Source organism: Azospirillum rugosum (genome assembly GCF_017876155.1).
GTDB lineage: Bacteria > Pseudomonadota > Alphaproteobacteria > Azospirillales > Azospirillaceae > Azospirillum > Azospirillum rugosum.
The window spans coordinates 277,819-385,368 of record NZ_JAGINP010000002.1; the positions used below are offsets into that span (position 1 = coordinate 277,819).

100 protein-coding genes, 1 tRNA gene and 1 riboswitch (1 of these 102 only partly in view) are annotated in these 107,550 nt (G+C 68.4%); of the genes, 82 read left to right on the forward strand and 19 right to left on the reverse strand.

Annotated features, from left to right (window positions below; translation table 11 throughout):
* A protein-coding gene (locus J2851_RS04470) for a diaminopropionate ammonia-lyase (protein WP_209764510.1) crosses the window boundary here: on the forward strand, positions 1-62 show its 3' end. The gene continues 1,171 nt to the left of window position 1, outside the view; the window shows 62 of its 1,233 coding nt (coding positions 1,172-1,233); its start codon lies off the left edge, out of view; the stop codon is at positions 60-62.
* A gap of 91 nt (positions 63-153) precedes the next feature.
* Positions 154-423 carry a hypothetical protein gene (locus J2851_RS04475; protein ID WP_209764512.1) on the forward strand — a complete coding sequence of 90 codons (270 nt, stop codon included), beginning with the start codon at positions 154-156 and terminating at the stop codon, positions 421-423.
* A gap of 9 nt (positions 424-432) precedes the next feature.
* On the opposite strand, the gene J2851_RS04480 is transcribed toward J2851_RS04475, so the two are convergent.
* Positions 433-642 (reverse strand): hypothetical protein, encoded by a 210-nt coding sequence (locus J2851_RS04480; protein WP_209764514.1) that lies wholly within the window; start codon positions 640-642, stop codon positions 433-435.
* Between the two features lie 192 nt (positions 643-834).
* Here J2851_RS04480 and J2851_RS04485 point away from each other — a divergent pair, with 192 nt between their 5' ends.
* Positions 835-2,019 (forward strand): aminotransferase, encoded by a 1,185-nt coding sequence (locus tag J2851_RS04485; protein WP_209764516.1) that lies wholly within the window; start codon positions 835-837, stop codon positions 2,017-2,019.
* Between the two features lie 3 nt (positions 2,020-2,022).
* Here the strand turns inward: J2851_RS04485 and J2851_RS04490 are convergent, their stop codons facing one another.
* Positions 2,023-2,694 carry an ATP-dependent Clp protease proteolytic subunit gene (locus tag J2851_RS04490; protein ID WP_209764518.1) on the reverse strand — a complete coding sequence of 224 codons (672 nt, stop codon included), beginning with the start codon at positions 2,692-2,694 and terminating at the stop codon, positions 2,023-2,025.
* A 218-nt stretch (positions 2,695-2,912) separates the two neighbouring features.
* Here J2851_RS04490 and J2851_RS04495 point away from each other — a divergent pair, with 218 nt between their 5' ends.
* The 9 genes from J2851_RS04495 (at position 2,913) to J2851_RS04535 (ending at position 13,245) form a co-directional block, all read left to right on the forward strand.
* The gene (locus J2851_RS04495) at positions 2,913-3,701 is read left to right on the forward strand and encodes a CE1 family esterase (RefSeq protein WP_209764520.1); all 789 of its coding nucleotides are present in this window, start codon (positions 2,913-2,915) and stop codon (positions 3,699-3,701) included.
* Between the two features lie 128 nt (positions 3,702-3,829).
* Complete coding sequence (locus J2851_RS04500) at positions 3,830-4,684, forward strand: ABC transporter ATP-binding protein (protein ID WP_209764521.1); 855 nt, start codon at positions 3,830-3,832, stop codon at positions 4,682-4,684.
* 8 nt (positions 4,685-4,692) lie between these two features.
* Complete coding sequence (locus J2851_RS04505; RefSeq protein WP_209764527.1) at positions 4,693-5,502, forward strand: ABC transporter permease; 810 nt, start codon at positions 4,693-4,695, stop codon at positions 5,500-5,502.
* A 34-nt stretch (positions 5,503-5,536) separates the two neighbouring features.
* Positions 5,537-6,568: an ABC transporter substrate-binding protein gene (locus J2851_RS04510; protein WP_209764528.1), complete on the forward strand. Its 1,032-nt coding sequence runs from the start codon at positions 5,537-5,539 to the stop codon at positions 6,566-6,568.
* Positions 6,569-6,672: 104 nt separating this feature from the next.
* Positions 6,673-7,104: an ArsC/Spx/MgsR family protein gene (locus tag J2851_RS04515; protein WP_209764530.1), complete on the forward strand. Its 432-nt coding sequence runs from the start codon at positions 6,673-6,675 to the stop codon at positions 7,102-7,104.
* 52 nt (positions 7,105-7,156) lie between these two features.
* Entirely contained in the window at positions 7,157-7,783 is a 627-nt protein-coding gene (locus J2851_RS04520; protein WP_209764532.1) for a glutathione S-transferase family protein, read from the forward strand.
* Between the two features lie 117 nt (positions 7,784-7,900).
* Positions 7,901-10,495, forward strand: a complete 2,595-nt coding sequence (locus J2851_RS04525) for a PAS domain-containing hybrid sensor histidine kinase/response regulator (protein WP_246500403.1) — start codon at positions 7,901-7,903, stop codon at positions 10,493-10,495.
* A 19-nt stretch (positions 10,496-10,514) separates the two neighbouring features.
* A complete protein-coding gene (locus tag J2851_RS04530; protein WP_209764534.1) occupies positions 10,515-12,410 on the forward strand; it encodes a response regulator in 1,896 nt (631 codons plus the stop codon).
* A 94-nt stretch (positions 12,411-12,504) separates the two neighbouring features.
* Entirely contained in the window at positions 12,505-13,245 is a 741-nt protein-coding gene (locus tag J2851_RS04535; protein WP_209764535.1) for a class I SAM-dependent methyltransferase, read from the forward strand.
* Between the two features lie 32 nt (positions 13,246-13,277).
* Here J2851_RS04535 and J2851_RS04540 read toward each other — a convergent pair whose 3' ends face one another.
* Both J2851_RS04540 and J2851_RS04545 read right to left on the reverse strand, forming a co-directional pair.
* Positions 13,278-14,099, reverse strand: a complete 822-nt coding sequence (locus tag J2851_RS04540) for an alpha/beta hydrolase (protein WP_209764536.1) — start codon at positions 14,097-14,099, stop codon at positions 13,278-13,280.
* Positions 14,100-14,176: 77 nt separating this feature from the next.
* A complete protein-coding gene (locus J2851_RS04545; RefSeq protein WP_209764537.1) occupies positions 14,177-14,875 on the reverse strand; it encodes a dienelactone hydrolase family protein in 699 nt (232 codons plus the stop codon).
* A 120-nt stretch (positions 14,876-14,995) separates the two neighbouring features.
* On the opposite strand from J2851_RS04545, the gene J2851_RS04550 reads away from it, so the two are divergent.
* On the forward strand, positions 14,996-15,472 hold the full coding sequence (locus J2851_RS04550) for a cupin domain-containing protein (RefSeq protein WP_209764539.1): 477 nt from the start codon (positions 14,996-14,998) through the stop codon (positions 15,470-15,472).
* Positions 15,473-15,479: 7 nt separating this feature from the next.
* Here the strand turns inward: J2851_RS04550 and J2851_RS04555 are convergent, their stop codons facing one another.
* Positions 15,480-16,454 (reverse strand): UDP-glucuronic acid decarboxylase family protein, encoded by a 975-nt coding sequence (locus J2851_RS04555; protein ID WP_209764541.1) that lies wholly within the window; start codon positions 16,452-16,454, stop codon positions 15,480-15,482.
* Positions 16,455-16,758: 304 nt separating this feature from the next.
* Between J2851_RS04555 and cobU the strand changes: the two genes are divergently transcribed.
* From cobU to J2851_RS04580, 5 genes are read left to right on the forward strand one after another with little or no spacing between them, the layout of a single operon-like run.
* Positions 16,759-17,283, forward strand: a complete 525-nt coding sequence (gene cobU, locus J2851_RS04560; protein ID WP_209764543.1) for a bifunctional adenosylcobinamide kinase/adenosylcobinamide-phosphate guanylyltransferase — start codon at positions 16,759-16,761, stop codon at positions 17,281-17,283.
* Positions 17,280-17,909 carry a cob(I)yrinic acid a,c-diamide adenosyltransferase gene (gene cobO / locus J2851_RS04565; protein WP_209764545.1) on the forward strand — a complete coding sequence of 210 codons (630 nt, stop codon included), beginning with the start codon at positions 17,280-17,282 and terminating at the stop codon, positions 17,907-17,909. Before cobU ends, cobO begins: the two co-directional genes overlap by 4 nt.
* A gap of 3 nt (positions 17,910-17,912) precedes the next feature.
* Entirely contained in the window at positions 17,913-19,385 is a 1,473-nt protein-coding gene (locus J2851_RS04570) for a cobyric acid synthase (protein WP_417281602.1), read from the forward strand.
* Between the two features lie 44 nt (positions 19,386-19,429).
* Positions 19,430-19,681, forward strand: coding sequence for a type II toxin-antitoxin system VapB family antitoxin (locus tag J2851_RS04575; RefSeq protein ID WP_209764546.1), 252 nt, complete (start codon positions 19,430-19,432; stop codon positions 19,679-19,681).
* Positions 19,681-20,076, forward strand: coding sequence for a type II toxin-antitoxin system VapC family toxin (locus J2851_RS04580; protein ID WP_209764547.1), 396 nt, complete (start codon positions 19,681-19,683; stop codon positions 20,074-20,076). The genes J2851_RS04575 and J2851_RS04580 overlap by 1 nt, the downstream gene beginning before the upstream one ends.
* 117 nt (positions 20,077-20,193) lie before the next feature.
* Here the strand turns inward: J2851_RS04580 and cbiB are convergent, their stop codons facing one another.
* Positions 20,194-21,153: an adenosylcobinamide-phosphate synthase CbiB gene (gene cbiB, locus J2851_RS04585; RefSeq protein WP_209764549.1), complete on the reverse strand. Its 960-nt coding sequence runs from the start codon at positions 21,151-21,153 to the stop codon at positions 20,194-20,196.
* A gap of 68 nt (positions 21,154-21,221) precedes the next feature.
* Between cbiB and cobD the strand changes: the two genes are divergently transcribed.
* On the forward strand, positions 21,222-22,226 hold the full coding sequence (gene cobD / locus J2851_RS04590) for a threonine-phosphate decarboxylase CobD (RefSeq protein WP_209764550.1): 1,005 nt from the start codon (positions 21,222-21,224) through the stop codon (positions 22,224-22,226).
* Between the two features lie 134 nt (positions 22,227-22,360).
* Entirely contained in the window at positions 22,361-24,004 is a 1,644-nt protein-coding gene (locus J2851_RS04595) for a sensor domain-containing diguanylate cyclase (protein WP_209764551.1), read from the forward strand.
* 11 nt (positions 24,005-24,015) lie between these two features.
* Here the strand turns inward: J2851_RS04595 and J2851_RS04600 are convergent, their stop codons facing one another.
* Complete coding sequence (locus tag J2851_RS04600) at positions 24,016-24,315, reverse strand: hypothetical protein (protein WP_209764552.1); 300 nt, start codon at positions 24,313-24,315, stop codon at positions 24,016-24,018.
* A gap of 107 nt (positions 24,316-24,422) precedes the next feature.
* Between J2851_RS04600 and cutA the strand changes: the two genes are divergently transcribed.
* Together cutA and J2851_RS04610 are read left to right on the forward strand one after the other, a co-directional pair.
* Complete coding sequence (cutA, locus tag J2851_RS04605; RefSeq protein ID WP_209764554.1) at positions 24,423-24,773, forward strand: divalent-cation tolerance protein CutA; 351 nt, start codon at positions 24,423-24,425, stop codon at positions 24,771-24,773.
* Between the two features lie 100 nt (positions 24,774-24,873).
* Positions 24,874-26,085, forward strand: coding sequence for an MFS transporter (locus J2851_RS04610; RefSeq protein ID WP_209764555.1), 1,212 nt, complete (start codon positions 24,874-24,876; stop codon positions 26,083-26,085).
* Between the two features lie 170 nt (positions 26,086-26,255).
* Here J2851_RS04610 and J2851_RS04615 read toward each other — a convergent pair whose 3' ends face one another.
* From J2851_RS04615 to J2851_RS04625, 3 genes are read right to left on the reverse strand one after another with little or no spacing between them, the layout of a single operon-like run.
* The gene (locus J2851_RS04615) at positions 26,256-27,542 is read right to left on the reverse strand and encodes an O-acetylhomoserine aminocarboxypropyltransferase (RefSeq protein ID WP_209764557.1); all 1,287 of its coding nucleotides are present in this window, start codon (positions 27,540-27,542) and stop codon (positions 26,256-26,258) included.
* Positions 27,543-27,555: 13 nt separating this feature from the next.
* A complete protein-coding gene (locus J2851_RS04620) occupies positions 27,556-28,074 on the reverse strand; it encodes a CoA-binding protein (protein ID WP_209764559.1) in 519 nt (172 codons plus the stop codon).
* Positions 28,071-28,877: an enoyl-CoA hydratase gene (locus tag J2851_RS04625; protein ID WP_209764561.1), complete on the reverse strand. Its 807-nt coding sequence runs from the start codon at positions 28,875-28,877 to the stop codon at positions 28,071-28,073. The genes J2851_RS04620 and J2851_RS04625 overlap by 4 nt, the downstream gene beginning before the upstream one ends.
* Positions 28,878-29,157: 280 nt before the next feature.
* On the opposite strand from J2851_RS04625, the gene J2851_RS04630 reads away from it, so the two are divergent.
* From J2851_RS04630 to J2851_RS04655, 6 genes are all read left to right on the forward strand, one after another.
* The gene (locus J2851_RS04630; protein WP_209764563.1) at positions 29,158-29,628 is read left to right on the forward strand and encodes a PaaI family thioesterase; all 471 of its coding nucleotides are present in this window, start codon (positions 29,158-29,160) and stop codon (positions 29,626-29,628) included.
* A 195-nt stretch (positions 29,629-29,823) separates the two neighbouring features.
* Entirely contained in the window at positions 29,824-30,288 is a 465-nt protein-coding gene (gene rplM / locus J2851_RS04635; protein WP_209764565.1) for a 50S ribosomal protein L13, read from the forward strand.
* Between the two features lie 4 nt (positions 30,289-30,292).
* Entirely contained in the window at positions 30,293-30,781 is a 489-nt protein-coding gene (rpsI, locus tag J2851_RS04640; RefSeq protein WP_246500404.1) for a 30S ribosomal protein S9, read from the forward strand.
* 125 nt (positions 30,782-30,906) lie between these two features.
* Positions 30,907-31,959, forward strand: a complete 1,053-nt coding sequence (gene argC / locus J2851_RS04645) for an N-acetyl-gamma-glutamyl-phosphate reductase (protein ID WP_209764566.1) — start codon at positions 30,907-30,909, stop codon at positions 31,957-31,959.
* 122 nt (positions 31,960-32,081) lie between these two features.
* Complete coding sequence (locus J2851_RS04650) at positions 32,082-32,600, forward strand: gamma carbonic anhydrase family protein (RefSeq protein ID WP_209764567.1); 519 nt, start codon at positions 32,082-32,084, stop codon at positions 32,598-32,600.
* A gap of 217 nt (positions 32,601-32,817) precedes the next feature.
* Complete coding sequence (locus J2851_RS04655; RefSeq protein ID WP_209764568.1) at positions 32,818-33,411, forward strand: OmpA family protein; 594 nt, start codon at positions 32,818-32,820, stop codon at positions 33,409-33,411.
* A gap of 204 nt (positions 33,412-33,615) precedes the next feature.
* Here the strand turns inward: J2851_RS04655 and J2851_RS04660 are convergent, their stop codons facing one another.
* Positions 33,616-35,415 carry a PHA/PHB synthase family protein gene (locus tag J2851_RS04660; RefSeq protein WP_209764569.1) on the reverse strand — a complete coding sequence of 600 codons (1,800 nt, stop codon included), beginning with the start codon at positions 35,413-35,415 and terminating at the stop codon, positions 33,616-33,618.
* 261 nt (positions 35,416-35,676) lie between these two features.
* On the opposite strand from J2851_RS04660, the gene J2851_RS04665 reads away from it, so the two are divergent.
* The 18 genes from J2851_RS04665 (at position 35,677) to J2851_RS04750 (ending at position 53,108) form a co-directional block, all read left to right on the forward strand.
* Positions 35,677-36,084 (forward strand): hypothetical protein, encoded by a 408-nt coding sequence (locus tag J2851_RS04665; RefSeq protein ID WP_209764570.1) that lies wholly within the window; start codon positions 35,677-35,679, stop codon positions 36,082-36,084.
* Between the two features lie 285 nt (positions 36,085-36,369).
* A complete protein-coding gene (locus tag J2851_RS36230; protein ID WP_281415971.1) occupies positions 36,370-36,822 on the forward strand; it encodes a MarR family winged helix-turn-helix transcriptional regulator in 453 nt (150 codons plus the stop codon).
* Positions 36,823-36,839: 17 nt separating this feature from the next.
* Positions 36,840-38,156 (forward strand): multidrug effflux MFS transporter, encoded by a 1,317-nt coding sequence (locus J2851_RS04675; RefSeq protein ID WP_246500426.1) that lies wholly within the window; start codon positions 36,840-36,842, stop codon positions 38,154-38,156.
* Between the two features lie 139 nt (positions 38,157-38,295).
* Complete coding sequence (locus J2851_RS04680; RefSeq protein WP_209764571.1) at positions 38,296-39,570, forward strand: LL-diaminopimelate aminotransferase; 1,275 nt, start codon at positions 38,296-38,298, stop codon at positions 39,568-39,570.
* Positions 39,570-40,862 (forward strand): homoserine dehydrogenase, encoded by a 1,293-nt coding sequence (locus tag J2851_RS04685; RefSeq protein WP_209764572.1) that lies wholly within the window; start codon positions 39,570-39,572, stop codon positions 40,860-40,862. The genes J2851_RS04680 and J2851_RS04685 overlap by 1 nt, the downstream gene beginning before the upstream one ends.
* A gap of 44 nt (positions 40,863-40,906) precedes the next feature.
* Positions 40,907-41,902, forward strand: a complete 996-nt coding sequence (gene glpX, locus J2851_RS04690; protein WP_209764573.1) for a class II fructose-bisphosphatase — start codon at positions 40,907-40,909, stop codon at positions 41,900-41,902.
* Between the two features lie 879 nt (positions 41,903-42,781).
* A complete protein-coding gene (locus tag J2851_RS04695; protein WP_209764574.1) occupies positions 42,782-44,926 on the forward strand; it encodes a S8 family serine peptidase in 2,145 nt (714 codons plus the stop codon).
* A gap of 74 nt (positions 44,927-45,000) precedes the next feature.
* A complete protein-coding gene (locus J2851_RS04700; RefSeq protein ID WP_209764575.1) occupies positions 45,001-45,258 on the forward strand; it encodes a hypothetical protein in 258 nt (85 codons plus the stop codon).
* 159 nt (positions 45,259-45,417) lie between these two features.
* Positions 45,418-47,223, forward strand: a complete 1,806-nt coding sequence (recJ, locus tag J2851_RS04705) for a single-stranded-DNA-specific exonuclease RecJ (protein ID WP_209764576.1) — start codon at positions 45,418-45,420, stop codon at positions 47,221-47,223.
* 112 nt (positions 47,224-47,335) lie between these two features.
* Positions 47,336-47,411, forward strand: a tRNA-Glu gene (locus J2851_RS04710).
* A 164-nt stretch (positions 47,412-47,575) separates the two neighbouring features.
* Positions 47,576-48,361, forward strand: a complete 786-nt coding sequence (locus J2851_RS04715) for a class II aldolase/adducin family protein (RefSeq protein ID WP_246500405.1) — start codon at positions 47,576-47,578, stop codon at positions 48,359-48,361.
* A 48-nt stretch (positions 48,362-48,409) separates the two neighbouring features.
* Positions 48,410-48,598, forward strand: coding sequence for a 4-oxalocrotonate tautomerase (locus tag J2851_RS04720; RefSeq protein WP_209764577.1), 189 nt, complete (start codon positions 48,410-48,412; stop codon positions 48,596-48,598).
* 10 nt (positions 48,599-48,608) lie between these two features.
* A complete protein-coding gene (locus J2851_RS04725; RefSeq protein WP_209764578.1) occupies positions 48,609-49,118 on the forward strand; it encodes an L-2-amino-thiazoline-4-carboxylic acid hydrolase in 510 nt (169 codons plus the stop codon).
* Entirely contained in the window at positions 49,115-50,320 is a 1,206-nt protein-coding gene (locus tag J2851_RS04730; protein WP_209764579.1) for a M20 aminoacylase family protein, read from the forward strand. Before J2851_RS04725 ends, J2851_RS04730 begins: the two co-directional genes overlap by 4 nt.
* Before the next feature lie 96 nt (positions 50,321-50,416).
* Entirely contained in the window at positions 50,417-50,803 is a 387-nt protein-coding gene (locus J2851_RS04735) for a YciI family protein (protein WP_209764580.1), read from the forward strand.
* Entirely contained in the window at positions 50,800-52,062 is a 1,263-nt protein-coding gene (locus J2851_RS04740) for an RNA polymerase sigma factor (RefSeq protein WP_209764581.1), read from the forward strand. Before J2851_RS04735 ends, J2851_RS04740 begins: the two co-directional genes overlap by 4 nt.
* 91 nt (positions 52,063-52,153) lie before the next feature.
* Positions 52,154-52,645, forward strand: a complete 492-nt coding sequence (locus J2851_RS04745) for an SRPBCC family protein (RefSeq protein ID WP_209764582.1) — start codon at positions 52,154-52,156, stop codon at positions 52,643-52,645.
* Between the two features lie 31 nt (positions 52,646-52,676).
* Entirely contained in the window at positions 52,677-53,108 is a 432-nt protein-coding gene (locus tag J2851_RS04750) for a VOC family protein (RefSeq protein ID WP_209764583.1), read from the forward strand.
* 99 nt (positions 53,109-53,207) lie between these two features.
* Here the strand turns inward: J2851_RS04750 and J2851_RS04755 are convergent, their stop codons facing one another.
* Positions 53,208-53,948 carry a FadR/GntR family transcriptional regulator gene (locus J2851_RS04755; RefSeq protein WP_209764584.1) on the reverse strand — a complete coding sequence of 247 codons (741 nt, stop codon included), beginning with the start codon at positions 53,946-53,948 and terminating at the stop codon, positions 53,208-53,210.
* A gap of 240 nt (positions 53,949-54,188) precedes the next feature.
* On the opposite strand from J2851_RS04755, the gene J2851_RS04760 reads away from it, so the two are divergent.
* The 17 genes from J2851_RS04760 to J2851_RS04855 all read left to right on the forward strand — a co-directional run bounded on the left by J2851_RS04760 (position 54,189) and on the right by J2851_RS04855 (position 73,679).
* A complete protein-coding gene (locus J2851_RS04760) occupies positions 54,189-55,067 on the forward strand; it encodes a fumarylacetoacetate hydrolase family protein (protein ID WP_246500406.1) in 879 nt (292 codons plus the stop codon).
* Between the two features lie 5 nt (positions 55,068-55,072).
* On the forward strand, positions 55,073-55,852 hold the full coding sequence (locus J2851_RS04765; RefSeq protein ID WP_209764588.1) for an alpha/beta fold hydrolase: 780 nt from the start codon (positions 55,073-55,075) through the stop codon (positions 55,850-55,852).
* Positions 55,853-55,917: 65 nt separating this feature from the next.
* Positions 55,918-57,207, forward strand: a complete 1,290-nt coding sequence (locus J2851_RS04770) for a metal-dependent hydrolase family protein (protein WP_209764590.1) — start codon at positions 55,918-55,920, stop codon at positions 57,205-57,207.
* Positions 57,208-57,352: 145 nt separating this feature from the next.
* Positions 57,353-58,219, forward strand: coding sequence for a branched-chain amino acid ABC transporter permease (locus tag J2851_RS04775; protein WP_209764591.1), 867 nt, complete (start codon positions 57,353-57,355; stop codon positions 58,217-58,219).
* Positions 58,216-59,244 (forward strand): branched-chain amino acid ABC transporter permease, encoded by a 1,029-nt coding sequence (locus J2851_RS04780; RefSeq protein WP_209764592.1) that lies wholly within the window; start codon positions 58,216-58,218, stop codon positions 59,242-59,244. Before J2851_RS04775 ends, J2851_RS04780 begins: the two co-directional genes overlap by 4 nt.
* A 17-nt stretch (positions 59,245-59,261) precedes the next feature.
* Complete coding sequence (locus J2851_RS04785; protein ID WP_209764593.1) at positions 59,262-60,530, forward strand: ABC transporter substrate-binding protein; 1,269 nt, start codon at positions 59,262-59,264, stop codon at positions 60,528-60,530.
* Positions 60,531-60,661: 131 nt separating this feature from the next.
* The gene (locus tag J2851_RS04790) at positions 60,662-61,441 is read left to right on the forward strand and encodes an ABC transporter ATP-binding protein (protein WP_209764594.1); all 780 of its coding nucleotides are present in this window, start codon (positions 60,662-60,664) and stop codon (positions 61,439-61,441) included.
* The gene (locus J2851_RS36490) at positions 61,434-63,605 is read left to right on the forward strand and encodes an ABC transporter permease (protein WP_307418836.1); all 2,172 of its coding nucleotides are present in this window, start codon (positions 61,434-61,436) and stop codon (positions 63,603-63,605) included. The genes J2851_RS04790 and J2851_RS36490 overlap by 8 nt, the downstream gene beginning before the upstream one ends.
* Before the next feature lie 163 nt (positions 63,606-63,768).
* Positions 63,769-64,611: a phosphoenolpyruvate hydrolase family protein gene (locus J2851_RS04805; protein ID WP_209764595.1), complete on the forward strand. Its 843-nt coding sequence runs from the start codon at positions 63,769-63,771 to the stop codon at positions 64,609-64,611.
* 28 nt (positions 64,612-64,639) lie between these two features.
* Positions 64,640-66,328 (forward strand): flotillin family protein, encoded by a 1,689-nt coding sequence (locus tag J2851_RS04810; RefSeq protein ID WP_209764596.1) that lies wholly within the window; start codon positions 64,640-64,642, stop codon positions 66,326-66,328.
* Between the two features lie 19 nt (positions 66,329-66,347).
* Entirely contained in the window at positions 66,348-66,788 is a 441-nt protein-coding gene (locus J2851_RS04815) for an SRPBCC family protein (RefSeq protein WP_209764597.1), read from the forward strand.
* 1 nt (position 66,789) lies between these two features.
* Positions 66,790-68,289, forward strand: coding sequence for an SRPBCC family protein (locus J2851_RS35550; protein ID WP_246500407.1), 1,500 nt, complete (start codon positions 66,790-66,792; stop codon positions 68,287-68,289).
* A gap of 82 nt (positions 68,290-68,371) precedes the next feature.
* Complete coding sequence (locus tag J2851_RS04830; RefSeq protein ID WP_209764598.1) at positions 68,372-69,226, forward strand: aldo/keto reductase; 855 nt, start codon at positions 68,372-68,374, stop codon at positions 69,224-69,226.
* Positions 69,227-69,271: 45 nt separating this feature from the next.
* Complete coding sequence (locus J2851_RS04835) at positions 69,272-69,364, forward strand: 2-hydroxycarboxylate transporter family protein (RefSeq protein ID WP_209764599.1); 93 nt, start codon at positions 69,272-69,274, stop codon at positions 69,362-69,364.
* Positions 69,365-69,452: 88 nt separating this feature from the next.
* Positions 69,453-70,544, forward strand: coding sequence for an AbrB family transcriptional regulator (locus J2851_RS04840; RefSeq protein ID WP_209764600.1), 1,092 nt, complete (start codon positions 69,453-69,455; stop codon positions 70,542-70,544).
* A gap of 542 nt (positions 70,545-71,086) precedes the next feature.
* A complete protein-coding gene (locus J2851_RS04850; protein WP_209764601.1) occupies positions 71,087-73,354 on the forward strand; it encodes a hybrid sensor histidine kinase/response regulator in 2,268 nt (755 codons plus the stop codon).
* 118 nt (positions 73,355-73,472) lie between these two features.
* On the forward strand, positions 73,473-73,679 hold the full coding sequence (locus tag J2851_RS04855) for a hypothetical protein (protein ID WP_209764602.1): 207 nt from the start codon (positions 73,473-73,475) through the stop codon (positions 73,677-73,679).
* 116 nt (positions 73,680-73,795) lie between these two features.
* Here J2851_RS04855 and oxlT (J2851_RS04860) read toward each other — a convergent pair whose 3' ends face one another.
* Positions 73,796-75,097 (reverse strand): oxalate/formate MFS antiporter, encoded by a 1,302-nt coding sequence (gene oxlT / locus J2851_RS04860; protein ID WP_209764603.1) that lies wholly within the window; start codon positions 75,095-75,097, stop codon positions 73,796-73,798.
* A 499-nt stretch (positions 75,098-75,596) separates the two neighbouring features.
* Between oxlT (J2851_RS04860) and J2851_RS04865 the strand changes: the two genes are divergently transcribed.
* The 7 genes from J2851_RS04865 to J2851_RS04895 all read left to right on the forward strand — a co-directional run bounded on the left by J2851_RS04865 (position 75,597) and on the right by J2851_RS04895 (position 82,140).
* Positions 75,597-76,526, forward strand: coding sequence for a histone deacetylase family protein (locus J2851_RS04865; protein ID WP_209764604.1), 930 nt, complete (start codon positions 75,597-75,599; stop codon positions 76,524-76,526).
* Between the two features lie 178 nt (positions 76,527-76,704).
* Positions 76,705-77,145 (forward strand): GNAT family N-acetyltransferase, encoded by a 441-nt coding sequence (locus J2851_RS04870; protein ID WP_246500408.1) that lies wholly within the window; start codon positions 76,705-76,707, stop codon positions 77,143-77,145.
* Between the two features lie 249 nt (positions 77,146-77,394).
* Positions 77,395-78,417, forward strand: coding sequence for a 2-dehydropantoate 2-reductase (locus J2851_RS04875; protein ID WP_209764605.1), 1,023 nt, complete (start codon positions 77,395-77,397; stop codon positions 78,415-78,417).
* A gap of 100 nt (positions 78,418-78,517) precedes the next feature.
* Positions 78,518-78,988, forward strand: a complete 471-nt coding sequence (locus J2851_RS04880) for a CBS domain-containing protein (RefSeq protein ID WP_209764607.1) — start codon at positions 78,518-78,520, stop codon at positions 78,986-78,988.
* Between the two features lie 134 nt (positions 78,989-79,122).
* Positions 79,123-80,295, forward strand: a complete 1,173-nt coding sequence (locus J2851_RS04885; RefSeq protein ID WP_209764609.1) for a Re/Si-specific NAD(P)(+) transhydrogenase subunit alpha — start codon at positions 79,123-79,125, stop codon at positions 80,293-80,295.
* Positions 80,296-80,308: 13 nt separating this feature from the next.
* Positions 80,309-80,743, forward strand: coding sequence for an NAD(P) transhydrogenase subunit alpha part 2 (locus tag J2851_RS04890; protein WP_209764610.1), 435 nt, complete (start codon positions 80,309-80,311; stop codon positions 80,741-80,743).
* A gap of 2 nt (positions 80,744-80,745) precedes the next feature.
* Complete coding sequence (locus tag J2851_RS04895; RefSeq protein ID WP_209764612.1) at positions 80,746-82,140, forward strand: NAD(P)(+) transhydrogenase (Re/Si-specific) subunit beta; 1,395 nt, start codon at positions 80,746-80,748, stop codon at positions 82,138-82,140.
* Between the two features lie 215 nt (positions 82,141-82,355).
* On the opposite strand, the gene J2851_RS04900 is transcribed toward J2851_RS04895, so the two are convergent.
* Positions 82,356-83,057 carry a CBS domain-containing protein gene (locus J2851_RS04900; RefSeq protein WP_209764614.1) on the reverse strand — a complete coding sequence of 234 codons (702 nt, stop codon included), beginning with the start codon at positions 83,055-83,057 and terminating at the stop codon, positions 82,356-82,358.
* Between the two features lie 585 nt (positions 83,058-83,642).
* Here J2851_RS04900 and J2851_RS04905 point away from each other — a divergent pair.
* From J2851_RS04905 to J2851_RS04945, 9 genes are all read left to right on the forward strand, one after another.
* The gene (locus J2851_RS04905; protein ID WP_246500409.1) at positions 83,643-84,290 is read left to right on the forward strand and encodes a GntR family transcriptional regulator; all 648 of its coding nucleotides are present in this window, start codon (positions 83,643-83,645) and stop codon (positions 84,288-84,290) included.
* A gap of 62 nt (positions 84,291-84,352) precedes the next feature.
* Entirely contained in the window at positions 84,353-86,095 is a 1,743-nt protein-coding gene (oxc, locus tag J2851_RS04910; RefSeq protein WP_246500410.1) for an oxalyl-CoA decarboxylase, read from the forward strand.
* Positions 86,096-86,231: 136 nt separating this feature from the next.
* Positions 86,232-87,506, forward strand: coding sequence for a formyl-CoA transferase (frc, locus tag J2851_RS04915; RefSeq protein WP_209764617.1), 1,275 nt, complete (start codon positions 86,232-86,234; stop codon positions 87,504-87,506).
* Positions 87,507-87,699: 193 nt separating this feature from the next.
* On the forward strand, positions 87,700-89,853 hold the full coding sequence (locus J2851_RS04920) for an acetate--CoA ligase family protein (protein WP_209764618.1): 2,154 nt from the start codon (positions 87,700-87,702) through the stop codon (positions 89,851-89,853).
* A 184-nt stretch (positions 89,854-90,037) separates the two neighbouring features.
* On the forward strand, positions 90,038-91,237 hold the full coding sequence (gene sucC / locus J2851_RS04925; protein ID WP_209764619.1) for an ADP-forming succinate--CoA ligase subunit beta: 1,200 nt from the start codon (positions 90,038-90,040) through the stop codon (positions 91,235-91,237).
* Positions 91,237-92,112 carry a succinate--CoA ligase subunit alpha gene (sucD, locus tag J2851_RS04930; RefSeq protein WP_209764620.1) on the forward strand — a complete coding sequence of 292 codons (876 nt, stop codon included), beginning with the start codon at positions 91,237-91,239 and terminating at the stop codon, positions 92,110-92,112. The genes sucC and sucD overlap by 1 nt, the downstream gene beginning before the upstream one ends.
* 93 nt (positions 92,113-92,205) lie before the next feature.
* Complete coding sequence (locus J2851_RS04935) at positions 92,206-93,963, forward strand: NAD(P)H-dependent oxidoreductase subunit E (RefSeq protein ID WP_209764621.1); 1,758 nt, start codon at positions 92,206-92,208, stop codon at positions 93,961-93,963.
* Positions 93,963-96,719, forward strand: a complete 2,757-nt coding sequence (gene fdhF, locus J2851_RS04940; protein ID WP_209764622.1) for a formate dehydrogenase subunit alpha — start codon at positions 93,963-93,965, stop codon at positions 96,717-96,719. The genes J2851_RS04935 and fdhF overlap by 1 nt, the downstream gene beginning before the upstream one ends.
* A 157-nt stretch (positions 96,720-96,876) precedes the next feature.
* Entirely contained in the window at positions 96,877-97,701 is an 825-nt protein-coding gene (locus J2851_RS04945) for an IclR family transcriptional regulator (protein ID WP_209764623.1), read from the forward strand.
* A 22-nt stretch (positions 97,702-97,723) separates the two neighbouring features.
* On the opposite strand, the gene J2851_RS04950 is transcribed toward J2851_RS04945, so the two are convergent.
* Positions 97,724-98,053: a hypothetical protein gene (locus J2851_RS04950; RefSeq protein WP_209764624.1), complete on the reverse strand. Its 330-nt coding sequence runs from the start codon at positions 98,051-98,053 to the stop codon at positions 97,724-97,726.
* Positions 98,054-98,180: 127 nt separating this feature from the next.
* Positions 98,181-98,291, forward strand: a riboswitch (TPP riboswitch).
* Between the two features lie 97 nt (positions 98,292-98,388).
* Here J2851_RS04950 and thiC point away from each other — a divergent pair.
* A complete protein-coding gene (thiC, locus tag J2851_RS04955) occupies positions 98,389-100,206 on the forward strand; it encodes a phosphomethylpyrimidine synthase ThiC (protein WP_209764625.1) in 1,818 nt (605 codons plus the stop codon).
* 145 nt (positions 100,207-100,351) lie between these two features.
* On the opposite strand, the gene oxlT (J2851_RS04960) is transcribed toward thiC, so the two are convergent.
* The 4 genes from oxlT (J2851_RS04960) to gcl all read right to left on the reverse strand — a co-directional run bounded on the left by oxlT (J2851_RS04960) (position 100,352) and on the right by gcl (position 105,634).
* The gene (gene oxlT, locus J2851_RS04960; protein ID WP_246500411.1) at positions 100,352-101,599 is read right to left on the reverse strand and encodes an oxalate/formate MFS antiporter; all 1,248 of its coding nucleotides are present in this window, start codon (positions 101,597-101,599) and stop codon (positions 100,352-100,354) included.
* Between the two features lie 364 nt (positions 101,600-101,963).
* Positions 101,964-102,977, reverse strand: coding sequence for a 2-hydroxy-3-oxopropionate reductase (gene glxR, locus J2851_RS04965; protein ID WP_281415978.1), 1,014 nt, complete (start codon positions 102,975-102,977; stop codon positions 101,964-101,966).
* Positions 102,907-103,704 carry a hydroxypyruvate isomerase gene (gene hyi, locus J2851_RS04970; RefSeq protein WP_209764628.1) on the reverse strand — a complete coding sequence of 266 codons (798 nt, stop codon included), beginning with the start codon at positions 103,702-103,704 and terminating at the stop codon, positions 102,907-102,909. Before hyi ends, glxR begins: the two co-directional genes overlap by 71 nt.
* 160 nt (positions 103,705-103,864) lie before the next feature.
* Entirely contained in the window at positions 103,865-105,634 is a 1,770-nt protein-coding gene (gene gcl, locus J2851_RS04975; RefSeq protein WP_209764629.1) for a glyoxylate carboligase, read from the reverse strand.
* A 188-nt stretch (positions 105,635-105,822) separates the two neighbouring features.
* On the opposite strand from gcl, the gene J2851_RS04980 reads away from it, so the two are divergent.
* A complete protein-coding gene (locus J2851_RS04980; protein WP_209764630.1) occupies positions 105,823-106,446 on the forward strand; it encodes a thiamine phosphate synthase in 624 nt (207 codons plus the stop codon).
* A gap of 165 nt (positions 106,447-106,611) precedes the next feature.
* Positions 106,612-107,313: a GntR family transcriptional regulator gene (locus J2851_RS04985; protein WP_246500412.1), complete on the forward strand. Its 702-nt coding sequence runs from the start codon at positions 106,612-106,614 to the stop codon at positions 107,311-107,313.
* The last annotated feature ends 237 nt before the right edge of the window (positions 107,314-107,550 follow it).

The window sequence follows — 107,550 nt, forward strand, 5'->3', positions numbered from 1 at the left end:
ATCCCAACGTGTTCGAGAGCCTCGTCGGCCGCTCGCCGGAAGCGGTGCTCAACCCTGCTTAATGACAAATAGTTTAGAATCGGAACATCGGCGCTTGTTGCTCGTCTTCCTGGGCACTGCACATCGTGCAGAACGCTTAGGAGGACAGGTGCGATGAAAACGATTCTAACGCTGGGTGCTGCGGCCCTGCTGGCGGGGGCGCTCGCTCTGCCGAACGCGGCCGAGGCCAAGGGCTGCGCGAAGGGGGCCGCCGTGGGCGGCATCGCCGGGCACGAGGTCGGATCCGGCCATGGCGTCGCCGGCGCGGTCGTCGGCTGCGCGGTCGGGCACCATGAGGCGAAGAAGAAGGACGAGCAGAAGCAGCAGGCTGCGTCGCAGAACAACGCCCAGAACGGGCAGCAGAACGACCAGCCGAAGAAGTAGGGGCTCGATTTATTCGGTGATGCGCGGGACGAGGGCGGCTAGGATGCGACCCTGGTCGTCCAACCGCTTTTCAAAGCCGTCCAGCCGCACGTCCATGGTCCGAAGCTCGCCTTTGATGGAGACGATCTCGGTCTTCATCTCGACCATGTCCCGCGCTATCCCCTCGACGGTGGACAGCAGGCTCTTCAGGAGCGGCTTCAGATCGTCGTCATCGGCCAAGGCGGGATCCCATTCGAACATTCCCAGGTGGCGGGTACTTCCATAGGTTCAACAATACAGGAGTTGTTCCCGTTCATGAAGGGGCGGGCGGCGCGGCGACCCCGCTCTGCGCCTGAGGTCACTTGCGCGTGGCCGTGATGCCGGTCCACCATGGCGGCCCGAAAAAGGCCAACGAAGACTGGACATCAGGGCATGGACCGCAGAGACGTCAACCCGCTCGTCACCGCCACCGAGGCCCCGCCCATCGCCGAGGCGTGGCGCTGGGTGGAGGGGCGCGTGTTCCCGGCCGACAAGCCGCTGATCGACCTCTGCCAAGCGGTGCCCGGCTACCCGCCGGCGGACGCGCTGACCGCCTATCTGGCGGAGCAGGTCAAGGCGCCGGACACGGCGCGCTACACCGGGATCGACGGTGTCCCGGCCCTCCTTGCCGCGCTCGCCAAGCGGACCAGCGACCTGTACGGGGCGACCGTCGCGGCCAACGAGGTGCTGATCACCGCGGGCTGCAACCAGGCCTTCGCCATCGCGGCCATGAGCCTCGCGCGGGCCGGCGAGAACATCATCCTGCCGGCGCCCTGGTACTTCAACCACAAGATGACGTTGGACATGCTGGGCATCGAAGCCCGGCCGCTGCCGTTGCGCGAGTCCGACGGGCTTGTTCCCGATCCTGTGGAAGCGGAAAAGCTGATCGACGCGAACACCCGCGCCCTGGTGCTGATCACCCCGAACAACCCGACCGGCGCCATCGCGCCGCCGGAGGCGATCGCCGCGCTGTATGAGTTGTGCGAGCGGCGCGGCATCCGCCTTCTGCTGGACGAAACCTACCGGGACTTCCCGGAGTGGGGCGGGCAGGCGCCGCACGGCCTGTTCCGTCGCCCCGGCTGGCAGAAGACGCTGGTGCAGCTCTACAGCTTCTCAAAGGTCTACAGTCTTGCCGGCTATCGCGTCGGCGCGGTGATCGCCGACGCCGCCCTGCAGACCCACGCGCGCAAGGTGATGGACTGCCTCGCCATCTGCGCCCCGCACATCGGGCAGAAGGCCGCGCTGTTCGGCCTGGAGAATCTCGACGGCTGGGTGGCGGACAAGCGCGCGGACATCCTGGCGCGCGTCAACGCCTTCCAGAGCGCCATGGAGGGAAGCGGCACGGCCTACCGGATCGCCAGCATCGGCGCCTACTTCGCCTATGTCCGGCACCCGTTCGGCGACCGGCGCGCGCACGAGGTGGCGGAGATGCTGGCGCGCGACCACAACATCCTGTGCCTGCCCGGCTCCATGTTCGGTCCGGGGCAGGACGCCTACCTGCGCTTCGCCTTCGCCAACGTCGACGCCGCGGTCATGCCCGAGATCGGGCGGCGTCTGGTCGAGAGTGAGCGGTCCTGACGGTCAGTGCAGCAGGTCGGTGACGATGTTGGCGCCGACCGCCGCCAGATGGTCGGCCCGGTCGCGGTAGTCGAGGTTGCCGGAGAAGCCGCCGGCGGCCTTGACCTGCTCGATCCAGCTCGGTGAGGCGCCGAGCGCCACGAGGCGCTTCACCATCGTGTCGGTGGAGCGCAGCGTCATCCGGCCGTTCTCGGCCAGCCGCGGGGCGTGGACCATGAACTCGGCGGCTGGGGCGGCGTAGCGCGGGTAGCCGGCCAGATACAGGCCGACGCACATGCTTTCGCAGGACTGGCCGTCGAGCACGCGGGTGGCGACGGTGCGGCCGGCCTGCCGCTGCGCCAGCACCGCGTCGATCATCCGATAACCCGACATCGTGAACCCACCGGGGCTGTTCAGCTCCACGACCACCGGACGGCCCGACGGCACGCTGTTCAGCGCGTCGTTGAAACGCTGCTCCGCAGCCGGCGTGATGATTCCGTCCAGGCGCAGCAGGGTGGAGCCGGGCTGGTCGACCCGGACCAGCGTGGCGTCCGGGAATTCCGACGAGGTCGTCTGCGGCTGGGGCTGCGAAGACGGGCGGTTGACGGAGACGCTGTCCGCCGTCGCGGCACCGGTGGCGCCCACGGCCAGCAGCAGCCCCAGTCCCATCAGCCTCGCGGTCGCTCGCATCGCCATTCCATCCTCCTTGATCCGTGGAGGAGGGTGGCCGGAAATGCTTGCATGATGGTTAACGCGCCGCCTGCCCAGAAGGGTAACATCCGTCGGTGACGGCTGTTGCTGGAAGAAAGTGGCAAAACGGATGCCGAATGAAGACGGAAGTTTGCGCATTTTGCGCCATTGTTGTGATGTTTCTCTGCCCGTCAGCCGGCATAGCGGGGAAATTGGTTAATAATGTGGCGGCGCAGCATGGATCGGCGGGCTGCGGGAAGCCTCCTCCGGACGCCATTCCGACCAGCGTGGCCGTCGATGGCCGGACCCGCAACCTGATCGCGGTGATCCCGTCCGACTACCGGCCGGACCGGCCGCACGACCTCGTCGTCGCGTTCCACGGTCGCACCAACTCGAACGCGGAGGTGCGCCGCTACTTCGACCTGGAGCGGCACGCGGCGGAGCCGACGATCTTCGTCTACCCGGAAAGCCTGCGGGACGCGCAGGGTCGGAACATCTGGTCGGATCCCGCTGACGCTCCTGAAAAACTGCGCGATTTCAGCTTCTTCGACGCCATTCTTCAGGCGATCTCCGAAGACTATTGCATCGACCGGGACCGCGTCTTCGTCGTCGGCCACTCGCTGGGCGCGTCTTTCGCGAACAGCCTGGCTTGCGCGCGCGGCGACGTCATTCGCGGGTTGGCCGGAGTCGGCGGCGGGTCATCCCGGCCGAAGCGCTGCGCCGGTCCGGTGGCGGCCATGGTGATGCACAACCCGCGCGATGCCCAGGTGCCGATCGCCGAAGGGTTGCGCCTGCGGCGGGAACTGCTCAGCCAGGACGGCTTGGTCACGGGAAGCGAGCCGGACTTCCCACAGCGCTTCAACTGCCGCCGCTACGGCCCGGAAAACGAAGAAAACCCGGTGCTCTGGTGCCCGCTCGGCGACGACCGCACGGCATCGGGGCGGTTCTACCCGCACCAATGGCCGGCCGGAACCGGGGCGGCGATCATGGCCTTCTTCAGCCGGCTCGGCTAACCCACTGACCTGCCGATGAACCGACCCGCCGATGGTCGGGAAGCAGGATTGCGCGCCACCCCCATTGCCGTAATCGGTTCGTTCCGCCAAGATGCCCGAAAAGACACATCAGGGACGGATTGCCACCAATGCCAGAAGTCGCCGCCAAGGCGCCCGCGCTCCAGACGGACGGCGGCGCCACGCCCGCGCTCCGCCTGGAGGGCGTGACCTGCACCTTTCCATCCCCCGACGGACGGGGGCGCACCTACACCGCGGTGCAGGGTGTCACCTTCACGGTCGCGGCCGGGGAATTCGTGTCGATCGTCGGCCCGACCGGCAGCGGCAAGTCCACGATCCTCAACGTCGCCGCCGGCCTGCTGACGCCCAGCCAGGGCAGCGCGCTGGCCTTCGGCAAGCCGGTCAGCGGCATCAACCCGCACGCCGGCTACATGTTTCAGGCCGATGCCCTGATGCCGTGGAAGTCGGCGCTGGAGAACGTCGCCGCCGGCCTGGAGTTCCGCGGCGTGCCCAAGCGCGAGGCGGAGGAGCGCGCGCGCCCCTGGCTGGCCCGCGTCGGGCTCGACCGGTTCGGCGACCGCTACCCGCACCAGCTCTCCGGCGGCATGCGCAAGCGCGTGGCGCTGGCCCAGACGCTGATCGTCGATCCGAAGATCGTGCTGATGGACGAGCCCTTCTCCGCGCTCGACATCCAGACGCGGCAGCTGATGGAGAACGAACTGCTCGACCTCTGGTCGGCGGACCGCAAGTCGGTGGTCTTCATCACCCACGACCTGGAGGAGGCGATCTCCATGTCCGACCGCGTGCTGGTCCTGTCGGCCGGGCCGGGGGCCCGCCTGATCGGCGAGTACAAGGTTGACCTCGACCGCCCGCGCGACGTGGCGGAAATCCGCATGACCCCGCGCTTCCTCGACCTGCACCGGGAGATCTGGGGGCAGCTGCGCGAGGAAGTGCTGAAGGGCTATGCCCAGACCAAGCTGACGTGAGGACTCCCATGGCCCTGGCCCGTACGAAACGTTTGCCGAGCCGCCCGGTGATCCTGCTGCTTCAGCTGGGCGTCCTGGTCGCGTTCTTCCTCCTCTGGCACGTCCTGACCGAGACGAAGATTCTCAGCCCCTTCTTCTTCGGCACGCCCATGGCGGTGCTGGCGCGCACCTGGACCGATTTCATGTCGGGCGTCATCTGGTACCATCTGGGGATCACGCTGCTGGAAACCGCGCTGGCCTTCGCCATCGGCACGGTGGCCGGCATCGCCTTCGGATTCTGGTTCGCCCGCGCGCCGCTGATCTCCGTCGTGTTCGACCCCTACATCAAGGCGGTGAACGCGCTGCCCCGCGTGGTGCTGGCGCCGATCTTCGCGCTGTGGCTCGGCCTCGGCATCTGGTCGAAGGTGGCGCTCGGCGTGACGCTGGTCTTCTTCATCGTCTTCTTCAACGTCTACCAGGGCGTGAAGGAGGTCAGCCCGGTCGTGCTCGCCAACGCGCGCATGCTGGGGGCGAATTCCCGCCACCTGTTCCGCCACGTCTACCTGCCGTCGGCCCTGTCCTGGGTCTTCTCCAGCCTGCACACGGCGGTCGGCTTCGCCATGGTCGGCGCGGTGGTGGGCGAGTATCTGGGCTCGGCCGCCGGCCTCGGCTATCGCATCCACCAGGCGGAGGGCGTGTTCGACACGGTCGGCGTGTTCTCCGGAATGCTGGTGCTGACCATCTTCGTCGTGGTCATCGACGCCGTGGTGACGGTCATCGAGAAACGCCTGCTGCATTGGCGTCCGCAAGAGGCGCACACGACCAACGCGCAAGGTTGATCAACAAGCATCCATAAATTTCGGGAGGGACTCTATGCGTTTGAATGGGCGTCTGAAAAGCATGATCGCCGCCGCGACGGTGGTGCTGGCCTTCGGCATCGGCGGGGCAAACGCCCAGCAGGTGGAAAAGAAGGACCTGAAGCTGGCGGTCGGCGGCAAGCCGCTGCTCTATTATTTGCCGCTGACCATCGCGGAACGGCTGGGCTACTTCAAGGAGGCCGGGCTGAACGTCGAGATCAGCGACTTCGGCGGTGGCGCCAAGAGCCTTCAGGCGCTGGTCGGCGGGTCGGCCGACATCGTCACCGGCGCCTTCGACCACACGGTCCAGATGCAGGCGAAGGGGCAGCCGATCACCGCGGTGACCCTGCTCGGCCGCTATCCGGGCATCGTGCTCGCCGCGGTCAACAAGGCCGGCGCGATCAAGTCCGTCAAGGAGCTGAAGGGCAAGAAGATCGGCGTCACGGCGCCGGGCTCCTCCACCAACTTCATGGTCAACTACCTGTTGACGCAGAACGGCATGAAGCCGGAGGACGTGTCCTTCATCGGCGTCGGCGGCGGACCCAGCGCCGTCGCGGCGGTGAAGCGGGGCGAGATCGACGCCATCGCCAACCTCGACCCCGTCATCAGCCAGCTGCAGGCCGATGGCGACATCACCATCATCGATGACACCCGCACCGAGAAGGGAACGCTGGACACCTACGGCGGGCCGTACCCGGCGGCCGTGCTCTACACCACGCCCGCCTTCATCAAGGAGAACCCGAAGACCACCCAGGCGCTGGTCGACGTGTTCGTCAAGACGATGAAGTGGATCGATCAGGCGAAGACCGAGGATGTGCTGAAGGTCCTGCCGGAGGAGTATTTCCTCGGCAACAAGACGCTGTACGCCCAGGCCTATGAGCATTCCAAGCCGACCTACTCGCCGGACGGCCGCTTCACCCGCGAGGGGGCAGAGGCCGCCTACAAGGTGCTGAAGGCCTTCGATCCGGCCGTCGCCTCGGCCAGCATCGACCTCGACAAGACCTACACCAACGCCTACGTCGAGGACGCGCTGAAGCGCCTGAAGTAAGCCGCTGACGGTCCGGGGGTGCGACATTCCGTCACCCGCACCCCCGGCTCCGCTCCCGCTAGACTGGACGAAATTCGTCCTGTTTCCCGAGCGGAGCGATTCCCATGACGGAAGTGATCTTCTACGGCCTGTCCGGCTGCACCGCGAACGCCAAGCAGAAGCTGCAGCTCCAGTCCGCCGGCCACACGCTGGTCGAGCGCGATCTGGCGACGGAGCCCTTCACGGCCGAGACCCTGCGCCCCTTCTTCGAGGACCGTCCGGTCGAGGACTGGTTCAACCGCCGCGCCGCCGCGGTGAAGTCCGGCAGCGTGAAGCCCGACGAGCTGGACGAGGCGGAGGCGCTGGGCCTGCTGCTCGCCGACCGCGACCTGATCCGCCGCCCGCTGCTCCAGGTCGGGGCGGACCGCAAGGCGGGCTTCGACCCCAACGCCCTCAACGCCTGGATCGGCCTGACCGCATCGGGCGAGAGCTGCGACGACAAGCATTCTCGCGGCGTGTGCGACCACGGGCATCATCATTTCCCCAAGCACGCCTGACACCCACGACCCGGCGCGCCGGGGCGAGGGGGCTGGGCGGGAGGACCGGCGCATGATCCTGATCGGCCAATACGACAGCCCCTTCGTCCGGCGCGTGGGCATCGCGCTCCGCCTCTACGGCTTCCCTTTCGAGCACCGGCCCTGGTCCGTGTTCAGCGACGCGGAGAAGGTGGCCGAGTTCAACCCGCTGCGCCGCGTGCCCACGCTCGTGCTCGATGACGGGGAGGTGCTGATCGAGAGCGGCGCGATTCTCGACCATCTGAACGAACGCGCCGGCCCGTCGCGCGCCATGATCGCGGACAGCGGCCCGGAGCGGCGGCAGGCCCTGAAGGTCTGCGCGCTGGCCACCGGCTTGGCCGACAAGGCGGTCAGCCTGATCTACGAGCGCGCGCTGCACGCCCAGACCTCCGACACCTGGATCGAGCGCTGCACCGCGCAGATCCGCGCCGTGCTCGACGCGCTGGAGGCCGACCGCGCCGGGCGGGCGGGGCTGTGGTGGTTCGGTGCGTCCATTGGTCACGCCGACATCGCCGTCGCCTGCGCCCTGCGCTTCCTGCGCGACGGGCATCCGGCCTTGCGCGAGGACGACCGCTGGGAACGGCTGGCCGCGCATCTGGAGCGCTGCGAAGCCCTGGACGTCTTCCGGGAGATCGCGCAGCCTTTTTCACCACCCTCGTGATCATCGGGAAGAAACTACAGTCCTGAAACGAGCCGTTAACGGCTTGCCTTCTAAGAAGACGGAACACCCGCGCGTGCAGCGCGGCATGACCGTCTTCCTTCGAAGGGGCAGGGCTCCTTGGACGCTTCCGGAACCGGCGACCGCCGCCAGGACAGGACCGACCCTCCCGCCGCGCCATCAGGCCGCAGCGCGGTGCCGGAGCTGTTGCTCGTCCTGCTCGGCGCGGTCGCGGTGGTCGCCCTGCTGGTGCTCGACCGGAGTGACGACGGGCTGGCGCTGCCGATCGGAGTCGTGCTGGCCGCCATGGCCGCGCTGGCGGTCCTGGCGGTGCGCCGCGCGCACGCCGCTGCGGCGGCGCTGGACCGCTCGGCCCGCCTGCTGCGCGCGGCGAACGAGGAGCTTGAGGCGAGCCGGCAGCGCTTCCGCGACTTCGCGGAGGCGGCCTCCGACTGGTTCTGGGAAACCGGGGCCGACCACCACTACAGCTACCTGTCCGACCGCTTGGCCGCGCTGCTTGGCCGCGACCCGCAGCCGGTCTTCGGGACCTCCCTGCTCGACCTCGGTGCGCTGGTTGAGGACTCCCGCAACTGGCTGGAGCATCTGGCCGACATCGAGGCCGGGCGCGCCTTCCGCGACCTGGAGGTGATGGTGCGGGACGCCGCCGGCGGGACCCGTGTCTTCCACCTCAGCGCCCAGCCGGTGCTCGACCGGTCCGGGCGGTTCGCCGGCTACCGCGGCACGGGGATCGACGTCACGGCGGAGACCTTGGCCCGGCGCGACGCCCAGTTCCTCCAGGAGGTGGTGCACGACGCGCTGGCCAGCATTTCCGAAGGCTTCGTGCTGTTCAGCGCCGACGGGCGGCTGATCCTGTGCAACGACCGCTACCGGCAGGCCTACCCGAACCTGTCCGACGTGCTGGTGCCGGGGGCGGCCTTCGAGGACATCCTGCGCGCGGCCGCGGAGCGCGGCGCCTACGGCGGCGACGGCTCGGACATGGCCGCCTGGATCGAGGACCGGCTGAAGCGCCATCTGCTGCACACCGACCCGGTGGACGGCTGCCTGTCCGACGGGCGCTGGTACCGCATCAGCGAGCACGCCACCGGTTCCGGCGGCATCGTGAAGATCCTGATGGACATCACCGAGCTGAAACGGCGCGAGGAGGAGCTGGCCGGGCAGACGGAACGGCTGGAGGCGACCGTCGGCGCGCTCCGCGAGAGCGAGCGCCGCTACCGGCAGCTGGTCGAGCTGGCACCCTACGGGATCGCCATCTGGGACCGCGCCGCCATCCGCTTCGCCAACGCCGCCGCGGCCTCCATCCTCGGCGTGGGCGGCGAGGGCGGGCTGGTCGGCCTCGGCATCAGCGCCTTCATCGCGGACGGCGGCCCGGTGGTCGAACGGCTCGGCCGGGCCGCGGAGGGCGAGGGGCAGCGCGTGGAATGCGAGGTCGTCCGCCCCTCCGGCGAGCGCCGCCACGTGGAGATTGGCGCCTACCCGGCGGTGTACCAGCGCGCCGCTGCGGTGCTGTTGGTGCTGAACGACGTCACCGACCGCCGGCGGACGGAGGCGGAACTCCAGCGCTCGCAGAAGATGGAGGCGGTCGGCCGCATGGCCGGCGGCATCGCGCACGAGTTCAACAACATGCTGACCGCCATCGGCGGATTCGCGCGGCTGGCCGAGCGCAGCCCCGGCGACCGGGACCGCGTGGTGACCTGCGTGCGGGAGATCGCCAAGGCGTCGGACCGGGCGGCGGCGCTGACCGCGCAGCTGCTCGACTTCTCCCGCCGCCGCGCGTCGGACGAGATGGAGGTGGTGGCGCTGGCGCCGCTGGTGCGCGACCTGCGGGTCTTCCTGAAGCCGCTGATGAGCGCCGGGATCGAGCTCGACCTCCAGATTCTGGACGAGGACGCGCACGCCGTCGCCAACCCGGTGACGCTGAACCAGGCGATCCTCAACCTGGCCCTGAACGCCCGCGACGCCATGCCGGAAGGCGGGCGCCTCTGCGTCTCGCTGGCGGTGGAGATGCCGGACGGCGCCTTCCTGGCGCGGCACAAGGCGCTGGGGCGCGGCCCCTACGCCGTCATCCGCGTCACCGACGAGGGCGGCGGCGTTCCCGCCGAGATCCGCGACCGCATCTGGGAGCCCTTCTTCACGACGAAGGAGCCGGGGAAAGGAACCGGCCTCGGCCTCTGGATGGTCTACGGCACCGCGCAGCAGGCCGGCGGGGCCGCGGAGATGGAGGCCCGGCCGGACGGGCGCGGCAGCGTCTTCTCCATCCATCTCCCGGCGGTGGGCGCGCCCGACGTCCGCGCGGGCGACGACGTCACCGTTCGTCTGGGCGAGGGCGACGGCGCGTCGATCCTGCTGGTGGACGACGAGGATTCGGTCCGCGCCTACCTGAAGCTGGTGCTGGAGGAGGCCGGCTGCACCGTCACCGAGGCTGCCGACGGGCTGGAGGCGCTGGAGCGCTGGGACGAGTGCGGCGGCCTGTTCGACGCTGTCGTCACCGACGTGTCGATGCCGCGCATGAACGGGCCGGAGCTTGCCCGGAACCTGGAGGAACGCAACCCCGACCTGCGCGCCCTCTTCCTGACCGGCTACGCCTCCCGCGGGACGGCGGCGGATCTCACCGCACAGCCGGGGCGGCGGATCCTGATGAAGCCGGTCGCGCCGGAGCGGCTGGTCCAGGCCATCCGCGACCTGCTGGCGGACTGAAGGCGGGGGAGCGGCGACAATGACAGCGGCACCCACGACGGCAGAGCTCGCACCCCTGGACGCGGTGCATGCGGATCTCGACGGCGGGGCGGACCTGGCCGTCTGCCGCGAACCCGACGAGTTCTACTCGGCGCAGGCACGGGACACGATCGGCCGTTACTGCCAGCGCTTCTTCGACGAGAACGCCCTGACGCCGACCGAACTGCTCCATTCGCCCAAACATCAGCAGAGCCTGTCCAACACGCCGACCTTCGTCGCCATCCTCCAGCAGGCGGAACGGGCGATGGACCGCAAGGGCGCGCTGACCGCGCTGGTCAACGAGGTGGCCCGCCTGACACGGGAACGGCTGAAGGACGCCCTGCCGCCGGACCTGACGCCCGCCACCTACGCCGCCACGGTGGCCCGCCTGACCGGCGGGAAGGACAGCTTCAGCGGCCGTTTCCGGGTGGACGCGGCCCTGACCACCCACCTGTACCAAGGGCGCAGCTTCGCCGAGAAGGCGCGGCTTCTGCTCGACCTCGGCGGAGATCTGGAGGACGCGGACGCGCTCGCCCCCATCGACCGGCTGCTGGGAGAGATTGTCCGCAGCGACAGCGGCACGGCCTCCTGCGCGCAGGATGCGCCCTTCGCCGACCTCGTGGACATGATCGTCACCCTGATCGTCGGGGACCGCACCCTGCCCGACACCGCACCCCCGGTGCTGGCGGGGCTGGAGCGGCTGATCCGGCGCACGGCGATGCCGGCCCTGTGCGACGGCCTGATCGTCGCGCTGCGGCGGGAGCTTGCCAAGCCCAACCGCTTCACCATCACCAGCTCCGGCGACCTGTTCGGGATCGAGGCGGTGCAGCGGGAGATCATGGCGCTCAGCCAGCTCGCGCAGCGGCTGCGCACGGGCGAGGGCTATTTCGGGGGCGCGCGGACCGAGGCGGCCCTCCAGCGGCGGACCGCGCTTCTGGTCAACGAGGACACGCTGCCGGAGATCACCAAGGGACGGAGCCTGATGCAGAAGCTCCGCATCCTGTTCGTCCTCCAGAAGATGCCCCTGTCGCCCAGCGCGGCCCGCGCCGTCAACGGCTATGTGCGGCAATTCTTCGACGGCCGCGACTTCGCCGGACGCCTGCTCGACTGCTGGAAGGAGCGGCACGACAAGCTGAAGGGTCTGGGCGAGGTGCAGAAGCTCGTCCTCGACAGCGACTTCGCGGAGGACGACCGCGACGCCATGGCGCAGCAGGTGGACGAGATCCAGAACGCCTTCATCCGCACCCAGCGCCTGCTCGGCCCCCTCCAGGCCAAGGAGGAGCCCAACCCAGACCTCGTCCTGGACATGGTCCGGCTGGCCGGGGAAGGGGCCTTCTGCACGGGCAAGAGCCGGGCGGCGGTCGCCAAGGCGCTGTATCGGCAGGTCCACCGCCCGCGCTTCGTGCGGTCCTTCCTGCTCGGCGCGGCGGGGGGCAAGGAACGGTCGGCGCGCGCCTCCTGGCTGCGCGGGGCGCTGGCGGAGGTCGGCGTGCCCTTCATCGACCTGGGCAGCCTGCGCGCGCTCGTGGTCGACGACGAGGAGGGGCCGCGCCGCTTCGTCGCGTCGGTGCTGCAGGATCTCGGCATCGGTCGCATCGACACGGCGGCCGACGGGCAGGACGCGCTCGACCGGCTGGCCGCGCCGGACGCCCGCTTCGACCTGATCGTCTGCGACTGGATGATGCCGAAGGCCAGCGGGCTCGACGTGCTGAAGCGCGTTCGCGAATCCCGTCCCGACCTGCCGTTCCTGATGGTCACGGCACTCGCCACGCTGAAGGCGGTGCAGCGCGCGCTCGCCTTCAACGTCAGCGCCTACATCGCCAAGCCCTTCACGCCGGAGCAGCTGGAGGACAAGGTGTTCCTGGTGCTGACCCAGAAGGGGACGCCTGGCGCGTGATCGGCGCGCGGAAGTGGCTTTGAAAGATGCAACGCGCGCCACGCGGGTGTTAGAAACGGCATATTGATCGGCCGCCTTGACTCAGGAAGACGCCATGGACCCGCATTCGGAATTGACGCAGCCGGAACTGCCCGCCTTCCGGATCGACTGGGGGCTCCAGGGCCTGCTGCGGCTGGTCGACAGCTGCGACTTCCGGACGGTGCTCGACATCGGGTCGGGCGGCGGCGACCATGCCCGGCTGCTCCGCCATCTGGGCAAGAGCGTGGTGACCATCGACCTGCACCGCGACGCCGACATCCAGGCCGACTTCATGCAGGCCGACATCGACGAGACCTTCGACGTGGTCTGGTGTTCCCACGTGCTGGAGCACCAGAGGAACGTCGGGGCCTTTCTGGAGAAGGTGAAGCGGTGCATCGCGCCCGGCGGGATTCTCGCGATCAGCGTCCCCATCCACCCGCCGGACCGCATGGTCGCCGGGCACGTGACCGCGTGGAACCCCTGGCTTCTTTGCTACAACCTCGTCCTGGCGGGCTTCGACTGCTCCCAGGCGCGGTATACGACAACCGTGGATCTGAGCCTTCTCGTGCAGAGCCGGTCGGCCAGCGGCGGGGACGTCCTCCAGCCCGCGGGCAGCGGCGCCGATCTCGATCCGGCGGCCGGGGGCGATCCCCTGTCGCCGCTGGGCCCGTTCTTTCCCTTCCCGGTGCAGCAAGGCGGCGACGCGCCGCCGTCGGAGTGCGGTTGGGGCAGCCTGGATTACCGGATGCCCGCCGGCGTCCCTCCGTTTCGGCTGTTCAGCCGCTTCCTGCCGGCGGAGGGATTGCTGATCCGCTGAGCAAGGCGCTCTGGGCGCAGCGCGCGGCAGCCTCAATCCGCCGCCGCGCGCTGTCCCCGATGCGCCACGGTCGTTTCGACCCAGCCGGCGACGTGGCGCGCCACCGTCTCCCAGCCCTGCTCCAGCATCATGGCGTGGCCCATGCCGGGGAAGAAGACGGGCTCCGTCCGGAAGGCGCGGGCGGTGGCGCGCACTTGGTCGGCGGGGAACAGCAGGTCGTGCCCGGCGCCCAGGACCGCGACGGGGATGCTGCGGTCGGGCAGGGGCGGGAAGGGGATCCAGCCGCCGATGTCCATCAGGACGCGGCGCGACTCCTCCTGGAGGTAGGGCTCGTAGCGGCGCGCCTCCTCCGCCGGCATGGCGTCGGAGAACATGGCGCGGCGCACCGCTTCCGGGTCGATGGCCTTCGCCCCGAAGGTCATCAGCATGCCCATCTGCTGGAACACGTAAGGATTGCGCCAGGCGAGCCCGACGGTCGATTCCCACAGCCCGTGCGGCGGGGCGGAGGCCATCAGCACCGCGCCGGGAAGCTTGCGGCGCAGCAGCGCCCGTTGGACCACCATGCCGCCCATGGAATGGCCGATCAGCACCGGCGGCGCCGGGCAGCGCTCCACGGCGGCCAGCACGTCGTCGACGAAGTCCGCAATGCCGAAGCTGTGCAGGCGGTCGCGCCCCGGGCTGCCGCCATGGCCGCGCAGGGACACGGCGTAGGCTTCCCAGCCCTGCTCGGCGAACCAGGGCAGGAACTTCTCCTGCCAAATCCAGGCGCCGGAGAAGGCGCCGTGGACGAACAGCAGGGGCACGGGTCGGGCCGGGCCGGAGGGCTTCCGGTGGAGAATTTCGAGCTGTGGCATGGATCATCCGGTCGGGAGAAGGCCAGCGGCGGCAAACGCCGCCCAAGACCCAGGCGGCGGCAAACGCCGCCCAAAACCTATGTCCGAACGGTGCCCCCGTCCACCCGCGCCCAGTCGTTGCCTGCCTTGAGCAAATGGCTGTCGAACCAGCTCCGCGCGGAGTCCGCGACCATGTCGAGCTTTCCCGGCTCCTCGAACAGGCGCCCCGCGCCGGGCACGACCTCCAGCGCCTTGACGCAGTGCAGGCGCGCGAAGGCGTCGCTGTTGAGATCCAGCGCCGGGGCGTCCTTGCTGCCGACGATCAGCAGCGTGGGCGCCGTCACACCGTCCAGCCACGCCTCGGCCAGATCGGGACGTCCGCCGCGGCAGACGACCGCGCCGATGCCGTCATGCTCGGCCGCGCGGCCGGCGGCGATCAGCGCCGTGGCGGCGCCGGTGGCCCCGCCGAAAAATCCGACGGGCTTCTGTTCGACGGCCGTTTCCGACCGCAGGAAGCGCGTGGCCTGGAGCAGCCTCTCGGCGAGGCGATGGACGTCGAAGTCGTTGGCGGGGTCGGCCTTCTCCTCCTCCGTCAGCAGATCCATGAGAAGCGTGGCGTAGCCGGCCTCCCGCAGCTTGGCGGCGACATGGAGGTTGCGCGGGCTCTGGCGGCCGCTGTTGATCCCGATGCCGTGGGCGAACAGGACGGCGGCGGTAAACCCGTCCGGCACGTCCAGGGATCCGGGGAGGTCGAGCGGCGGTATGCGGATGTTCGGTTCGCCTGCCTTCGGATCCATGCGCGCGCCCCCTCCCGTTAGGATGTTGGACGGTTCAACAGCCCGGCTGGCCGGTCGGTGCCGCCCCATGTAGTCTTATGCTCAAGATAGGAACTGAACCTGCGTGAAGGGAGACGCCTCTTGTCCACGGAAAGCCCGCTTCCCCCCGTTCTCGATCCGGCGACGCTGGAGGCGAAGACCGGCGCCAGCACCTACCCCGAACCGTTCCTCGCCGCGGTCGCCGGCCGCACGCGCAAGCGGCTCGGCAATCCGCTCGGCCTGACCCGCTTCGGCGTGAACCTGACGCGGCTCGATCCCGGCTCGGCCTCGGCGCTCCGTCATTGGCACACGAACCAGGACGAGTTCGTCTATGTGCTGGAAGGGGAATTGACGCTGGTCACCGACGCGGGGGAGACGGTGCTGCGTCCGGGCATGTGCGCAGGCTTCCCGTCGGGCCGGCCGGACGGTCACCATCTGGTCAACCGGTCCGGCGCGCCCGCGGTCTACCTGGAAGTCGGCGACCGCGCACCGGGAGACGACGCCTTCTATCCGGACGAAGACCTCGTCTACCGCGGCGACGAGAACCGCTACTACCACCGCGACGGTACGCCGTGGTGAAGGCCGGTCACTCGGCCGGCCGGACCTTCTGCCGGTCGAGTTGCATCTCGAAATAAGCGATCGTGCGGCGCAGGCCCTCTTCCAGCGGGATCGTCGGCTTCCAGTCGAGCAGGGTCTTCGCCCGCGTGATGTCGGGCTGGCGCTGCTTCGGGTCGTCCTGGGGCAGCGGGTGGTGGACGATCTTGGATTTTGACCCCGTCAGGCGGATGACCGCCTCGGCCAGTTCCAGGATCGTGAACTCGCCGGGATTGCCGAGGTTGATCGGGCCGGTGATGTCGGCCGGCGAGTTCATCAGCCGGACGAACCCCTCGATCAGGTCATCGACGTAGCAGAAGGACCGGGTCTGCGATCCGTCGCCGTAGATGGTGATCGGCTTGCCTTCCAGGGCCTGCACGATGAAGTTGGAGACGACGCGGCCGTCGTTGGGGTGCATGCGCGGCCCGTAGGTGTTGAAGATGCGCGCCACCTTGATCGACAGGCCGCAGTGGCGGTGATAGTCGAAGAACAGCGTCTCGGCGCAGCGCTTGCCTTCGTCGTAGCAGGCGCGCGGGCCGATCGGGTTCACGTTGCCGCGGTAATCCTCCGGCTGCGGGTGCACCTCCGGATCGCCGTAGACCTCGCTGGTGGAGGCCTGGAAGATCCGCGCGTTCAGGCGCTTGGCGAGGCCCAGCATATTGATGGCGCCGTGCACGCTGGTCTTGGTCGTCTGGACGGGATCGTGCTGGTAATGCACCGGCGAGGCCGGGCAGGCGAGGTTGTAGATCTCGTCGACCTCCACATAGAGCGGGAAGGTGACGTCGTGCCGCATCAGCTCGAAACGCGGATGCGACAGCAGGTGGACGACGTTGTCGCGCGTGCCGGTGAAGTAGTTGTCCACGCACAGCACCTCGCACCCGTCCGCCAGCAGGCGCTCGCACAGATGCGAGCCGAGGAAGCCCGCACCGCCGGTGACCAGAACGCGTTTTGAAGCAAACGTCTTCACGGTGTTCCTCGCTGTTGACGGCGGTCGTTCGACCGCCCGGTGGCTTTTCAAAGACGGTCGTTGACCGTCCGATGGTCGTCCATCCGTTGGTGTCTTTCCCGATCGCGATCCCACCGGGGGCTCGACCGGGCGTGCATGCGCAACGCCCGGATGAATCCAATGTTCATCTCTCCTTTCGGCATATCCCATCTGCACCGGACCATTTGGCCGCCGCACGGAAGGCGGTTTGCAAGGGAAGGGCTTTTGCGCTAACCATCCGGCCTTTGCAGCCACGGGGTGCGCCATCGTTATGAGCACCGGCACCATGAGCACCGACCTCACCTTGGTCCTGGGCGGCGCCCGGTCCGGCAAGAGCCGCCATGCGGAATCGCTCATCGCCGCCGCGCCCGGCCCGCGCGTCTACATCGCCACCGCGCAAATCTGGGACGAGGAGATGGCCGACCGCGTGGCCCGCCACCAACAGGACCGCGGCCCCGGCTGGACCACGGTGGAGGAGCCGCTGGACCTGCCCGGAACCTTGCGCCGGCACGCCGTGCCGGGCACCAACGTGCTCGTGGATTGCCTGACGCTCTGGCTGTCGAACCTGATGATGGCGGACGCCGACATCCCCGCCCGCTCCGCGCAGCTGCTGGAGACTCTGGCCGCGGTCGAGGGGCGGGTGGTGCTGGTGTCGAACGAGGTCGGGCTGGGCATCGTGCCGGACAACGCGCTGGCCCGCCGCTTCCGCGACCACGCGGGGCGCCTGCACCAGGACGTGGCGGCGCTGGCCGGCCGGGTGGTCTTCGTCGCCGCCGGGCTGCCCATGGTGCTGAAAGGGGAGAGACCATGACCGACGATGCGCCGGAACCCAACGAGGCGGAAACCAACGCCCGGCACGCCGAGAAGATGAAGCGCCGCAAGGCGCTGCGCGACCGCGTGATGGCCAGCAAGACGGAGGAGAAGGGCCTCCTCATGGTCAACACCGGCAACGGCAAGGGCAAGTCCACCGCGGCCTTCGGCCTGATCCTGCGCGCCGCCGGCCACGGCCAGCGCGTCGGGGTCGTGCAGTTCGTGAAGGGCGCCTGGTCCACCGGCGAGACCGTGGCGCTGGAGCGCTTCGACGACCTCGTGGACTTCTACACCATGGGCGAGGGCTTCACCTGGGAGACGCAGGACCGCGCCCGCGACATCGCCGCCGCCAAGGCTGCCTGGGCCAAGGCGCAGGAGCTGATGGCCGATCCCAAATACAGCCTGATCGTGCTGGACGAGCTGAACATCGTGCTGCGCATGGACTACCTGCCGCTGGCCGAGGTGCTGCCCGTGCTGACCGGCCGGCGTCCGGGCCTGCACGTGCTGGTCACCGGCCGCACCGCGAAGCCGGAGCTGGTGGAGGCCGCCGACCTCGTGACCGAGATGACGCTGGTCAAGCACCCCTTCCAGGCCGGCATCAAGGCCCAGCCCGGCATCGAGTTCTAGGCCATGGCCGGACGGATGCCGCCGCGCGCGATCATGCTCCAGGGCACCGGCTCCGACGTCGGCAAGTCCCTGCTGGTGGCCGGGCTGTGCCGCGCGCTGGTGCGGCGCGGGCTGGCCGTGCGGCCCTTCAAGCCGCAGAACATGTCGAACAACGCCGCCGTCACCGCCGACGGTGGGGAGATCGGCCGCGCCCAGGCCCTCCAGGCGCGGGCCTGCGCCGTCGCGCCGTCGGTCCACATGAACCCCGTCCTGCTGAAGCCGCAGTCGGAGGTGGGCTCCCAGGTGGTGGTGCGTGGTCAGGTCGTCGGCACGGCCAAGGCCGGCGACTACCAGTCGCGCAAGGGGCAGCTGCTCCCCACCGTGCTCGACAGCTTCGCGCGCCTGAAGGCCGAGGCCGACATCGTGGTGGTGGAAGGCGCTGGCAGCCCGGCGGAGGTCAACCTGCGTGCCGGCGACATCGCCAACATGGGCTTCGCCACGGCGGCGGACGTGCCCGTGCTGCTGGTCGGCGACATCGACCGCGGCGGGGTGATCGCCAGCCTCGTCGGCACCCACGCCCTACTGCCCGCCGACGAGCAGGCGCGGGTGAAAGGCTTCCTGATCAACAAGTTCCGCGGCGACGTCCGGCTGTTCGACAGCGGCCTGTCGATCATCGCGGATCGGACCGGCTGGCGGTCCTTCGGCGTCGTGCCCTGGCTGGGGGAGGCCGCCCTGCTGCCGGCGGAGGACGCGGTGGCGCTCGACACCTGGAAAGCCAAGGCAGGTGGGCGGCTGAAGGTCGCCGTGCCCATGCTGTCGCGAATCGCCAATTTCGATGACTTCGACCCGCTGGCGCAGGAGCCGGACGTGGCGCTGACCATGGTGCCGCGCGGCCAGCCCCTGCCCGGCGACGCCGACCTGATCATCCTGCCCGGCACCAAGGCGACCATCGCCGATCTGGCGGTGCTGCGCGCGCAGGGCTGGGACGTCGACCTGCTGGCCCATTGGCGGCGCGGCGGGCGGGTCCTCGGCATCTGCGGCGGCTACCAGATGCTCGGCCGACGCATCGCCGACCCGGAGGGGATCGAGGGTCCGCCGGGCGAGGCCGCCGGGCTCGGCCTGCTCGACGTCGAGACGGTGCTGAAAGGCCCCAAGGTGCTGGAGGAGGCGCAGGGGACCGAGCACTCCACCGGCGCAGCGGTCGCCGGCTACGAGATGCACATGGGCCGCACCGATGGTCCCGACCGCGCCCGCCCGATGCTGACCCTGGCCGACGGCCAGACCGACGGCGCCATGTCGGCCGACGGGCGGGCATTGGGCTGCTACCTCCACGGCCTGTTCACCGCCGACGGCTTCCGCGCTGCCTTCCTTCGCCAATTGGGAGCGGCAACGTCCGGCGCGTCCTACCAGGACACGGTGGAGCGGGCGCTGGACAGCGTCGCGGACCGGCTGGAAGCCCACCTCGACGTGGACGGCCTGCTCGCGGTGGCGGGTTAGTGGGGGATGCGGTATCGTGGCGTTCTCGTCGTGGAGGAACGCGCATGGGCCTTCATATCAATTCGGATGAAGCGGATCGGTTAGCCCGTGAACTGGCCGCCGAGACGGGAGAAAGCCTCGCGACCGCGGTCACGGTCGCGCTGGCGGAACGGCTTTCCCGGGTTCGGCGCCCGGCCAACTCCGGCCGCCGCGAGGCGCTGGAGGCCATTCGCCGACGTTTTGCGGCGCGTCCCGTCCTCGACGACCGGAAGCCCGATGACATCATCGGATACAACGGATCGGGGACGTTCGACTGATGGTGATCGACACCTCGGCGATCATTGCCTATCTGTGCAGCGAGCCCGAGGCCGACGCAGTCCTGGCCCTGCTTGACACGGCGGATGAACTGCACATGTCCACCGTGAACGCTTACGAATGCCGAACCGTTCTTCTTCGGCGATATGGACCAGACAGCGTCGCGGACTTCAACGCACTCTTGCAGCAGGGTGGAGTCGCCGTACAGCCATTCGATGATCTTCAGTCCATCCTGGCGTTTGACGCCTACCGCAAATACGGCAAGGGCAGCGGTCATCCCGCGCAGCTGAACCTGGCGGATTGTGCCGCCTACGCGCTTGCCCGGCATCTCCGATTGCCGTTGCTGTTCAAAGGCAACGATTTCATCCACACGGACATCGAACCGGCCTTGTCCTGACGCCGGTCAGCATCTTCAAGCGCGTAGGTTGGGTGGAGCGCAGCGCAACCCAACAAACCCAGCATGGCGAGGATGTTGGGTTGCGCTGCGCTCCACCCAACCTACGGCACCACCCCCTTACAGCGCCGCCAGCACCAGCGCCGCGATGATCAGCGCCAGACAGGCGCGGCGGTAGAGGTACAGGGCGCGGCCGATGTCCTGGGGGGTCGCGGCGGTGCGGCCGGGGCCCATCCAGGCGTCTTCGATCCGCACCGATCCATAGACGCGCGGGCCGCCCAGCCGCAGGTCCAGCGCGCCGGCCATCGCCGCCTCCGGCCAGCCGGCGTTGGGGGAGCGGTGGCGGTGCGCGTCGCGGCGGACGGAACGCCACGCCTCTCCCGCGTCGGCACCGGCGGTGAAGCGGGCGGCGAGCGTGATCAGCAGCGCCGTCAGGCGGGAGCCGGGCAGGTTCACCAAGTCGTCCAACCGGGCGGCGGCCCAGCCGAAGGCCTCGTGCCGTGGCGTGCGGTGGCCGATCATGCTGTCGGCGGTGTTGATGGCCTTGTAGAGCGCGACGCCCGGCAGCCCGCCGACCAGCAGCCAGAAGGCCGGCGCCACGACTCCATCGGAGAAGTTCTCCGACAGGCTCTCGATGGCGGCGCGGCAGACCCCGTGCTCGTCCAGCGTGGCCGGGTTGCGGCCGACGATGCGCGACACCGCCTCCCGCGCTGCGTCGAGCCCACCGCTTCGAAACGCCGCGGCGACGGCCGCCACATGCTCGTAGAGGCTCCGCTGCGCGATCAGGGTGGAGGCCAGCGCCGCCTCCACGAGCCCGCCGAAGGGCAGGTGCCGGCACAGCCAGGCCACCGCCGCCGCGACGCCGCCCACGACCAGCAACAGAACCACCACCGCCAGCACGCCCATGGCCTTGCGCAGGTCAAAGCCGTCACCCTCCCGGTTGAGGGCGCGGTCGAGATGGGCGATAAGCGCGCCGATCCACACCACGGGGTGGCGGATTTGGGCGTACAGTGCGTCCGGATAGCCGGCGGCGGCCTCGATGACGAGGGCGACGGCGAGCACGAACGGATGAAGCTCCACGGCACGGGATCCTGACGGGGGAGGGAAGGGGCGCGATCATGGCGGAAACGGCGAGATTCACCAAGGGCATGATAACGCCAAGCATCATCCACGGGGGCGACCTGGACCGCGCGCGCGCCGCCTTTCCCGACGCGCCGGAGCCCTGGGTCGACCTGTCGACGGGGATCAATCCCTGGCCCTATCCGCTGCCGGACATCCCCGCGGACGCCTGGACCCGCCTGCCCGCCCGATCGGCGGAAGCCGGCCTGCGCGCGGCGGCGGCCGGATGCTACGGCGTGGCGTCCCCGGACATGGTCGCGGCGGCCTCCGGCTCGCAGGCGCTGATCCAGCTGCTGCCGCGGCTGCGCAGGGCGGGAACCGTCGCGGTCCTCGGCCCCACCTACGCGGAGCATGCGGCGGCGTGGGCGGCGGCCGGGCACCGCGTGGCGGCGGTCGCGTCGCTGGACGGTTTGGAAACGGATGTGATCGTGATCGTCAATCCGAACAACCCCGACGGCCGGATCGTCCCCGTCGACCGGTTGCTGGAACTGGCGGACCGGCAGGCCGGGCGCGGCGGCTGGCTGGTGGTCGATGAGGCCTTCGCCGACGTGACCCCGGCCGCGAGCGTGTCGCCCCACGCCGGCCGGCCGGGGCTGCTGGTTCTGCGCTCCTTCGGCAAGTTCTTCGGTCTCGCCGGCCTGCGCCTGGGCATCCTGCTGGCGGAACCGGCGCTGGCCGGCACAGTGCGCGCCGCCATCGGCCCCTGGGCGGTGTCGGGTCCGGGTCTGGCCGTGGCCACGGCGGCCCTGGCGGATTCGGCGTGGATCGCCGCGATGCGGGTGCGCCTTGCTGCGGAAGCGGAACGGCTGGACGGGCGGTTGACCGCCGCCGGCCTCTCGGTCGTCGGGGGCACATCCCTCTTTCGTCTCATTTGCACGCCATGCGCGCCTGAGCTTTACAATGCGCTGGGGCGTGCGGGGGTGATCGTGCGCCGCTTCGACTACCGGACGGATTGGCTGAGGCTGGGGCTTCCGAAGGATGAAAAATCAACCACACGCCTTTTGGATGCCTGTCGAACAATCAAAAACTCATAGCATTTGCTGACGATTTGAGCGATCAACTCTGTCGGCGCGACAAGATGGCACACACGGACAAATTCACGCTTCAGCTAACGTATCGGCGGTTCGCACCGTCGCGGCGCAAGAATCTTCCATGACACCGGGCCGGCATGCTTGATTCGGTTGGTACAACGACGGGTCCCCGCGGGGACGCCGGGGAGACGCGGGACGCGCTGTGGCGGGCGTTCGACGCGCTGCCGGCCGGCGTCTGCGTCACCGCGCCGGACGGAACGGTCGTCTATGCCAACCCCGCGCTGCACCGGCTGTTGGGGCATGCGCCGGCGTCCCTGCCGGGCTTGGATTTCAACACCTTGGCAACGCAGGATGGCGGTGCCGATCCCGCCGCTGCGCCGGAGGTCCGCGAACGTCTGCTGCGCCGTCACGACGGCGGGGCCGTCTGGGTGGCGGAGGCCGCGAGCGCCATTGAGGATTCCTCCATCGCGAGCCCTGGGGGCGGGGCGCTGACCCTGCGCGTCCTGACCGACGTCAGCCACCATCGCCGGGCCGAGGCCGCGCTGCGCGACCAGTTGCTGATGAAGGAGGTTCTGTTCGAGACGCTGCCCGTGCCCGTGTTTGTGAAGAACGCGGAGGGCGAGTATGTCGACTGCAACGACTCCTTCGAGCGCTACACCGGGCTGTCACGGCGCAAGATCATCCAGAAGACCGCCTTCGCGGTGATGGACCCGCGCATGGCCAAGGCGCATGAGGAGCAGGATCGCGAGCTGGTCGTCAACTGGGGGCAGCGCAGCTACGAGGAGGCGGTGCCCTTCGCCGACGGCTCCACCCGCATGGCCAGCCTGACCAAGGCCGTCTATTGCGACAGCACCGGCAATTTCGGCGGCATCGTCGGCGTGATCCACGACCTGTCGGAGGGGCTGCCGAGCGAGGAGCGCCTTCAGACCATCCTGGAGCAGAGCCCCATCGGCGTGTCCGTGTCCCGCCGCGACAACGGGCGCATCATCTTCGTCAACACTCGCTTCGCCGAGCTGATCGGCCTGAAGCGCGAGGATGTGATCGGACGGCAGGCGCGCGACTACTACCTGGATTCCAACCAGCGGGAACGGGTGATCGAGCGGCTGCGGCTGTCCGGGTCCGTCGTGAACATGGAAATCCAGTTCCGCCGCGCCGACGGCTCGTCCTTCTGGACGCTGTTCACCGTCAACCAGGCCGTGATCCAGGGCGTGCAGGTGAACCTCGCCTGGATCTACGACTACACGGAGCGGCGCAACATGGAGGAGGCCCTGCGCGACATGGCCTCCCGCGACCCGCTGACCGGCATCTACAACCGCCGTTCCTTCATGGAGCTGGCGCGGTCGCAACTCGCCCGCGCCCACCGCTTCCAGGAGCCGCTGTCGGTCTTCGTGCTGGACGTCGACCATTTCAAGCGCATCAACGACAGCTATGGGCATGCCACCGGCGACGACGCCCTGCGCATGGTGGCCGGCGGCTGCCAGTCGATCCTGCGCGAGTACGACATCCTCGGCCGCCTCGGCGGGGAGGAGTTCGTGGTGGTCCTGCCGGGCGCCACGGCGGACGAATCGCGCGTGGTGGCGGAACGGGTGCGGCGGCATCTCGCCCGCATGGCGATCCCCGGTCCGGAAGGCCGCTTCCACCTGACCACCAGCATCGGCATCTCGGCGCTGGACGGCTCCAGCGACACGCTGGAGAAGGCCATCCACCGCGCCGACCTCGCGCTCTACCGGGCCAAGCGCGAAGGGCGCAACCGCGTCGTCGTGTTCGAACCGGGCATGTGATCTCCGGGCCCTTACTCCACCCGCACACCCTGCTGGAAGTCCACGGCGATCACCGTGGAGCGGTCGAGGATCGCGTTGCGGCCCGACTCGGTCAGGCGGCAGACCAGCCAGTCGGGCTTCATCGGGTTGTCGAACCAACGCTCCGCCCAGCCGGCCTTCAGGCAGCTTTCGATGGTTTGCCGCTTCACCCGCTGCCCATTGTCGTCGAACAGGGGCAGCTTGCCGCCGGGCTGGTCCAGGCCGCGGCGGAGCCAAGCCGCCTGCTGGTCGGTGGGCTTGCGGCGTGACCCGGGGCGGCGCGGCGTGGCCATAATCGTCTCGCGGTTGTTGCGGTCGGAAGCGGCTGTGGCAAAGTTGGGCCCAGTCTACGCGCAAACCGCGCAGGGCGCATCACGGCCCGGCGAAAAAGAGGTGCCTTATGGAGCGGGACGGGGACCCAAGCGGCGACCCAAGCGGCGAAATCGTCTTCGCCTACATCACCGCGGGCTCGCCGGAGGAGGCGCGGCGCATCGGCCGCGCCCTGGTGGAGGAACGGCTGGCCGCCTGCGCCAACATCCTGGACGGCATGACCTCCATTTACCGCTGGCAGGGCGCGGTGGAGGAGGCGACGGAGTCGGTGCTGATCGCCAAGACCCGGGCCACGCTGTTCGAGCCCCTGGCCACGCGGGTGCGGGAGCTGCACAGCTACGACGTCCCCTGCGTCGTGGAGCTGAAGGTCGGACGCGGCAACCCCGCCTACCTCGATTGGTTGAGCGACGGGACGGCTTAGCGCGCGTTGCTCGCATGTCCGCCATGCCCGGGGCGCATTGGACCCTCCCCGGCGCGCGTGTCAGTTTCAGCCGAAACCCATCCGGGGGCGGAGAAATATCATGACCGATCTGTCAGCGCGCCTGTCCATCGGCTTTTCCTGGATCGGCCACGCGCTGATGCACATCGTGTCCGCGCTGTTCCTGACCGTCGTGCTGGCGCTGGAGCGGGATTGGCATCTGCCCTACGACGAGCTGATCCGGCTGTGGACGCTGGGATCGCTGCTGATCGGGGTCGGCGCGCCGCTGGCCGGCTGGCTGGGCGACCGCTGGAGCGAGTGCCGCATGATGGCGGTCTTCTTCCTGGTGACCGGCGCCGGCACCATGGCCTGCGGCCTGACCGAGGGGCCGACCAGCCTGCTGTGGGCGCTGGCGGCGCTGGGGCTGGGGTCGTCCATCTACCACCCCGTGGGCATGGCCTGGATGGTGAAGAACGCCGTCAACCGGGGCAAGGCGCTGGGCTATCTCGGCATCTTCGGCACCGTGGGCATCGCGTCCGCCGCGCTGGTGGCCGGCGGCCTGACGGAATGGCTGGGCTGGCGCGCGGCCTTCCTGATCCCCGGCGCCATCTGCGTGGGGCTGGGCGTTCTGCTGGCGGTGCTGATCGCCTTGGGCGTGGTGGAGGACCGCAAGGGGGACGTGAAGCCGCAGCCCAAGGCCTCGCGCGGCGACGTGATCCGCGCCTTCTTCGTGCTGTCGGTGACGATGGTCTGCGCCGGGCTGATGTTCAACGGCATGCAGGTCGTGCTGCCCAAGCTGTTCGAGGCGCGGCTGAGCCACCTGCTGGGCGACAGCACGCTGGGCGTCGGCGGGCTGGTCACCGCGGTCTACCTGATCGCGGCGCTGCCGCAGCTGATCGGCGGGCATCTCGCCGACAAGTTCCCGCTGAAGCGCATCTACACGCTGTGCCTGCTGGTGCAGGTCCCGATGATGGCGGCGGTGGCGGTGCTGGCCGACCTGCCGCTGGTGGGCGCGGCGGCGCTGGTGGTCATCGCCTCCCAGGTGCAGATCCCGGCGGAGAACCTGCTGCTCGCCCGCTACACGCCGGAGAAGCACCGCGGCCTCGCCTACGGCGCCAAGTTCATCCTGTCCTTCGGCGCCGGCCCGCTGGCCGTGCAACTGGTCGCCACCGTCTACGAGCGGACGGGCGAGTTCGTGATGCTGTACGTGACCCTGTCGGCGCTCGCGCTGATCGCCTTCCTGGCGGCACTCCTCCTGCCGGCCGACCGCGACGGCGGCCGCAAGGCGGAGGCGGTTCCGGCCCCGGCGGAGTAGCCTTTTGCTTCTGAAGTCTCTGAATTGTGGACGATTCACCACAAAGACACAAAGGCACAAAGAATTTCACTAAGGGTCTTCGCATTCTTGATGTCATTCATCATGGCGTGGACCCCTTTGTGATAATCTTTGTGTCCTTTGTGTCTTTGTGGTGAAAATCCTTCGCCTCCTTACGCGCTCAGCGCCCGGTCGAGGTCGGCGATGATGTCCTCCACCGTCTCCAGGCCGATCGACAGGCGGATCACCTCCGGCCCGGCGCCGGCCTTGGCCTGGGCCTCCGGCGAGAGCTGCCGGTGCGTGGTCGAGGACGGGTGGATGACCAGCGAGCGGCTGTCGCCGATGTTGGCGAGGTGGCTCAGCAGCTGGACGTTCTCCACCACCTTCACGCCCGCATCAAAGCCGCCCTTCACGCCGAAGGTCAGCACCGCGCCGGCACCGCGCGGCAGGTACTTCTTCGCAAGGCCGTTGTACTTGGACGATTCCAGCCCCGCGTAGCTGACCCAGCTGACCGCCGGGTGGCCTTCCAGGAACTGCGCGACCTTCAGGGCGCTGTCGCTGTGGCGCTGCATGCGCAGCGGCAGCGTCTCGATGCCGTTCAGCGTCAGGAAGGCGTTCAGCGGGGCCTGGCTCGGGCCCAGGTCGCGCAGGCCGACGGCGTGGCCGTGGATGGTGAAGGCCAGATGGCCGAAGGTCTCGTGGAACTTCAGCCCGTGATAGCCCGCGTCCGGCTCCGACAGCGCCGGGAACTTGCCGGACTTGGTCCAGTCGAACTTCCCGCTGTCGATCACCACGCCGCCGACCGAGGTACCGTTGCCCGACAGGAACTTGGTGGTGGAGTGCACGACCAGCGTGGCGCCCCACTGGATCGGGTTGATCAGGTACGGCGTCGCCAGCGTGTTGTCGACGATCAGCGGGATGCCGGCATCGTCGGCGATCTTGGCGATGGCCTCGATGTCGGTCACCACGCCGCCGGGGTTGGCGAGGCTTTCCACGAAGATGGCCTTGGTCTTCGGCGTGATCGCGGCGCGGACGTTCTCCGGGTTGTCGGTGTCCACGAAGATCGACTTCCAGCCGAAGGCGCGCGGGAAGCTGATGCCGAGCTGGTTCAGGCTGCCGCCGTACAGCTTCTGCGAGGCGACGACCTCGTCACCCGGCTCCATCAGCGGGAAGAGGGCGAGCAGCTGCGCGGCGTGGCCGGAGGAGGTCGCCGTGGCGCCGGCACCGCCCTCCAGGTTCGCCAGCCGCTCCTCCAGCACCGCGACCGTGGGGTTGGTCAGGCGCGAGTAGATGAAGCCGACCTTCTGCAGGTTGAACAGCGACGCCGCGTCGTCCACGTCGTCGAAGACGAAGCTGGTCGTCTGGTAGATCGGCGTCTGGCGCGCGCCGGTGGCCGGGTCGGGGGCGGCGCCCGCGTGGATGGCGCGGGTCTCAAAACCGAAGGTCTTCTGCTCGCTCATGGTCGGATTCCCCTTACATCAATTTTTTGAAGCTTTTGGCAGGTGCGGTCTTCTTGGACGTCAGGATATTGGAGTTGACGCCGATGCGCCCGATCTCGTGGAACAGGCGCTGAACCTCGATCTTCGGGCAGCGGTTCATGATTACGGTCAGCCCGGCCGCCTCGGCCCTGGCCGCCGCCTCGTCGTTGCGCACGCCCAGCTGCATCCACACGACCTTGGCGCCGGCGGCGATGGCCTCCTCGGTCACGCCCGCGGCGGCGGTGGCGTTGCGGAAGACGTCCACCATGTCCGGGGGCTCCGGCAGGTCCTTCAGGCTGGCGTAGACCGGCTCGCCCAGGATGGTCTGGCCGGCCAGCTTCGGGTTGACCGGGATGACCCGGTAGCCCTTGTCGCGCAGGTATTTCAGCACGAAGAAGCTGGCCTTCACCGGATCGGCGCTGGCCCCGACGATGGCGATGGTCTTGACGCGGTCCAGGACGGCGCGGATGTGGTCGTCGCTGTAGTCGTCGTGATGCGATAGCTTTTCCGTCATTGCCCGCACCACACCGGCGCGCGCTTCTCGATGAAGGCGTCGATGCCTTCCGCGGCGTCGCGGGCCATCATGTTCTCGGTCATGACTTTGGCGGCGTAGGCGTAGGCCTGCTCCACGTCCAGGTCGATCTGGCGGTAGAAGGCCTCCTTGCCGGTCGCCACGGTCAGCGACGACTTGGACGCGATCTTGGCGGCGACCGCCTGGACCGTCCCGTCAAGCTCGCCGGCGGGCACCGCGCCGTTGACGAGGCCGATGCGCACCGCCTCCGCGGCGTCGATCAGGTCGCCCAACAGAAGCATCTCCATGGCCGCCTTGCGTCCGACCGCGCGGCTCAGCGCCACCATGGGGGTGGAGCAGAACAGGCCGATGTTCACGCCCGGCGTGGCGAAGCGCGCCGTGTCGGCGCAGTAGGCGAGGTCGCAGGTGGCGACCAGCTGGCACCCCGCGGCCGTGGCGATCCCGTGCACCTTGGCGATCACCGGCTGGCGGACCCGGTTGATCGCCAGCATCAGGCGGGAGCACTGGACGAACAGCGCCTCGTACGCCTCGCGCGTGGGGGAGGCGCGCATTTCCTTCAGGTCGTGCCCGGCGCAGAAGGCCGGCCCGGCCCCGGCCAGCACGATCACCCGCACGGACGGGTCGTCGTGCAGCGCGTCCAGCTGGTCCTGCAACGCGGCCATCAGCCCGACCGACAGCGCGTTGCGCGCCTGCGGCCGGTTGAGCGTCAGCGTCGCGACTCCGTCGCGGTCCTCGCGCAGGACCAGCGCGTCCGCGGTCGGGGTGGAGGGGTGGGCTGTGCTCATCGGTTTCGATCCTCCCGGCAACCTCGGTGGTTGGCTCTTTCGGCAATTGGAGGGGCAGACTACCCCGCCATCGGCCGCCGCGGAACCGGGTGCGTTGACGATGCTGCCATAAGGCGATGGGGCCATGAGACGACAGGTCGCCGCCGTGTTCAACACGTCAATGTGCCGATTGGTGTGAAAAATACTCTTGTCATTCAGTGGGGAATTCCGGACGCGCTTTCCCGCCGCCGGTCGCCTACTATCGGGGGACAATCGAAGACCAACAAAGGAACGGTGAGGAATGAGCACGCCCGCAATGACGGTCGACGCGCTGGAATCCCTGATCCGGGAGGGCGTCCCGCTGGTCGGCGCCTACGGCATCTCCATCGAGCAGCTGGGCGCCGGCACCGTCCGGATGCGCATGCCCTACAAGGACGAGTTCGTGCGCCCCGGCGGCACGGTGACCGGCCCGGCCATGTTCGGGCTGGCCGACGTGGCGCTCTACGCCGCGGTGTTGAGCCTCATAGGGCGGGTGGAGCTGGCGGTGACCACCAGCATGACCATCAACTTCCTGCGCCGCCCGGCGCCGGTCGCCATCACCGCGGACTGCCGCATCCTGAAGATGGGCAAGCGTCTGGCCTACGGCGAGGTCCTGCTGTTCTCCGACGGCGACCCGCAGCCCGTCGCGCACGTCACCGGCACCTATTCGATTCCCCCGCACGAGCCCGTGTCCGTCGCGGTATCAGGATACCAAGCGCCCGACGCGGATTGAAAAACCAAGAGATATCAATGGCTTTGCATTTTGGGTATTATAATACCGCTGGCGCAAGCCATTGATATCACGTTGAATTTTTTCCGTTGACAGGGCGTCGGCCAAACCGTACAAAACCGGCCGCTTCGGCGCCCCGGGGATTGAACGTCCAGTATCGGTGGCCCGCCGATCCACGTTTAGTCAACGAGTGTGGCGATGAAGACCTTCAATCTGAAGCCGACCGACATCGAGAAGAAGTGGTACGTCGTCGATGCCGACGGCCTCGTTCTCGGCCGGCTCGCCAGCATCCTGGCGAACATCCTGCGCGGCAAGAACAAGCCGACCTACACCCCGCACATGGATTGCGGCGACCATGTCGTCGTGATCAACGCGGAGAAGGTGAAGCTGACCGGCAACAAGCGCCAGGATGACATCTTCTACTGGCACACCGGTTATCCGGGCGGCATCAAGGGCCGTTCCAAGGGCCAGATCCTGGACGGCAAGTACCCGGAGCGCGTGATCGAGAAGGCCGTGGAGCGCATGGTTCCGCGCGGTCCGCTCGGCCGCAAGGTGATGACCCACCTGAAGGTCTACAAGGGCGCTGCCCACCCGCACGAGGCGCAGCAGCCGGTGGCGATCGACGTCGCCGCCATGAACCCGAAGAATAAGCGGAGCGCGTAATCCAATGGCTCAGGTTACCACCACCCTTTCCGGCCTGAAGGACCTCGCCGGCGCCGCCACCCCGGCCGCCGCTTCCGCCGAGGTCGTCGCGCCGAAGCTGGACGCCCAGGGCCGCGCCTACGCCACCGGCAAGCGCAAGGACGCCGTCGCCCGCGTGTGGATCAAGCCGGGCTCCGGCAAGATCACCGTCAACGGCCGCGACCAGGAAGTCTACTTCGCCCGCCCCGTGCTGCGCATGATGATCGCCCAGCCGTTCGGCATCACCGACCGCGTCGACCAGTTCGACGTGATGGTGACCGTCGCCGGCGGTGGTCTGTCGGGCCAGGCCGGTGCCGTCCGCCACGGCATCTCCAAGGCGCTGACCTACTTCGAGCCGGCGCTCCGTCCGCCGCTGAAGGCCGCCGGCTTCCTGACCCGCGACGCCCGCGTCGTCGAGCGTAAGAAGTACGGCCGCGCCAAGGCCCGCCGCAGCTTCCAGTTCTCGAAGCGCTAAAGCCTACCGCGGACCCGCGTTCCTACTGTACAAGCGAGGGGCGTCCCGGACGGGGCGCCCCTTTCTTGCTTTCTGCGCCAACCATTCTTCGTGCCCCCTCCCTGTGTGTTGAGAGGACAACCTTCATGGCCAACAGCAACTCCCCGATCCGCGTCGGCATCCTGGGCGCGTCCGGTTACACCGGCGCCGAGCTGGTGCGCCTGCTTCTCCGCCATCCCGGCGTTGAGATTTGCGCGCTGACGGCCGAGCGACAGGCGGGCAAGCCGATGGCCGAGGTGTTCCCGCACCTGGGCGGCTACAATCTGCCCGGTCTCGTGAAGATCGAGGAGGTGTCGTGGGACAAGCTCGACGCCGTGTTCTGCGCCCTGCCGCACGGCACCACGCAGGAGGTCATCGCCGGCCTGCCGCGGCACCTGAAGGTGGTCGACCTGTCGGCCGACTTCCGGCTGAGCGACCCGGCCGAATACGCCACCTGGTACGGGCATGAGCACCGCGCCGTTGAGCTGCAGAAGGAGGCCGCCTACGGCCTGACCGAATTCAACCGGCAGGGCGTGCGCAAGGCCCGGCTGGTCGCCAACCCCGGCTGCTACCCCACCTGCTCGCTGCTGCCGCTGCTGCCCCTGCTGATGGAGGAGCTGATCGAGCCGGGCGGGATCGTCATCGACGCCAAGTCGGGCGTGTCGGGCGCCGGCCGTGACGCCAAGCAGCAGAACCTCTTCCCCGAGGTGTCGGAGGGCTTCAACGCCTACGGCGTCGGCTACCACCGCCACATGCCGGAGATCGAGCAGGAGCTGCGGCTGGCCGCCGGCCGGCCGATCACGGTCAGCTTCACGCCGCACCTCGTGCCGATGAACCGCGGCATGATGGCGACGATCTACGTCCGCATGGCCGACGGCGCCAACGCCGACGACCTGCGGGACGCGCTGGTGAAGCGCTATGAGAGCGAGCCCTTCGTCGGCGTCACGCCGGCCGGCATCGTCCCGGCGACTCGCCACGTCCGCGCCTCCAACCACGCGCTGATCGGCGTCGTCCCGGACCGCACGCCGCGCGGCGCCATCATCGTCTCGGTCATCGACAACCTGGTGAAGGGCGCCTCGGGCCAGGCCGTCCAGAACATGAACGTCATGTTCGGCCTGGGCGAGACCACCGGCCTGGAGCAGGCCCCCCTGTTCCCCTAACCACCTGATCCACCCGTAGGTTGGGTGAAGCGCAGCGCAACCCAACAAACCCCGCATCCGGGCCTGTTGGGTTCCGGCTGCGCCTCCACCCAACCTACGATTCTCCCATTTCCGGAGTGCCCATGTCCGGTCTGATCCTGCCCTACAAGGGCGTTCTGCCGACGATCGACGCGAGCGTCTACATCGCGCCGACCGCCTCCGTGATCGGCGACGTGGTGATCGGGCCGGACACCAGCATTTGGTTCGGCTGCACCGTGCGCGGCGACGTGAACGAGATCCGCATCGGCGCCCGCACCAACATCCAGGATGGCACCGTCATCCACGTCGCGGCGGCGGGGCAGGGCACCTACATCGGCGACGACATCTCCGTCGGGCACATGGCCCTGCTGCACGCCTGCACGATCGACAGCGGCTGCTTCATCGGCATGAAGGCCTGCATCATGGACGGCGCCCACGTCGAATCGGGCGCCATGGTCGCGGCGGGTGCGCTGGTCACGCCGGGCAAGCGCGTGCGGACCGGCGAACTGTGGGCCGGCAGCCCGGCGCGCCCGATTCGCAACCTCACGAAAAAAGACTTGGACTTCTTCCCCCTGAACGTCCGGAACTACGTCGCGCTCGCGGCGGCCTACCGGGGCGCGTAAGTTGCGCAACTTTTCGCCGATCGTAAGTGTTGCAACGCAGCAACAGTGACGCCGAAGCGAAACGGTTAGGACTTCAGGAGGGGATGTCTTGGCGCGGATTCACCCCACATGTCTCGCGATTTGTCACTTCGCATGCACGCGGAATGACCTATCGTTCGCACGATTCGTCCTCCGCGAGACAAGCGGTAGGGAGAGGATCTCGAAGGGAGTGGAGAACATGAAGACCCTGATCCGCGCAACCATGGCCGTCGTTCCGGCCGCTGTCATCGCCATCGGCCTGTCGGCCGGTGCGCAGGCCCAGACCGTCGACGGCACCGTCGCCGAGTGGTGCAACCCGGTCATCGGCTGGGGCAACACCCCGGTCCGCACCGCGTCCGGCGGCTACGCCATCCACCAGGGCAGCTATCCCTGCCCGCCGGCCGCCGCCCCGGCGGTCGCCCCGGCCCCGGCCGCCCGCGCCCAGACCGAGTACCTGGTGTTCTTCGACTGGGATAAGTCGAACATCACCCCGGCCGCCGACCGCGTGATCGGCGACGCCGTGAACGCGATCGGCCGCGGCGCCAACGCCCGCGTCCACGTGATCGGCCACACCGACACCTCGGGCTCGCCCGCCTACAACCAGCGCCTGTCGGTCCGTCGCGCCGAGGCGGTGAAGTCGTCCATGGTCGCCAAGGGCATCCCGGCCACCAACATCACCACCGAAGGCAAGGGCGAGAACCAGCTGCTCGTCCAGACCGGCCCGAACGTCCGCGAGCCGTCGAACCGTCGTGCGCAGATCCTGCCGCGCGGCGCCAACGCCCCGTCGTCGTAAGGCGTCGGTTTCCCCTCGCGGGAAAAAGGAAAGGCCCCGGACGATGTCCGGGGCCTTTTTCTTTGGCGGGCTTTTGCCCCCTCCCTAACCCTCCCCCGCTTTCAGCGGTGGAGGGGACTGCCGCTCCCTTACCCTCCACCGCTGAAAGCGGGGGAGGGAGGGACCCACGCGCCAGCGTGGGAGGGAGGGGGCCGCGGAGCGTCCTCAGACGATCCGCACCTTCGCGTAGGACCCCGGCGCGTCCTCCAGGGCCGGCAGGCCGCCCTTGTTCGGGTCGCGGGCCGGGACCTTGCCGTCGGAGAACTTGCCGACCCACTTGTTCCACTCCGGCCACCAGGAGCCGGGGGTCTGCTCCGACGACTTCAGCCACTCGTCCGAGGTCTTCGGCAGCTTGGCGTTGGTCCAGTAGCAGTACTTCTCCGCGGCCGGAGGGTTGACGACGCCGGCGATGTGGCCGGAGGCCGCCAGGACGAACTTCACCGGGCCGGTGAACAGGTTGGCGCCCATGTAGGTCGACTTCCACGGGGCGATGTGGTCCTCGCGCGCCGACAGGAAGAAGGACGGGGTCTTCACCGTGCGCAGGTCGATCGGCACGCCGCCCAGCGTCACCGCACCAGGCTGCGCCAGCAGGTTCTTCTGGTACATGTTGCGCAGGTAGAAGCTGTGCATCGCCGCGGGCATGCGGGTCGAATCGCTGTTCCAGTACAGCAGGTCGAACGGGAACGGATCCTTGCCCAGCAGGTAGTTGTTCACGACGAACGACCAGATCAGGTCGTTGGCGCGCAGCATGTTGAAGGTCGTCGCCATCTTCGAGCCGTCGAGATAGCCCTGCTCGGCCATCTGGCTCTCGATGAAGGTCAGCTGCTCCTCGTCGATGAAGACGGACAGCTCGCCGGCCTCGGTGAAGTCCAGCATGGTGGTGAAGAAGGTCGCCGACTTGATGCGGTCGTCCTTCTTGGCCGCCATGTAGGCGAGCGTGGAGGCCAGCAGCGTGCCGCCCAGGCAATAGCCGATGGCGTTCACGTCCTTCTCGCCGGTCACCTTCTCGATGGCGTCGAGCGCCGCGAGCGGGCCTTCGACCATGTAGTCCTCAAAGCCCTTCTGCGCGAGCTTCTCGTCCGGGTTCACCCAGGACAGGACGAAGACCGTGTGGCCCTGGTCGACCGCCCACTTGATGAAGCTGTTCTTCTCGCGCAGGTCGAGGATGTAGTACTTGTTGATCCAGGGCGGCACGATCATCAGCGGCCGCTTGTTCACCTCGGCCGTGGTCGGGGTGTACTGGATCAGCTGCATCAGGCTGGTCTGGAAGACGACCTTGCCCGGCGTCACGGCGATGTTCTTGCCGACCTGGAAGGCGTCGTAGTCGGTCATGGAGATGCGCAGCTCGCCCTTGCCGCGCTCCAGGTCGGTCAGCAGGTGCTCCAGCCCCTTGACCAGGTTCTCGCCGCCGGTCTCGATGGTCTTGCGCAGCACCTCCGGGTTCGTCATGACGAAGTTGGAGGGCGCCATCGCGTCGACGAACTGGCGGGTGTAGAAGTCCACCTTCTTGGCCGTGTGGTCGTCCAGCCCGTCCACCTCGTTCACGGTGGACTGCATCCACCGGGCCGACAGCAGGTAGGACTGCTTGATGAAGTCGAACAGCGTGTTCTCGTCCCAGGCGGAGTCCTTGAAGCGGCGGTCGTCCTTGGCCGGGGCGATGACCGGCTGGGCCTCCTGGCCGAAGAAGCGCTGGGTCGTGCGCTGCCACAGGGTCAGGTAGTCCTGCCACAGCGTCATCTGCGCCTTCATCAGCTTGGCCGGGTCGGCCATCATGCGCGTGGTCATCTCCAGGAAGGCATGGCCGACGCCCATCGGGTCCGGATTCTTCGCGCCGACGCCGTCCGAGGCCTGACGCGACAGGAAATCGGTGACCAGCCGCTGGCTCTGCTCGGCGATGCGGGTCATCGCCCGCGACATCTCGACCGGGTCGGGAAGCTTGACGTCAGGGGCCTGGTTCTCGGCCATGGGTTCGGTCCTTCTTCTTTAGGCGAGTTTGAGCTTCAGGAGGCGCGTGCTGCGGTTTATACAAAGCCAGCCGGGCATCGGGGCGCCGGACGCCCGTTCGGTCGGGGGTGCGGTCCGGGAGCCGTGCTTCGGATGGAGTGTCGAAATGGTGTGTCGCGTGGTTCGTCGGTTGCGGGGACCCTCATACACCTCTCGTATGAAGATTTCATTTCGCCCTGCGCCGTGCAAGCGGCGCGACGGGCTGCAGCATGGGGGCGCGGGATGACGAAGGCTATCCGCCGGGGAATGACGGCCGTGAAGACGCTGGCGGGCCTGGGCGCCGCCGCGCTGGTTGCGCTGGCGCTGCCCGCCTGCAGCGACCGCGTGCTGGACACCGGCCTGTTCGGCGCGGTCACCGGGGCGGACGCGCCGGTCAAGGACGACACCACGCTCATCCGCGGGCTGAAGGGCGAGAACCGGGAATACCCGAACCTGGGCACCGTGCCGCCGCGCCCGACCGACCTCCGCACCGAGGCGCAGCGCCAGGAGGAACTCGACAAGCTGGCCGAGGACCGGGCGTCCGCGAAGAAGATGCTGCCGAACCCGGCGCTCCCGACTCCCGCCGACGTGCCGCCGGCGCCCGACATCACGCCGGGAAAACCGTCCGCCAAATCCGGAAAAGCCGGCTGAGAGGTCGCCACGCACGGGCAAGGCACGGCCGGGCCTTCGCCGGGCCCTTCGCTGGACCGGTGCGACCGTTCGACGGTGGCGGAGCGGACCACGGGGCACCCTCTGCTGGAACAAGGATGGAAAACCTACGTCCGTTGGTGGTGAACGGGCAATAGAATTTCAGGCTGCGACTTTTGGGCGCACCGATAGGGGGTAGCCGGAAGGCGGTCGGCGGTGCCCGCGCGCATGGCCGCCCCGCAATCGCGACGGATTGCCGGCATTGATAAGGCGCCCTTACGATGGCGCATGCTTGATGAAGCTCCCTTCGGGCTGGTCCTGATCGACAGCGCGCGTCTTCTGCGCGCGCGGTGCGACCGTGCCCTCGACGCAGCCCAGCTTGGCCTCACGGCGGGCGAGGCGCGGGCCCTGTTCTACGTCAACCGGCACCCGGGCTCCCGCCAGGCGGCGCTGGCGGCCTTCATGGGGGTGGAGCCGATGACCCTGGTCGGCTATCTCGACCGGCTGGAATCGCTGGGCCACATCCTGCGGGAGCCGGACCCGACCGACCGGCGCGCCAAGACCGTGCGCCTCGCGCCGGAGGCGGAGCCGCTGCTGGAACAGGTGCTGGCCGTGTTCCGCGGCGTGCGCGAGAGCGTGCTGGAGGACTTCGCGCCCGAGGAGTTCGACCGTTTCAAGAGCATGCTGGCGCGCCTGCGCGCCCGGCTCCTGGCCGACGAGCGGGACGGGGTGGCCCCGTGACCGCCCGGATGTCCGAGATGCGGACGGCGGTCATCGGCACGCTGATCGTCACGCTGGGGCCGCTCAGCCTCTCGCTCTACACCCCGGCGATGCCGATGCTGGTGGAGGCCTTCAACAGCACGCCGGCGGCGTTGAAGCTGACCCTGTCCGTCTATTTCTTCGGCTTCGCCTTTTCGCAGCTGGCCTGCGGGCCGCTGTCCGACGCCTTCGGGCGCCGGCCGGTGGCGCTGGCCTTCTACGTTACCTACGCCGCCGGCAGCGTCGTGGCGGCGCTGTCGGACAGCATCGAGTGGCTGCTGGTCGGGCGAGCCCTCCAGGGCATCGGTGCCGCGGCGGGAATCGCCATCTCGCGCGCCATCGTGCGGGACCAGTTCACCGGGCAGCAGTCGGCGCGAATCCTGAACCTGATCGGGCTGATGCTGGCCATCGTGCCGGCGGTGGCGCCCACGCTGGGCGGCCTGATCCTGGCCACCGTGGGGTGGCACGCGATCTTCCTGGTGATGACGGTCTACGGGCTGGTCGTGCTGGGCGTCTTCGCCTTCGGTGCTGCGGAGACCAACACCAACCGCAACCCCGCCGCGGTGCGGCCGGGGCTGGTCGTGCGCAACTACGCCACGCTGCTGACGGACCGCCGCTTCATGCGCGCCGGCCTTGTGCTCGGCCTGACGCTGGGCGGGCTCTACACGCTGGCGGCGCTGCTGCCCTTCGTGATGATCGAGCGGGTCGGGATGACGCCGACCGAGTTCGGCTTTGCCATGCTGCTGCAGACCGGGTCCTACACGCTGGGCGCGACGGTGACCGGGCGGCTGCTGCGCCGGACGGACGCGATGCGGCTGATTCCCTATGGCCTGGGCTTCGTGATTCTCGGCGGGCTGGGATTCGCGGTGGGGATGAGCCTGCTGCCGGCCTCCGTCGCGACGATCATGGCGCCGACGGCGGTTTGGGCCTTCGGGATCGCGCTGGTCATGCCCGGGGCGACCAGCGACGCGCTGGCGGGGTTCCCGCGCATGGCCGGGGCGGCCTCGGCGCTGATCGGCTTCATGCAGATCGGCGGCGGGCTGGCGGGCACCGCGGTGGCGGCGCTGTTCCCCGACCCGTTCCTGGCCGTGACCACCATCATGCCGGGCATGGCGCTGCTGTCGCTGCTGTCCTACGTCCTGCTGCGCGTGCGCAGCCCGGAAAAGGCGGAGGCCGCCGCGCCGGTGGACCTGGAGGTGGCGGTGGATCCCGCCGCCGTGGTTGGCGCCGGCGGCGAGGAGATCGAGGAGGCGCTGCACCAGCGCGCCCGGAACAAAGCTGATGCCCGCCGTACGCCTGGACGTAAGGCCGGGTGAAAAACCCGGCCGCCTCCGCAACGGAGATTTCACAATCGCCGCATTTTGGCCTCGCATCTGCTGGGGCGGGGCGGTAAGTAAGTGGTCCCGGTCCGCTGGTATGGGTTCGTGGCGTGGCCGGACAGGCTTCGGAGCGTCCATGAGCGATTCAGAATTCCACCGCATCAAGCGGCTTCCGCCCTACGTCTTCGCCGAAGTGAACGCGATGAAGGCGCGAGCTCGGGCCGCCGGCGAGGACATCATCGACCTCGGCATGGGCAACCCCGACCAGCCGACCCCGCAGCACATCGTCGACAAGCTGGTCGAGGCCGTGCGCGATCCGAAGACGCACCGCTACTCGAACTCCCGCGGCATTCCGGGCCTTCGCAAGGCGCACGCGGCCTATTACAAGCGCCGCTTCAACGTCGACATCGACCCGGAGACGGAGTGCATCGTCACCATCGGGTCGAAGGAAGGCCTCGCCAACCTCGCTCAGGCGATCACCAGCCCCGGCGACATCATCCTGGTGCCCAACCCCAGCTACCCGATCCATCCCTTCGGCTTCATCCTGGCCGGCGCCTCGGTGCGCCATCTGCCGGTGGGGCAGGCGAACGGCACGTCGACCGACATCGACAGCTTCATGAACATGCTGGAGCGCGCCGTGCGCCACAGCGTGCCGAAGCCGCTGGCGCTGGTGCTGAACTACCCGTCCAACCCGACGGCGGAGGTGGTGGGGCTCGACTTCTACCGCCCGATCGTGGAGTTCTGCCGCAAGCACGGCATCTACATCCTGTCGGACCTCGCCTACGCCGAGGTGTTCTTCGACGGTGAGCCGCCCCCCTCCATCCTGGAGATTCCGGAGGCGCGCGACGTGGCGGTGGAGTTCACCTCCATGTCCAAGACCTATTCGATGGCCGGCTGGCGCATCGGCTTCGCCACCGGCAACAAGAAGCTGATCACCGCGCTGGCGCGCATCAAGTCCTACCTGGACTACGGCGCCTTCACGCCGATCCAGGTCGCCGCCACCGCCGCGCTGAACGGCCCGCAGGACTGCGTGGAGCAGGTGCGGACCATGTACCGCCAGCGCCGCGACGTGATGATCGAGGGTCTGGCCGCCGCCGGCTGGCAGGTGCCGAGCCCGGCCGCGTCGATGTTCGCCTGGGCGCCCATCCCGCCGCAGTTCGCCCATCTCGGCTCGCTGGAATTCTCCAAGCTGCTGCTGCAGGAGGCCAAGGTGGCCGTGGCGCCGGGCATCGGCTTCGGCGAGTACGGCGACGGGCATGTCCGTCTGGCGCTGGTGGAGAACGTCCACCGCATCCGCCAGGCGACCCGCAACATCAAGGAGTTCTTCCGCTCCAACGCCGCGGGCGCGGCGTCCAGCCAGGACCCCGCGGCCCGCGCTGCCCTCCTCGAACCGGTGAAAGCGAAAGTCTGATGACCGAGCCTCTAAAGATTGCGGTCGCAGGCCTCGGCACGGTCGGCGCCGGAGTCCTGAAACTCCTCGCCCAGCAGGCCGACATCATCGAGCAGCGCTGCGGCCGCCGCATCGAGGTGGTCGCGGTCAGCGCGCGGTCCCGCGGCAAGGACCGCGGCGTCGATCTCTCCACGGTCGAGTGGTACGACGACCCGGTGAAGCTGGCCGCCCATCCCGGCGCGGACGTGGTCGTCGAGCTGATCGGCGGGTCGGAGGGCGCGGCGAAGGAGACGGTGGAGACGGCCCTGGAGGCCGGCCGCCACGTCGTCACCGCCAACAAGGCGCTGCTCGCCCACCACGGCACCGAATTGGCCGCCAAGGCCGAGTCCAAGGGCCTCGCCGTCGCCTTCGAAGCGGCGGTCGCCGGCGGTATCCCGATCATCAAGGGCTTGCGCGAAGGGCTGGCGGGCAACCGCGTGTCCGAGGTGCACGGCATCCTGAACGGCACCTGCAACTACATCCTGACGGAGATGCGCACCACCGGCCGCGACTTCGCGGACGTGCTGGCCGACGCGCAGAAGCTGGGCTACGCCGAGGCGGACCCGAGCTTCGACATCGACGGCGTGGACGCGGCGCACAAGCTGGCGGTGCTGACCTCCGTCGCCTTCGGCACGCCGGTGGACTTCGGCAACGTGTATGTGGAGGGCATCCGCCACGTCTCGGCGCTGGACTTCGACTACGCCGACGCGCTGGGCTACCGGATCAAGCTGCTGGGCATCGCGCGCCGGACGGAGCAGGGGATCGAGCAGCGCGTGCATCCCTGCATGGTGCCGAAGGCCGCCCCGATCGCCGCGGTGGACGGCGTGTTCAACGCCGTCATCGCCCAGGGCGACTTCGTGGACCGCGTGCTGTTCGTCGGCCGCGGCGCCGGCGCCGGCCCGACTGCGTCGGCGGTGGTCGCCGACCTGATCGACGTGGCCCGCGGCCGCTCCACCCCGACCTTCGGCGTGCCGGCGGCCCAGCTGTCCAAGGCCCAGCCGTCGCCGATGGAGGCGCGCCGGGGGGCGTACTACGTACGCCTGATGGTCGTCGACCGGCCCGGCGTGATAGCGGATATCGCGGCGGCCATGCGCGACCAGAACGTCTCCATGGAGCAGTTCCTGCAGCGCGGCCGCGCGCCGGGAGAAGCGGTGCCGGTGGTCCTGACGACCCACGACACCGACGAGGCGGCCATGCAGCGGGCGCTCGCCACCATCGGCGCGAAGGAAGCCGTGGTGGAACCCCCGCGCATGATCCGCATCGAGCAGTTTTGACCGAACCATAGAAAATCCGAGCATTGATTCGGGGGAGAACAACCATGTCCGTTCATGTCGACCTGTCCGGTATGGACCGGAACCTGGCTCTGGAAGCCGTCCGCGTTACCGAGGCCGCCGCGCTGTCCGCGTCGCTGCTGATGGGCCGCGGTGACGAGAAGCTTGCCGACCAGGCCGCGGTCGACGCCATGCGCCAGGCGCTCAACACCCTCTACATCGACGGCACCGTCGTGATCGGCGAGGGCGAGCGCGACGAGGCGCCGATGCTCTACATCGGCGAGAAGGTCGGCGCCGGCATCGGCAAGGGCCCGAAGGTCGACATCGCGCTCGACCCGCTGGAAGGCACGACCATCTGCGCCACCGGCGGCCCGAACTCGCTGGCCGTCATCGCCATGGCGGACGAGGGCGGCTTCCTGAACGCCCCGGACGTCTACATGGACAAGATCGCCGTCGGCGCCGGCCTGCCGGACAACATCGTCGACCTGGACGAGACCCCGGCCAACAACCTGAAGGCGCTGGCCAAGGCCAAGGGCACCGAGGTGCAGGAGCTGCTGGTCTGCATCCTGAACCGCCCGCGCCATGCCGAGCTGATCGCCCGCGTCCGTGAAGCCGGCGCCCGCATCATGCTGATCAACGACGGCGACGTGTCCGGCGTCATCGCCACCAGCCAGGCCGGCACCGGCGTGGACATGTATGTCGGCTCCGGCGGCGCGCCGGAAGGCGTCCTGGCCGCGGCGGCGCTGCGCTGCATCGGCGGCCAGTTCCAGGGCCGCCTGCTGTTCCGCAACGACGACGAAAAGGCCCGCGCCGCCCGCTGGGGCGTCAAGGACCTGAACAAGAAGTACAGCCTGCACGAGCTGGCCAGCGGCAACGTCATGTTCGCCGCGACGGGCGTGACCGACGGCGCCATGCTGCGCGGCGTCCGCCGCTTCGCCGGCGGTGCCACCACCCACTCGGTCATCATGCGCTCCAAGTCCGGCACCGTCCGCTACATCGAGGCGCACCACAACTGGCACCGCAAGCCCGGCGTCGCGAAGTAAAGCAAATCTCCCCCTCTCCCTGCTCCGCAGGGAGAGGGAGGGACCCGCGCCCCATGGGCGCGGGAGGGTGAGGGCTGTCGCTTCGGAAGTTCGTGCCATAACATGAGTTTCGTCATCCCCGCGAAGGCGGGGATCCAGAAAACTCCGCACGTCAGCGTCGATCCGGCCTGGATCCCCGCCTTCGCGGGGATGACGACGGTCTTGGCTTGAACGGGTCTTGGCTCCGCAGGTCGGGTGAAGGCGCCAGCCGCAACCCGACACTCACCCCCGCGCACACCCTCGCGTAACCCACCACCAGTTGCTCCAACCACGGCCGCCGCAACTGCGGCGCATCGGCCGCCAGGAACGCCACCGACCGCGTCACCAGCGCGACGGTCTCCGGCGGCGGGCAATCGCCCCCGACCACCGTAACGGCCATCAGCATCGCCACGGCATCCCCCAGGGCAGTGCGGCTCCATCCGCTGGAGTCGCTCCTTCGCCTCCGCCATGGCCCGCACCGCCTCGGCCTCCGGCACCCGCTTCCACTGCATCAATGGCGCCACCAGCATATCCAAATCCCGCTGCCCCAGCGAATCCGCCCGCACCCCATTGGCTGGTGAGTGTCCGACGTGGCTGCCAGAACCCGCATGTCACCCGCGACCATCACTTGCTTCAAAGGCGGAGGGCAACTGCGCGACCGAACCGTGGCGGCTTTGTGGAAATAGTTCGAAAGCTACGTCCTGGAGTTCATCGACAAATAGGACGGCAAGGGGCCGGGGTTGCGGTTTCCGGATCCGCTGCTGACAACGAGTGGGGAGTTAAGGTGTCGGAATATAATTTTCATCCAGCAGACGTTCTCCGAAAGCGCGTTTCCGTGCCGTCAAAGCAGAAAAATATGCGATGGGATTGCGCCATGTGCTATCTTTGGTAATTGTTGCAGCCCTTTCGCCTTACATTGATCCGATGCCCATGCCCAAATCCCCTACTAACGAAGTGCCGTTCAATCCACTCACCCTATCGAAGGTGCGAGAAGAGCTCCTGGCCGGGCACCCAGTTCCAAAACGTTGGCGCAGGGATGTTGCCGACTTGTCTCCCCTGATTGGTCTCAATGGCTTGTGGAAGCTGGACCTCAGTGGGACGCGTGTAAAGGATGTTTCGCTGCTCCCCGCCCTGAGCGGGTTGGTGATGCTGGACCTGAGCGGGACGGGGGTGATGGACGTTTCGGCACTTTGCGGTCTTAGTAAGTTGTGGTCGCTGGACCTGAGCGGGACGGGGGTGACGGACATCTCAGCGGTATCCGGGCTGAAAGGGTTGCACACGCTTAACCTGAGTGAGACGGGCATAACGGACGTTTCGGCACTGTCGGATCTGAGCGGATTGTGGTTTTTGGGCCTGCGTGGGACGGGGGTGACGGACGTTTCGGCATTGTCCGGCCTGAGTGGGTTGCAGATGCTGGACCTGAGCGGGACGGGGGTGACGGACGTTTCGGCATTGTCCGGCCTGAGTGGGTTGCAGACGCTTGACCTGAGCGGGACGGGGGTGACGGACGTTTCGGCATTGTCCGGCCTGAGTGGGTTGCAGACGCTTGAGTTGAGCGGGACGGGGGTGACAGACGTTTCAGCATTGTCCGGCCTGAGCAATTTAGCAATTCACGGCATCGATCCGCTTGCGGAACGATCGGTAGTCGCAAAAACCGCGTCTGAGAAAATAGATCAGATCGTTCCAGCCCATGTTTGGGGCGGTCAGGATCGTCTCGGCTCCGGCGCATCGGACACGGTTTCCTGGGGCACTGCCCTTTGGGGAGCCGCAGGTGGCCATGCCGGGACACGTTCACGCTCTACTGGATCCAGTATCACCGATCGCGTGAAGGTCAGGTTCGAGAGTGACCGCGATCTGGGGAGCGTTCTGCGCCTGGAATCCCCAGGCCTCCTCCCCCGTGTCGTGAGCCGCCGGCGTCGCTTCCTCTCGCTGAGCCGCCCGCCCGGAATGTCGGTCGATCAGTTCCAATCGATCGTCCACCAGTTCAGCCGTGGGGGCCGCGCGCAGGTTCTGCCCGATCACCAGCACACGCTGGAAGCCATCCCGACTTTCGACGCGGGCGCTCAAGACGGAGCGGAGAAGGCGGAAGCCACGCTCGACGACGTCCTGCACCGGATCGGCGCGAACGCCGTGCACAACCGGACCAGCGGGCGTGGCGTGACCATCGCGGTGGTGGACACCGGCGTGAAGGGAACCCGCAGCGAATTTCCGGCTTCGAAGCGCGTGGGCGGCTGGTCGGTGGAGGGCGAGGACCCCTGGGATGACGACTACGGGCACGGCACCATGTGCGCCTGCATCGCCGCCGCCACGCGGGCCGCCGGCGGCCGGTTCCAGGGGGTGGCTCCGGACGCGGGATTAATCGCCTGCCGGACGTCGCTGGTCGATTCCGAATTGACCGACATCTACGATCTGCTCGCCGATCGGGCCGAGGCGGGGGAGGTGATCGTCGCCACCAACAGCTACGGCGATCCCACGCCGGTGTCGCAGGACCCCGACCTCCTGGACGCGCTCGACCGCGCCATCGCCGCGGGCGTGCGTTTCGTGTTCAGCGCCGGCAACTATCATGAAAATGTGGGTGGAAAGGACGGGGCCTGTGGTCCGAACAGCATCTGGATGCACAAGGGCCGGGCCGATCTGCTGACGGCGGCCACCTGCGATCTTGACGGCCGTATGTGGCACTATTCCAGCCGCGGTCCAGGGGAGCATTTCGGGTCGGCCAACACCTCCCGCAAGCCGGACGTGACCGCGCCGACACCGCGCAACGGCCTGATCCTCTACGGCCAGGACGAAAAGGTGATGGAAATCGGCTGGGGCACCAGCGGGGCGGCGCCCCAGGTCGCCGGGCTGATGGCGCTGCTGTTGTCCCTGCGGCCCGACCTGCCGCGTGACGACCTGTTCGACATGATCCGGTCCACCGCCCAAACGCTCGGTTTCAGCCACGAGTGCCAGGGCTTCGGGTTGATCGATTGCGTCGCCGCCGTCGATCGGCTGGGCGGCAGGGCGTAGGAGGGGGTCTCGGATGGCCGGTTGTCTTTCGCAGAACCACATTTACATGATGAGTCGTTGAATGCCATGATGGAGTGACCGAGAAGGAACCGGCGATGGCGCGGTACAAGATCAAGGCCGACAACGCCGACCAGTTTCGCCGAATCCGGGATTTGGCGGAAGGCAGGACATCCGTGTTCGTGACGTCGGAGCGGCGTCTGTACATCGGCACCGGCGACCTCCCCTCGGACCTGCGCCGCGACCTGCTGAACGCCGGCGCGCGCATCACCGAGGAACGCCCGCATCAGCTGGATCAGACCGGCCGCCTTGACGCGCCGCCGCACTTCCGTTAGGATTGTTATCCTAGGCCGGAACGGCGCGCTCCTTCGGTGAAACATCACGCCGTTTTATGTTTCACAGCGTTTCATTCGTCGCATACCCCTCCCGCTGGCCCCCGCTGTCCCTCTTCTGCTATGGGTTCGGGCTTCCCGATCCGTGGCATCCTGGGCAGCATGACCGACACCGTTCCCGCCTTCCTGAACGTCGCCCACTCCCTCTCCGGCAAGCGCTGGCAGGCGCGGCCCTATGACGAGCGGCTGGCCTGGGGGCTGGCGCAGGGCAGGGGGCTGCCGGAGATCGTCGGGCGGGTGCTGGCCGCCCGCGGCGTGACGGAGGAGGTCTGCGATGGCTTCCTCAACCCCACCCTGAAGGCTCTGCTGCCCGACCCCTCCCGCTTCAAGGACATGGACGCCGCCGCCGCGCGCATCGCCCGCGCCATCCAGGAGGGGGAGCCGGTGGCCGTCTTCGGCGACTACGACGTGGACGGGGCGACCTCGGCCGCCGTCATGCGGCGCTTCTTCCGGGCGGTGGGGGCGGACATCCGGGTCTATGTCCCCGACCGCATGAAGGAGGGCTACGGGCCCAACGCGCCGGCCCTGCTGCGGCTGAAGGCCGAGGGCGTGCGGCTGGTGGTCACCGTGGACTGCGGGGTCTCCGCCTTCGCGGCGCTGGAGGCCGCAGCGGAGGCCGGGCTGGACGTCGTCGTGCTGGACCACCACGCGGCGGAGCCGCGGCTGCCCCCGGCCGTGGCGCTGGTCAACCCGAATCGGCTGGACGAGGACGGGACCTACCGCACGCTTTGCGCCGCGGGGGTGACCTTCCTGACCATCGTGGCCATCAACCGGGCGCTGCGCGCCGCTGGCTTCTACCAGGCCCAGGGCCGGGCGGAGCCGAACCTGCTGGACTGGCTGGACCTTGTGGCGCTGGGGACGGTCTGCGACGTGGTGCCGCTGACCGGGCTGAACCGGGCGCTGGTGGCGCAGGGGCTGAAGGTCATGGCGCGGCGCTCCAATCCCGGCCTCGCGGCGCTGGCCGACATCGCCGGGGTGAAGGACAAGCCGGACGCCTACCATGCCGGCTATGTGCTCGGCCCGCGCGTCAATGCGGGCGGGCGGGTCGGCGCCTCGGACCTCGGCGCGCGGCTCCTGTCCACCGACGATCCCATCGAGGCGATGGAACTGGCGCAGAAGCTGGAGGCCCACAACGCCGAGCGCCGGGCGGTGGAGCAGGGCGTGCTCGACGACGCGTTGGCGAAGCTGGACAAACACGCCGACGAGCTGGCCGAGCTGGTCTTCGTGGCGGGGGAGGGCTGGCACCCCGGCGTCATCGGCATCGTGGCGAGCCGCCTGAAGGAGCGCTACAGCCGCCCCACCTGCGTAATCGCGCTGGAGCAAGGCGCCGACGGGAAGGTCATCGGCAAGGCCTCCGGCCGGTCCGTGCGCGGCGTGGACCTGGGCGCCGCGGTGATCGCGGCACGACAGGAGGGGTTGCTGCTGGCCGGCGGCGGGCACCGTATGGCCGCGGGCTTCACCGTGGCCGGCGACAAGATGGCCGACCTCCAGGCCTTCCTGACCGGCCGCGTTGCGGAGCAGGTGGCGGCAGCCCCCCTGGTGCCGACGCTGGAGCTGGACGGCGCGCTGGCGGTGGGGGCGGCGAACTCCACCCTCGTCGGCACGCTGGACAAGCTCGGCCCCTTCGGCACCGGCAACGCGGAGCCGCGCTTCGCCATCACCGACGCCCGCGTGGTGCGCGCCGACGTGGTCGGGGCGAATCACGTCCGCTGCATCCTGCAGGGCAACGACGGCGCCCGGCTGAAGGCCATCGCCTTTCGTGCGCTGGACAGCGACCTCGGCAAAGCCCTGTTGATGGGCCGCGGATCGCCCTTCCACGTGGCCGGCATCCTGCGCATCGACCGCTGGAACGGGACGGAGGGAGTCCAGCTTCTGATCGACGACGCCGCACCCGCGCAAACCATGTGAATGCAAACATAATCGGCGCATGGGGGGCATTCGCCGGGGCCGTAACGAGGGGTCGGAAAAAGTGCTTGCACTCCCGCCGCTTGGCCATTAGTAATCCCGCCACGCCAACGACGTCCCCGTCGTCTAGAGGCCTAGGACACCGCCCTTTCACGGCGGCGACACGGGTTCGAATCCCGTCGGGGACGCCACCTTCCACAGGTTGGCCGATCGCAGAAGCTCAGCTGTTCAGCTGAGCTTTTTGCGTTTTGGGCCCCTGCTTTTGCGGGTCGCGAAATCGGTGCCGGCGGTGCTTGGACAAGGCGGCCGGGACGTGCGAAGCTCCGAATCCTTCGTGTGCGTCGGGAGCAGGCCCTTGTCCACCAACCCTCAGAGCTTCGTGCACGCGGCCGGCCGGGTTGCCGGCGCGGGGATGAGCGATGCCGAGCGGCAGGCGCGGGTCGATCTGGCGGCCTGCTACCGGCTGGTGGCGGAGCGCGGCTGGGGCGACCTGATCTACACCCACATCTCGCTGGCAGTGCCGGGCGAGCCGGGACGGTTCCTGATCAACCCCTTCGGCCTGACCTTCGACGAGGTGACCGCGTCCAACCTCGTGAAGATCGACATCCAGGGCAACATCGTCGGCGACACGCCTTACGCGGTGAACGCGACGGGCTTCACCATCCACGGCGCGGTCCACGCGGCGCGCGACGACGCGGCCTGCGTGATGCACCTGCACAACGAGGCGGCGGTCGCGGTCTCCATGCTGAAGGACGGGCTGCTGCCACTGTCGCAGCACGCCCTGCGATTCTACCGGGACCTCGGCTATCACCGCTACGAAGGGCTCGCGCTGACCGATGCTGAGAAGGCGCGGCTGGTCGAGAGCCTCGGCCAGCGCAAGGGGCTGCTGCTGCACAACCACGGCAGCCTCGTGCTGGGGCGCACGGTGGCGGAGGCCTTCTGCCTGATGGACATGCTCGACAAGGCCTGCCGCATGCAACTGGCCGCGCAGGCGACCGGGGCGGAGCTGGTGCTGCCGTCGCCGGAGGTGTGCGAGGCGACCTACCGCCAGCTGACCGCCGACCCGGAGCCGGAGGGCGAGCTGGAATGGCCGGCCCTGCTGCGCCGCCTGGACCGGCTGTGCCCCGACTACAAGAGCTGACGCCGAATCACGAATATCAAAGCGATCAACCAAGGAGAGGGACCAACCATGCCCATCATCAACGTGCAGATGTTCGAAGGTCGCACCCCGGAGCAGAAGCGTGCCTTCGTGAAGGCCCTGACCGACGCTTCGGTGGAGACGCTGGGCTGCAGCCCGGACGCCGTGGACGTGATCCTGACCGAGGTGAAGAAGAGCGACTGGGCGACCGCCGGGAAGCTCTGGTCGGACGCGAAGTAGGGCGACACCCATGACCCAACCCACGGCGGTGCTGCCCATTATCGAGCGGCGCCGGATCGAGGCGGAGTTCGCCAAGGCGCTGTACGACCAGTTGGTGCCGGAGATCGGGCGGGACCGCGCGCGGGCCGTCCTCGCCCGCGCGGTGGAGACGATGGCCCGCGCCGCCGGGGCGGCCATGGCCGAGGAGGACCGGGCGACGCTGGGCAGTGCCGACCTGTCCACCTTCCGCGACCGGCTCGCCCTGTGGACGGCGAACGACGCGCTGGCGCTGGAGGTGGTGGAGGCCACGCCGGACCGGCTGGCCTTCAACGTCACGCGCTGCCGTTACGCGGAGACCTACCGCGCCATGGGCGTGCAGGAGATCGGCGACGTGCTGTCCTGCAACCGCGACGGCGAGTTCATGTGCGGCTACCGGCCGGACGCCCGCTTCACCCGCACCCAGACCATCATGCAGGGCGCCAGCCACTGCGACTTCCGCTACAGCCTCCCCAAAGATGGGGGCACGGAGACTCCGGAATGACCGTTCCCAGCAACGTCCGCCTGGACCCCGCGGCCGAGGCGCTGGCCCCGACCATGCGCGAATGGCGCCACCACCTGCACGCCCACCCCGAAACCGCCTTCGAGGAGCATGAGACCAGCGCCTTCGTCGCGGAGAAGCTGCGCTCCTTCGGGCTGGAGGTGACGACCGGGCTGGGCCGCACCGGCGTTGTCGGCACGCTGAAGGGCCGACACGACGGCAACCGCGCCATCGCGTTGCGCGCCGACATGGACGCCCTGCACATGCAGGAGCAGAACGACTTCGCCCACCGCTCGGTCAATCACGGCCGGATGCACGCCTGCGGCCACGACGGACACACCGCGATGCTGCTGGGGGCGGCGAAGGTCCTGGCCGACGACCCGGACTTCCACGGCACGCTGCACGTGATCTTCCAGCCGGCCGAGGAGAACGAGGGCGGCGCGCGGGAGATGGTGGCCGACGGGCTGTTCGACCGCTTCCCCGTGGACAGCGTCTACGGCATGCACAACTGGCCGGGCCTGCCTCTGGGGTATATGGCGCTGCGCCCCGGCCCGATGATGGGCAGCTACGACATCTTCGAGATCGTGGTGCACGGCAAGGGCAGCCACGCGGCCATGCCGCACCTCGGCGCCGACCCGATCACCGCGGTGGGGCACCTGCTGACGACCTTGCAGACCATCCCGGGCCGCAGCCTGCACCCGCTGGACAGCGCGGTGGTGTCCACCACCCAGATCTTCGGCGGCGACACCTGGAACGTCATTCCGCCGTCGGTCACCATCCGCGGCACGGTGCGCGCCTTCAAGGCCAGCGTGCAGGACACGGTGGAGGCCCGCATGCGCACGCTGGCGGAGCACACCACGGCCTCCTTCGGCTGTACGGCGGAGGTGCGGTACGAGCGGCGCTACCCGGCCACGGTGAACAGTGCTGCGGAGACGGCGCTGTGCGCCGGGGTGGCGGCGCGGCTGGTCGGGGCGGAGAATGTCGACCACGACCCTATGCCGTCCATGGGGGCGGAGGACTTCGCCTTCATGCTGGAGAAGCGGCCCGGCTGCTATGTCTGGCTTGGCAACGGGCCGGCCGAAGGCGGCTGCACGCTGCACAACCCGGCTTACGACTTCAACGACGCCAACCTCGCCATCGGCGCCAGCTACTGGGTCACCCTGGCGCGGACGCTGCTGTCGCCGGACGCGGCGAAGGCTGCCTGAGCATCGCTCCAGGACGGCGGAGATTTTTTACGGAGGGGTGTCGGGCACGGGCATACTCGGTCGTCCTGGGGAGGACGAACAAGGGGGACAGCCCGCATGCTCTACGCGATTCTCTGCTACGACTATGAAGACGCCGTCGGCGCCTGGACCAAGGAGGAGGAGACCGCGGTCATGGGCCGCCTCTCTGCGGTGCAGGAGGGGCTGGCCCGCCAGGGCCGGCTCGGCCCGGTGGCGCGGCTGGTGCCCACCACCGCGGCGACCACCGTCCGCAAGGCGCAGGACCCGGTCGTGCTCGACGGCCCCTTCGCGGAGACCAAGGAACAGCTGCTCGGCTTCTTCGTGGTCGACTGCGCCGACCTGGAGGAGGCGATCGAGACCGCCAAGGATCTGGCCCGCGCCAACGCGCCCGGCGGGTCCTACGAGGTGCGACCCATCGCGGTCTTCAGGCCTGGCCAAGTCGGGACCGGGAGTGCCGTGGGATGACCGACCTCGCCTGGATCGATGCGGCGTTCACCGCGGCGCGTCCCCAGGCGCTCGGCGCGCTGCTGCGCTACTTCCGCGACCTCGACACGGCGGAGGAGGCATTCCAGGACGCCTGCCTGCGGGCGCTGGACAGCTGGCCGCGCAACGGGCCGCCGCGCGACCCGGTCGCGTGGCTGATCCTCGTCGGGCGCAACGCGGCGCTCGACGGTGTGCGGCGGCGCAGCCGGCTTGAGGCGCTTCCCGACGAGGAGGCTCTGTCGGACCTGGACGACGCCGAGGCCGGCATGGCCGAGCGGCTGGACGGCTCGCACTACCGCGACGACATCCTGCGGCTGCTCTTCATCTGCTGCCATCCGGACCTGCCGGCGACGCAGCAGATCGCGCTGGCCCTGCGCATCGTCAGCGGCCTGTCGGTCAAGCAGATCGCTCGCGCCTTCCTGGTGGGCGAGAGCGCCATAGAGCAGCGCATCACCCGCGCCAAGGCGCGCGTGTCCGCCGCCGCCGTGCCCTTTGAGGCGCCGGGTGCCGCTGAGCGGGCGGAGCGGCTGTCGGCCGTCGCGGCGATGATCTACCTGATCTTCAACGAGAGCTATTCGGCCAACGCCGTCGCGGACCGTGGCCGCGCGCCGCTGTGCGACGAGGCGATCCGGTTGGCCCGGCTGCTGCTGCGCCTGTTCCCGGCGGAGCCGGAGATCATGGGGCTGGCCGCGCTGATGCTGCTCCAGCACGCGCGCACGCCGGCGAGGGCCGACGCCGCGGGCAACGCCGTGCTGCTGGAGGACCAGGACCGGTCCCTGTGGAGCCGCCCGATGATCGTGGAGGGGCTGGCGCTGATCGACAAGGCGATGCGGCACCGTCGGCCCGGCCCCTATCAGGTGCAGGCGGCCATCGCCGCGCTGCACGCGCGGGCGGAGCGGGCGGAGCGGGCGGCGGACACCGACTGGGCGCAGATCGACCGGCTCTACGCCACGCTGGAGCGCTTGCAGCCATCCCCCGTGGTTACGCTGAACCGCGCCGTGGCCGTGTCGAAGCTTCGCGGGGCCGGCGAGGCGCTGGCCATGATCGAGCCGCTGGCGCCGCGGCTGTCCGGCTATTTCTTCTTCTTCGGGGCGCGCGGGGCTTTTCTTCAGCAACTCGGTCGGATGGAGGAGGCGCGCGAGGCCTTCAACCGCGCCATCGCGCTCGCCAGCACCCCGGCGGAGGCCGCCCACATCCGCATGCACCTCGACCGTCTGGCGGCCGACGGCGACGCCGGCTGACCGAAGAAAAAATTCGAAGGGCGATGTCGGAAGGCGGCCCACGGCTTCGTCCTAGGGACACAGCTTCAGTGATGGGAGGACAGGGATCAACATGACGACCACCGCCGATACCGCCGCCAGCCGCACCCTGACGATCAGCCACGTCCTGGACGCGCCGGCCTCGCTCGTCTTCCGGGCCTGGACCGACCCGGCGCAGCTGCCGAGCTTCTGGGGGCCGCACGGCATGACGACGCCCTTCGTGGAGATGGACCTGCGGCCGGGCGGCGCGTTCCGCACGCTGATGCGCGCGCCGGACGGCGCGGAGTACCCGACCTCCGGCGTGTTCCTGGAGATTGCGGAGAACCGGCGGCTGGTCTTCACCGACGCCTATGAGGCAGGCTTCGTGCCGGCCGCCAAGCCCTTCTTCACCGCCGTCATTACCTTCGAAGACCAGGGCAGTGGCAAGACCCTGCTGACCGCGGAGGCGCGCCATTGGCGGGACGAGGACCGCGACGCTCATGAGAACATGGGCTTTCACGACGGCTGGGGGCAGAGCCTGGAGCGGCTGGCCAACCATCTCGCCACCCTTCAAAACACGAAGTGACCATCGAATAATCATAGGGGGAGAAAACGATATGAGCACGACCGACACCGAATTCCCGGCCGTTCCCAAGGACCTGCCGCCGCTGGTCGGCGGGGTGGTTCCGCACCTGACGCTCAGCGACGCCGCCGCGGCGATCGACTTCTACACGCGGGCCTTCGGCGCGCAGGAGCTGGCCCGCATTCCGGCCCAGGACGGCAAGCGGCTGATGCACGCCCATTTGCGGATCAACGGCAGCTCGATCATGTTCAACGACGCCTTCGCCGAATGCGGGCAGGGGCTGGTGCCGCCGCAGGCTTTCGCGCTACACCTCCAGGTGGACGATGTCCAGGTGTGGTGGACGCGCGCGGTGGAGGCGGGGGCCGAGGTGGCGATGCCCTTGCAGGACATGTTCTGGGGCGACCGCTACGGGCAGATCCGTGATCCCTTCGGCGTGACCTGGTCGCTGGCATCGCCGATCCGCTGATTGGAATTTGAGTTCACCACCAAGGCACCAAGACACCAAGAATCCACCACGCGCCGGGGGCGAGGACTCTTGGTGTCTTGGTGCCTTGGTGGTGAATCCTCACAACATGAACAGCGCGTCGCGCACCGCGATCAGGTGGGCGCGGATAACCTCGCGGGCGGTGGACGGGTCGCGGGCTTTCAGGGCGGCGACGATGGCACGGTGCTGTTTCTCATACAGGATGCGCCGCTCCGGCGTCAGGCTGCGCTGTTTCAGCACGTTCCATTCCGCGTTGTCGCGGATGCGGTTCAGGACGGCGTAGAAGGCGTCCAGCAGTTCGTTGCGGCAGGCGGCGATCACCGCGCGGTGCAGAGCGCCGTCCCAATGCTCGAACTCCGGGATCGAGCGCGCGGCTTCCGACTCCCGCAGGCAGCGCTCCATCTCCGCGAAGTCGGCCAACGTCGCGCGGGCGACGGCGAGGTCGGCGATGGCCGGCTCCAGCAGGATGCGGGCCTCCATCACCTCCGCCGGGCTGGCGTTCATGAAGGCGGCGGGCAGCAGCAGCGCCGACCCGTTCAGCGCCGACGCACCGTCCAGCTCCACCAGGAAGGTGCCGCGCCCGACGCCGCGGGCGATCCGCCCTTCCGATTCCAGCATGTCGAGCGCCCGGCGCACCGTGTTGCGCGCAAGGCCGAGCGATTCCGCCAGCATCCGCTCCGTTGGCAACTGCTCGCCAGGGCGCCACAGGCCGCTGGCGATGGCGCGCTGGAGATGGTCGTAGGCGATCTGCGCGCGGCCGAGCGTGTCGGGTGGTTTCACGGCGGAGATGGCCGACGAGTTGGGCATCGGGGGCTTGGACATCGGGCCGGTCCCCTGTTCGCGCGGGAGCGCACCAATGACGAACCATAAGGTCCGCCGGGGCCATGAGCCAATACGCTATATCGTGATACGAATAATCAGCCTTACGGATTATTGACGTACAACGCATATCTGCGACAGGATGAACCAACGGTGAGGCAATTTTGGACCGATAAGGTTCACCGAAAAACCAGTCACCCTTTCACAAAAGGAATGGGCATGAAACTGGCGACGATCAAAGAAATGTCGGGTCGCAGGGAGGACGGCGCACGGGCTGCGCTGGTGGACGCGGACAAGGGACGGGTGTGGCCCATCGAACCGCCGGCCTGGGCGCCCAAGCACTTCGGCATGGCGGACGTGATCCGGGGCTGGCGCGACCTGCGCGACAGCCTGCGGGCCGACGGGGACGGCATTCCCCTGTCGCAGGTGGAACTGCTTGCCCCCATTCCGCATCCCCGGCGCAACCTGATGTGCGTCGGCAAGAATTACTTCGACCACGCCCATGAATTCACGCGCTCCGGCTTCGACAGCAGCGCTTCGTCGGCCAAGGACGCGATCCCCGAACACCCGATCATCTTCACCAAGGTTCCGGAAACGGTGATCGGCCCCGGCGCCGCGATCCGCTACCCGCATGGCGTCAGCGACCAGATCGACTACGAGGTCGAGTTGGTCGTGGTGATCGGCCGGGCGGGGCGGGACATCCCGAAGGCGCAGGCCATGGACCACGTCTTCGGCTACACCATCGCCAACGACGTGACGGCCCGCGACATCCAGGCCCGGCACAAGCAGTGGTTCCTCGGCAAGTCGCTGGACACCTTCTGCCCGCTCGGCCCCTGGATCGTGACGGCGGACGAGGTCGACCTGTCTGACACGTCCGTGCGCACCTGGGTGAACGGGGAGCTTCGGCAGAACTCCAACACCCGCGAGCTGATCTTCGACGTGCCGACGCTGATCGAGACGATGTCGCGCGGCATCACCTTGCAGCCGGGCGACCTGATCCTGACCGGCACGCCGGCCGGGGTGGGCCTTGGCTTCACGCCGCCGAAATTCCTGAAGCCCGGCGACCGGGTGAAGCTGGAGATTGGCGGCATCGGCGTCCTGGAAAACACGCTGGAAGGCTGACCGCCATGGCGACGCTGACCGTGGAGCGCATGGCCGTGGAGGTGGACGGGCAGGGCGACCCGGTGCTGATGATCCACGGGTTGGGCGGAACCTCCAACAGCTTCACGCCGCAGGTCATGGGGCTGGGTGGCCGGTACCGGTTCATCCGGCCGGACCTGCCGGGCTCCGGCCGGTCGAAGACTCCGGAGGCGGCGCTGTCCGTCGGGCTGTTCGTCGCCAGCATGGCGAAGCTCTGCGGCGTGCTGGGCATCGAGCGGGCCCATGTGGTGGGGCATTCGCTGGGCACCATCGTGGCGCAGCATCTCGCAGTCGAGCATCCGGGGCTGGTGCGCTCCCTGACGCTGTTCGGGCCGCTGATGGCTCCGGCCGACGCCGGGCGGCAGGGCCTGCGCGACCGCGCCGCCAAGGCGCGGGACGAGGGCATGGCGCCCATCGCCGACGCCATCGTGCAGGGCTCGCTGTCCACCGACACGCGGGCGAGCCAGCCGGCGGTCGCCGCCTTCGTGCGGGAGTCGCTGATGCGCCAGTGCGCGGAGGGCTATGCGAAGACCTGCGAGGCGCTGGCCGGTGCGCAGGCCGCCGACCCGTCGCGCATCCGCGTGCGCACGGTGCTGGTCGCGGGTGACGAGGATGCGGTGGCCCCGGCCTCCGTCGCACGGACGATTTCCGACCGCATGAACGGCGCCGCCCCCGTTCGGGTGCTGCCCCGCTGCGGCCACTGGCAGACGCTGGAGCGCGCCGCCGACTGCACGGCGATCCTGAGGGAGGCGCTTCAGGGACGATAGACCGTTCGGCCGCTCCCCAAAACAGCCGCGACAGACGGCGCGGGGGCGCTTTCAGGGAGGAAACGATGGCGAACGTTCTGGTCACGAACGTGCGCATTCTCGACGGCACGGGCGAGTATCCCTACACCGGCGAGGTGCTGATCCAGGGCAACCGCATCCGGCGCGTGGCGCGCGGCCTGCGCAGCCTGCCGACCGTCGGCGCGACCGTCATCGACGGGGCCGGCGCCACGCTGATGCCCGGCATGACGGAGGCCCACACCCACTTCTCCTGGAACGACCAGCCGGACCTGGAATCCATCCAGCGCATGCCGCCGGAGGAGCACACGCTGTGGGCCGCCAAGGTCGCGAAGACCTACATCGACGCCGGCTTCACCTCCTGCGTCGGGGCGGCGGCGGCCAAGCCGCGGTTGGACGTGGTGGTGCGCAACGCCATCAACAGCGGCCTGATCCCGGGGCCGCGCTACCTCGCCAACGGGCAGGAGATCGCGACGACCGGCGGGCTGGGCGACACCTCGCCCCCGCACATCCCCGCGCCCGAACTCAGCTTCGGCTGGGTGGTGACCGGGCCGGAGGACATGCGGCGTGCCGTGCGCATGTTCATCAAGTACGGCGTGGACCTGCTGAAGCTGAACATCTCCGGCGAGGAGATCGCGGGTGTGGCCGCCGAGGAAACGCCCATGTGCGACGACGAGGTCGCCATGGCCGTGTCCGAGGCGCACCGGCGCGGCCGGCGGGTCTGCGCCCACGCGCGCTCCGCGGAATCGGTGAAGATGTGCGTCCGCCACGGGGTGGACATCATCTATCACGCCTCCTACGCCGACGAGGAGGCGCTGGACATGCTGGAGGCCGCCAAGGACCGCCACTTCGTGGCGCCGGCGCTCGCCTGGCTGTTCCGCACCGGGCGCGATGCGGGCCCCTGGGGGATCAGGCCGGACAGCCCCATCGCCATCAAGTACCAGCGCGAGGCGGAGATCGCCTGCGAGACCATGCGCAAGATGCTGAAGCGCGGCATCCGCGTGCTGCCCGGCGGCGACTACGGCTTCGCCTGGATCCCGCACGGTACCAACGCCAAGGACCTTGAATACTTCGTCGACCACTGCGGCTTCTCGACCATGGAGGCGATCGTCTCCACGACCAAGTGGGGCGGGGAAATCATGGGTCGCCCCGGGGAACTGGGGCAGATCAAGGAGGGCTACCTCGCCGACCTGATCCTGGTGGACGGCGATCCGGTGGCGAACATCCGCATCCTCCAGGACCGCACGCGCCTTCTGTTCGTCATGAAGGACGGCGAGTTCCACAAGGCCCCCGACATGGCCCCGCAGCGCAGCCGGTATGGGATGGGGGTGGTTGCGTGAGGGCTTCGACGCGCCTGCGGCGCAGCCCCCTCCCTAACCCTCCCCCTCTTCGAGGTGGAGGGGATTGGGCATCGCAGCACCCAAGCTCCCTCTCCCGCGAAGCGGGGGAGGGCGGGGGGAGGGGGCATTTGGCGAGGGCCTTGCGATGAAGCAATTCATCCTCACCACCCTCAACGGCCTCACCCTCGGGGCGCTGTATTTCCTGGTCGCCAGCGGCTTCACGCTGGTGTTCGGGCTGATGCGCAACGTCAACCTGGCGCACGGGGCGCTGTACCTGCTGGGCGCCTACGTCGGCTGGACGGTGGCGGACAAGGTGGAATACTGGCTGCTGGGCGTGGCGGCGGGCTTCGCGGCGACGGCGGTGCTCGGCCTGGGGCTCCAGCTGCTGATCTTCCGGCGGATGGAGGGGCAGGACCTGCGGCAGACGATGGTGACCATCGGCATCTCCATCGTGCTGGCCGACCTGATGCTGTGGTTCTGGGGCGGGGAGACCTACCAGTTTACCCCGCCGGAGGTCATCGACGGGTCGCTGCTGCTGCCCTTCACGCCGAACTGGCGCTACCCCAGCTACCGCATCGCGCTGCTGGTGGCCGCCGCGGCCATCGGGGTCGGGCTGTGGCTGTTCCTGAACCGCACCAAGGTCGGGATGATGATCCGCGCCGGGGTGGACGACCGCGCCATGCTGGCGGCGAGCGGAGTCAACGTGCAGCGCGTCTTCGCCATCACCTTCATGGTGGGCGCGGGTCTGGCCGGCTTCGCCGGCGTGGTCGGCGGCACCGCCCTGTCCATCGCGCCGGGCGAGGACGTGCGTTACCTGCTGGCCTCCCTGATCGTGGTGATCGTCGGCGGCCTGGGCAGCATCACCGGCGCGGCGGTCGGCGCGCTGATCATCGGGCTGGCCGAGCAGTACGGGCTCGCCTACTCCCCCACCTACGGGGCGGTCTACACCTTCCTGATCCTGGTGGCGGCGCTGGCGCTGCGGCCGCAAGGGTTGATGGGGCGCCGGGCATGACCATCGCCATCCAAGACACGACTGTCAGGTCTCCGACGAACCTCGCCCTGCACGGGCGCATCGCCAAGTATGGGCTGCTGGGGCTGGCGCTGCTGGCCTACCCGCTGATGGCGAGCGATTTCTGGATCGTGCAGATCGGCGCGCAGACGCTGTTCATGGGCACCATCGCGCTGTCGCTGATGTGGCTGGGCGGCTATGGCGGCATGGTCAGTTTGGCGCAGCTGACCTTCGCCGGTGTGGCGGCCTACATGGTCGCGGTATTCGGCGTGTCGAACCGGCCGGACATCTCGCTGGGCTGGGAGTGGTGGGCGGCGATCCCCGTGGCGCTGCTGATCGCCACGGCCTTCGCCACCATCACCGGCATGCTCGCGGCGCGGACCGAGGGCATCTACACCATCATGATCACGCTGGCGATCGCGGTGGCCTTCTCCCTGTTCTGCCGGCAGAACTACGCGATCTTCAACGGCTTCGCCGGCTTCGCCGGGCTGAAGCCGCCCAGCCTCTTCGGCCTGAATCTCCGGGCGCCGCTGCCCTTCTACTACCTCAGCCTCGCCTTCGCGGCGGCGGCTTACGCGGGCGTCGTCTATGTGACGCGGTCGACCTTCGGGCTCGCCTTGCAGGCGGTGCGCGACAACCCGCGGCGCATGCGGGCCATCGGCTTCAACGTCTACGCCCACCGGGTCGCCGCCTACGCCATGTCCGGCCTGCTGGCCGCCGTCGGGGGGCTGTTGCTGGCCTGGTTCAACGGGCGCATCTCCCCGGGTTCCATCGCCGCGGGACCCTGCATCAACGTGCTGGTCATGGCGGTGCTGGGCGGCATGGTGCACCCGGTCGGCCCCTATGTCGGGGCGCTGGTCTTCATCCTGTTGCAGAACTTCGCGATCGACCTGATCGACCCCGAGCGCTTCAACCTCGTCATCGGGGTGGCCTTCCTGATCATCGTGCTGGCGTCGCCCGACGGGCTGGTCGGGCTGTGGCAGCGCATGACCCGGCGCAGGTCCGAGGGCCCGTCTTCACAACGATAAAATCTTGGGAGGGAACCATGGTGCGGAGCATTTGGGGGGTGCGGAGCGTAAGGGGTGCTTTCCTGGCCGCGACGATGCTGGCGGGGCTTTCCATCGCGGCGCCGGCCCAGGCGGCCGACAGCATCAAGGTGGGCGGCCTCGCCACGCTGGAGGGCGCCTTCACCGTGCTCGGCCAGGACGGGCTGCGCGGTCTGGAACTAGCGCTGAAGGAGGCGAACTACACTGCCGGCGGCAAGAAGATCGAGTTGGTCAAGGGCTCGTCCGACGCCACGCCGGACAGCGCCATCCGCGCCGCCCGCAAGCTGGTGGAGCAGGACAAGGTCGACATCCTGGTCGGACCGCTGTCCGGCGACGAGGGCGTGGCGATGCGCGACTTCGCCAAGACGCACCCGAACGTGACCTTCATCAACGGTTCGTCGGCGGCCCAGGACACCACGCTGCGCAACCCCGCGCCCAACTTCTACCGCTTCAACACCGACGGCGTTCAGTGGGCGGCCGGCCTCGGCGACTACAGCGCCAAGACCAAGGGCTACAAGCGCGTCGTCACCGTGGCGGAGGACTACGGCTTTCCCTACAGCCAGGTGATGGGCTTCATGCTGGAGTTCTGCAAGGCCGGCGGCAAGGTCGCGGACAAGTTCTGGGTGCCCATCGGCAACAAGGACTTCTCCTCCATCATCGCGAAGATCCCGGACAACATCAACGCCATCTACGTGGCGCTGGGCGGCGCCGACGCCACCAACTTCCTGACGCAGTACGAGCAGTCCGGCGGCGACAAGCCGATGATCGCCGGCTCCATCACCGTGGACCAGACCGTGCTGGGCGCCAAGGGCAAGCGGCGCAGCTACCTGATCGGCACGCCGTCGGCCGGTCCCATCGCCGACACCTGGGACGACGCCAAGTGGAAGCAGTTCGTCGCCGACTACAAGAAGGCCTTCCCGGACGGCCTGCCGTCGCCCTCGCTGTTCGCGCACGCCTACTACCTCGCCGGCAAGGCGATGGTCGCCGGGCTGAACGAGGTGAAGGGCGACCTCGGTGACGGGGAGAAGAAGTTCCAGGCGGCACTCGCAAAGCTGACGATGGACACGCCGACCGGCAAGGTCAGCCTGGACAAGAACCGGCAGGCCGTCGCCGACATCTTCCTGACCGAGGTGGTCGAAGGGCCGAACAACACGCTGATGAACAAGGTCGTGAAGGTCATCCCGCAGGTGAACCAGACCATGGGCATGGACGAGGCGGAGTTCCTGAAGCTCGGCCCCGCCAGCCGCGACAACCCGGAGTGCCGGTAGGCTGAATCCCCTCTCCCCTCTGGGGAGAGGGTTAGAGTGAGGGGGTTGCGCTTTTGCCGGACGTACCAAGGCGGCGGGACCCCCTCACCCCGCCCCTCTCCCCAGAGGGGAGAGGGAGAAAAAGGATCCCCATGCAACGCGCCGAACGCCTGAAATCCGTCGCATCATCCAACGCGCTGGAACTGTCCGGGGTCAGCCGGGTGTTCGGCGCGCTGGTGGCGGTGGACAACGTGACCTTCTCCGTTACGGCGGGGGAGCGGCGGGCGATCCTCGGCTCCAACGGGGCGGGGAAGACGACGCTGTTCAACACCATCACCGGCGACTTCCCGCCGTCGAACGGCCGCATCCGCTTCTTCGGGGAGGACATCACCGAACTGCCCCCCTATGAGCGCATCCGGCGTGGCCTGCGGCGCACCTACCAGAACTCCCAGCTGTTCCGCGGGTTGCCGGTGCTGGACAACCTGTACCTCGCGGTGCGCGGGGTGGGGCGGCGGCGCATGAGCCTGCTGCGGCCGGGGGAGGACCATCCGGCGCGCATCGCCGCGCGGCAGCTTGCCCACGCCATCCACCTGGAGGAGGTCGCCGACCGCCCGGTGTCGGAGCTGTCGCACGGGCAGCAGCGGCAGCTGGAGATCGGCATGGCGCTGGCCGGCGCCCCCCGCTTCATCCTGTTCGACGAGCCCGCTGCCGGCCTCAGCCCCGCGGAGCGGCGCGAACTGGTGGACATCCTGAAGGCTCTGCCCAGCCACATCGGCTTCATCATCATCGAGCACGATTTGGCGGTCGCCTTGCAGGTCGCGGAGACGGTGACCGTCATGCACCAGGGCCGCGTCTTCAAGCACGGCCTGCCCGCGGACATCGAGACGGACCCCGAGGTGCAGAAGATCTACCTGGGAGGGCGGCATGGCTGAACCGATCCTCCAGGTCTCCGACCTCCACGTCTACTACGGCCAGTCGCACGCCTTGCAGGGCGTGACGCTGCGGCTCGACGGCGGCGTGCTGGCGGTGGTCGGGCGCAACGGCATGGGCAAGACCACGCTGTGCAACGCCATCATGGGCATGGTGCGGGCGCAGCGCGGGTCGGTGCGGGTGCTGGGGCAGGAGATCCTGGGCCTCGCCCCCAACGACGTGGTGGCGCACCGCGTCGGCTATGTCCCGCAGGGCCGCCGCGTCTGGCCGTCGCTCAGCGTCGACGAGCATCTGCGGCTGGTCGCCGGCTCCAAGGGGCCATGGACGGTGGAGCGCGTCTACGAGGCCTTCCCCCGCCTGAAGGAGCGCCGCAACAACGGCGGCGGGCAGCTGTCGGGCGGTGAGCAGCAGATGCTCGCCATCGGCCGGGCGCTGCTGGCGAACCCCCGCCTACTGATCATGGACGAGCCGACCGAGGGCCTTGCCCCCGTGATCGTGGAGCAGGTCGCCGCCATGCTGAAGCGGCTGGGCGGCGAGGCCGAGATCAGCGTGCTGCTGGTCGAGCAGAATCTGGGCGTGGCGCTGGACGTGGCCTCCCGCGTCGCGGTGATGGTCAACGGCCGCATCGCGCGGGAGCTTCCCTCCGCCGAGCTGGCCCGCGATCCGGAGCTGCAACGCCGCCTGATCGGCGTCGGCAGCCACGGGCACGAGGACGAAGTTGCCACCGACGTCGCTCCCGCCGCGGAACCCGAACCGGAAGTGCGCGCCTACGTCGTCCGCCGCGCCGCCGCGGAGATCGCCGGCGTTCCGACCATCGACCTGCCGATGGAGGAGCCGGTCGTCAGCATCGCCCGCGCGCCGACCCGCTGGGGCTCCGGCAGCCGAACTGCTGCACGCCCAGCGCCCGAGCCCGTGACCGTCGCCGAAGACGCGGTTCCGCGCGAGATGGCGGTGTCCATTGCTCAAACCATCGGGCGCGCGGCCTACATCGCCGGCACCTTCGACACCAAGGCAAAGGAGCTGTTCTTCCTGAAGAACCGCATCGAGAAGCTGGGGCTGAGCACCGTCACCGTGGACCTTTCCACCTCCGGCCGACCGAGCCCGGCCGACGTCGGCCCGCAGGAGGTCGCGCGGCACCATCCCAGGGGATCCGCGGCGGTCTTCACCGGCGACCGCGGGTCGTCCGTCGCGGCGATGGCGGAGGCGTTCGAGCGCTTCGTCCTGACCCGCCGCGACGTCGGCGGGCTGATTTCCGCCGGCGGCTCCGGGGCGACGTCACTCGCCACGCCGGCCATGCGGCGGCTTGCGGTGGGGGTGCCGAAGGTGATGGTCTCCACCGTCGCCAGCGGCGACGTGAAGGGCTATGTCGGGCCATCGGACCTCTGCATGATGCACTCCGTCACCGACGTGCAGGGCATCAACCGCATCTCCGAACAGGTGCTGTCCAATGCCGCCCACGCGCTGGCCGGCATGATCGCCCACCGCCCGCGCAGCGTGATGGCCGACAAGCCCGCCGTGGGCCTGACCATGTTCGGCGTGACCACCCCCTGCGTCCAGATGGTCCAGCGGGCGCTGGAGGAGCGGTACGACTGCCTGGTCTTCCACGCCACGGGCACCGGCGGGCAGTCCATGGAAAAGCTGGTGGATTCGCGTCTGCTGGCCGGCGTCATCGACGTGACGACGACCGAGGTCGCCGACCACGTCATGGGCGGGGTGATGAGCGCGGGCGAGGGGAGGCTGGACTCCATCATCCGCACGCGGGTGCCCTATGTCGGCTCCTGCGGAGCGCTGGACATGGTCAACTGGGGGCCGATCGACACGGTGCCCGCCCAGTACAAGGGCCGGAATCTCTACCGCCACAACCCGCAGGTGACGCTGATGCGCACCACGGCGGAGGAGAACGCCCGCATGGGCCGCTGGATCGGCGAGAAGCTGAACCGCATGGACGGCCCCGTCCGCTTCCTGATCCCGGAGGGCGGCGTGTCGCTGATCGACGCGCCGGGCAAGCCCTTCCACGACCCTGCCGCCGATGCGGCGCTTTTCCGCGCGCTGGAGGAAACGGTGCGGCCCGGCCCGAACCGCAAGCTGATCCGGCTGCCCATGAACATCAACGACCCGGCGTTCGCAGAGGCCCTGGTGAAGGCCTTCGGGGAGGTGATGGGATGACCTGGGAGAGCGCCAAGCGTTGGGCCCCCACCCAACCCTCCCCCACTTCGCGGGGGAGGGCTTTCAGGGACGTGCGGCGGAGTTCCCTCCCCCGTCGAAGATGGGGGAGGGTTAGGGAGGGGGCCCAGCGCGTGCACTCCACCATCCACGAGAAGGCGACCCGATGCCCCGCATAGCCCGCCAGACCATCCTTGATACGTTCCGCGCCAAGATCGCGCGGGGGGAGCCCATCGTCGGCGGCGGGGCCGGAACCGGCCTGTCCGCCAAGTGCGAGGAGGCTGGGGGGATCGACCTGATCGTCATCTACAACTCCGGCCGCTACCGGATGGCCGGGCGCGGGTCGCTCGCCGGGCTGCTCGCCTACGGCAACGCCAACGAGATCGTCGTGGAGATGGCGCGGGAGGTGCTGCCGGTCGTCAAGCACACGCCCGTGCTGGCCGGCGTCAATGGCACCGACCCCTTCATGATCCGCGGCCATTTCCTGCGGAGGCTCGCCGACCTGGGCTTCTCCGGCGTGCAGAACTTCCCGACCGTGGGGCTGATCGACGGCACCTTCCGGGCGAACCTGGAGGAGACCGGCATGGGCTATGGGCTGGAGGTGGACATGATTCGCGCCGCCCATGAACTGGACCTGCTGACCACCCCCTACGTCTTCTCCGGAGGGGAGGCGGAGGCGATGGCGGGCGCGGGGGCGGACATCGTCGTCTGCCACATGGGCCTGACCACCGGCGGCAGCATCGGGGCGGAGACGGCGAAGACGCTGGACCAGTGCGCCGAGGATATCAACGCTTGGATTGCCGCCGCCAAGCGCGTGCGCAAGGACGTCATCGCGCTGTGCCACGGCGGCCCCATCAGCATGCCCGAGGACGCCGCCTTCATCCTGGACCGCTGCCCGGACTGCGACGGCTTCTACGGAGCGTCCAGCATGGAACGTCTGCCGGTCGAGACGGCGCTGACCGAACAGACGCGGGCCTTCACGGCCATGAAGCGCAAGGCACGAGAGTAACAGGCCAAAGTAAAAAGGGAGGACCCCCATGTCCGGAGAAACGATCGGCGCGTTGATCGCCTGGTTGGTCGTCATCGCCATCGTCGTGGCGGTCGTGGCCTACTTCCTCTACTTCTTCTACCGACGATCCACGAAGGAGGTCAGCTTCGTGCGCACCGGCCTCGGCGGGCAGCGGGTGGTGGTCAACGGCGGGGCCGTCGTGCTGCCAATCATCCACGACCTGACGTTGGTCAACATGTCCACCCTGCGGCTGGAGGTGCGCCGCGCGCGGGAGCAGGCGCTGATCACCCGCGACCGCATGCGCGTGGACGTCATCGCGGAGTTCTACGTCCGCGTCGCCCCGACGCCGGAGGCCATCTCCATCGCCGCCCAGACGCTGGGCTCCCGCACCATGAAGGCGGAAGGGCTGAAGGAACTGGTGGAAGGCCGCTTCGTCGACGCGCTGCGCGCCGTCGCCGCCGAGATGAGCATGGAGGAGATGCACGTCAAACGCGGCGACTACGTGAAGCGCGTCCGCGCGTCCGTCGCCGAGGGGCTGGCGCTGAACGGGTTGGAGCTGGAAAGCGTGTCGCTGACCAGCCTCGACCAGACGCCGATGGAATACTTCAACCCCTCCAACGCCTTCGACGCGGAGGGCCTGACCCGCCTGACGCAGGAGATCGAGCAGCGCAAGAAGGTGCGAAACGACATCGAGCAGGACACGGCCATCCAGATCCGCAACAAGAACCTGGAGGCCGAGAAGCTGATGCTGGACATCGAGCGGGAGTCCGAATACGCCCGCCTGTCGCAGGAACGCGAGCTGGAAATCCGCCGCGCCATGCAGCGCGCCGAACTCGCCCGCGAACGGGCCGAGCAGGACCGCAGCGCCGAGGAGGCCCAGCTGACCGCCCGCGAGCAGGTGGAGCGCATCCGCATCCAGACCGAACGCCGCCTGGAGGAGGAACGCATCCAGCGCGAACGCGAGGTGCAGCGGCTGGAGGTGGACCGCCGCAAGTCGCTGGAATTGGCGGAGCAGGAGCGGCAGATCGCCGTCGCCGAACAGTCCCGCGCCCAGTCGGAAGCTCTGGCCCGCGCCGAGGAGGCCCGCGCGCTGGCCGTTGCCGCCGAGGAGAAGGTCTTCTCCGCCCGCGAGATCGAGCAGGCGGAGCGGCGCAAGCAGATCGAGCTGATTGCGGCGGTGCAGGAGGCCCAGCGCGACGCCGTCCGCCTGCGAACGGAGGCCGAGGCCGAACGGCTGGCCGCCATGGACCGCGCCGAATCCTGGCGCATCGCCGCGGAGGCGGAAGCGGAGGCCGACAAGATCCGCGCGCTGGCCGCCCGCCTGCGCTACGAGATCGAGGCTGAGGGCGCGCGCCAGATGAACGAGGCGCAGAACGTGCTGACGCCGGACAGCCGCAGCTCCGCCATGCGGCTGAAGCTGATCGACAAGCTGGAGGCCATCATCCGCGAGAGCGTGCGCCCCATGGAGCGGATCGAGGGCATCAAGATCCTGCATGTGGACGGGCTGGGCATGAACGGGCACCATGCCAACGGCGACGGCAACGGTGCGGGGATCGCGGACTCCGTGGTCAACTCCGCGCTGCGCTACCGCGCCCAGGCGCCGCTGGTCGACCAGCTGCTGCGGGAGATCGGCATCGAGGGCGTGGACATCAACAAGCTCGCCGGCGGCCTCAACCACCGCGCGCTGGCCGAGCCGGAAGATGGAACGAAGCATTGATCGGCAAGGGGAGGCCCACATGGTGAAGGTCTACACATCCACCGTCATCGACGCCCCGGCGGAGCGGGTCTGGGCGATCGTCCGCGACTTCAACGGGCTGCCGGACTGGACGCCCTTCTGCGCCGAGAGCCGCATCGAAGGGGGCGAGCCGGCCGACCGGATCGGCTGCGTCCGGAACTTCCGCCTGAAGGACGGCGCCGTGCTCCGCGAAAAGCTGCTGATGCTGTCCGACTACGACTACCAGTGCAGCTATTCGATCCTGGAAAGTCCTCTGGGCGTCACCGACTACCTCGCGACGCTGAAGCTGTCGCCGGTCACCGACGGCGACCGCTGCTTCGCCGAATGGTCGGCGGAGTTCAACTGCGCCGCCGGGCGGGAAGGGGAACTGACGCAGCTGATCGGGCAGGGCGTCTTCCAGGGGGCCTTCGACACCCTGAAGGAGAAGGCGAGGCGCGCCTGACATGCCGCGCGTCGTCCGCTCCACGGTCATCGACGCGCCGGTCGCGGAGGTCTGGCGGATCCTCCGCGACTTCAACAGCCACCGCGACTGGCACCCGGCCGTCGCCGACAGCGTGATCGAGGACGGGCAGGCGCCGGACTCGGTCGGCGCGGTGCGGCGCTTCCGCCTGACCGGCGGCGCGGTGCTGCGCGAGCAGCTGCTCAGTCTGTCCGACCGCGACTTCACGCTGTCCTACTGCATCCTCGACGCCCCGCTGCCGCTGTTCGGCTACGTCGCGCACATCCGGCTGAAGCCGGTGACCGATGGGAACCGGACCTTCTGGACCTGGACGAGCGACTTCGATTGCCCGCCGGAGCGCGAGGCGGAGATGGTCCGGCTGGTGGCCGAGGGGGTGTATGAGGCGGGGTTTGCGGGGATGGCAAAGGCACTGCGCCGCGGACGCGGCCCCCTCCCTAACCCTCCCCCGCTGCGCGGTGGAGGGGACGGCGGCACCCTCTCCCGCAACGCGGGGGAGGGCTGGGGAGGGGGCATGTGCGACGCCATCGTCGCGCGCGCCTACGGCCCGCCGGATGTCCTGCAATGGACCCGCGTCGCGGTCCCGCCGCCCGGCCCCGGCGAGGTGACGGTGCGCCACACGGCCATTGGCGTGAACTTCATCGACGTCTACTGCCGCACCGGGTACTTCCGCCTGCTCCAGCCGCCGGGCGTGCCGGGCATGGAAGGCGTCGGCGTCATCGACTCCATTGGCCCCGGCGTCACCGGCCTGTCGCCGGGCGACCGCGTCGGCTACGCCTGCGCGCCGGTCGGCGCCTATGCGGAGCGGCGCACGATGCCGGCGGAGTTGCTGGTGTCGCTCCCCGACGACATCGACGACGAAACCGCCGCGGCCACCCTGCTGAAGGGCATGACGGCGGAATTCCTGCTGCACCGCGTTCACCCGCTGGCCGCGGGGGAGACCGCCGTGGTGCACGCGGCGGCCGGCGGGGTCGGGGTGCTGCTGTGCCAGTGGGCGGGCGCGCTCGGTGCCACGGTGATCGGCGTCGTCGGGTCGGAGGCGAAGGCGCGCATCGCCCGCGCCCAGGGCTGCGCGCACGTCGTGCTGACGACCGACGACGTGCCGGGACGCGTCCTGGAACTGACCGGCGGGCGCGGCGCCGACGTGGTCTACGACGCGGTGGGGCGCGACAGCCTCGCCCGCGATCTCGCCATGCTGGCACCCTGCGGGCACATCGTCAGCTACGGGCAGGCGGGCGGCCATCTGGAGCCGCTGGACGTGGCGTCGCTGGCCGAACGCTCGGCGCGGCTGTCGCGGCCCAACTTCGGGCACTACGCCGGCACACCGGCGCAGGTGCGGCTGTCGTCGCAACGCCTGTTCGACGCGCTGCGCCGGGGGCTGGTCCGGCCCTTCGTCGGTGCGCGCTTCCCACTGCGCGAGGCCGCGCAGGCGCATCGGCGGCTGGAGGACCGGGCCAGCGTCGGGGCCACCATTTTGTTTCCTTAGATTTGGCCTGGTTCCCTGAAGAACTCCTGTGGGCTAACGTTTCGTGGCATCCCATATCACAGCCCCGAGAAGGAGAGTGACCATGGCGATTCCCACGACGGCGATTCCCACCACGACGCTGCCCTCGGGGCGACCCGTCCCGGTGCTGGGGCAGGGCACCTGGTACATGGGGGAGGACGGCCGCGACCATGCGCGGGAGGTGGACGCGCTGAAGCTCGGCCTCGACCTCGGCATGACGCTGATCGACACGGCGGAGATGTACGCCGACGGCGGCGCGGAGGAGGTGGTCGCGGACGCGATGGCCGGCCGCCGCGACGAGGTCTTCCTGGTCAGCAAGGTGCTGCCGCAGAACGCCAGCCGGCGCGGCACCATCGCCGCCTGCGAGCGCAGCCTGAAGCGCCTGCGCACCGACCGCATCGACCTCTACCTGCTGCACTGGCGCGGCAGCCCGGACTTCGCGGAGACGGTGGACGCCTTCGAGGCGCTGATGCGCGACGGCAAGATCGGCCAGTGGGGCGTCAGCAACCTCGACCTCGCGGACATGGAGGAGCTGGTGGACGTGACCGGCGGGGCCGGCGTGCAGGCCAACCAGCTGCTCTACAACCTGACGCGCCGGGGCATCGAGTATGACCTGAAGCCCTGGCTGCGCGAGCGCGGCATCCCGATCATGGCCTATTCGCCGATCGAGCAGGGACGCATGCTCCGCCACGCCGAACTGCGCCGGGTGGCGGAACGCCACGACGCGACCCCGGCCCAGGTGGCGCTCGCCTGGCTGCTGCGGCAGCACGGGGTGATTCCGATCCCCAAGGCGTCCTCCGCCCAGCATGTCCGCGAAAACCGCGCGGCGCTGGACCTGACGCTGACCGCGGAGGACCTGGCGGACCTGGACCGTGCCTTCCCGCCCCCACGCGGCCCGCGCCCGCTGGAGATGCTGTAGGAAGCCCCCCCCTCTCCCAGCGGGGCTGGGCGAGGGGGTATTCCCATGCCGCTGATGCCCTTCGCCCAGATCGCGACGCGCATGGGTGGCGCCATCACCGTGACCGTCGTGCTGATCGTGCTGGCGCATATCGTTTGACGCGAACCACCAATCTGGTGTTGAGAACGCCGCCTTCCGTATGCTGCGGAAGGCGGTGGCTTTTTGTGGGTGGAAGGACCGGGTGTCGATGCCGCGTGATGGTGGGCGGGCAGGGACGGGCGGTAGGCTCGCAACAGGGCTGACGGAGGCGCGCGTCGTCGCCACGACCCTCGCCCTGGGTGCCGCGGGCGGGGCGCTGTTCGACTGGATGGGCATGCCCGCGGCCTGGCTGGCCGGCGCCATGGTTGCGGTCGCCGCCGGGGCCATCGGCACACGGGTGCCGCTGCGCGTGCCGGAGTGGATGCGCGAGGTCGCCTACACGCTGGTCGGCATGTCCATGGGCGCCGGCATCACGCCGGACACACTGCGCGTCATGCGCACATGGCCGCTCAGCATGATCCTGCTGGCGGTGTCCATCGCCGCGACGGTGGCCGCCAGCGCGATGTATCTGGAGCGGGTGCACCGCTGGGACCGAGTGACCGCGCGTTACAGCGCCATTCCCGGCGCGCTCGCCGGCGTGCTGGCGATGGCCGCCAAGGCCGACGTGGACCTGCCGCGCGTGGCCCTGGCGCAGAGCCTGCGGCTGTTCATCCTGGTCGTCGCCATGCCCTGGATTTTGCGCCTGATCGCGCCGCCGCCGGGCATGGTCGCGCCGGCCGTCGTCGCGAGCCCGGAAGGGGCGTTCGGCGTCCTGCTGCTCCTTGTGGCGAGCGGGGCGGGCGCCTGGCTGTTCCACCGCTTCCGCCTGCCCGGGGACGTGCTGCTGGGCGCCATGCTGGCGAGCGCGCTGCTGCACGCCACCGGCCTCGTCCACGGGGCGGCGCCGACGCCCGTGCTGACCGCCGGATTCCTGATCGCCGGGTCGGTGATCGGCGCGCGCTTCCGCGGCGTGCCGGCGGCGGTGCTGCGCCGGTCGGTCGGCCCCGCGGTCGGCAGCGTCGTCATCGCGCTGGTCCTGGCGGCCGGCTTCGCCTGGGTGGGCAGCCGCTGGCTGGGCATGCCCTTCGGCACGCTGTGGATCGCCTACGCGCCGGGTGGGCTGGAAGCGATGACCATCGTCGCCTATGCGCTGGGGCTCGACGTCGCCTTCATCGGGGCGCACCATGTCGTGCGCTTCCTCGGCATCGGCGTCGCAGCCCCGCTGTGGGAGCCGAAGAAGCGGGCGCCGGTGGAGTCCTGAACCGCATGCGCATTCTCGTCGTCGAGGACACCGGGGATCTGGCCGACGCGATCATCCACCGCCTGCGCAAGCTCGGCTACGGCGTGAACTGGGCGCCGGATGCCACTACGTCCAGATGACCAACACGGAGCTGTACGACAGCGTGGTCTCCCAGGACGGGGGAGGGCGGGATCCGCCGCACCATTCCCCTCCCGGCAGAGCCGCAAGGGGCGGAAACCAGTCCGAATCGAGCGGGAACAAGCCGTTGCCGTCCGCCATCTTGACCTGAACTTTGGAGCATGGCCGGCTATCCGGTTCTGACTACTCGTTTCATCGGAGCCGCATAGGCTACAGTGCTGCGCCACTCCGCCGAAAGGAACGACCGTGTTCCAGCAGCCCGAATTCCTTTGAATAGCCGCATGCTCCCACTTCTCGTGGTCTTGATATCGGCGGTCTGTACAGCCGCCGTGGCGCAGGACGTCATTGCCGATACGCAAAACTCAGCGGGTGTTTCCGCGATCCTTTTGGGATTTTTAGTTGTCGTCGGCGCGTTGGCCTTTGGGGTGTTCTGGCAATTCCTGCGGGCGCGGCGCCGTGCCCACGCCATGGGCCGCCGCATGGCGGCGGTGCTGCGCAGCACGACGGACGCGATCATCGAATTCGACCGCGACTGGCGGGTGACCTTCGTGAACGAACGGGCCAAGGCCTTGCAGACCAGGGGCGGACCCGCCCTGCTCGGTCGCAGCGTCCACGACATGCTGCCGGACACCATCGGCACCCCGGTCTGGAACGCGGCGCAGCGGGTGATGAACGGCGGGGAGCCGGCGGAGTTCGAGTTCCTCAGCCCGCGCAGCGGACGCTGGTACTTCGTGCGCCTGTTCCCGACCGACGGCGGCGTCGTGTCCTATCTGCAGGACATCACGGAACGCCACCGCATGGAGGAGCGTCTGCGACGCAGCGAAGAGCACCTGACGATGGCGCTCAGCGCCGCGCGGGCCGGCACCTTCGAGACCGACCTGATCACCGGCCAGGCGCGCTGGTCGGACGAGACGTTCCGCATCATGGGGCTCGATCCGGAGCGGGACGAGCCCGGGCTGGACACCTGGATGAAGCTCGTCCACCCCGCCCACCAGAGCGACGGCTTCATGGCCAAGCGGGCGGAGATCGTCGCCGGGCTGCACCCGCGGTTCGAGGTCGAGTACAGCATCGTGCGCCCGGACGGCGAGCTGCGCTGGCTGTCGGCGTGGGGGCGTGTCCTGTTCCGGGCGGACGGGCGTCCCGAACGCATGATCGGCCTGACCGTGGACGTCACCGACCAGAGGCAGACCGAGAACGCCCTGCGCGCCAGCGAGGAGCGATTCCGCGCGCTGGTGAACAACGCTCCGCAGATCATGTGGATCAACCGTCCGGACGGCACGCTGGAATCCATCAACGCGGCGTGGCGGCGCTACGGCGGTGCCGACGTCGCCGAGGAGAGCCGCTGGGACACCATTCACCCCGACGACCGCGACCGGGTGCGAGGCCTTGCCGCGGCCGCCGTCGCCGCGGGCGCGCCCTACGAGTTCGACTACCGCCTGCGCCGGTCGGACGGCGTCTACCGGTGGCACGTCGGCCGGGTGAACCCCATGCGGCAGAACGGCGCGTTGGTTGCCTGGATCGGCACCGCCGTCGACGTCCATGCCGCCCGCGAGGCCCAGGCGGAGGCGGAGCAGGCCAACCGCGCCAAGAGCCGCTTCCTGGCGGCGGCCAGCCACGACCTGCGCCAGCCCATGCAGTCGCTGTTCCTGTTCACGGAGGTCGTCCGCGGCCACGTCGCAAGCCATGAGGGGCGGAACGCCCTGACCATGCTGGAGCGCGGGCTGGACACGCTGAAGAGCCTTCTGGACAGCCTGCTCGACGTCTCCCGCCTCGACGCCGGGGTGATCAAGGCGGAGGTGGGGGAGGTGGCGCTTGGGCCGCTGCTGGAGGAGGTCGCGGCGTCCTACGCGCCCATCGCGCTGAGCAAGGGGCTGTCCTTCACCGTGGACGCCGCCTGCTCGACCGCCATCGCCAGCGACCAGACCCTGTTGGCGCGGATGCTGCGCAACCTCGTCGAGAACGCGGTCCGCTACACCGACGACGGATTCGTCCGGCTGCGCTGCCGATCCGATTCCAAGACGAAGCGCCTGCACATCACGGTGGAGGACAGCGGCGTCGGCATCCCGCAGGAGCATCTGGACCGCATCTTCGAGGAGTTCCACCAGGTCGGCAACCCGGAGCGGGACCGCGCCCAGGGCCTGGGTCTCGGCCTCGCCATCGTCGAACGTCTGTCGGCCCTGCTCGATCACCCGGTCGAGGTGCGGTCGGAACCGGGGAAAGGCTCCGCCTTCACCATCACCGTGCCGCTGGCCAGCGGCACGTCGGCGCCCTGCGCGCCCGTCGGGACCGCCCTGGAGCGCAGCGGGCGGGACCGGCTGGCCGTGCTGGTCGACGACGACGCCATCGTTCTGCTCGGCCTCAGGGCGATGCTCCAGGATTGGGATTACGAGGTTCTGATCGCCGGCTCCACGGACCAGGCCCTGGAACGGCTGAAGGAAGCCGGACGCTCGCCCGACATCGTCGTCGCCGACTACCGTCTGCGCGACGGCCGGGTCGGCACCGAGGCGATCCTGCGCATCCGCGAGCTGGTGGGCGCCCAGGTCCCCGGCGTGATCCTGACCGGCGAGACCGGGGCGGAATGCCACCGCGACGCCCAGGCGCATGGGCTTGGCCTGCTGCACAAGCCCGTCACCCCCCGCCAGCTGCACGGCATGCTGGAGGAGCATCTCCGGCTCGCCCGCTGCGTCACTTGAGCGCGGCCGCAACGACTCGCATTCCCTGACCGCAAGGCGTATGTATGCTGCACTGCGGCATGACGGCGGCATGACAGGCGTGCGTCTCCATGCCGCCCGGTCACTCAGGGATAAGAGCATGGTTGCCATCGTCGCGCTGTCGCTGCTGCTGTCGGGCTTCGGCCTCGTCGTCGTCCGGATCCTCTCCGCCGAACTCGCGACCGCCGGACATCCGGTGCGCAATCCCTGGTCGCCCAGGCATCTGCGCCGCGTGCGCAAGGCCCGCAAGACGGAGGAGGAGATCGCCAACGGCCCCTCCTGGGCCTCCTTCCCGCGCGCGTTCTGATCAAGCGCTCTTTGATCCGGCGCTCTTCTTTGGTCCAGGCAAAAAGGAACCGGGCCGGGAGATGTCTCCCGGCCCGGCCCTTGTTGTTCGGGTGCTGTGTGGTGCTCGGCTGAGCCTTACTGGGCAGGCTCCGCGGCGAGCTTCGACGTCTGGCTGACCGCGTTCATCTGCTTGGCCCGCATCGGCTTCAGGACGAAGAGGGCCAGGAGAGCGGCGATACCATTGACCGCGGCGGCGAAGAAGAACACCGACTGCCAGCTTCCGGTCGAGGCGACCATGATGTTGGCGAACGGAACGACCAGCGACGCGGTGCCCTTGGCGGTGTACAGCAGGCCGGCGTTGGTGGTGGCGTACTTCGAACCGAAGCTGTCGCCGCAGCAGGCCGGGAACAGGCTGTAGATTTCACCCCAGGCGAAGAATACCAGACCGGTCAGGATCACGAAGGCGACCGGGTTGTGGCCCCACTGGTTCAGCGCGAGGATGCCGAAGCACTCCAGGGCGAAGGCGACGAACATCGTGTTCTCGCGGCCGATGTTGTCCGACACCCAGCCGAAGAAGGGACGGGTGACGCCGTTCAGCACGCGGTCGATCGACAGGGCGAAGGTCAGCGCCGGCAGGGTCAGGCCCATGATGCTGACGGGCACGCCGTCGAGGTGGAAGTCCTTGGCGATCGGGCCGAGCTGGGCGGTCGCCATCAGGCCGCCGGCCGCAACCATCACGAACATCAGGTACATGACCCAGAAGACCGGGGTCTTCAGCATCTGCACCGGGGTGTAGCTCTCGCGGGACTGGGCGACGCCGGACTTCTGCGCCGACGGGACCTGGCCGGCCTTCGGCTCCGCCAGGAACCAGGCGAGGAGGAAGACGACCAGGCCCTGGCCGATGCCGAAGGTCAGGAAGGTCGACTCATAGCCGGACGAGGCGATCATGTTGGCGATCGGAACGACCGTCAGGGCCGAGCCGGCGCCGAAACCGGCGGCGGTGAGGCCGGCGGCGAGGCCGCGGCGGTCCGGGAACCACTTCAGCGCGTTGCCGACGCAGGTGCCGTACACGCCGCCGGCGCCGATGCCGCCGATGGCCGCACCGAGGTACAGCATGGCCAGCGAGTCGGCCACGGAATTGATCGCCCAGGCCAGGCCGCAGAGGATGCCGCCGATCAGGACGACGATGCGGGGACCGAATTTGTCGACGAACCAGCCCTCGACCGGGACCAGCCACGTCTCCATGACGACGAAGATCGTGAAGGCAACCTGGATGCCGGCGCGGCCCCAATGGTACTTTTCATCGATCGGGTTGACGAACAGCGTCCAACCATACTGCAGGTTCGCGATCATCGACATGCAGATCACGCCGATGACCAGCTGGAACCAGCGGCCGCCGAGAGGACCCTTTTGGTCCTCCGTAAGCGCTTGGTGCATTTCTCTCCTCCTCGAAGCGATCTCTTTTGCGTGAGTCGGGCGTTTGTTTTTTTGATTTTTTGTTTTGGGAGGTCGGCGTTCGAGCAGATGCCGCTCCGTTGCCTGGGCTTGCCGGGGATTGACTACACCGACTTTCCGGCGGAGTTTCCTCGGATACCGTCAATTGGCATTAAAGATATGGTATGCCAGATACGTTCAGACGCGCAAGCATTTTTGTGCGCGTAACAAACTATCGGCCCCGCCATGCTGTTAACTGGTGTTGCGGAACCCGGAGCGCAAAAGGGGTAGGGCGTTCGTCGGGTCCTATCCACAGAGGATCCAGAGGCCGGATGGTGGGTGGTCAGACTGTTGCGGCGGCTTGCAATCCTGGTCTTCCTGGTATTCGGTATACCTATCAGGAGTGACGCACCGCGCTGCCCCGCGTTCATGAGCCTCCGGCTGCGGGGCCAGCCGGGGACGTCCGAACCTTGCCATGCACAAAATTCAAGTGGGGGGAGCCATGGGCACCACGATCATCACGCATCCCGACTTCCTGCTGCACGACACCGGCCCGGGCCATCCGGAGCGTCCGGAGCGAATCGCGACGGTGTGGCAGGTGCTCGATCGCGACGAATTCCGCGGCCTTCCGCGCCGCACCGCGCCGGAAGCCACGGTGGAGCAGCTCCGCTGGGTGCATGAGCCGTCCTATGTGGACGCGGTGCTCGACGCCGTGCCGGAGGATGGCTATGCGCGCCTCGACGGCGACACGCTGCTGTCGCCGACGTCGCGCTCCGCCATCCTGCGCGCCGCGGGCGCGGTGTGCGAGGCGGTGGACGCGGTGGTTGGCGGGCAGGCGACCAACGCCTTCTGCGCCGTTCGTCCCTGCGGCCACCACGCCGAACCGGCGCGCGCCATGGGCTTCTGCGTCTTCAACAACATCGCCGTCGGGGCGGAGCACGCCCGCAAGCGCCACGGCGTGCAGCGCGTCGCCGTCGTCGACTTCGATGTCCATCACGGCAACGGCACCCAGGCCATGTTCTGGGACGAGCCGGACCTGTTCTTCGCCTCCACCCACCAGTCGCCGCTCTACCCCGGCACCGGGCGGATGAGCGAGACCGGCGCGTCGGGCAACATCGTCAACGCGCCGCTGCCGCCCTATTCCGGCACGGTCGAGTTCCGGCAGGCCATGGAACGCACGGTGCTTCCGGCGCTGGAGGCGTTCAAGCCGGACCTCCTGATGATCTCCGCCGGCTTCGACGCGCACGCCCGCGACCCGCTGGCCCAGCTGAACTTCACCGACGCCGACTTCGAATGGGCGACGCGCAAGCTGGTGGACGCCGCCGATCGCCTGTGCGGCGGGCGGGTCGTGTCGGTGCTGGAAGGCGGCTACGACATGGTCGGTCTGGCGGAGGGGTTGGCCGCCCATCTGCGCGCCCTGATGCGGGCCTGACGGCACTCACATCCGTACCCGCATTGTTGCCGAAGGGAAATGTCCACACGCGCTGTTGCTCTGCTCACGGATAATCTGGTATACCAAATACCAGTGACGGAGATCCGCGATGATCCCGCGCTATCCCAAATCCCAAAGACCGAACGACTCAACGATAGAAATGAGGGAGTTGCGCATCATGGAGCAGCAGACGGTGGACATCACCCTGGCGAAGGACGATGCCGACATCGCGGAGAGCTATTTCGTCATGAAGGAGCTTCGCACCCACATGACGGACGCCGATGCCTATCGCGCGCAGATCCGGCGCCAGATGGAAGACGGCTACAACCTCGCCCTGCTGCGCTTCAACGGCGAGGTCGCCGGCTGCGGCGGCTTCCGCGTGCACGAGACGCTCTCGCGCGGTCGCTATATGTATGTTGAAGACCTGGTCACCTCGCCGAAGCACCGCTCCTACGGCCTCGGCGACCAGCTGTTCGACTGGCTGGCGGCCCAGGCCCGCGAGCGCGGCTGCGCCCAGATGGAGATCATCTCCGGCGTCCACCGCGGCGACGCGCACCGTTTCTACCACCGCAAGCGCATGACCATTAAGTCGTTCCAGCTCGTCCTTCCGCTCACCTGATCCATCCACAAGGGGCGGAAGGAGAACCGGGCGTCCGGCCATCTGGGCGCCCGGTTTTTAGTATGCGTGGCCCCTCAATCCGCACCCAAATCCGGTGGGTTCCGCTCTCCTCCTGGGCGACCATTTTGTGGATTGACATCTGGTATCTGGTATACCAAACTCCGTATATGTTCGGTGTGCTGATTGATTGAGGGCGACGCAATAGCCGCGCGGAGGCGCGGCAAAATTAGGGGGGAGAGGTATCGGGTTATGAAGATCTGCATCTTTGGATCCGGAGCCATCGGCGGGTACCTGGGGGTACGCCTGCACCAGGCCGGCGCGGACGTCAGCCTGGTGGCGCGTGGGGCCCACCTCACGGCGATGCGCCAGAATGGCGTGAAGCTGATCGTCGGCGAGGAAGAAACGGTCGTTCACCCCCGCTGCACCGACAACGCGGCGGAGCTTGGTCCCCAGGATTACGTCATCATCGGTCTGAAGGCTCATTCCGTGCCGAGCGTGGTGCCCGCCATCCAGCCGCTGCTGGGCAAGGACACCGCCGTCGTCACCGCGGTCAACGGCATTCCCTACTGGTATTTCTACAAGAACGGCGGCGACTTCGAAGGCCGCGTGCTGGACAGCGTGGATCCGGGCGGCGCGCAGTGGAACGGCTTCGGGCCGGAACGCGCCATCGGCTGCGTCGTCTATCCCGCGACGGAGGTCGTGGAGCCCGGCGTCATCCAGCACATCTACGGCGACAAGTTCTCGTTGGGCGAGCCGGACGGCACGCAGTCGGATCGCGTCAAGGCGCTGAGCGCCGCGATGGAGGCCGGCGGCCTGCGCGCCCCGGTGCTCGACCGCATCCGCGACGAGATCTGGCTGAAGCTGTGGGGCAACCTCTGCTTCAACCCGATCAGCGCGCTGACCCACGCGACGCTGGACGTCATCTGCTCCGATCCGGAAACCCGCGCCGTCGCCAAGGCGATGATGCTGGAGGCGAAGGAGATCGGCGACCGGCTGGGCGTCCACTTCCGCGTGGACGTGGAGCGACGCATCAACGGCGCCGGCGCGGTCGGCGCGCACAAGACCTCCATGCTCCAGGACCTTGAACGCGGCCGTCCGATGGAAATCGACGCGCTGCTGTCCGTGGTCCAGGAGATGGGCCGCATGGTCGGCGTCGACACCCCGACCATCGACGTGGTCCTGGCGCTCGTCCGCCAGCGCGGCGAGGTCGCCGGCATCTACAGCCGGCCCGGCGTGAAGGAAGCGGCGGCGCCCGCGGTCGCCGCCCAATAGACGGAAAAGAGTAGGCGGAAACGGTCCGGCCCCACAATCCACAACGAGAATGCGGGCCGGACCCCAAAGGCACAATGGCACGGTTCACTGGAGGAGCGTCATGAGGGTTGAAGACATTCTCCGCCGCAAGGGGACCCGCATCGGCACCGTGCGGATCAACGAAACGATCGAGACCGCGCTGCGCCTTCTGAAGGCGGAGAACACCGGCGCGCTGGTGGTCAAGGACGTCTGCCGGACCGAGGGCAACACCGTCGTCGGCGTCATTTCGGAGCGCGACATCGTCCGCGGCCTGACCGACCGCGGGCCGGTGGTGCTCACCCAGCCGGTCACCGCGCTGATGAGCCGCAACCCGGTTTCCTGCGCGCCGAAGGATTCCGTGCGCCGCGTGCTCCAGCTGATGGACGAGCACACCATCCGGCACGTCCCGGTGCTGGAAGGCGCGTCGCTCGTCGGCGTGGTCAGCGTGCGCGACATCATCAAGGCTCAGCTCGAAGCGGCGCCGCGCGACGATGCGGCCGACGAGGCGTCGAGCGCCGAAGGCTGGAACTTCCCGGTCGCGGCCAACCAGTAACGGCGAACACGCGCGCCGCCCCATTTTTGAATTTTAAAGAACGACCGGCGGGCCCCCCGCCGAGGCCGCCCGCCTGACCGGCTGGAGCGCTGACGCCTCGCCCCGCCGTGAGCTTTGGGAGGCAACCAAGAATCATGAAAATCGCCATACCCAGGGAGCGGCGCGCGGGCGAGCTTCGCGTTGCGGCGTCCCCTGAGACGGTCAAGAAGCTGAAGGGCCTCGGCCTCGACGTGGTCGTGGAAAGCGGCGCTGGGCTGGGCTCCAGCCTGCCGGATCAGGTTTATGCGGACGCCGGCGCCACCATCGCGCCGGACGCCGCGTCGGCCCTGTCCGATGCGGACATTGTGCTGAAGGTGCAGCGTCCGCTGATCGCGGGCGAGGGTGAGCTGGACGAACTGGCGCTGCTCAAGCGCGGCGCGCTGCTGCTCGGCATCCTGAACCCGTACAACAGCCGCGACCATGTGGCCGCCTACGCCGCGGCGGGGGTGAACGCCTTCGCCATGGAGTTCATGCCGCGCATCACCCGCGCCCAGGTCATGGACGTGCTGTCCTCCCAGGCCAACCTCGCCGGCTTCAAGGCGGTGGTCGATGCCGCCAGCGAGTACGGCCGCGCCTTCCCGATGATGATGACCGCCGCGGGCACCGTGCCGCCGGCCAAGGCCTTCATCATGGGCGTCGGCGTCGCCGGCCTGCAGGCCATCGCCACGGCCAAGCGGCTGGGCGCCATCGTCTCGGCCACCGACGTGCGCCCGGCGGTCAAGGAGCAGGTGCAGAGCCTGGGCGGCAGCTTCGTGGCGGTGGAGAACGAGGAGTTCAAACAGGCGGAGACGTCCGGCGGCTACGCCAAGGAGATGTCGGACGACTACAAGCGCCAGCAGGCCGCACTCGTGGCCGAGCACATCAAGAAGCAGGACATCGTGATCACCACGGCGCTGATCCCCGGCCGCAAGGCGCCGGTGCTGGTGACGCGCGAGCATGTGGCGTCGATGAAGCCGGGCTCGGTGATCATCGACCTGGCGGTGGAGCAGGGCGGCAACGTCGAGGGCTCCGAGTTGGGCAAGGTGGTTGTCACCGAGAACGGGGTCAAAATCGTCGGGCACGCCAACTACCCCAGCCGCATCGCCGAGAGCGCCTCGCTGCTCTACGCCAAGAACCTGCTCGCCCTGCTCCAGTCGCTGCACGACAAGGAGAAGGGCGTGACGCTCAACTGGGACGACGAGATCGTCAAGGCCATCGCGCTGACCCGCGACGGCCAAGTCGTCCACCCCGCCTTCGCGGACAAGGTCCGCGAAACGCAGACCGTCTGAGGAGGCGGCTTCCATGGAACATCCCGATCCCGCGAGCCAGCTGGACGCGTTTCGCCAGTCGCTCCTCACCCTGACCAACCAGACCGCCGAACTGAACGTCCAGGTCGCGCAGCTGACACACGCCATGCCCGTTCCCACCAACATCGTGGACACCGCCAGCCACGGCAGCTTCTTCATCACCGGGCTGACGGTGCTCGTGCTGGCCTGCTTCGTCGGCTACTACGTGGTGTGGCGGGTGACGCCGGCGCTGCACTCGCCGCTGATGGCGGTGACCAACGCCGTGTCCTCGGTGATCATCGTCGGCGCGCTGATCGCCGCCGGGCCGGCCGGCTTCGGCTTCTCCAAGATCATGGGCTTCCTCGCCGTCATCCTGGCCAGCGTCAACATCTTCGGCGGCTTCCTGGTCACCCAGCGCATGCTCTCCATGTTCAAGAAGAAGGGCAAGTAACCATGGAAACGCTGTCGGCCCTTCTCTACCTCGTCGCCTCGGTCTGCTTCATCATGGCGCTGCGCGGGCTGTCCAGCCCGGAGACCTCGCGCCAGGGCAACCTCTACGGCATGGTCGGCATGACCATCGCCATCCTCACCACGCTGGCCCTGCCCATCGTCCAGTCCTACTGGATGATCGTGCTCGGCATCGCCATCGGCGGCGGCATCGGCTACGTCATCGCCAAGAAGATCGAGATGACCGCGCTGCCCCAGCTGGTCGCCGCCTTCCACTCGCTGGTCGGTCTGGCCGCGGTGTTCGTGGCGCTGTCGGCCTTCTACTCGCCGGAGGCCTACGGCATCGGCGTGCCCGGCGCCATCGCCAAGGGCTCGCTGGTCGAGATGGCGCTCGGCACCGCCATCGGCGCCATCACCTTCACCGGCTCCATCGTCGCCTTCGCCAAGCTCCAGGGTCTGGTCACCGGCAAGCCGCTGGTCTTCCCCTTCCAGCACCACCTCAACGCCGCGCTCGGCGTGCTGACCATCCTGCTGATCCTCTGGCTGGTGCAGTCGAATTCCTCGGCCGCCTTGTGGCTGATCGTCGGCGTTTCCCTGGCGCTGGGCTTCCTGCTGATCCTGCCGATCGGCGGTGCGGACATGCCGGTGGTGATCTCGATGCTGAACAGCTATTCCGGCTGGGCGGCGGCGGGCATCGGCTTCACGCTGCAGAACAACCTGCTGATCATCACCGGCGCGCTGGTCGGCTCCTCGGGCGCGATCCTGTCCTACATCATGTGCAAGGGCATGAACCGCTCGATCTTCAACGTTATCCTCGGCGGCTTCGGCGGCGAGAGCGCCGCGGCGGCGGCCGGTGTCGGCGGAGCGGAGCGCGGGACGGTGAAGGCCGGCTCGCCGGAGGACGCGGCCTACATCATGAAGAACGCGCAGTCGGTGATCATCGTGCCGGGCTACGGCATGGCGGTGGCGCAGGCGCAGCACGCGCTGCGCGAGATGGCCGACCTGCTGAAGAAGGAAGGCGTGGACGTCAAGTACGCCATCCACCCCGTCGCGGGCCGCATGCCGGGCCACATGAACGTGCTGCTGGCCGAGGCCAACGTGCCCTACGACGAGGTGTTCGAGCTGGAGGACATCAACCGCGACTTCGGCACGGCCGACGTGGCCTTCGTGATCGGCGCCAACGACGTGACCAACCCGGCGGCCAAGACCGATCCGCAGTCGCCGATCTACGGCATGCCGATCCTGGACGTGGAGAAGGCCAAGACGGTGTTCTTCATCAAGCGCGGCATGGCCGCCGGCTATGCCGGCGTGGAGAACGAGCTGTTCTTCCGCCCCAACACCATGATGCTGTTCGGCGACGCCAAGAAGGTCACCGAAGAGGTGGTCAAGGCGACCGAGTAGCGGGGGTAGTGGTTGGAAAGGAAAGCCCCTTTCCGGTGGTCCGGGAAGGGGCTTTTTTGTTGGGAACGGTTGGGATGGCTTGGTATTGCCCCCACCCTAACCCTCCCCCGCTTCGCAGGGGAGGGGACTGCCGCAGGCTCCGCAAACAAGCCCTCCCCTGCGCAGCGGGGGAGGGAGGGACCCGCGGAGCGGGAGGGTGGGGGTACGGTCCGCGTTTAGAACCCCACCGCACCTTCGGCTACGTGGTCGATGATGACCAGGTTGTTCTCCACGCGCTTCACGCCCGGGGTGTTCTCGGCGGCGACGCGCAGGGCATCGCGCTGCGCGTCGGTGCGGACGCTGCCCCAGAGATGCACCACGCCGTTGCGGACGACGATGTTGTCGCTGATCTCCGGCGCCCAGGGTTCGGCGCGCAGGGTCTCCAGGATGCGGTTGCGCAGCGCGCCGTCGTCGGCTGTCGCCGGGCTGACGTCCGGGGCGATGGTGGCGAGGACGTGCAGCAAATTGGCGCGGCTGATGATGCCCACCAGCCGGCCGTCGCGCAGGACCGGGACGCGCTTGATCCGGTGCGACTCCATGAGCCGGACGACCTCTTCGACCGGCGTGTCCTCGTTTGCCGCGACCACACTGGTGGACATGACGTCGCGCACGCGGCGCCCGTGCGACTTGGTGTAGTCCTGCGCCTGGGTCGGAGCCCCGGCCAGCATGGCGAGCCACCACGAGGCCCGGCGCACCGTGCCCGTCTCTGCGCGGCGCAGCAGATCCCCTTCGCTGATGACGCCGAGCAGGCGCCCGTTGGCGTCGCAGACCGGAAGCCCGCTGATCCGGTTCTCCAGCATGCGTTGCGCGGCGTCGGTCACGGTGCTGTCCGGATCGATCGTGATGACCTGGCGGGTCATGATGTCGGCGGCTTTCATGGCGTTTCCTCCTGCCGTGATTTTGCTTGTGGACCCAGTCTACACCGACTCGGCCGAGACCATGGCCGCGCTTTGGTGTACGGTATACCACTGCGCCGATCCGCCGCAGGGCAGGCCGGGAAAAAAGAGGGCTCCGCCGGTGGTGAACCGGGGAGCCGCCAGTCGGGGAATCTACAGGGAGGAATGCGTGTAGTTCCGGTTAAGGTTTTACCCCGGGATTCGCTTGCCCAACCAACATGAATTCGGTATACCAGGCATAACGCTCTGGAATATCGTATACCAGATGCCAGCTTGCCGTCGATTGTGGCCCGCCAGCGGTCGCTCTGTCGGCCTAAGTCGCTGATATTCAAGAGTTCGCTAAGGGCGGCCGTCGCCGATCTGGTTCCAGCTGAAAACAGTTCGCATCGCTAACATATTCCCTTGAGTTCGCTTGGCATCTGGTATACCGTATCACCAATCCAAGCCCGCAACAGAACCACAAGAAGCCGGTAAGGCAGGTGCAATCAGCGCAAAACGCGCGGCGGATACAGGGACGGGAACGTGATGAATCGAATGAGTTTCTCCGTAGAACCCCTCGACCAGGGGATGAGTTTCAAGGCAAAGGCCTATCAGGCGCTCCGCCACGCCATCACCCAGATGGACATCTACGGGGAGGCCAGCGAAATCCGCCTCGACGAGCGCCAGCTCTGCGAAGCGCTCGGCGTCAGCCGCACCCCGGTGCGCGAGGCCATGGCGCTCCTGGAGCAGGAGGGGTTCATCCGCTCCATGCCGCGCCGGGGCATCTTCGTGGTCCGCAAGACGAAGGCCGAGGTCATCGAGATGATCACGGTCTGCGCCGCTCTCGAAGGCATGGCCGCGCGCCTCTTCGTGGAGCGCGCCACCGAGCGCAAGATGAAGGAGCTGAACGCGACCTTCGACCGCTTCTCGGAAGGCGAGCTGGCCGATCACGTCCTGGAATACTCCGACGCGAACATCCTGTTTCACCAGTCGATCATCCAGGCCTCGGGCTGCACGTTGATCGGCGACCTGACCGACCGGTTCTTCATCCACATGCGGGCGATCCGCCGCGTCACCATGCGACGCGGCCGGAGGGCCGAGAAATCGATCGTCGAACACCGGGAAATCATCGAAGCACTGATGAACCGCGACGCCGATCTGGCTGAGCGTCGTGTGCGTGAACACACGCTTGGCCTTGCCCGCTATGTGGAACAGCACTGCGATTTTCTCGACTGACCGCTCTCGAAACCAAAGAAGCTCGGGGAGGACTTACCCTTATGTCTAGTGCGGCTGCAACGATGGTCAAGAACCAAGCCACGGACGAAACCGAAGTCGACGCAGCGCTGACGGATGGCTTTCAGCTCGTCATCGATGCGCTCAAGCTCAATGGCATCGAGAACCTGTACTGCGTGCCCGGCATTCCGATTTCCGACCTGCTCCGCATGGCGCAGGGCGAGGGCATGCGCGTCATCTCCTTCCGCCACGAGCAGAACGCCGGCCATGCCGCCGCCGTCGCCGGTTTCCTCACCAAGAAGCCGGGCGTCTGCCTGACCGTGTCGGCCCCGGGCTTCCTGAACGGCCTGACGGCGCTCGCCAATGCGACCACCAACTGCTTCCCGATGATCCTGATCTCCGGGTCGTCCGAGCGCGAGATCGTCGATCTCCAGCAGGGCGACTATGAGGAGATGGACCAGCTCGCCATCGCCAAGCCGCTGTGCAAGGCGGCCTTCCGCGTGCTGCACGCCCAGGACATCGGCATCGCCGTCGCCCGCGCCATCCGCGCGGCCGTGTCGGGCCGTCCGGGCGGCGTCTACCTCGACCTGCCGGCCAAGCTGTTCTCGCAGGTGATGAACGCCGCCGAGGGTGCGAAGTCGCTGGTGAAGGTCATCGACCCGGCCCCGGACCAGCTGCCGGCCCCGTCGGCGGTGGCCCGCGCGCTCGACGTGATGAAGGGCGCCAAGCGTCCGCTGATCATCCTCGGCAAGGGCGCTGCCTACGCCCAGGCCGACGAGGCGGTCCGCGAGCTGATCGAGAAGAGCGGCATCCCGTTCCTCCAGATGAGCATGGCCAAGGGCCTGCTGCCCGACACGCACCCGCAGTCGGCCGGCGCTGCCCGTTCCACCGTGCTGAAGGACAGCGACGTCGTCCTGCTGGTCGGCGCCCGTCTGAACTGGCTGCTGTCGCACGGCAAGGGCAAGTCGTGGGGTGAGCCCGGCTCGAAGAAGTTCATCCAGATCGACATCGAGCCGAAGGAGATGGACAGCAACGTCGAGATCGTCGCCCCGCTGGTCGGCGACATCGGCTCCTGCGTGTCCGCCCTGACCGCCGGTCTGGGTGGTGACTGGACCCCGCCGCCGTCCGAGTGGCTGGAGACGGTCAACACCAAGAAGGAAGCCAACATCGCCAAGATGGCGCCCAAGCTGATGAACAACAAGTCGCCGATGGACTTCCACGGCGCGCTTGGGGCCCTGCGCCGCATCATCAAGGAGCGTCCGGACGCGATCCTGGTCAACGAGGGCGCCAACACCCTCGACCTCGCCCGCGGCATCATCGACATGTACCAGCCGCGCAAGCGCCTGGACGTCGGCACCTGGGGCGTGATGGGCATCGGCATGGGCTACGCCGTCGCCGCCGCCGTCGAGACGGGCAAGCCGGTGCTGGCGATCGAGGGCGACAGCGCCTTCGGCTTCTCCGGCATGGAGGTGGAGACGGTCTGCCGGTACAACCTTCCGGTCTGCATCGTCGTCTTCAACAACAACGGCATCTACCGCGGCACCGACGTCAACCCGACCGGCGGCGCCGACCCGTCGCCGATGGTCTTCGTGCCGGACAGCCGCTACGACAAGATGATGGAAGCCTTCGGGGGCACCGGCGTCCACGTCACGTCGCCGGACGAGCTGTACCGCGCCGTTGCCGAGGCGATGAACTCCGGCAAGCCGACCCTCATCAACGCCGCCATCGACCCGGCGGCCGGCACGGAGAGCGGCAACATCGGTAGCCTGAACCCGACGTCCGCGGTCCGCAAGGGCCCGAAGGCCTAAAACAAGCGACTAGGAACCGAACAGTCCCCCGTCAACGCACAAGGTGGCCCGTTCCTTCAAGGGCGGGCCGCCAATTCCCAAGAACGCGGTCCAAAGAACGCGGGGACCACACCACACGAGACCCTGGGAGGGTTGGATGGCAAAGGCACTCGAAGGCGTCAAGATTCTCGACTTCACCCACGTCCAGTCGGGCCCGACCTGCACGCAGCTGCTGGCGTGGTTCGGTGCCGACGTGATCAAGGTCGAGCGTCCGGGGGAGGGGGACATCACGCGTGGCCAGCTGCGCGATATTCCCGATGCCGACAGCCTTTACTTCACCATGCTGAACCACAACAAGCGGTCCATCACGCTCGACACCAAGAACCCCGCCGGCAAGGCGATCCTGGAAGAGCTGGTCCGCACCTGCGACGTGATGGTCGAGAACTTTGCCCCCGGCGTGCTCGACCGCATGGGCTTCTCGTGGGAACGCATCCAGGAGATCAACCCCCGCATCATCGTGGCCTCGGTGAAGGGCTTCGGCCCCGGCCCCTATGAGGACTGCAAGGTCTACGAGAACGTCGCCCAGTGCGCGGGCGGTGCGGCCTCCACCACCGGTTTCGACGACGGCCCCCCGCTGGTCACCGGCGCGCAGATCGGCGACAGCGGCACCGGCCTGCACCTGGCGCTGGGCATCGTCACCGCGCTCTACCAGCGCACCCACACCGGCCGCGGCCAGAAGGTGCTGGCGGCCATGCAGGACGCCGTGCTGAACCTGTGCCGCGTCAAGCTGCGCGACCAGCAGCGCCTCGCCCACGGCCCGCTGAAGGAATACCCGCAGTACCCGAACGGCGAGTTCGGCGACACCGTGCCGCGCGCCGGCAACGCCTCGGGCGGCGGCCAGCCGGGCTGGATCCTGAAGTGCAAGGGCTGGGAGACCGACCCGAACGCCTACATCTACTTCATCACCCAGGCCCCGGTCTGGGCCAAGATTTGCGAAGTGATCGGCAAGCCGGAGTGGGTCACCGACCCCGACTACGCCACGCCGGTCGCCCGCCTGCCGCGCCTGAAGGAGATCTTCGCGACGGTCGAGGAATGGACCATGACCAAGACGAAGTTCGAGGCCATGGAGATCCTCAACAAGTACGACATCCCCTGCGGCCCGATCCTGTCCATGAAGGAACTGGCCGAGGATGAGTCCCTGCGCGAGACCGGCACGGTCGTGGAGGTCGACCACCCGAAGCGCGGCAAGTACCTGTCGGTCGGCAACCCGATCAAGCTGTCGGACAGCCCGACCGAGGTGACGCGCTCGCCGCTGCTGGGTGAGCACACCGACGAGATCCTGCGCGAGGTGCTGGGCTTCGACCCGCAGCGCATCGCCGAACTGCGGGACAGTGGCGCGCTCGGCGCGACCCAGCGGATGGCCGCCGAGTAACAAGGGGAGCTTCGCACCACACCTCTGCAGCCTTCTCCGCCGAAGGGCGGGGGAGGCGGGGAGCACCGCTCCCACACCGAGACACTAGACGTGCGCCGCGGACGAGCCGCCGCCGATCGACTTAAAAAATCTGCCCGCGACGCGAATTCAAAATAACAAAGCCCGAAAAAGAAGTTCGCAAGGAGGGAACGCCATGAGCGTAGCCTACGATCAGAGCCGCAAAGGCACCGCAGAGACCGTCCGCCGCCTTCTCGACACCGCGAAGGCGGAAGGCCGCACCGCGCTGACCGCGCCGGAGGCCAAGGAACTCTGCGACCTTTACGGAATTCCGGTGCCCAAGGAAGGCCTGGCGAAGACCGCCGACGAGGCGGTGACGCTGGCTGAGGGGATGGGCTTTCCGGTCGTTCTGAAGATCGTGTCGCCGCAGATTCTGCACAAGACCGAGGCCGGCGGCGTGCTGGTCGGCGTCCAGAGCGCCGACGCCGTCCGCGAGGGCTTCAAGACCATCATGGACCGCGCCCGCGCCTACGACCCGAAGGCCGAGCTGATCGGCATCCAGGTCCAGCAGATGCTGAAGGGCGGGACCGAGGTCATCGTCGGCTCCATCACCGACCAGAGCTTCGGCAAGCTGGTGGCCTTCGGCCTCGGCGGCGTGCTGGTCGAGGTGCTGAAGGACGTCACCTTCCGCTTGGCCCCGGTGTCCCGCGACGAGGCCCTGTCGATGCTCGACGGCATCCAGGCCGCGGAGATGCTGAAGGGCGTGCGCGGCGGCAAGCCGGTCGACCGAGAGGCGCTCGCCGACGTGATCGTCAACGTCTCCCGCCTCGTCAATGACGTGCCGGAGATCGTGGAACTGGACCTCAACCCGGTCTTCGCGCGGGAGGATGGCGCCACCGCCGCCGACGTGCGCGTGGTGCTGGATTTCGAGGCCAAGACCCCGCGCTACCGCCCGACGCAGGAGCAGATCGTCCGGCAGATGAACCGGATCATGAAGCCCGACGCGGTGGCGGTCATCGGCGCCTCGGCCGAGGATGGGAAGATCGGCAACTCCGTGATGAAGAACCTCATCAACGGGGGCTACAAGGGCCAGATCTACCCGATCCACCCCAAGGCCGACGACATCCTGGGCTACAAGGCCTACAAAAGCGTCAAGGACGTCCCCGGCAACATCGACGTGGCGGTCTTCGCCATCCCGGCCAAGTTCGTGGCGCAAGCCCTGACCGAGGTGGGCGAGAAGAAGATCCCTGGCGCCGTCCTGATCCCCTCGGGCTTCGCCGAGACCGGCAATGTCGAGGGGCAGGAGGAGATCGTCGCCATCGCGCGCAAGCATGACGTGCGCCTGATGGGGCCGAACATCTACGGCTTCTACTACACGCCGAAGAACCTCTGCGCGACCTTCTGCACGCCCTACGACGTGAAGGGCAAGGCGGCGCTGTCGTCGCAGTCCGGCGGCATCGGCATGGCGATCATCGGCTTCAGCCGGTCGGCCAAGATGGGTGTGTCGGCCATCGTCGGGCTCGGCAACAAGTCGGACATCGACGAGGACGACCTGCTGTACTTCTTCGAGCAGGACGAGAACACCCAGGTCGTCGCCATGCACTGCGAGGACTTGAAGGATGGCCGCTCCTTCGCGGAGGCCGCCAAGCAGGTGTCCAAGAAGAAGCCGGTCGTGGTGCTGAAGGCCGGGCGCACCTCGCTCGGCGCGCGGGCGGCCAGCTCCCACACCGGGGCGCTCGCCGGCAACGACAAGATCTACGAGGACGTGCTGAAGCAGTCGGGCGTGGTGCGGGCGCGCAGCCTGCAGGACCTGCTGCAGTTCGCCCGCGGCATCCCGGTGCTGCCGACGCCGAAGGGCGAGAATGTGGTGATCATCACCGGCGCCGGCGGGTCGGGCGTGCTGCTGTCGGACGCCTGCGTGGACAACGGCCTGTCGCTGATGGCGATGCCGTCGGACCTTGACGCGGCCTTCCGCAAGTTTATCCCGCCCTTCGGCGCCGCCGGCAACCCGGTGGACATCACGGGCGGGGAGCCGCCGACGACCTACCAGAACACCATCCGTCTCGGCCTCCAGGACGACCGCATCCACGCGCTGATCCTGGGCTACTGGCACACGATCATCACGCCGCCGATGGTGTTCGCCAAGCTGGTCGTCGAGGTGAAGGACGAGATGAAGGCGAAGGGCATCGAAAAGCCCATCGTCGCCTCGCTGGCCGGCGACGTGCAGGTGGAGGAGGCCGCCGCCTTCCTCTACGATCACGGCGTCGTGGCCTACCCGTACACGACCGAAACGCCGGTTGCGGTTCTGGGCGCCAAGTACAAGTGGGCGCGCGCGGCGGGCCTTCTGTAAAAACGTTCACGCGTTGGGCTCCCTCCCAACCTCCCCCCATCTTCGACGGGGGGAGGGGCTTCAAGCGGGGGCGGCGGAGTTCCCTCCCCCGTCGAAGATGGGGGAGGGTTAGGGTGGGGGCCCAACGCGACACCATAAACGCGATAACCGAACAAACATCCTCGGGGGAGGGGACACAAACACCATGAACATCCACGAGCATCAGGCGAAGGAGCTTCTGCGCAAATACGGGGTGGCGGTTCCCCGCGGGGGCGTCGCCTTCACCGCCGGGGAGGCCGAAGCCGCCGCGCGCGAGCTGGGCGGCCCAGTCTGGGTGGTCAAGTCGCAGATCCACGCCGGTGGCCGTGGCGCCGGCCGCTTCAAGGACAACCCCGAGGGCAAGGGCGGCGTCCGTGTCGTCAAGTCGGTCGACGACGTCACCAAGAACGCCGGCGAAATGCTCGGCCACGTCCTGGTGACCAAGCAGACCGGGGCCGAGGGCAAGGAAGTCAAGCGCGTCTACATCGAGGAAGGCGCCGACATCAAGCGGGAACTGTACCTCGGCATGCTGGTGGACCGCGCCTCGGGCCGCGTGACCATCATCGCCTCGACCGAAGGCGGCATGGAGATCGAGGAGGTCGCCCACAACACGCCGGAGCGGATCATCAAGGTCGCCGTCGACCCGGCCACCGGCATCCAGGGCTACCACACCCGCAAAGTCGCCTTCGCGCTGGGCCTGGAAGGCAAGCAGGTGGGGGCCGCCGCGAAGTTCCTGACGGCCATGTACCGCGCCTTCAACGACCTCGACTGCTCCATCCTGGAGATCAACCCGCTGATCGTCACCGGTTCGGGCGACATCCTGGCGCTCGACGCTAAGATGGGCTTCGACGACAACGCGCTGTTCCGCCACAAGGACGTCGCCGCGCTCCGCGACGAGGCGGAGGAGGACCCGGCGGAGATCGAGGCGGCCAAGCACGACCTGAACTACGTCAAGCTGGACGGCAACATCGGCTGCATGGTGAACGGCGCCGGCCTGGCGATGGCCACCATGGACATCATCAAGCTGTACGGCGGCGAGCCGGCCAACTTCCTCGACGTCGGCGGCGGCGCCACGAAGGAGCGCGTCACCGCGGCCTTCAAGCTGATCCTGTCCGACCCGAACGTGAAGGGCATCCTGGTCAACATCTTCGGCGGCATCATGCGCTGCGACGTCATCGCCGAAGGCGTGGTCGCCGCGGCCCGCGAGGTGCAGCTGCACGTTCCCCTGGTCGTCCGCCTGGAAGGCACCAACGTCGCGCTCGGCAAGCAGATCCTCGCCGACTCCGGTCTTCCCATCATTTCCGCCGACAATCTGGCCGACGCCGCCGAGAAGATCGTTCGTGCCGTCGTGAAGGAGCGTGCCTGATGTCCGTCCTCGTCGACAAGAACACGAAGGTGATCTGCCAGGGCTTCACCGGAGCCCAGGGCACCTTCCACTCGGAGCAGGCGATCGCCTACGGCACGAAGATGGTCGGCGGCGTCACCCCGGGCAAGGGCGGCACCAAGCACCTCGACCTGCCGGTGTTCGACACGGTGGCCGACGCGGTCGAGAAGACCGGCGCCAACGCCTCGGTCATCTACGTGCCGCCGCCGTTTGCGGCCGACGCCATCCTGGAGGCGATCGACGCCGAGGTCCCGCTGGTGGTCTGCATCACCGAGGGCATCCCGGTGCTGGACATGGTCCGCGTCAAGCGCGCGCTCGGCAACTCCAAGACCCGGCTGATCGGGCCGAACTGCCCGGGCATCATCACGCCCGACGAGTGCAAGATCGGCATCATGCCGGGCCACATCCACAAGCGCGGTAAGATCGGCATTGTCTCGCGCTCCGGCACGCTCACCTATGAAGCGGTGGCGCAGACCACGGCGGCGGGGCTGGGGCAGACGACCTGCATCGGCATCGGCGGCGACCCGGTCAACGGCACCAACTTCGTGGACAGCCTGGAGCTGTTCCTGAAGGACCCGGAGACCGAGGGCATCATCATGATCGGCGAGATCGGCGGCGACGCCGAGGTCAAGGGTGCGGAGTTCATCAAGGCCTCCGGCACCAAGAAGCCGGTGGTCGGCTTCATCGCCGGCCGCACGGCGCCTCCGGGCCGCCGCATGGGCCACGCGGGCGCGGTGATCTCCGGCGGCAACGACACCGCCGACTTCAAGATCGAGTTCATGAAGTCGGCCGGCATCGCCGTCGCCGACAGCCCGGCCAGCCTGGGGTCCACTATGCTCCAGGTCTTCAAGGGCTGATAAGGTAAGGGTCCGAAACGCGTGGCGCACCAAGAACAACAAGACGCGCCACGCCATAACAAACGCTAACGAACGACGAGAGGGGGCGGAGCAATGGACACGGCCATTGTCGCCAAGGACGAGAAGAAGCGCGAACCCGGGAAACGGGCCATCCATCCCGGCGCCGGGCGGCGGAACACCCGCATCCAGCCCAAGGGCCGCCAGGTCGACCCCGCAGCACTGGCCGAGGTGCAGGAACTGCTCGGCGACCGGTCGCGCCAGCGCGACCTGCTGATCGAACACCTGCACCTGCTGCAGGACACCTTCCATTGCCTGCACGCCCGCCACCTCGCCGCCCTGGCGCAGGAGATGCGGCTGGCGCTGGTGGAAGTGTACGAGGTGGCGTCCTTCTACGCCCACTTCGACATCGTGATGGAGGGGGAGGAGGCTCCCCCGGCGCTCACGGTGCGGGTCTGCGACAGCCTGAGCTGCTGCATGGCCGGCGGCGAGAAGCTGCTGGACGACCTGAAGGCGGAGATGGGGTCTGACGTCCGCGTCATCCGCGCGCCCTGCATGGGCGCCTGCCACAACGCCCCGGCGGTCGCCATCGGCCACGCGCTGCACGAGAACGCCACGGTCGCGAGCGTGGTGGAGGCGGTGAAGAGCGGCGACACCCACCCGCACCTGCCCGATCACATCAGCTTCGAGCAGTATCGCCAGGACGGTGGCTACAAGCTGCTGGTCGATTGCAAGGAAGGCCGCGTCGCGGTCGAGGACATCCTCGGCAAGCTTGAATCGGCCAACCTGCGCGGCCTCGGCGGCGCCGGCTTCCCGACCGGCCGCAAGTGGCGCTTCGTCCGGCACGAGCCGGGTCCCCGCCTGATGGCGGTGAACGGCGACGAGGGCGAGCCCGGCACCTTCAAGGATCGCTTCCACCTGGAGAACGACCCGCACCGCTTCCTGGAAGGCATGCTGATCGGCGCCTGGGTGGTGGAGGCGACGGACGTCTACATCTACCTGCGCGACGAGTACCCGCACATCCGCGAGGCTCTGCTGCGTGAGATCGCCAAGATCGAGGAGGCCGGCCTCGCCGACCACACCCGCATCCACCTGCGCCGCGGCGCCGGCGCCTACATCTGCGGCGAGGAGTCCGCGATGCTGGAAAGCATCGAGGGCAAGCGCGGACTGCCGCGCCACAAGCCGCCGTTCCCCTCCGTCGTCGGCCTGTTCGGCCGTCCGACGCTGATCAACAACGTCGAGACGCTGTTCTGGATCCGCGACATCCTGGAGAAGGGCGGGGACTGGTGGGGCAGCTTCGGCCGCAACGGCCGCAAGGGCCTGCGCAGCTTCTCCGTCTCCGGCCACGTCAAGGAGCCGGGCGTCAAGCTGACCCCCGCCGGCGTGACGATCCGCGAGTTGATCGAGGAGTATTGCGGCGGCATGGCCGACGGCCACCGCTTCATCGGCTACCTGCCGGGCGGCGCGTCGGGCGGCATCCTGCCGGCCAGCATGGACGACATCCCGCTGGACTTCGGCACGCTGGAGCAGCACGGCTGCTTCATCGGCTCGGCCGCTGTCGTGGTCCTGTCGGACAAGGACGACATGCGCAAGGTCGTCCGCAACCTGCTGGACTTCTTCGAGGACGAGAGCTGCGGCCAGTGCACGCCCTGCCGTGTCGGGACCGAGAAGGCCGTGGCGCTGATCAAGCAGCCGGTCTGGGACGAGCCGCTGCTGGATGAACTGGCCGCCCTGATGGGCTCCGCCTCCATCTGCGGCCTGGGCCAGGCCGCGATGAACCCGCTGAAGACCGCGCTGAAGCATTTCCGCGCCGAGCTTGCCCTGAGCGCCAAAGCCGGGCAGGGAGACAAGTGATGAGCGACCGCATCCTCTTCCATCTGGACGACGACCTCGTCGAAGCGCATCCGGGCGAGACCATCTGGCAGGTCGCCAACCGCCTGGGCACCGAGATCCCGCACCTCTGCTACTCCGACGCGCCGGGCTACCGGGCCGACGGCAACTGCCGCGCCTGCATGGTGGAGATCGACGGCGAGCGCGTGCTGTCGGCCTCCTGCGTGCGCCACCCGACCGCGGGCATGCGCGTCCGCTCGGCCAGCGACAAGGCGAAGTTCGCCCGCAAGATGGTCATCGAGATGCTGGTCACCGACCAGCCCAAGCGCGAGGAAGCCCACGACCCGAACTCCTCGTTCTGGCACTGGGCCGACAATCTGGAGGTGTCCGACAGCCGCTTCCCGCGCCGTGAAAGCGCGCCGAAGCCGGACTTCAGCCACCCGGCCATGGCGGTGCAGCTCGACGCCTGCATCCAGTGCAACCTGTGCGTCCGCGCCTGCCGCGAGGTCCAGGTCAACGACGTGATCGGCATGGCGCTGCGCGGCCACAAGGAGACGATCGTCTTCGACTTCGCCGACCCCATGGGCGACAGCACCTGCGTCGCCTGCGGCGAGTGCGTGCAGGCCTGCCCGACCGGCGCCCTGATGCCGAAGACCCAGGTGGACCTGAACACCGGCGTCTTCACGACGGAGCCGGACCGCAAGGTGGACAGCGTCTGCCCCTATTGCGGCGTCGGCTGCCAGCTGACCTACAACATCAAGGACGAGAAGCTGCTGTCGGTGGAAGGGCGCGACGGCCCGGCCAACAAGAACCGGCTGTGCGTCAAGGGCCGCTTCGGCTTCGACTACATCCACCACCCGCACCGCCTGACCAAGCCGCTGATCCGCAAGGAGGGCGTGTCCAAGCACGACGTGGACATCGACCCGCTGAACCCGCTGACCCACTTCCGCGAAGCCACGTGGGAGGAGGCCCTGGCCGTCGCCACCGGCAGCCTGCGCAAGATCCGCGACGAACTGGGCGGCTCGGCGCTCGCCGGCTTCGGTTCCGCCAAGGGTTCGAACGAAGAGGCGTACCTGTTCCAGAAGCTGGTGCGCGTCGGCTTCGGCACCAACAACGTCGACCACTGCACGCGCCTCTGCCACGCCTCCTCCGTGGCGGCGCTGATCGAGGGCATCGGGTCGGGCGCGGTGACGGCCCCCTTCATGGCGGCCAAGGACGCCGAGGTGATCGTCGTCATCGGCTCCAACCCGACCGAGAACCACCCGGTCGCCGCGACCTTCTTCAAGAACGCGGTGAAGAAGGGCTCCAAGCTGGTCGTCATGGACCCGCGCGGCCAGGCGCTGAAGCGCTTCGCGACGCACATGATGCAGTTCAAGCCCGGCCGCGACGTGCCGATGCTGAATGCCATGCTGCACACCATCATCGCGGAGGGGCTGTACGACGCCGACTACGTCCGCGACCACACCGAGGACTTCGAGGAGCTGCGCGCCCACGTCGCCAACTTCTCGCCGGAGGAGATGGCCCCGATCTGCGGCATCCCGGCGGAGACCCTGCGTGAGGTCGCCCGGCTCTACGCCACGTCCAAAGCCTCGATCATCTTCTGGGGCATGGGCGTGTCGCAGCACACCCACGGCACCGACAACGTGCGCTGCCTGATCGCGCTGTCGCTGATCACCGGCCAGATCGGCCGTCCCGGCACCGGCCTGCACCCGCTGCGCGGCCAGAACAACGTCCAGGGCGCGTCGGACGCCGGCCTGATCCCGATGATGTTCCCGGACTACCGCCCGGTGGACGACCCGGAGGTCCGCGCCTTCTACGAGGACTACTGGGACACGAAGCTCGACCCGAAGCGTGGCCTGACCGTCGTGGAGATCATGGACGCGATCCACGCCGGCAAGCTGAAGGGCATGTACATCATGGGTGAGAACCCCGCGATGTCCGACCCTGACGTGGAGCACGCCCGCGACGCGCTCGCCAAGCTCGACCATCTCGTGGTGCAGGATCTGTTCCTGACGGAGACGGCCAAGTACGCCGACGTGGTCCTGCCGGCCTCGGCCTGGCCGGAGAAGACGGGAACGGTGACCAACACCAACCGCCAGGTGCAGCTCGGCCGCCAGGCCCTGCCGCCGCCGGGCGACGCCCGCCAGGACCTGTGGATCGTGACCGAGATGGCCCGCGGCCTTGGGTTGGACTGGAACTACCCCCACGCCCGCGACGTGTTCCGCGAGATGAAGGGCGCCATGCCCTCGCTCGACAACATCACGTGGGAGCGTCTGGAGCGCGAGGGTTCGGTCACCTACCCGAGCCTGTCGGCCGACGACCCGGGCCAGGAGATCGTCTTCGGCGACGGCTTCCCGACGGCCACGGGCCGTGGTCGCCTCGTCCCCGCCGACGTGATCCCGCCCGCCGAGGAGCCGGACGCCGAGTTCCCGATGGTGGTCACCACCGGCCGCCAGCTGGAGCATTGGCACACCGGGTCGATGACCCGCCGCGCCCAGGTGCTGGACGACATCGAGCCGGAAGCGGTCGCCTACATGAGCCCGGCGGACCTGCGCCGCCTGGGCGTGGACGCCGGTGCCATGGTGAAGGTCACCACCCGCCGCGGCGCCATCGAGCTGAAGGCGCGCTCCGACTACGCGGTTCCGTCGGGCCTCGTGTTCGTGCCCTTCTGCTACGCCGAAGCCGCGGCCAACGTTTTGACCAACCCCAAGCTGGACCCCTACGGCAAGATCCCGGAGTTCAAGTTCTCCGCCGCCCGGATCGAGCCGGTGGTTCAGTAAACATTTGCCCCCACCCTAACCCTCCCCCGCTTCGCAGGGGAGGGGAGCATCTTCTCCCTCCCCTGCGAAGCGGGGGAGGGTAGGGGTGGGGGCAACACCCCCAAAACATAACCAATCAACGGCGCGCCAAAAGCGCCGGTACACCGAGGGATGGACCATGAAGTCGACCGTGCAAGCCTGCGGTACCGAAGCGGCCAACGACCGGGCCTCCAAGGGCAACTTGGTGCAGTCCCTGTCGCGCGCCCTGCACATCCTCACCATTCTCGGCCAGTCGGACAGCCCGATGAGCCTGACCGCGGTGGCCGACGCCGCCGACCTGTCGCCCTCCACCACGCACCGCCTGCTGACCACCCTGCAGGAGGAGCGCTACGTGCGCTTCGACCAGGGCAAGCGCGGCTGGGCCGTGGGCGTGCAGGCCTACATGACCGGCACCGGCTTCCTGAAGACCCGCAGCCTCCTCGACGTCGCCAGGCCGCGCATGCGCCGGCTGATGGAGGAGACCAGCGAGGTCGTGAACCTCGCCGTGGAGGAGAATGGCGAAGCCATCTACCTGCACCGCGTCGGTGGCCCGCGCATCGCCCAGGCGACGCTGCCGGTAACCGACCGCACGCTGCTGCACTGCTCCGCCGTCGGCAAGGCGCTGCTGGCCGGCATGCCGGAGACCCGCATCCAGACCATCCTGACCGAGCGCGGCATGCGCCAGTTCACCCGGACGACCGTGTCGTCGCTGCCGGCGCTGCACCGCGAACTGACGCTGACCCGCAGCCGCGGCTACGCCGTCGACCAGGAGGAGCGGGTGAACGGCATGCGCTGCGTCGCCGCCCCGATCTACGACGAGAACGCCCACGTCATCGGCGCCCTGTCGCTGTCCAGCACCAACCAGCGGATCGACGACACGCGCGTCCTGGCCTATGGCGAGCTGGTCAAGCGTACGGCCGCCTCGGTGACCGCGGAGATCGGCGGGCGCCTGCCGGCTGCCTGACTGGGCCGCCTGACCGGCAATCTCATTCGAATCGCGCCGGCCGGGCGGCGCGCTCCACCGCCCTGAGGGTGGAGGCTGTTTTTCTTCCCGGAAGAGCGATGATGTCCAAGCTTCGCATGCCCTGATCCATTCCAGGACATGCAACAGCGTGGAACAGCGCTTCGTCACGTAGTGCTCCCTGCAAGTCTTGACCGCGCCAAATTTGGCGCGGTCTTTTTTTGTGCGCTGCGTTTTGCTTTTCCGCAGCGTGGAAAAGCGCAAACAGACCTTTGCAAAGAGCGGTCGAGGTCGGCATTATTGGAAATGCAAAGGGTGCTTCACCCTCTGTATCGGGCGGGTTGTTGCTTCGCATTTATGCGAGCCTCTCGGAAACTGGCCGTGCTGGCTTCAGCACGGCCATTCTTTTTTGTTCCGGTCACACATTGTCGGAAAAGCCGCAAAGCGGCGTTGACACCGGCGGCCGGCATCCGTAAGCATGGCCGTGTTCCAAGGGGGGCCCCTGTATCGGGGCTGAGATGACACCGGAAGGTGCGGACCCTTTGAACCTGATCCGGGTCGTACCGGCGTAGGGACAGGAACGCATGGACCGAGGACACGCACGCCCGGAAAAGGGCCTGCCCGCAATGGTCCGTTCTGCCGCTCCGTCACACCCGGATCTCCACGATCTGAATGCGATGGAGATCCAGAATGCCTGACACTCTCTCCCCCACATCAATTGACGACGACCGTTTCGCCGTCACCACCGGCCCGCTGCCGGCCTCCCGCAAGGTCCATCTTCCGGGCGAGATGAGCCCCGGCCTGCGCGTCGCCATGCGCGAGATCGACGTGGGCGGCGGCGAAGCGCCGGTGCGCGTCTACGACACGTCCGGCCCCTACAGCGACCCGGCGGTCGCCATCGACATCCGCCGCGGCCTGCCGGAGCTGCGCCGCGCCTGGATTGAGGCGCGTGGCGATGTGGAGGCCTACGAGGGCCGCGCCATCCGCCCGGAGGACGACGGGCTGCGCGTGGGCGAGGCCCGCGCCGTTCCGGTCTTCGACCGTGCCGGCCGCCGGCCGCTGCGCGGCAAGCCGGGCAGGGCGGTCACGCAGATGGCCTACGCCCGCGCCGGCATCGTCACGCCGGAGATGGAATACATCGCCGTGCGCGAGAACCTGGGCCGCCAGCGCCTGGCCGAGGCCGCTGCGCGCGACGGGCATGACTTCGGCGCCTCCATTCCGGACTTCGTGACGCCGGAGTTCGTTCGCGACGAGGTGGCGCGCGGCCGGGCGATCATCCCCGCGAACATCAACCACCCGGAATCGGAGCCGATGATCATCGGCCGCAACTTCCTCACCAAGATCAACGCGAACATCGGCAACTCCGCCGTCGCGTCCTCGGTGGGTGAGGAGGTCGACAAGATGGTCTGGTCGATCCGCTGGGGTGCGGACACCGTCATGGACCTGTCCACCGGCCGCAACATCCACACGACCCGCGAGTGGATCCTGCGCAACAGCCCGGTCCCCATCGGCACCGTGCCGATCTACCAGGCGCTGGAGAAGGTCAACGGCAAGGCCGAGGACCTGACCTGGGAGATCTTCCGCGACACGCTGATCGAGCAGGCGGAGCAGGGCGTCGACTATTTCACCATCCACGCCGGCATCCGCCTGGCGCACATCCCGCTGACCGCGAAGCGCGTCACCGGCATCGTGTCGCGCGGCGGCTCGATCATGGCGAAATGGTGCCTGTCGCACCACCGCGAGAGCTTCCTCTACGAGCGGTTCGAGGAGATCTGCGAGATCATGAAGGCCTACGACGTGGCCTTCTCGCTGGGTGACGGCCTGCGCCCGGGCTCCATCGCCGACGCCAACGACGCCGCCCAGTTCGCGGAGCTGGAGACTCTGGGCGAGTTGACCAAGATCGCCTGGAAGCACGACGTGCAGGTGATGATCGAGGGGCCGGGCCATGTGCCGATGCATAAGATCAAGGCCAACGTGGACAAGCAGCTGGCGCTGTGCGGCGAGGCGCCCTTCTACACGCTCGGGCCACTGACCACCGACATCGCGCCGGGCTACGACCACATCACCAGCGCCATCGGCGCCGCCATGATCGGCTGGTTCGGCACGGCGATGCTCTGCTACGTCACCCCGAAGGAGCATCTGGGATTGCCGGACCGCGACGACGTCAAGGTGGGCGTGGTGACCTACAAGATCGCCGCCCACGCCGCCGACCTCGCCAAGGGCCACCCCGGCGCCCAGGAACGCGACGACGCCCTGTCGCGCGCCCGCTTCGAGTTCCGCTGGCGCGACCAGTTCCACCTGTCGCTCGACCCCGAAACGGCGGAGCGCTTCCACGACCAGACCCTGCCGGCGGAAGGGGCGAAGGTCGCGCATTTCTGTTCGATGTGCGGGCCGAAGTTCTGCTCGATGAAGATCACCCAGGAGGTGCGCGACTACGCCAACTCCGGCATGGCCGAAATGTCGGAAAGCTTCCGCGCCAAGGGCGGGGAGATCTACCTGACGGAGTGACGTGAAATCCCTCTCCCGTCCCGGGAGAGGGTGCCCGCCAAAGGCGGGCGGGTGAGGGTACAGCCGAGGATCAGTGCCTTGATCCTCGCGCGACCCTCACCCCGCGCCTGACGGCGCTTCCCTCTCCCGGGGCGGGAGAGGGGGCCTATTTCACCGACACCGCCGTCACCCGCTCCGCCTCCAACGCCGCCTCCGCGTGGCGCGCCCGCATGGGGCGCAGCACGAACAGGGCGAGGAAGGCGGCCAGCGCGTTCACGATGGCGGCCAGGAAGAACACCGCCTGCCAGCTGCCCGTCGCGTCGGTGATCAGGTTGGCGAAGGGCACCAGCAGCGCCGCCGTGCCCTTGGCGGTGTAGAGCAGGCCGGCGTTGCTGGCCGCGAAACGCGAGCCGAAGGTGTCGGCGCAGCAGGCCGGGAACAGGCTGTAGATCTCGCCCCAGGCGAAGAAGACGAGGCCGGTCAGCACCACGAAAGCCACCGGGTCCTGGCCGAACTGGCTGAGCGCCAGGATGCCGGCGGCCTCCATGGCGAAGGCGATGAACATGGTGTTCTCGCGCCCGATGCGGTCGGACACCCAGCCGAAGAAGGGGCGCGTCAGGCCGTTCAGCACCCGGTCGATGGACAGTGCGAAGGTCAGGGCGGGGAGGGTGAGGCCCATCAGGCTGACGGGCGTCTGCGACAGCCCGAAATCCTCCGCGATGGGGCCGAGCTGTGCCGTCGCCATCAGTCCGCCGCCGGCGACCATGACAAACATGGCGTACATGACCCAGAAAACCGGCGTGCGCACGACCTCGGCGGGCCGGTACTGGCGCTGCACGGGGGGAGAGCCGACGCCGCGGCTGAACAGCGCCGGCGCGGGCGGTTCGGCCAGCAGCCAAGCGAGCGCGAACACAACCAGCCCCTGGCCCAGCCCGAAGGCGAGGAAGGTGGCCTCATAGCCGCTGGACTCGATCATGGTGGCGATCGGCACCACCGTCAGGGCGGAGCCCGCGCCGAAGCCGGCGGCGGTGATGCCGGCGGCCAGCCCGCGGCGGTCCGGGAACCACTTCAGCGCGTTGCCGACGCAGGTGCCGTAGACCGCGCCCGCGCCGATGCCGCCGATCGCCGCCGCCACATAAAGCAGAGCCAGCGAATCCGCGTTGGCGTTCAGCGCCCAGGACGCCGCGCACAGCAAGGCGCCGGCCAGGACGACGACCCGCGGGCCGAAGCGGTCCACAAACCATCCCTCCACCGGCACCAGCCAGGTTTCGGTCACGACGAAAATGGTGAAGGCGATCTGGATGGCCGCACGGCCCCAGCCGTGCTTGGCGTCGATCGGTTCGACGAACAGGGTCCAACCGTACTGGAGATTGGCGATCATCGACATGCAGATGACGCCGACAAGCAACTGCATCCACCGACCACCGAACGGCCCCGCATGGGGGCTGGCGGCCTGCGCACCGTGTTGGCGCATATGGTTCCTCCCGGACAACCGCTGTCTTTCTTGCTTCTTTCGGCGCGTGCGGAGCGCGTTCGGTCAATCTCCGCTTCGCTTATCATTGAAATGCGGCGCCTGGCTGCCCAGACGCCGCATCCCTGATGCCTTGAATGCAAGTGTGGCTGATAATTGGTTGCCATAGCAACCAGTTTCGCCGGACAGGAAGATGCTGATCGCAGGAGGAATCGTAGGTTGGGTGGAGCGGAGCGCAACCCAACACACCGGGCAATGCCAGCATGTTGGGTTGCGGCTGCGCCTCCACCCAACCTACGAGATCACGTTACTCCGCGGGTTCGGTGACGCGCTGGTTCTGGCCGATCTCAAAGTTGGCCATGATCTCCAGGGCGCGGACCATGCCGGAGTGGTCCCAGGCCTTGCCGCCGTGGGCGGCGCAGGCGTTGAACAGCTCTTGGCAGGTCGCCGTGTTCGGCAGCGACAGGCCGAGCGCGCGGGCGCCGCTGAGCGCGAGGTTCAGGTCCTTCTGGTGCAGCTCGATGCGGAAGCCCGGATCGAAGGTGCGCTTGACCATGCGCTCGCCGTGCACCTCCAGGATGCGCGACGACGCGAAGCCGCCCATCAGGGCCTGCCGGACCTTGGCCGGGTCGGCGCCCGCCTTGGAGGCGAACAGCAGGGCCTCGCCGACCGCCTCGATGGTCAGCGCCACGATGATCTGATTGGCGACCTTCGTGGTCTGGCCGTCGCCGTTGCCGCCGACCAGCGTGACGTTCTTGCCCATCTTCTCGAACAGGGGCTTCACCGTCTCGAAGGCCTTGTCCGGGCCGCCGACCATGATGGTCAGCGACGCCGCCTTGGCGCCGACCTCGCCGCCGGACACCGGGGCGTCGAGATAGTCGCAGCCCAGCTCGTTGATCCGCTTGGCGAAGGCCTTGGTCTCGATGGGGGAGATGGACGACATGTCCACCACGATCTTGCCCGGCTTCAGCCCCTCGGCGACGCCGCCCTTGCCGAACAGCGCCGCCTCGACGTGCGGGGTGTCGGGGACCATCGTGATGATGACGTCGGCCTTTTCCGCGACCTCCTTGGAGGAGCTGCAGGCCTTGGCGCCCTTGCCCAGGAGATCCTCCGGGGCCGGGTTGATGTCGTAGACGTACAGCGTGTGGCCGGCGTCCGCCAGATGGGCGGCCATGGGACGCCCCATGATGCCGAGACCGATGAATCCAACGTTCATGGCTGCTTCCTCGCTTTTCTTAGGGCGGGTTGAATCAGGCGGCGACGGTGTCGGTGCGTTGCGCGGCGCGCATCCAGCCGAGACCCTCGCTGGTGCCGCGGGCAGGCTTGTACTCGCAGCCGACCCAGCCGTCGTAGCCGAGCTTGTCCAAGGTGGCGAAGACGAAGGGGTAGTTGATCTCGCCGGTGCCGGGCTCGTTCCGGCCGGGGTTGTCGGCGATCTGCACATGCGCGATCTTCGGCAGCAGGCGCTGGATCGTCGGGACGAGGTCGCCCTCCATGATCTGCATGTGATAGACGTCGTACTGGATGTAGAGGTTGTCCGAGCCGACCGCCTCGATCAGTTGCTCGGCTTGGCGGGTCGTCGTCAGGTAGAAGCCCGGAATGTCGCGCGTGTTGATCGGCTCCACCAGGAAGCGGATGCCAGCCTCCTTCAGGGCCTTCGCGGCGAATTTCAGGTTGTCGACCAGCGTGCGCTCCAGCGTGTCGCGCGACGCGCCGGCCGGCGTCTTGCCGACCAGGCAGTTCAGCTGCGGGCAGCCGAGCGTCTTCGCGTACTCGATGGCCTTGCCGACGCCGTCCTGGAACTCGCCCACGCGGTCCGGCAGGATGGCGATGCCGCGCTCCCCGGCGTCCCAGTTGCCGGCCGGCAGGTTGTGCAGCACCTGGTCGAGGCGGTTGCTCTTCAGCCGCTCGGCCAGCACGTCCTTGTCGTAGGCGTAGGGGAACAGGTACTCGACCCCGGAAAAGCCGTCCTTCGCGGCCGCGGCGAAGCGGTCGAGGAAGTCCAGCTCGTTGTAGAGCATGGTCAGGTTTGCAGCGAACTTGGGCATGTTCTTCTCCCGGATTTAAGTTTCGTTTGCCCCCTCCCTAACCCTCCCCCGCGTTGCGGGAGAGGGGACTGCCGCCGCTTGGCCCCGGTGCTCCCTCTCCCGCGAAGCGGGGGAGGGAAGGGGCCCATGCGCAGCATGGGAAGGGAGGGGGCAGCCGCGCTTACACGCGGACCAGTTCCGGCTCGTTGGCCGGCACGTCCAGCACCTCCTCGAACTCGGTGATGTTGTTGATCTCCGTGCCCATGGCGATGTTGGTCACGCGCTCCAGGATGACCTCGACGACCACCGGGACCTGGAACTCGTCCATCCATTGCTGGGCCTGGGCGAAGGCTTCCTGGATGCGGTCCGGCTCGGTGACGCGGATGGCCTTGCAGCCCAGCCCCTCGGCCACGGCGATGTGGTCCACGCCGTAGACGCCGATCTCCGGCGCGTTGATGTTCTCGAAGGACAGCTGGACCTGGAAGTCCATCTGGAAGGCGCGCTGCGCCTGCCGGATCAGGCCGAGGTAGCTGTTGTTCACCAGCACGTGGATGTAGGGCAGCTTGAACTGCGCGCCGACGGCCAGCTCCTCGATCAGGAACTGGAAGTCGTAGTCGCCGGACAGCGCCACGATCTTGCGCTTCGGGTCGGCCACGCGGACGCCCAGCGCCGCCGGCAGGGTCCAGCCGAGCGGGCCGGCCTGGCCGCAGTTGATCCAGTGCCGCGGCTTATAGACGTGCAGGAACTGCGCGCCGGCGATCTGCGACAGGCCGATGGTGGAGACGTAGCAGACGTCCTGGCCGAAGGCCTGGTTCATCTCCTGGTACACGCGCTGCGGCTTGATCGGCACGGTGTCGAAGTCGGACTTGCGCAGCATGGAGCGCTTGCGGGCCTGGCAGGTGGCCAGCCACTCCGACCGGTCCTTCAGCTTGCCCGCCGCCTTCCATTCCTTGGCGACCTCGACGAACAGCGCCAGCGCCGCGCCGGCGTCGGACACGATGCCGAGATCCGGCGCGAAGACGCGGCCGATCTGGGTCGGCTCGATGTCCACATGCACGAACTTGCGGCCCTTGGTGTAGACGTCGACGGAGCCGGTGTGGCGGTTGGCCCAGCGGTTGCCGATGCCCAGCACAAAGTCGGACTCCAGCATGGCGGCGTTGCCGTAGCGGTGGGCGGTCTGCAGCCCGACCATGCCGGCCATCAGCGGGTGGTCATCCGGGATGGTGCCCCAGCCCATCAGGGTCGGGATCACGGGCACGCCGATGATCTCGGCGAACTCCACCAGCGCCGGGCTGGCGTCGGCGTTGACGATGCCGCCGCCGGCCACGATCAGCGGCCGCTCCGCCTCGTTCAGCATGGCCAGCGCCTTTTCCACCTGGGCGCGGGTCGCGGCCGGCTTGTAGACGGGCAGGGGCTGGTAGGCGTCGGGGTCGAACTCGATCTCGGCCATCTGGACGTCGATCGGCAGGTCGATCAGCACGGGACCCGGCCGGCCGGAGCGCATCAGGTGGAAGGCCTGCTGGAAGGCGTAGGGGACCTGCCCCGGCTCCAGCACGGTGACGGCCCACTTGGCGACGGGCTTGGCGATGGACGGGATGTCCACGGCCTGGAAATCCTCCTTGTGCAGGCGGGCGCGCGGCGCCTGGCCGGTGATGCACAGGATCGGGATGCTGTCGGCGGACGCCGAGTAGAGGCCGGTGATCATGTCGGTGCCGGCTGGGCCGGAGGTGCCGACGCACACGCCGATGTTGCCCGCGGTGGCGCGGGTGTAGCCTTCGGCCATGTGGGACGCGCCCTCGACATGGCGGGCCAGAACGTGACCGATGCGGCCGTTCCTCTGCAACGCGGCGTAGAACGGATTGATGGCCGCTCCGGGGACGCCAAAGCAGACGGACACGCCTTCCTTTTCCAGGACATGCACCGCCGCTTCAATCGCCATCATCCTTGCCATGGCTTGGTCTCCTCCCTCGGGTAACGGGTCGCGGTTTCGTTGGGACCAAGCATTGATCCCGCCGCGGCCGGTCGGCAAAGACTTGGCGAAAGCTTTCCGCGTGATGGAAAAAAGCGCCGAAAGTGGCAAGGCGGAGGGGACTTCGCCCATGCTTGCGCGCGATCGGGCGGGCTGGCATCGTCCGTGCCATGACCACGCTTCCGACACCGCCTCTTCTCGCCATCACCGACCGAGCACAGGCCGCGCTGCCGCTGCCGGAGCTTGCCGAGCGCCTGTTCGCCGCCGGTCTGCGCTGGCTGTCCCTGCGCGAGAAGGACCTGCCGCGCGAGGAGCAGCGGGATCTCGCCCGCGCGCTGGTGGAGCGGGCGCGGCCATGGGGGGCGGTGGTCACGGTCCACGGCGACCCGGCGCTCGCGCGGGAAGCCGGGGCCGCGGGGGTTCACCTGGCGGACGGGGGCGATCCGGCCGAGGCGCGCCGGCTGCTCGGCCCCGGCGCCCTGATCGGGCTGTCGGCCCATGGTACGGACGGGCTGCGTCGTGCGGCGGAGGGGGGCGCCGACTACGCCACCCTCTCGCCCGTGTTCCCGTCGGCCAGCAAGCCGGGCTACGGCCCGGTGCTGGGGTTGGACGGGCTGCGGTTGCTCGCCCAGGCGGCGCCGGTCCCCGTGCTGGCGCTCGGCGGAGTCGGGGTGGATGCGGCCGGGGCCTGCCGCGACGCCGGGGCCGCGGGGGTCGCTGTCATGGGGGAAATGATGCGCGATCCCGACTCAGTGGCCCGATTCCTGAAATCTTTGGCAAGGGATTTGGGCTAAAAAATTCCTATCCGATCCGGATGGACGGATCATCAAGCCAGTCCTGGACATTTCGGGGCGGAATGTGCATCTGGTATGTCAAATACGAAATCAAAAGACACACTCGCCCACAGGACCGCTGCACTGGCGCCGGAACGCGCGCAGCTCGGCGGACAGCTCAGGGAAATGGCACCCGACATGAACCCGCCGCCGATCAACGTGCAGCCGCTCGACACCGGATCGACCTTCCGCAGCCAGGCGTACCACGCGCTGAAGCAGGCGATCTCGCAGATGGACATCTACGACCACAACGACGAGATCCGTCTGGAGGAGCGGCAGCTCAGCGACATGCTCGGCGTCAGCCGCACGCCGATCCGCGAGGCGCTGACCCTGCTGGAGCAGGAGGGATTCATCCGCCTCCAGCCGCGGCGCGGCATCTTCGTGATCCGCAAGACCAAGGCCGAGATCATCGAGATGATCCAGGTCTGGGCCGCGCTGGAAAGCATGGCCGGCCGCATGGTCGCGGAGCACGCGTCGGACGAGGACATCCGCACCCTCTGGGACCTGTTCCGCAACTTCGAGGAACATGACCTGAAGGACCATGTCAGCGAGTATTCGGACGCGAACATCGCCTTCCACAAGAGCATCATCCGGCTCAGCGGCTCCAAGCTGATCCAGGAGATGACGGACAACCTGTTCATCCACATCCGCGCGATCCGCAAGCTGACCATCGGCCAGGAGAACCGCGTGGAGCGGTCGATCCACGACCACAAGGAAATCATCAAGGCGCTGGAGCGCCGCGACGTGGACCAGTCGGAACGCCTGATCCGCGACCACACCCTGGGCCTCGCCGCCCACGTGGAAAAGCACTGCGATTTCCTGGAGTAGGGCGCTTACTTCCCCTTTCCCGTCCCGGGAGAGGGTGGCCGCAAAGCGGCCGGGTGAGGGTGCTGCCGAGAATCCGTGCGTTCTCTATGGACGACCCTCACCCTCCCGCCGCATGGCGGCGGGCCCCTCCCTCTCCCGGGACGAGGGTTTTGCGATAGGGCCGGATTTCGGGTGTTACGCGAGCATTCCGCGGCCAAGCAGGACCGAAATCCTGTTTGTCCGTGGATTCGCCGTGCC

What these genes read in the sequence shown, in the direction of transcription:
- J2851_RS36230 (WP_281415971.1), top strand. Translation starts at nt 36,370, where the DNA reads ATGCTTGATGAAGCTCCCTTCGGGCTGGTCCTGATCGACAGCGCGCGT.
- J2851_RS04790 (WP_209764594.1), top strand. Translation starts at nt 60,662, where the DNA reads ATGCAACGCGCCGAACGCCTGAAATCCGTCGCATCATCCAACGCGCTG.
- J2851_RS04505 (WP_209764527.1), top strand. Translation starts at nt 4,693, where the DNA reads ATGGCCCTGGCCCGTACGAAACGTTTGCCGAGCCGCCCGGTGATCCTG.
- fdhF (WP_209764622.1), top strand. Translation starts at nt 93,963, where the DNA reads ATGAGCGACCGCATCCTCTTCCATCTGGACGACGACCTCGTCGAAGCG.
- sucD (WP_209764620.1), top strand. Translation starts at nt 91,237, where the DNA reads ATGTCCGTCCTCGTCGACAAGAACACGAAGGTGATCTGCCAGGGCTTC.
- J2851_RS04750 (WP_209764583.1), top strand. Translation starts at nt 52,677, where the DNA reads ATGAGCACGACCGACACCGAATTCCCGGCCGTTCCCAAGGACCTGCCG.
- J2851_RS04680 (WP_209764571.1), top strand. Translation starts at nt 38,296, where the DNA reads ATGAGCGATTCAGAATTCCACCGCATCAAGCGGCTTCCGCCCTACGTC.
- J2851_RS04785 (WP_209764593.1), top strand. Translation starts at nt 59,262, where the DNA reads ATGGTGCGGAGCATTTGGGGGGTGCGGAGCGTAAGGGGTGCTTTCCTG.
- J2851_RS04840 (WP_209764600.1), top strand. Translation starts at nt 69,453, where the DNA reads ATGCCGCGTGATGGTGGGCGGGCAGGGACGGGCGGTAGGCTCGCAACA.
- thiC (WP_209764625.1), top strand. Translation starts at nt 98,389, where the DNA reads ATGCCTGACACTCTCTCCCCCACATCAATTGACGACGACCGTTTCGCC.
- J2851_RS04830 (WP_209764598.1), top strand. Translation starts at nt 68,372, where the DNA reads ATGGCGATTCCCACGACGGCGATTCCCACCACGACGCTGCCCTCGGGG.
- J2851_RS04675 (WP_246500426.1), top strand. Translation starts at nt 36,840, where the DNA reads ATGCGGACGGCGGTCATCGGCACGCTGATCGTCACGCTGGGGCCGCTC.
- J2851_RS04515 (WP_209764530.1), top strand. Translation starts at nt 6,673, where the DNA reads ATGACGGAAGTGATCTTCTACGGCCTGTCCGGCTGCACCGCGAACGCC.
- J2851_RS04485 (WP_209764516.1), top strand. Translation starts at nt 835, where the DNA reads ATGGACCGCAGAGACGTCAACCCGCTCGTCACCGCCACCGAGGCCCCG.
- J2851_RS04510 (WP_209764528.1), top strand. Translation starts at nt 5,537, where the DNA reads ATGCGTTTGAATGGGCGTCTGAAAAGCATGATCGCCGCCGCGACGGTG.
- rpsI (WP_246500404.1), top strand. Translation starts at nt 30,293, where the DNA reads ATGGCTCAGGTTACCACCACCCTTTCCGGCCTGAAGGACCTCGCCGGC.
- J2851_RS04520 (WP_209764532.1), top strand. Translation starts at nt 7,157, where the DNA reads ATGATCCTGATCGGCCAATACGACAGCCCCTTCGTCCGGCGCGTGGGC.
- J2851_RS04765 (WP_209764588.1), top strand. Translation starts at nt 55,073, where the DNA reads ATGGCGACGCTGACCGTGGAGCGCATGGCCGTGGAGGTGGACGGGCAG.
- J2851_RS04900 (WP_209764614.1), bottom strand. Translation starts at nt 83,057, where the DNA reads ATGAAAGCCGCCGACATCATGACCCGCCAGGTCATCACGATCGATCCG.
- J2851_RS04720 (WP_209764577.1), top strand. Translation starts at nt 48,410, where the DNA reads ATGCCCATCATCAACGTGCAGATGTTCGAAGGTCGCACCCCGGAGCAG.
- rplM (WP_209764565.1), top strand. Translation starts at nt 29,824, where the DNA reads ATGAAGACCTTCAATCTGAAGCCGACCGACATCGAGAAGAAGTGGTAC.
- J2851_RS04905 (WP_246500409.1), top strand. Translation starts at nt 83,643, where the DNA reads ATGAGTTTCAAGGCAAAGGCCTATCAGGCGCTCCGCCACGCCATCACC.
- J2851_RS04770 (WP_209764590.1), top strand. Translation starts at nt 55,918, where the DNA reads ATGGCGAACGTTCTGGTCACGAACGTGCGCATTCTCGACGGCACGGGC.
- J2851_RS04580 (WP_209764547.1), top strand. Translation starts at nt 19,681, where the DNA reads ATGGTGATCGACACCTCGGCGATCATTGCCTATCTGTGCAGCGAGCCC.
- J2851_RS04985 (WP_246500412.1), top strand. Translation starts at nt 106,612, where the DNA reads ATGGCACCCGACATGAACCCGCCGCCGATCAACGTGCAGCCGCTCGAC.
- J2851_RS04745 (WP_209764582.1), top strand. Translation starts at nt 52,154, where the DNA reads ATGACGACCACCGCCGATACCGCCGCCAGCCGCACCCTGACGATCAGC.
- J2851_RS04530 (WP_209764534.1), top strand. Translation starts at nt 10,515, where the DNA reads ATGACAGCGGCACCCACGACGGCAGAGCTCGCACCCCTGGACGCGGTG.
- J2851_RS04610 (WP_209764555.1), top strand. Translation starts at nt 24,874, where the DNA reads ATGACCGATCTGTCAGCGCGCCTGTCCATCGGCTTTTCCTGGATCGGC.
- J2851_RS04475 (WP_209764512.1), top strand. Translation starts at nt 154, where the DNA reads ATGAAAACGATTCTAACGCTGGGTGCTGCGGCCCTGCTGGCGGGGGCG.
- J2851_RS04600 (WP_209764552.1), bottom strand. Translation starts at nt 24,315, where the DNA reads ATGGCCACGCCGCGCCGCCCCGGGTCACGCCGCAAGCCCACCGACCAG.
- J2851_RS35550 (WP_246500407.1), top strand. Translation starts at nt 66,790, where the DNA reads ATGCCGCGCGTCGTCCGCTCCACGGTCATCGACGCGCCGGTCGCGGAG.
- sucC (WP_209764619.1), top strand. Translation starts at nt 90,038, where the DNA reads ATGAACATCCACGAGCATCAGGCGAAGGAGCTTCTGCGCAAATACGGG.
- recJ (WP_209764576.1), top strand. Translation starts at nt 45,418, where the DNA reads ATGACCGACACCGTTCCCGCCTTCCTGAACGTCGCCCACTCCCTCTCC.
- J2851_RS04735 (WP_209764580.1), top strand. Translation starts at nt 50,417, where the DNA reads ATGCTCTACGCGATTCTCTGCTACGACTATGAAGACGCCGTCGGCGCC.
- J2851_RS04755 (WP_209764584.1), bottom strand. Translation starts at nt 53,948, where the DNA reads ATGTCCAAGCCCCCGATGCCCAACTCGTCGGCCATCTCCGCCGTGAAA.
- J2851_RS04655 (WP_209764568.1), top strand. Translation starts at nt 32,818, where the DNA reads ATGAAGACCCTGATCCGCGCAACCATGGCCGTCGTTCCGGCCGCTGTC.
- J2851_RS04950 (WP_209764624.1), bottom strand. Translation starts at nt 98,053, where the DNA reads ATGCGAAGCAACAACCCGCCCGATACAGAGGGTGAAGCACCCTTTGCA.
- cobU (WP_209764543.1), top strand. Translation starts at nt 16,759, where the DNA reads ATGAGCACCGACCTCACCTTGGTCCTGGGCGGCGCCCGGTCCGGCAAG.
- J2851_RS04885 (WP_209764609.1), top strand. Translation starts at nt 79,123, where the DNA reads ATGAAAATCGCCATACCCAGGGAGCGGCGCGCGGGCGAGCTTCGCGTT.
- cobO (WP_209764545.1), top strand. Translation starts at nt 17,280, where the DNA reads ATGACCGACGATGCGCCGGAACCCAACGAGGCGGAAACCAACGCCCGG.
- J2851_RS04875 (WP_209764605.1), top strand. Translation starts at nt 77,395, where the DNA reads ATGAAGATCTGCATCTTTGGATCCGGAGCCATCGGCGGGTACCTGGGG.
- J2851_RS04810 (WP_209764596.1), top strand. Translation starts at nt 64,640, where the DNA reads ATGTCCGGAGAAACGATCGGCGCGTTGATCGCCTGGTTGGTCGTCATC.
- J2851_RS04630 (WP_209764563.1), top strand. Translation starts at nt 29,158, where the DNA reads ATGAGCACGCCCGCAATGACGGTCGACGCGCTGGAATCCCTGATCCGG.
- J2851_RS04660 (WP_209764569.1), bottom strand. Translation starts at nt 35,415, where the DNA reads ATGGCCGAGAACCAGGCCCCTGACGTCAAGCTTCCCGACCCGGTCGAG.
- cutA (WP_209764554.1), top strand. Translation starts at nt 24,423, where the DNA reads ATGGAGCGGGACGGGGACCCAAGCGGCGACCCAAGCGGCGAAATCGTC.
- J2851_RS04835 (WP_209764599.1), top strand. Translation starts at nt 69,272, where the DNA reads ATGCCGCTGATGCCCTTCGCCCAGATCGCGACGCGCATGGGTGGCGCC.
- oxlT (WP_209764603.1), bottom strand. Translation starts at nt 75,097, where the DNA reads ATGCACCAAGCGCTTACGGAGGACCAAAAGGGTCCTCTCGGCGGCCGC.
- J2851_RS04490 (WP_209764518.1), bottom strand. Translation starts at nt 2,694, where the DNA reads ATGGCGATGCGAGCGACCGCGAGGCTGATGGGACTGGGGCTGCTGCTG.
- J2851_RS04625 (WP_209764561.1), bottom strand. Translation starts at nt 28,877, where the DNA reads ATGAGCACAGCCCACCCCTCCACCCCGACCGCGGACGCGCTGGTCCTG.
- J2851_RS04500 (WP_209764521.1), top strand. Translation starts at nt 3,830, where the DNA reads ATGCCAGAAGTCGCCGCCAAGGCGCCCGCGCTCCAGACGGACGGCGGC.
- cobD (WP_209764550.1), top strand. Translation starts at nt 21,222, where the DNA reads ATGATAACGCCAAGCATCATCCACGGGGGCGACCTGGACCGCGCGCGC.
- oxlT (WP_246500411.1), bottom strand. Translation starts at nt 101,599, where the DNA reads ATGCAGTTGCTTGTCGGCGTCATCTGCATGTCGATGATCGCCAATCTC.
- J2851_RS04895 (WP_209764612.1), top strand. Translation starts at nt 80,746, where the DNA reads ATGGAAACGCTGTCGGCCCTTCTCTACCTCGTCGCCTCGGTCTGCTTC.
- J2851_RS04540 (WP_209764536.1), bottom strand. Translation starts at nt 14,099, where the DNA reads ATGCCACAGCTCGAAATTCTCCACCGGAAGCCCTCCGGCCCGGCCCGA.
- J2851_RS04725 (WP_209764578.1), top strand. Translation starts at nt 48,609, where the DNA reads ATGACCCAACCCACGGCGGTGCTGCCCATTATCGAGCGGCGCCGGATC.
- J2851_RS04775 (WP_209764591.1), top strand. Translation starts at nt 57,353, where the DNA reads ATGAAGCAATTCATCCTCACCACCCTCAACGGCCTCACCCTCGGGGCG.
- J2851_RS04880 (WP_209764607.1), top strand. Translation starts at nt 78,518, where the DNA reads ATGAGGGTTGAAGACATTCTCCGCCGCAAGGGGACCCGCATCGGCACC.
- J2851_RS04620 (WP_209764559.1), bottom strand. Translation starts at nt 28,074, where the DNA reads ATGACGGAAAAGCTATCGCATCACGACGACTACAGCGACGACCACATC.
- J2851_RS04575 (WP_209764546.1), top strand. Translation starts at nt 19,430, where the DNA reads ATGGGCCTTCATATCAATTCGGATGAAGCGGATCGGTTAGCCCGTGAA.
- J2851_RS04780 (WP_209764592.1), top strand. Translation starts at nt 58,216, where the DNA reads ATGACCATCGCCATCCAAGACACGACTGTCAGGTCTCCGACGAACCTC.
- J2851_RS04870 (WP_246500408.1), top strand. Translation starts at nt 76,705, where the DNA reads ATGGAGCAGCAGACGGTGGACATCACCCTGGCGAAGGACGATGCCGAC.
- frc (WP_209764617.1), top strand. Translation starts at nt 86,232, where the DNA reads ATGGCAAAGGCACTCGAAGGCGTCAAGATTCTCGACTTCACCCACGTC.
- J2851_RS04815 (WP_209764597.1), top strand. Translation starts at nt 66,348, where the DNA reads ATGGTGAAGGTCTACACATCCACCGTCATCGACGCCCCGGCGGAGCGG.
- J2851_RS04685 (WP_209764572.1), top strand. Translation starts at nt 39,570, where the DNA reads ATGACCGAGCCTCTAAAGATTGCGGTCGCAGGCCTCGGCACGGTCGGC.
- J2851_RS04595 (WP_209764551.1), top strand. Translation starts at nt 22,361, where the DNA reads ATGCTTGATTCGGTTGGTACAACGACGGGTCCCCGCGGGGACGCCGGG.
- J2851_RS04740 (WP_209764581.1), top strand. Translation starts at nt 50,800, where the DNA reads ATGACCGACCTCGCCTGGATCGATGCGGCGTTCACCGCGGCGCGTCCC.
- J2851_RS04890 (WP_209764610.1), top strand. Translation starts at nt 80,309, where the DNA reads ATGGAACATCCCGATCCCGCGAGCCAGCTGGACGCGTTTCGCCAGTCG.
- gcl (WP_209764629.1), bottom strand. Translation starts at nt 105,634, where the DNA reads ATGGCAAGGATGATGGCGATTGAAGCGGCGGTGCATGTCCTGGAAAAG.
- J2851_RS04665 (WP_209764570.1), top strand. Translation starts at nt 35,677, where the DNA reads ATGACGAAGGCTATCCGCCGGGGAATGACGGCCGTGAAGACGCTGGCG.
- J2851_RS04760 (WP_246500406.1), top strand. Translation starts at nt 54,189, where the DNA reads ATGTCGGGTCGCAGGGAGGACGGCGCACGGGCTGCGCTGGTGGACGCG.
- J2851_RS04545 (WP_209764537.1), bottom strand. Translation starts at nt 14,875, where the DNA reads ATGGATCCGAAGGCAGGCGAACCGAACATCCGCATACCGCCGCTCGAC.
- J2851_RS04935 (WP_209764621.1), top strand. Translation starts at nt 92,206, where the DNA reads ATGGACACGGCCATTGTCGCCAAGGACGAGAAGAAGCGCGAACCCGGG.
- J2851_RS04650 (WP_209764567.1), top strand. Translation starts at nt 32,082, where the DNA reads ATGTCCGGTCTGATCCTGCCCTACAAGGGCGTTCTGCCGACGATCGAC.
- glpX (WP_209764573.1), top strand. Translation starts at nt 40,907, where the DNA reads ATGTCCGTTCATGTCGACCTGTCCGGTATGGACCGGAACCTGGCTCTG.
- oxc (WP_246500410.1), top strand. Translation starts at nt 84,353, where the DNA reads ATGGTCAAGAACCAAGCCACGGACGAAACCGAAGTCGACGCAGCGCTG.
- J2851_RS04865 (WP_209764604.1), top strand. Translation starts at nt 75,597, where the DNA reads ATGGGCACCACGATCATCACGCATCCCGACTTCCTGCTGCACGACACC.
- J2851_RS04570 (WP_417281602.1), top strand. Translation starts at nt 17,913, where the DNA reads ATGGCCGGACGGATGCCGCCGCGCGCGATCATGCTCCAGGGCACCGGC.
- J2851_RS04535 (WP_209764535.1), top strand. Translation starts at nt 12,505, where the DNA reads ATGGACCCGCATTCGGAATTGACGCAGCCGGAACTGCCCGCCTTCCGG.
- J2851_RS04980 (WP_209764630.1), top strand. Translation starts at nt 105,823, where the DNA reads ATGACCACGCTTCCGACACCGCCTCTTCTCGCCATCACCGACCGAGCA.
- argC (WP_209764566.1), top strand. Translation starts at nt 30,907, where the DNA reads ATGGCCAACAGCAACTCCCCGATCCGCGTCGGCATCCTGGGCGCGTCC.
- J2851_RS04920 (WP_209764618.1), top strand. Translation starts at nt 87,700, where the DNA reads ATGAGCGTAGCCTACGATCAGAGCCGCAAAGGCACCGCAGAGACCGTC.
- J2851_RS04615 (WP_209764557.1), bottom strand. Translation starts at nt 27,542, where the DNA reads ATGAGCGAGCAGAAGACCTTCGGTTTTGAGACCCGCGCCATCCACGCG.
- hyi (WP_209764628.1), bottom strand. Translation starts at nt 103,704, where the DNA reads ATGCCCAAGTTCGCTGCAAACCTGACCATGCTCTACAACGAGCTGGAC.
- J2851_RS04855 (WP_209764602.1), top strand. Translation starts at nt 73,473, where the DNA reads ATGGTTGCCATCGTCGCGCTGTCGCTGCTGCTGTCGGGCTTCGGCCTC.
- J2851_RS04695 (WP_209764574.1), top strand. Translation starts at nt 42,782, where the DNA reads ATGGGATTGCGCCATGTGCTATCTTTGGTAATTGTTGCAGCCCTTTCG.
- J2851_RS36490 (WP_307418836.1), top strand. Translation starts at nt 61,434, where the DNA reads ATGGCTGAACCGATCCTCCAGGTCTCCGACCTCCACGTCTACTACGGC.
- J2851_RS04730 (WP_209764579.1), top strand. Translation starts at nt 49,115, where the DNA reads ATGACCGTTCCCAGCAACGTCCGCCTGGACCCCGCGGCCGAGGCGCTG.
- J2851_RS04805 (WP_209764595.1), top strand. Translation starts at nt 63,769, where the DNA reads ATGCCCCGCATAGCCCGCCAGACCATCCTTGATACGTTCCGCGCCAAG.
- J2851_RS04945 (WP_209764623.1), top strand. Translation starts at nt 96,877, where the DNA reads ATGAAGTCGACCGTGCAAGCCTGCGGTACCGAAGCGGCCAACGACCGG.